The organism is Tenacibaculum profundicola (assembly GCF_057220795.1).
The window spans coordinates 127,501-242,843 of sequence record NZ_CM170137.1 but is presented as its reverse complement, the minus strand read 5'-3'; the positions used below and the strand labels follow the sequence as shown (position 1 = coordinate 242,843).

The window sequence follows — 115,343 nt, the reverse complement described above, 5'->3', positions numbered from 1 at the left end:
GTTATATAATTTTAGTCTCGAAAACAAGATGAACATTACAAAAAAAACTCTGGTTAAGACCAGAGTTTTTTTGATTATAATTACCAATTATCTTTCTATTAACTATACGTTATGTTTCTTAATTAAATTTAATGCAGAACCTTCTTTAAACCATTCTATTTGGCCTTTATTATAGGTATGATTGGCTAAAATAATATCTTTTGAGCCATCTGCATGCACAACTTCAATGGTTAACGCTTTACCAGGAGCAAATTCATTTAGATCTAAGAAGTTAAAAGTATCATCTTCTTGAATTAAATCATAATCGGCTTCATTTACAAAAGTCAAGCCAAGCATTCCTTGCTTTTTAAGGTTTGTTTCATGAATACGAGCAAAAGATTTAACCAATACGGCTGCTACGCCTAGATGGCGAGGTTCCATTGCTGCGTGTTCACGAGAAGAACCTTCTCCATAATTGTGGTCTCCTACAACCAACGTTTTTATACCCGCTGCTTTATAGGCTCTTTGTGTTGTAGGTACCCCATCGTATTCACCAGTTAACTGACTTTTAACAAAGTTCGTTTTCATGTTAAAAGCATTCACAGCACCAATTAAACAGTTGTTAGATATATTATCTAAATGCCCGCGATAACGTAGCCAAGGACCTGCCATTGAGATATGATCTGTAGTACATTTACCATGTGCTTTAATTAATAACTTAGCATCTCTAATCGTATCTCCTAATGGTAAAAACGGTGTTAATAGCTCCAAACGTTCAGAATCTGGTTTCACGGCAATTTTAACGTCACTTCCATCTTCTTTAGGTGGTAAATATCCTGCATCTTCAACCGCAAAGCCTTTTTCTGGTAGCTCCCATCCTGTAGGCTCGTCTAACTTAATTTCTTCACCTTTATCATTAGTAATGGTATCGGTTATAGGATTAAAGTCTAGACGTCCTGAAATAGCGATAGCCGCTACCATTTCTGGAGAAGCTACGAATGCATGAGTGTTTGGATTTCCATCTGCTCTTTTAGCAAAGTTTCTGTTAAACGAGTGTACAATACTATTTTTAGGCGCATTTTTAGGATCTTCATATCGACCCCATTGACCTATACAAGGCCCGCATGCATTGGTAAATATTTTTGCATCTAATTTTTCAAATACTTCTAAGATTCCATCTCTATCTGCTGTATAACGAACTTGTTCAGAACCTGGATTAATTCCAAATTCAGCTTTAGTTTTCAAACCTTTGTCTATCGCCTGTTGGGCAATTGAAGCTGCTCTTGATAAATCTTCATAAGAAGAGTTGGTACAAGAACCTATTAATCCCCATTCTACTTTTAATGGCCATTCATTTAATTTAGCCTTTTCGGTCATATCTCTACCCGCTTCGGTGGCTAAATCAGGGGTAAATGGACCATTTAAATGTGGTTTTAACTCATCTAAATTAATTTCTATTACTTGATCAAAATATTGTTCAGGGTTTGCATATACTTCGGTATCACCAGTTAAATAGTCTTTAATCTCATTTGCTGCATCTGCTACTTCATTTCTATCTGTAGCTCTTAAATAACGTTCCATAGATGCATCGTAACCAAAAGTTGAAGTTGTTGCTCCAATTTCAGCTCCCATGTTACATATTGTACCTTTACCAGTACATGACATTGAAATAGCACCTTCTCCAAAATATTCTACAATAGCTCCAGTTCCACCTTTTGCAGAAACGATACCAGCTACCTTTAAAATGACATCTTTTGGTGCCGTCCATCCTGATAACTCACCTGTTAGCTTAACCCCGATTAATTTAGGAAACTTTAATTCCCATGCCATACCTGCCATAACATCTACTGCATCAGCTCCTCCAACTCCTACAGCTACCATTCCTAACCCACCCGCATTTACGGTGTGTGAATCAGTACCAATCATCATACCCCCAGGAAAAGCATAATTTTCTAATACTACTTGATGAATAATTCCTGCCCCTGGCTTCCAGAAACCTATTCCGTATTTATTAGAAACTGATTCTAAAAAGTTAAATACTTCATTACTATTATTAAGAGCTGTTTGTAAATCCTTATCGGCTCCAACTTTCGCTTGAATTAGATGATCACAGTGTACAGTTGTTGGAACAGCCACTTTACTTTTCCCTGCCTGCATAAACTGTAATAACGCCATTTGAGCAGTAGCATCTTGACACGCAATACGATCGGGAGCAAAATCAACATAATCTCTTCCTCTTACAAAAGCCTTGTTAGGTTTTCCATCCCAAAGGTGTGTATATAATATTTTCTCTGCTAACGTTAAAGGTTTACCAGTAATTTCACGAGCAGCATCTACTCTTTTCACTACTTTGCTGTATACCTTTTTAATCATTTCAATGTCAAAAGCCATATCTCTATATATTTAGTTCTTAAACGTTATTTTATGTATAATTTTACGCTTATTTAAAGCTACAACATTATTACCATCTATACTATAGAGTAGAGTTCATGATAATTTAAAATCTCAAAAAATGCTAGTAGTCAGGACTATCTGACTACGAACATAGCTTCTTTCTAGGCGGTGCAAACTTAGTAAGATTGATACCAGATACTGCCGTTTTGTATTCTTCAATAGTAGGGGTTCTACCTAGAATTGCAGAAAGAACAACAACGGGTGTTGACGCCAATAATGACTCACCTTTTTTACGATCTGAATCTGCCACGACACGACCTTGAAACAAACGAGTTGAAGTAGCCATTACAGTATCTCCTTTTTCAGCTTTTTCTTGGTTCCCCATACAAAGGTTACATCCTGGTCTTTCCAAATACATCATATTCTCGTATTCTTTACGAGCTACATTTTTAGGGGCATTATCATCAAATTCAAAACCTGAATACTTTTGTAAAACATCCCAATCACCTTCTTCTTTAAGTTCATCAATAATATTATAAGTGGGTGCTGCTACAACTAACGGAGCATTAAATTCAATTTTCTCTTCTTGTCTTTCCAAATTTCTTAGCATCTGAGCTAATATTTTGAGGTCACCTTTATGCACCATACAAGAGCCCACAAACCCTAGGTCTACTTTTTTCTCTCCTTCGTAATAAGAAAGTGGTCTAATAGTATCATGGGTATATCGTTTAGATACATCGTCATTATTTACATCAGGGTCAGCAATCATTGGTTGACCAATAAGATCTAAATCTACTTCAAATTCTGCAAAGTACTTTGCATTAGAATCAGGAGTTAATGCAGATTTAATACCAGTTCTAATCTCTGTAATTCTTTGATCAGCTTTATCAATAAGTCCCTGAAGAACTTGCTTCTCATTATCCATACCCTTATTGATCATGATATTAATTCTCTTTTTAGCTATTTCAAGAGATTCAATAAGAGTGTCATCTTCAGAAATACAAATAGAAGCTTTAGCTTTCATTTCTGCAGTCCAATCGGTAAATGTAAACGCTTTATCAGCAGGCAAGGTTCCGATATGAACCTCAATAATTCTTCCTTGGAAAACATTCTCACCTCCAAACTTATCAAGCATCTGAGACTGCGTTGCATGTACTACATCTCGGAAGTCCATATGTTCCATCATTTCTCCTTTAAAGGTCACTTTTACCGATTCTGGAATTGGCATACTTGCTTCACCTGTAGCCAAAGCAAGAGCAACTGTACCCGAATCTGCCCCAAAAGCAACACCTTTAGACATTCTTGTATGAGAATCACCTCCTATAATAATGGCCCAATCGTCAATGGTAATATCGTTAAGAACCTTATGAATAACATCTGTCATTGCATGATATTCGCCTTTTGGGTCACGAGCGGTAATTAAACCGAAATCATTCATAAACTTCATAAGTCTTGGAATATTTTCTTGAGCTTTCTTGTCCCAAACAGAAGCCGTATGGCAACCTGATTGATAGGCACCGTCAACTATTGGCGAAATAATTGTAGCAGCCATCATTTCCAATTCTTGGGAGGTCATTAAACCAGTAGTATCTTGCGAACCTACTATATTTACTTCTACCCTAACATCTGAACCTGCATGCAATACTTTACCTGGTGTTGTACCTACTGCATTCTTATTAAATATTTTTTCTACTGCAGTAAGCCCTTGCCCTTCATGAGATATCTCTTTTGACGGAGCAAACACCAATGGAACGTCAATACCTAGTGTTTTTGCCGCGAATGTCTGTAATTTTTTACCAAATACAATAGCATACGAACCTCCTGCTTTCATGAATTCTACCTTCTGCGGTGTAAATGCAGCAGAAATATCGCTTAACTCCTGATCTCCGTTGTATAATTTTTTCTTCTTAGTATTTATGGTAAGTACAGTTCCTGTTTCAACAGAATAAACTTCTTCAAGTACAGGTTCCCCATTCTCATCCATTACTGTATTCCCATCGGCATCTTTTTTCTTAACCCAGTTTTTAAGATCAAGACCTATTCCTCCTGTTACTCCAACGGTTGTAAGGAAAATTGGTGAAATACCATTAGTACCTGCCACCACTGGAGCAATATTAATAAATGGCACATATGGACTTGCTTGTTTACCGATCCATAATGCCACATTATTCACACCAGACATTCTTGATGAGCCCACTCCCATTGTACCTTTCTCAGCAACCAACATTACTCTTTTATCTGGGTGCTTTTCTTGCAGGGCTAAGAGTTCTTTTTGTTTATCAATATTATGTTCAAACATACATTTACCATGTAACTCCCTATCTGATCTAGAATGGGCATCACTACCTGGAGATAATAAATCTGTGGAAATATCACCTACACCTGCTACATAAGTAACAACCTTAATTTCTTCATCTATCTCTGGTAACTTAGTAAAGAATTCGGCTTTTGCATAGCTCTCTATAATCCCTTTAGCTATTTCATTACCATCGTTAAATGCCTCTTTTAAACGATCAGTATCCGCCTCATACAAGAAAACTTGTGTTTTAAGAACCTCCGCTGCCGCTTTGGCTATTGATAAATCATCACCTAAACTTAAATCAAGTAAAACCTCAATTGAAGGTCCACCTTTCATATGTGATAATAATTCAAAAGCAAAATCAGGAGTAATTTCTTTCACTATTGATTCACCAAGAATAATCTCCTTTAAAAATTTAGCTTTTACACTGGCAGCACTAGTAGTACCAGGTAAAGAATTATAGATAAAAAAATTAAGAGAATCTTCTCGGTGCTCATTACCTAAATCTTTAATTTGCGCAATAATTTCGCTTAATAATTCGTCACCATCAATTGGCTTGGGGTTAAGTCCCTGAGCTTTTCGTTCTTCAATCTCCTTGATGTAATCTTCATAAGTGTTCATAAATAGAAGTCTTTTCAATGTTGAATACAGATATATGTAGTAGTCTTTAAAATTACTATTTACCTACCTGCTTTTCATAAATTATAACAATATCATTTGTATAGTCGTATATGAAATACAATTATACCTAAAGCAAAAACAATATAAAAAATAAATATTATATAACTATTATAACCTGTATTTTATAAGGTTAAAGTGTAAAATTTCTAATTAAAGATATCAGTTGTTTAGCCAAAATTTATTGACCTTATCACTCTTCCTTTAAATCTGATATTTATCCCCTAAATTATTTAAAAATAAAAAGTCACATATAATGTGTATTACTTATGTCGTTTTTTGCTAAGCAAAAGTACAATTTTACCGAGTATTTTAAAAATATACAACAGAATAAGGATGTTAATAAATTATCCTAGATTTATACTAAAAAAAAACAGAATTCAATAAAAAAAACCTAAAAAAACACTTTTAATTTACACATATAGTAATCTCGACATGCTTTTTTTACACATTCTTTCTTTATATTAATTCTAAATAAGAGGTGAAAATAAAAAGCAGTTCAGTAAGCCGGATTCTGTATCCTTTTAAAAAGGCTCTTATCATTTATCTAGCCTCGATATTACTATCGAGATCAATCTGCCTACCCCTTAGAATCGTGCGAGTAACACTCTGTTTCTAATATACGTGGCATTGCACCGCATAGAGTTTACCTGGTTTCACTACAGCCTTACCTGTACATTCTTTCTGTTGCACTTGTCCTCGATTTACATCGGACGGATGTTATCCGCTATGCTACTCTTCGGTGTCCGGACTTTCCTACTTATTTAAAAACAAGTCGATAAGATAGAACTGCTAATTATATTTTCTATAACTTTCTTCCTAATAAAAAAAACCCACTCAAACGAGTGGGAAAATTGCTATGAAAAAGAAAAAGTGTCTTAGACGTCTCTAAGACGTTGCAAATATAAAATATTTTTTAATTTCTTCCAAAAAAAATGACCGTTATATGATTATAAAAAAGCTTCGCTATTCTAAATTGATTTATATATTCAAAAAAGTTGATAAAACTATTTTAAAAGAAAAACACTCAAATTTCGCGGTAAAATAAATGAATGTGAAAAAGAAAAGTATCTTAGGACTTCCCTAAGATACTTCCATATGTAAGCATTTTATTTATAGAAAAAATAATGTTTAAGAGAACATATCTTTTACCTTTTCAAAAAATGATTTATCAGACTTTTGCGGGTTTGGGCTAAAGTTCTCATCGTTTTCCATTTGTTCGAAAAATTTACGCTGCTCTTTTGTTAGCTCTTGTGGAGTCCATACATTAACATGAATTAAAAAGTCTCCATTTCCATAACGCTCAATACTTGGTAACCCTTTTCCTTTTAAACGTAAAATTTTGCCTGATTGTGTTCCTTGCTCAATTTTTATTTTGACTTTTCCTGTTACTGTTTCTATCTCTTTTGTAACTCCCAAAACAGCTTCTGAAAAGTTTATATATAAGTCATAATGTATATTACTCCCTTCTCTTTTTAATGTATCATGTTGAACCTCTTCAATTAAAACTAACAGATCTCCCGATATAGAATTTTTTCCTGGAGCTTCATTTCCTTTACCTCCAACTTTTAATTGAACGCCCTCTGTAACTCCTTCTGGAATATTAATTGAAACTGTTTCCTCATTGATAATTAACCCTTGTGCATCTGCACCTGAAGGTTTTTTATCTAACATCTCTCCTGCTCCATGACAAGTACTACAGGTAGTTGCTGTTTGCATTCTACCCAATATGGTGTTTGTAACACGCATTTGTTGACCAGTACCATTACATGTTGAACATGTTTTGTAGGTAACCCCTTCTGCTTTTACCTTTCTACGTACTTTTACTTTCTTTTCTACTCCATTTGCTATTTCTTCTAGGGTAAGTTTGACTCTAATTCGCAGGTTACTGCCTTTCACTCGTCCTTGGCGTTGACCACCACCAAAGCCACCAAAACCACCACCAAAAGCGCCTCCGAAAATATCACCAAACTGACTAAATATGTCGTCCATATTCATTCCGCCGCCTCCGAAGCCTCCTTGACCTCCTTCAAAAGCTGCATGACCATATTGATCATAACGCGCCTTTTTATTCTCGTCACTTAGTATTTCATAAGCCTCAGCCGCCATCTTAAATTTTTCTTCAGCACCTTTATCATCTGGATTTTTATCCGGGTGATATTTGATTGCCATCTTTCGGTATGCTTTTTTTATTTCTGACTGTGAAGCTGATTTAGCTATTTCTAGCACTTCATAATAATCTTGTTTTGCCATACTTCTGTCTATTGACAATTAACAATTAACAACAATTGGTAATTGATAATTGAATTATTAATTGTTTATGCTTGTCCAATCACTACTTTAGGGTGACGAATAATTTTATCCCCAAGTTTATATCCTTTCTCGACACAATCAATGATTTTGCCTTTTAATTCATCTGTTGGTGCAGGAATTTGAGTAATTGCGTCGTGAATTTCAGAATCAAACTCATCTCCTACGTTCACTTCCATTTCTGTTAGCCCCTTTTGAGTTAAGGTACTTTTAAGCTTATTGCTTATAAGCTCCATTCCTTTTAATGATTCAGAATCATCCGTTTTTTTAATCTCTGCCAATCCTCTGTCAAAATCATCCATAATTGGCAGTAAAGCTGTCATTAATTCTTGACTGGCTGTTTTAAAAAGCTCAATACGTTCTTTTGTTGTCCTTTTTTTGTAGTTCTCAAATTCAGCAAATAGGCGTAAATACTTATCTTTTTCAACTTGAAGTAACTCTTCAGCTGTTGGTTCATCTCCCGTCTCTTCCGACTCATTTTCAGAAACTTTCTCTTTATTAGCTTCCATCTCCGAATTTTCAATAGCGTCTTTCAACTTGTCTTCTTTTGTATATTGATCTTTACTCATCGTAAATTTTTACATTTATTTTCTGCCTTTATGTAAACAAGAATACTGCCAATAAAAAAATTGTGTCAACTTGACACAATTTTATGTATAAAAACCTAGATAATTAGTCTTGAATTCTTTCTATTTTGGCTCCGATAGCACGTAAACGCGCTTCTATGTTTTCATAACCTCTATCTATCTGTTCTATATTATGAATAATACTCGTTCCTTTAGCAGATAAGGCAGCTATTAATAATGAGATACCTGCTCTAATATCAGGTGATGTCATTTTTGTAGCTTTCAACTGGCTTTGGAAATCATGTCCTATAACGGTTGCCCTATGAGGGTCACATAAAATGACCTTAGCTCCCATATCTATAAGTTTATCAACAAAAAACAAACGACTCTCAAACATTTTCTGATGAATCAAAACAGTTCCTTTTGCCTGTGTAGCTATTACCAACACAATACTCAACAAATCTGGTGTAAAACCTGGCCAAGGTGCGTCAGCCACCGTTAAAACAGAGCCGTCGATATAATTTTGTATCTCGTAACTCTCTTGTTCTGGTATATATATATCGTCACCTTTTTGCTCTAGTTGAATACCTAATTTTCTAAAAACATTCGGGATTTGTCCTAAATTACCCCAACTGACATTTTTTATTGTCAGTTCAGAACGCGTCATTGCGGCCATACCAATCCAACTTCCAATTTCAATCATGTCTGGTAAAACACGATGCTCACAACCTTTTAATTCTTCAACTCCATCAATCGTTAATAAGTTTGAACCAACTCCTGAAATTTTTGCTCCCATGCTATTCAACATCTTTGACAATTGTTGAATATACGGTTCACAGGCTGCATTATAAATTGTTGTTCTTCCTTTGGCTAAAACAGCAGCCATAATAATATTTGCAGTTCCTGTGACTGAAGCTTCATCTAGCAACATTTCAGTTCCTTGTAAACCAGTATCGGTTTCTACACCGTAGAAATACTCTTCTTTGTTATAACGAAACTTCGCGCCTAAATTAATAAAGCCTTCAAAATGGGTATCCAAACGACGTCGACCTATTTTATCACCGCCAGGCCTAGGAATGTACCCTTTACCAAAACGTGCTAACAGCGGTCCTACAATCATAATTGAACCTCTTAACGAGCTTCCATCTCTCTTAAAATCATGACTTTCAAGATATTTTAAATTTATCTCATCTGCTTGAAAACAATACGAATTTCTCCCAAGTTTTTCTACCTTAACTCCTAACTCACCAAGAATAAAAATTAACTTGTTAACATCGAGAATATCTGGAATATTGTTTATAATTACTTTTTCAGAAGTTAATAAAATCGCGCAAATAACTTGTAACGCTTCATTTTTTGCTCCTTGAGGCATGATGGTCCCTTTTAGTTTATGACCACCTTCAATTTTAAATGATGCCATTTATCTCTTTCTATTTTTATGGTTTTTGTTACTGATCGTTTTTCCTTTTTGACCTTGATTGTTCCTTTTACGAAGTAAATTCTTACTATCGACCAGTTCTTCATCAATACCTCTTAAGTCTAATTCCCCATCAGATAACTCGTATAAATGATCGAATATTACGGCATCATCTACAGTATCTTTATTCCAATTCAAATAGCATTTTTTCATATGATTGGCTACTGTAAAAACCAACGCTTCTTTCATGTCTCCATCTTCCCATGTTAACGCTACATCAATCATTGTTTGAATATTGGTTCCATAAAAGCGGTATTTTGATGCTGATTTAGGATACTCTAATTTTGCGGGCTTCTCTGTCAATTCTTCTTTTGATGGCGTTTCATAGGGAGAATCTGCATCCAATTTAAAATCGGCCATTATATGCAACTGATCCCAAAGTTTATGCTTAAAATCAGGCACATCTCGTAAATGAGGTTGTAAATTCCCCATTACATGAATAATGGCTTTTGCCATAATATTTCTTTCTTCTCTATCTTCAAATGCGATACAATGGTTAACTAATTTTTGTATATGTCTTCCGTATTCTGGAATAATTAAAGTCGTTCTTTCTGAGTTATATTCTAAATCAAACATGCTGTCTATTTTTATATAAATGCAAAATAGGTAAATAATATTAATAATACCTTCTTAATTTATTAATCTATTCGAATTATTGGCATTACATTTATTGTAATCATCAATAATTGAATATTATTGGTACTATATTAGCCTATTACTTTTAATTTTGCGAATTGTAATAATAATTTCTTTTTTCCTACGGTTCCAAATTCAATTTCTGCTTTTTTATTGGGTCCTTTACCCTCTAAAGCTAAAACTTTACCAGTTCCGAAACGATTGTGTTCTACTAAGTTTCCAACTCCTATTTCACCGTCAAATAAGTTTACCTTAGTTTGCGCTTCTGATACCTTTTTCATCTTACTCTTAGGGGGCACAATTGCGGGCTTCTCCTTTCCACTTAAAAACTCTTTTCTTTTCCTTTGTATAGGTTTTTGAAAACGCATTTTTTTAGGTGAATCATCAAATAAATCAGCATCAATAAATCTATTGGCAGCTGGTTCTGGTAATTTCGGAGCTAAGTATTCAACAAATTGTTCGTCTATTTCTTCCAAAAAACGGCTTGGTTCCCCATCAGTTAGTTTACCCCATCGATAACGAGTTTGCGCATAGGTTAAATACGCTACTTTTTCGGCTCTGGTCAAAGCTACATAAAACAAACGTCGTTCTTCTTCCAGTTCACTACGAGTATTCATACTCATGGCAGAAGGAAATAAACTTTCCTCTAACCCAACTATATAAACATATGGATACTCTAACCCTTTAGATAAATGGATTGTCATTAATGAAACTCGTGGTGTATCATCTTTTTCTGTATCAAAATCAGTTGCTAAAGCGACATCTTCTAAGAAAGCTGTTAAAGACGCATCTTCACCAGTTTCAATTTTATCTGTTATAAAATCTTTGATTCCGTTTAGTAATTCTTGAACATTTTCTACTTTATTGACTCCTTCTGGCGTACCGTCTTTTTGCAAATCTTTTACAAGCTGTGTTTGCTTTACCACTAAATCAGCCATTTCAAAAGCATTTTTAGTTTGTGCTTCAATTTGAAGTCGTTGCATCATTGTACTAAAGTTCTCAAGTTTATTTTTTGTTCCTGAGTTTATCTTAATATCAACTTTGTCAATATTCTTTACAATGGTAAAAATTGATTTCTTATAATGATTCGCTGCAATCGTAAGCTTATCAATCGTTGTTGCGCCAATACCTCTAGCTGGATAATTTATAACTCTTTTTAACGCTTCTTCGTCATTAGGATTTATTAATAATCGTAAATACGACAATAAGTCTTTAATTTCTTTACGTTGGTAAAATGATATCCCTCCATAAATCTTATATTTTATATCTTTTTTTCGTAAAGCATCTTCTATGGCTCTTGATTGGGCATTGGTTCTATATAGAATCGCAAAGTCATTATGAGTCAATTGATGATTCATCTGATTTTCCCATATAGATTGTGCCACAAAACGTCCTTCTTCACCATCCGATATAGAACGCATTATTTTAATACTATCACCAGCTTCATTAGCAGTCCAAACTTCTTTATCTAATTTTGTTTTGTTTTTATCAATTACGCTATTGGCTGCTTCTACAATGTTTGACGTTGAGCGATAGTTCTGTTCCAATTTAAACGTTTTGACATCGGGATAATCTTTTTGGAAATTTAGAATGTTATTAATGTTCGCTCCACGAAAACTATAAATACTTTGCGAATCATCTCCTACCACACATATATTCTGAAAACGATCCGCTAAAGATCTAACAATCAAATACTGAGAATGATTTGTATCTTGATACTCATCAACCATTATGTATCTAAATCGATCCTGATATTTTGCCAATACTTCAGGAAATCGTGCTAACAATTCATTCGTTCTTAACAATAAATCATCAAAATCCATTGCTCCCGACTTAAAACATCTATCTACATATTGTTTATAGATATCTCCTACCTTAGGCCTGCTAGCTTGTAAATCTGCTTCCTGCAAATCAGCGTTATTAAAATATGCTCGAACGGTAATCAGGCTATTTTTAAATGATGAAATTCGACTTAAAATCTGCTTAGGTTTATAGCGATCCTTGTCTAAATTCATCTCTTTTATAATAGCAGTAATCAAACGTACTGAGTCTTGGGTGTCGTAGATGGTGAAATTTGAAGGATATCCAAGTTTATCCGCCTCAGATCTTAGTATTCGAGCAAAAACAGAGTGAAATGTACCCATCCACAAGTTTTTTGCTTCGCTATGGCCAACCACACTAGCTATACGTTCTTTCATTTCACGTGCCGCTTTATTGGTAAACGTGAGAGATAATATATTAAATGAATCAACTCCCTGTTGCATCAAATGGGCAATACGATACGTTAAAACACGTGTTTTTCCAGACCCTGCACCTGCAATAATTATCATCGGACCATCTTTTTGTAAGACAGCCGCTTTCTGTGGTTCATTAAGTTGTTCTAAATAAGTGTTCAATGAAAAATAAGTTGAATAAATTAAAAGTGGAAAATTAACCATTCTTTTAGGTTTTATAAAATATGAAGGCACTTTTTTATTCACATATTATTTTTTAACGCCATTTGACGATTTTCGTGCTCTTTTATTTCCATATAGCGTACTTTTTTTGAAGAAGACTTGTATATTAGCATTCGTTACATTTTATATATTGATAATGGAAGATAAAATTGTTGAAGGTTTGGCTTATGCCTTACCTGCATTAGTTACGGGTGTTGTTGCTTATTATATTTTAAGTGCATTTATAAAACAAGATAATAATGAAAATAGATTTCAAGCTTTAATTGAAAAAAAGAGAGAAAGCTTGCCTGTTAAATTACAAGCATATGAGCGTATGCTTTTGTTTTGTGAGCGTATCAACCCAACTAAATTACTTATTCGCGTTAACCCTATTGGTGACAAAACAGAAAATTACTTGCAATTATTGATTGCTAATATTGAGCAAGAATTTGAGCATAACTTGGTACAGCAATTATATATTTCAGATGGTTCATGGAAAGCTGTTTTAGCCTCTAAAATAGCGATTATTGCGAAACTAAGAAAGGTAGCAGAATCTGCTAACACAGCCATTGCTTTGCGTGAGAATGTTTTAATTGATTATAGTAAGGAAGAAAACCCCACTGAAATTGCCGTCTCTTTTCTAAAACAAGAAGTAAAAAAACTCTTATAAAAAAGAGACCCCATTATTGGAGTCCTCTTTTTTATTCATTTAACGAAAATCTTATACTCCCAGGGCTCTAAAATTAATTCTTTTTTGCCAGATTTTATTTTTTTATTACTTAAGTAGTCAGTATAATTCGTGTCAAAATTATATTGTTGTTTCGCTGGTTTAGATGATAAATTCGCCATGAAAATAACTTCGTCTTGCTCTTTGTTTCTTTTAAAAGCCAGTACATTTTCATTTGATACTAATCTAGTATAGCTTCCTGCTTTTTTACCACCATTCAGTGCTTTATTTTCTAATTTTAGTTTGCCTAGTTTTTGTAATACACTCCATTCCTTTCCTTTTGTATGAGGAATTTCATCTTTTTCAAAAAACTGTAATCTATGGTTTAAACCGTATTCTTGCCCTGAATAGATCAAGGGCATCCCTGGAACTATGTAGGTTAATGCTGTAAATACTTCCCACGATTCCCCCATTCTTTCTTGTACCGTTCCATTCCAAGAATTTTCATCATGATTTGTTATGAAATTCATAAGAATATCATCTTCTTGATAGCGTGCAGTGTCTTTTATATAATTGGTATCCCATTCGTTCACACTTTTCTTTTCTTTTGCTATATGATTCATTACATGGTGTCTATCCCAACCGTAAGCCATATCAAAGAGCCCTTCTTCTAAAAGTTCTGGCTCCCATGCTTCTGCTAGCATAAATACTTCTTTTTTTGCTCTTATTTGAGGAATGGCTTCCTTCCAAAAATTGAGTGGAACTGAACCTGCAACATCACAACGAAAACCATCTATATTTTCAGTATGTATCCAATACAACATGTCATTTACCATAGCTTTTCTCATTTGCATATTGTCGTAGTTTAAATCAGCAACATCTTGCCACCCCACAGGTGTTCCATCTTCATTTAAAGGATCGGTAATTTCACCTTTTTCGTTTTTAGTATAATACTCAGGATTGGTTTTAATCCAAGTATGATCCCATCCTGTATGATTTGGCACCCAATCTAAAATAACATAAATACCATTTTCATGGGCTGTTTTAACAAGTTTTCTGAAGTCTTCAATTGTACCAAACTCCGGATTAATTTTTTTAAAATCAGATACCGCATAGTAACTGCCTAAATATTTCTTTTGTTCTTCTTCTGGAAATTCTGAAACGAATTTATCTCCTTTGGCCTTTCTTTTTGTTTCTGATATTGGAAAAATTGGCATCAACCAAATAATTTTGACTCCTAATTCTCTGAGCTGGGGAATGTCTTTGGTAAATTGTTCAAACCTTCCTTCCTTTGAATATTGACGAATATTTGCTTCGTAAATTATGGCTCGCTCTATTGTTTCACTCGAAATAGTAGCTATAGGTTTTTGAATTTGCTCAAGGGGTTTATATTTTATCAGCTCTTTTTTACAAGCAAACACAACCATGAGGCTTATAAGTAGTACTATGTTTTTTTTCATCTAATCAATATATTTTATTATTTATTCTTTTTCTCTATTCTCTCAAGTAATACCAGATCAAACGGACTGTTAATCGTTACTTTCCCTTGCACAACTTCTACTGTTGTATTGGAGTAAACATCTCTTATCATGCTTCCATTTTCAAAAACAGAAGCCACCTCTATAATCTTGGTTTCATGGGTAAAGTGTAAACCTACGATCACCTCATCTTTGTAATTATCAGCAGTATATTTTCTTTTGAATATATATGGCTGTGATGCTATTTTTTGATGTTTTCCTGCTCCAATAGCAGGATGCTTTGCTCTAAAGCTACCTAATTTTTGCCAGTGATTCAATACTTGAACTGTTTCTTCATCTTTTAAAGTTTCCCATTCCATCAAAGACCGTAGATTAGCATCTCCTTCAGCGCCTTCTATTTTTAAAGGACGTGATAGTTCATCTCCATAATATATTTGTGAAGTTCCAGGTGACAATAAAAGTTTAGTTGCTGTTTCGTATGTGCGATTTCTATTCGCATCAAATGGCATTCCGTCGTCATGGGATGACATATAATTTAATACATTATACCCTTTTAAATTGGTAGTTAATAGGCTGTCATATTTAGCAAATAAACTTTCGTAGTCTGGTAATTCTTGTGCATTCCATTTAAACTCAAAATTTATTAGACTATTAAAACCATTATCAAAATAATTTATTTTTCTATCTCCAAAATTGTATAGTTTACCACTACTTAATCCGTAACCGTAAACTTCTCCTACTAAATAAAATGAATCCAATAAATTTTGATTTGGGTGTTTTTGCTTAAAGTTTTTAAATGCCTCATCACAAATTGTTCGAAACTCTCTCCATACATTTTCTTCAACATGTTTCACTGTATCTACTCTGTACCCATCGATACCGAATTCTTCAATATAATCAGCTAACCATTTCATAATATAAAACCTAGGAGCTCTGGGGTACCCTGTTCTGTTAAAAAAATCGTCTAACTCCTTTAACTCTTGCGCTAGCCTTCCTTCAGTTTTCCATTTTTCAAGCAATTCTGGGGGTAATTCGACATTTTCATTGCTTTCGGTTTTTATATCAGGAAGATTTTTTACCAATGTACATGAAATCGTATTCTTATAATTTTCATAAGTACACTTAGGCTCCGTCCGAACCCATTCTTTTGGCCAAACAGGATCTTTTTGTGTAACAGGGCCTGTATGGTTAATCACTGCATCAAATAACACTCGAATACCTTTTTCATGGGCCAATTGAACCAATTCATGTAGGTCTTTACTCGTTCCAAAATTAGGGTCTATTTTAGTCCAATCTTTAATCCAATACCCATGAAAACCATAGGTTAATCCATTTCCTTCATTGACTTCCCCATGAATTTGCTCTACAATAGGAGTCATCCAAATCACATTAACACCTAGTTGTGTAAAGTACCCTTCTTTTATCTTTTGGACAACCCCCTTTATATCTCCTCCTTTAAAGCCTCTTAACTTCCCGGTTTCCTTAGTTCTTCCAAAATTTATATCGTTACTAGTGTCTCCATTATTAAACCTATCTGTGAGCAAGAAATAAAGGTTTGCACCCCCCCATACAAAGGGTTTTTCAGTACTTTCGGTTTGATTTTTTTTAGCACATCCAACAGTTAGAATCATTGCTAAAAATGCTACTGTAATATTTTTCATTTTTTATAACTTAATTTTCACCTTTTTTATTGATTGTGTATTCCAGTTAATTGGTATTACAAGCGTTTTTTTCTCTTCATTCCAACTTGCTGGCACGCTTATCTTATCGACTTCTACTTTCTTCGGTAATGATGCTATATTATGAATTACTAAGTCATACAGCTTATCTTGGGCTTTATATGTATTTCCTATACTAGCACTTAGTTTTAGTTTCAAATACTTTTTGTTATAATTGCTTCTATAATGAATAAGTTCGTATGCTCCATTTTCAAATGCTTTCGGTGTTTTTCCATCATCATTGTACAACAAACGTTTGCTCGATTTTATCGTACTGTCGTGATAATAATGTACTTCTAATTCATTTGAATTATATGCTGTCGTGTTTTGAATAGGTTTACCCATAGAAATAAAAGCACCGGCCCTTACCAAAGTTGGAATACTATTTTTTTGGGTAGTTACTACTTTTTGAAATCCGCTTCCAACAATTCTCTCATCAGTATAAAAATCAAACCAAACAGTTGATTTTGGTACGTAGATACTTTGCTGCGCACCAACTCTTGAAGTTTGAGGGCTAATAAGAAAATCATTACCCCATAGATAACTAGAAGCTAATGTTAGGGTTTCTTCGTTAAAAAACTCAAAGAATAAAGGACGCATTAATGGTGTTCCTTTACTATGGTTTTCATACACCAAATGGTAATTATATGGTATTAATTTATATCGTAATTCTATGGCCTTCTTTGCCCTGTATTTTGCTTCTTCAGACCGAAAAACAGGTTCTGACGGCACCTCTTCTTGAGCATGAGGGCGAAAAATAGGTTGAAAAACACCATATTGCAACCAACGCACATATAACTCATCATCTAAATTGGCTCCTGCAAAACCTCCCAAATCAGAATGCATATATCCTAAGCCTTGCATCCCCATTTGTAGTGCTATTTCTGGTTGGCTTTTCAAACCTCCCCAAGTACGATTTACATCACCAGACCATGGAATCATACCGAAATGTTGTGACCCTGAATATCCTGCTCTCATTAATATAAAAGGACGAATATCCGGATATTTGTTTTGATAACCCTCAGCTACCAATCGTGCCCAATCATGGCCATAAATATTATGAACTTCATCAGCTGTACCTGATGCATGTTGTACCCAATTAGGATGTACTTCTGGTTCTCCTAAATCTCCCCAAACTCCAGCAATACCTTTTTCTGCTAGTTTTTCATATTCGGACCAAAGCCATTTCTTACCTTCGGCTTTGTAGATATCTATAATTCCTGTATTCCCAAAATAAAAGTCATATTGAGCGGGTTTCCCGTCCTTATCTTTCGCTAATATATCTTTTTCTACGGCTTCCTTCCATTTTTTAGAAGTTGTCAAAATAAAAGGTTCTGTTATCGTAATTGTTTTAACTCCTTTTTTATGCAAACGATTAATCATTCCTTCAAAATCAGGAAAAGAATCTCTAAACACTTCAAAATTCCCCATGGTCCCTTTAATGTCTTTACCAAACCAATACAGGTCTAATATAACCGCATCTACAGGGATTTCTTCTTCTTGAAATTTCTGAATGGTATTTTCTACTTCATTTTGAGAATGATATCCAAACCTACTTGAAAAGTTTCCTAAGGCCCATCTTGGTATCATTGGTTGTTTTCCTGTTAGTTCTGTGTAATTATCAATCAAATCTAACCAAGTATTTCCAACAACTACCTGATACGTTTTTCTTCCTGAAATAGTTTCATATGTTAAGGTATTGTCTTTTTTACTATCAAGGTCAAGAAAACCAATGGGAGCATTATCAAAGTGAATTAAATATTTTTTTGATGATAATACAACTGGCATCGTATAATTCATTAACTCAGCATGTTCTTCATATCCATAATGTGCACGATTATACAATTCTAAACGATGTCCTCTTCTGTTCATTCCTAATGCTCTTGCCCCACCTCCATACAAAACCTCATCTGAAGTAAGGTTAAATTCAATAGCTTCTCCATTTTCTATTTTGGTGTACCCATTCTTTTCTGAAATTATTTCTCTGCCTTGATAGAAATACGATATTTTGAAAGGTGATTTTTGAATGTCAACGGTGATTCCATTTGAGGAGAAAAAAACATTATCTTCCATTTCTTTATATGTAATGGAGATATTCTTAGGCTTAATAACCACCGCATGTGATTTCTCCTTTACATTTTGGTTAGCTGGAATAAAAGTAGTTTCTACAATTTCTGAACCATAATACTGAACGCTATATTCTCCATCGTTTACATATACTGTCAACAAATCTGCCTCATTATAAATTGCCTCTCTGAAAATACGATTTGTATTTTGAGAAAACCCAAGAACAGTATGAAGTAATAGTAGGATAAGTAGTTGATATGTTTTCATGAATACGTTCATTTTTTAATGATAAAAAGGAGAAGACCATTTCTATCGTTAAGTAAAAAGATCTCACAGTTATTTTAACTGTGAGACTATTGTTGGTTATACTTTAACCAAATTATTGGGGAAAACAATAATTTTTACGTTATTAACTAAAATTTCTAATTCACTATTACTATCTAATTCAAATTTACTTCCATCTTGCCCCACTGAAACCTTCAATAAATGATCTCGGAAATTTATTTTAAAAGAATAGCCTTCCCATTGCTTAGGAATTTGAGGGGTGAAACTTAACATATTATCTCTTATTCTCATTCCTCCAAAACCTTCAACAATACTCATCCAAGTACCAGCCATAGAAGTTATATGTAATCCTTCTTCTACTTCTTTGTTATAGTCATCCAAATCTAAACGTGATGTACGTAAATAAAAAGTATAAGCCAAATCCATTCTACCAAGCTTTGCTGCTTGAATACTATGCACACATGGAGATAATGAACTTTCATGAACGGTATAGGGTTCATAAAAATCATAATGACGCTCTAATTCTTCAACAGTAAAATCATCTTCAAAGAAATAAAATCCTTGCAATATATCAGCTTGTTTTATGTAAGGAGAGCGTAATATTCTATCCCAACTCCATTTTTGATTAATGGGTCTTTGAGAGGTATCAAGATCAGATACTTCAATTAATTCTTTATCTAAAAACCCTTCTTGTTGTAAATAAATACCATGTTCTTCTGAATATGGGTAATACATATTTTCAGCTACTTTTTTCCAACTATCCAATTCAGTATTTCCAAGATTAGTCTTCGATATAATTCTTTGGTAATCCTGAGGGTATTGCTTATTTACCTTATCAATATTCTCCAATGCAAAATCAATACACCATTTGGCGGCATAATTCGTATACCAATTGTTATTTACATTATTTTCATATTCATTTGGTCCCGTAACCCCTAAAATAACATATTGCTTTTTTGTAACCGAATAGCTAGCTCTTTGTTGCCAAAAACGAGCAATTCCAATTAAAACTTCTAGTCCTTTCTCTGGGATATACGAATAGTCTCCTGTATAACGATGATAATTATAAATGGCAAAAGCTATAGCCGCATTTCTATGAATTTCTTGAAAGGTTATTTCCCATTCATTATGACATTCTTCTCCATTCATCGTTACCATAGGATACAGTGCTGCACCGTTTTTAAATCCTAATTTCTCAGCATTTTCAATTGCTTTATCTAATTGATTATAGCGGTATTCTAATAAATTTCTCGCAACTAATTGCTCTTTAGTAGCCATATAAAAAGGTAAGCAATAAGCTTCTGTATCCCAATAGGTACTACCTCCATACTTTTCTCCTGTGAACCCTTTGGGCCCTATATTCAATCGTGCATCATTTCCTAAATATGTTTGGTTTAATTGAAAGATATTAAATCGTATTCCTTGTTGTGCCTTAATATCACCCGAAATACTAATATCAGCCATTTCCCAAATTTTTAACCAAGCTTGTTTTTGTAATTTTAACAGGTGATTAAACCCTAAACCTATTGATTGCTCTAATACAGTCTTTGCGAAAAAAGTGAGATCGTTTTTATCATGATATCTATCGGTTACATATCCTCCATATTTATATATAGTTGCTTTTTGACCTTGGTTGACATCTACGGAATAGGTAAACGATATTTTTTTATCATCATTATTTTTTCGAGGAACTTGTTTAATTCTTTTGTTTCCAATAAAAATATGAGACTCCATAAAGGTACACACATTAAATTCTGTTTTCATTGTATGCGTGCTAACGAATGCTTGTTCTTGATGGGTAGAAATTTTATCAATTTCCCAAAACTTGTCATCCCAGTTACTATCTTCATTTTTTACACCAGCATCTAAATACGGTGTAAATTCTATTTTCGCAGACGTATTTATGGGTGTTACTGAATATTCAATAACTCCTAACTCATCTATAGATAAACTTAAAAACCGTTTCGTATGTACCATAACCTTGACATCATTTGTCAGTGTTACTTGAAAACTTCTTGATAGCCACCCTTCCTTCATATTCAATTCTCTTCGAAAATTAGTAACTTCCTTACATTTTGCTATATCTAATGTTTCTCCATTAATAACTACATGGATTCCAATCCAATTTACCGCATTTAGCACTTTGGCAAAGTATTCAGGATATCCATTTTTCCACCATCCTACCTTTGTTTTATCGGGGTAATATACCCCTGCTATATAGTTACCTTGAAAAGTTGGTCCTGAGTAATCTTCTTCAAAATTAGCTCTTTGTCCCATGGCTCCATTACCTATACTAAATAGGCTTTCAGATGATTTTACTCGATTTGTATCAAATCCTTCTTCTACAATACTCCATTCATCAGGTATGATATAATTTTGATTCATTCTTTTAATTCACTTTAGTAAGAGCAACGCTCTTTTTCAATATTATTTTGTCTAAATTTTAAATGGTATATTCTATAGTTCATTTTATTATGAACTTAATTTTTCCATAAATTGGGTGGTGATTTCTGTAAAGTCATTAAAAATAAAATCAGCTTCATGTAATACCTCTTTATCTCCTATCCCAATAGATACCATTTGCGCTTTTTTAGCGGCTTGAATTCCAGCCACGGAATCTTCAAATACCACACAATTTTGAGGTATTACCTTCAGTTTTAAGGCTGCATTTAAAAATACTTCAGGATCTGGTTTCGCTTTAACTACGTCATTTCCATCAACAATCTCATTAAATTTTTTAATCAACTTTACCTTTTGAAGGATCGGTCTTGCATTTTTACTTGCCGATCCTAAGGCTATAGGAATTTTATTTTCTATTAAGTAATTTAACACTCTAGGCACATCTGATAAAATTTCAGTGTCATCCATTTGTGCTATGTATTTCAAATAATCATCATTTTTCTTCTTCAATAGCTTTGTGAACTCATCTTTTGAAATGGCTTTGTTACCCCAACTCAAAATTTTCTCCAATGATTTTACACGACTTACTCCTTTTAATTGTTCATTTTGTTCGTGTGTAAAATCAATTCCTATATCATTTGCTAATTTTTTCCATGCTAGAAAATGATATTTAGCGGTGTCAACTATAACACCATCTAAATCAAATATAAATCCTCTATTTCTCATTATTCAGTTTCTGACTGGTATGTAATTGCTTTTTTATTTGTGATTAAAAAATTACATAATCCAGCTATTATTAAGCTTAGACCTGCTACAATCATTGCATTTATTGCTTCATCTCCTAAAAGACCTGAAATAAAATTAACTCCGCCAATGGCCGCTATAATTTGAGGTATTACAATAAACATATTGAAAATCCCCATGATAACTCCCATTTTGTTGGGGTTCACAGAACTCGATAGCATTGCATAGGGCATGGATAATATACTTCCCCACGAGAATCCAATTAAAATGAAAGAAAATGTGAGGTATTCGTGTGACGAAATAAAATTCATACTAATGAACCCTAGACCTCCAAGAATTAAAGAAACCATATGAACATATTTTCTATTAATTCTTCTTTTTGATGTATACATCACCAACAACAATGCAAATACCATTGACGACAACCCATAAATCCCCATGTATGAACCTACAAGATTAGATGATTTTTGAAAAGCGGTGTTTGCAATATTAAAGGCCTCTGCTTGTGCAGGAATACTCATATCATAACTAGCTTCTATCGGTGCAGGAGCATTAAAAACATGTTCTGTTAAAGAAGGGTTTGCCATACTCCACATAGTAAAAAAGGCAAACCAACTAAAAAACTGAATAACTCCCAGTTTTTTCATTGTCGTAGGCATACTACCAATATTGTTGAGAATATCAGTAATGAATTGATTCTTTTTTGCTTTTTCTTTTTTAAATTCTTCTAGGTCTTCTGGAGGGTATTCAGAAGTGGTAAATACCGTATATAATATACTAACTAAAAACACAAAAGCCCCTATCGCAAAAGCAACTTTTACGGGCATTGGAACTACACCAGACGCTGCCTCATCAGTAACTCCAATTTTAGATATAAACCAAGGTAAATTACTTGCTACCCAAGTACCTATTCCAATAATTAATGTTTGTACTACAAAACCATAAGAGCGTTGTGATTCGGGTAATTTATCTGCAACCAAAGCCCTAAAAGGTTCCATTGATATATTTATAGAAGCATCTAAAATCCATAAAAATCCAACAGCAATCCACAAAGCAGAAGAATGAGGCACCAAAAATAGCGCTATTGAACTAAGTACGGCTCCAATGAGAAAATATGGTCTTCTTCTTCCCCATCGGGTACTCCAAGTTCTATCACTTAGATATCCAATAATAGGTTGAACAACTAATCCTGTTAAGGGAGCTGCTATCCATAATAGTGGAATATCTTCTTTTCCCGCACCTAATGTTTGAAATATTCGAGACATAAAGCCTCCCTGTAAGGCAAAACCAAACTGAATTCCTAAAAACCCGAAACTCATATTCCAGATTTCCCAGAAACTTAATTTACGTTTATTCATTATCGTAATTATTAGTTAATAATACGATAAGCACTGTGACTTATCTAAATATATTGTGTGGAAAGTAAATTACCGATAAGTCAATTTTCTGTGCCAAATATATGTTTTTTCTTTAAACAAACGAAAAAAAAAAGTTTTTTTACATTCTACTTGATTCTCTTATTTTTAAATTACTTGAAATTACCTTTGTTTGTGGTAACCGATCTTTATCATCATTTTCAATACGATCAATTAGCATTTCTGCAGCTTGTTTTCCCATCGTAAACCCATGTTGTACAACAGTTGATATCGATGGTGAAGAATATTTTGAAATCAAACCATCTGTAAACCCAACAAAAGAAATATCATCTGGAATTCGGAATTTTTTCTCTTTAGCTATACGAATTGCTATTGCTGCATAAATTTCATTTACAGCAAATACGGCATCAATATCTTGCTCAAACATCGATTTTATCTGCGCTTCTATATCTTCTTCTTCGTCTATTTTTACGATTAAAGATTCTTTCACCTTTTTGCCGTAATCATGTAATGCTTTCTCATAGCCTAATAACCTATCTAACCCCACTGTGACATGTTCAGGAGTAGTTAAGATACCTATATTTTCACATCCTGATTCTAGTAAATATTTTGTTGCTTTATAACCAGCACCAAAATCCCCTACTGTCACTTTATCACAGGCTAAGGAGTTATGCGTTCTATCAAATAAAACCAAAGGAACATTATTATCTATTAATTTTTTAAAGTGATTAAAGTTCCCCTGTTCTAAGGTTTCTTTGGCTAAAGAAACCAATAACCCGTCTACACTCCCATTAGTTAAAACATCAATAGTTTCAGCTTCTTTCTTCTCCTGATCATTAGAAAAGCATACCATGATGTTATACCCTCTTTCTGTTGCCACATGTTCAATTCCTTTTATTACTGTTGAGAAAAAGTGATGTACAATCTGTGGTAAAATAATACCTATAACTTTTGTTCTTTGGTTCCTTAATTGTAGCGCCAAATTATTAGGCCTATAATTGTAATAATCAGCATAGGCTTTTATTCTATCTTTAGTTTCTTTACTAATCTCATGACTATCTCTTAAAGCCTTCGATACTGTTGAAGTTGCAACCCCTAGCTCTTTAGCGATTATCTTAATAGTAATTTTTGTTTTCATATTTTACAAAATTGATAATTATAATTACTGAATTTTACAAATATGTTAAGTTTAAGTTAATAAGTTATCAACACGAAAACGGTTTCGTAGTGTTTTCAATGCTTGCCGAGGTTTTTTTATTGCTATCTTCACGACGTGGAATGTAAAATTATTGATAAGTAACACATCAAATTTACATGTATTTTAATAAAAAACAATGAAGTATTATAAACTAACTATATCCAGTATACTACTACTACTGATTTCTTCTCCATTATTTTCCCAACAAATGTTGAGAGGAATAGTTTTAGAAAAAACAACGGGTGAAAGATTGCCTGGAGTTAATATTGTTATTAAAGGAACTACGAAAGGAGTATCATCAGATTTTAACGGAGAATTTCAATTAGAAAGCGTTAAAAATGGTGATATTGTTATTTTTAGCTCCATTGGTTTCGTTGAAAAAGAGATTCCAATAACTAACCAATTCGATATTACCGTAACTATGGTAGAAGACTCACAGCAATTACAAGAAGTTGTTCTTATTGGTTATGGTACTACAACCAAAAGGGATGCAACAGGGTCTGTAGAATCAATTCGAGCCAAAGATTTTACAAAAGGAAACATTGTTACCCCAGAAAACTTACTAAGTGGTAGAGTTTCTGGTGTAAGTATTAAAACAAGTGGTGCTCCTGGTTCTGGTTCTGAAATAAGAATTAGAGGTGGCTCTTCTTTATCAGCTTCAAATGCGCCTTTAATTATTATTGACGGATTACCTATTGACAACCAAGGAACCACAGGTTCTAGAGGTGTTTTGGCTAATATAAATCCAAATGATATTGAATCATTTTCTGTTCTTAAAGACGCATCTGCTACTGCTATTTATGGTTCGAGAGCTTCGAACGGGGTTATTATTATTACCACGAAGAAAGGGCAATCAAACTTTAGCTTTAATTACGATGTTCAATATACCTTTGGTGAAATAAGAAATCGTATTGACGTTTTTTCTGCTGATGCTTTTAAACAATTAATTCAGCAATATCGCCCTGGTGATATCGGACTTTTAGGAAATGCTCGCACCAATTGGCAAGATGAAATACTTCAAGAATCTGCTTCTTCTTTACACAATTTATCATTAAGAGGTAGCTTGTATGAAGCAGTTCCTTTTAGAATTTCTGTTGGTTTTACAGATCAGGAAGGAAATATTATTACGTCAAACTTTCAAAGAAATAATACTTCGTTATCTTTAACTCCTAGCTTACTGGAAGATCATTTAAAAATCAATTTTAATGTTAACAGAGTTCATGAGTTTAGTAGGTTTGCCGATTCAGGTCAATTAGGCGCTGCTTTAAGGTACGACCCAACACAAGCTGTATATAGTAACTCTAGATTTGGAGGCTTTTATCAGCATACAACGGTTAGCAATGGAACAACAATCGCTCTGAATGGAACCACTAACCCAGTAGCTTCTCTTTTACAGCGCTCAAATTATGGTAGAGCAAGTAGAACGTATGGTAACCTAGAATTTGACTACAAGTTTCATTTTTTACCTGAATTAAAAGCCGTGATTAATTTAGGGTATGATGAAACAACAGGTAATGGAACTGATATGACCACCTTAGCAGTACCCGTTACAAGTTCTAATCCGGATTTTATTGGAAATGATTCATTTAGTAATCAAAAACGTACTAATAAATTATTAGATGGGTATTTAAATTATAAAGCTAATCTTACTAAAAATATTATTGGTGATTTTACCGCTGGATACTCTTACCAAAAATTCACTAATGAAGGTTTTAATTCAGGAAACAGAAGAAGGAATCCAAATAATGACGCTGATACTTATACGGATGATCCGCTAGTTTTAATTGGTTTCTTTGGAAGAACTAATCTTACTTTTTTTGATAAATATCTGCTAACCGTCAACTACAGAAAAGATGGTACATCACGATTTTCTGAGGAAAATAGATGGGGTGATTTTGGAGGCGCCGCCTTTGCTTGGAAAATTAAAGAGGAAGCTTTTTTAAAAGATTCTGAGATAATTTCAGATTTAAAACTACGTGCTAGTTATGGTACTACCGGCCAACAAGACATTGATGCAAGAGGATTATTTCTTGAAAAATACCGATTAGGGAGCAACAGTTCACAATTTATTTTTGGATCGAATCCTATTACCATTGCAATACCTTCAGCGATCAATAAAGATCTTAAATGGGAAAACACGAGAACCATTGAATTTGGTATCGATTATGGCCTATTAAACAATAAGTTTACTGGTTCGATTAGTGCTTTTCAAAAGAATTCTACAGATTTATTATTTAATGAGGTTTCAGTAGCTGACGGAACAAACTTTTCAAACACCATCACTAAAAACATTGGTGAATTGCAAATAAGAGGGCTTGAATTTTCAGTAAATGGAGACCTTTTAAAAACTGATGATTTGTTGTGGAATTTTAATTTTAATGGTACCTTCTTCGATAGAGAAATTAAAGAGCTAGCTTTAGGACAAGATGTCCGCACTGGAGGAATTACTGGTGGTACTGGTACGAATATACAATTACTAAGAGAAGGTTTTGCTCCTAATTCATTTTTTGTATACAAACAAATATATGATGCCAATGGCCAGCCTATTGAAGGTGCATATATTGATCAAAATGGTGATGGAATAATTAATGATAGTGACAGGTATTTAAAAGGGAATCCTGATCCAGATATAATTTTAGGTTTCCAAACTAGTTTTGAATATAAGAAATTTGATTTGTCTTTCAATTTAAGAGCAAACATTGGTAATTATGTATATAACAATGTAAATTCTTCAAGAGCGCAGTTAGAATTATTACAAGATAACGCAGTACTTGGTAATATTCCAACGGCTGTATTAGACACTAATTTCTTAAGAACTTCTGATGTTATTACTTCTGATATCTATTTAGAAAATGCATCTTTCCTAAAAATGGACAATATAACTCTAGGATATACTTTCAATCCTATTAAAAAGTTTTCAAATACAAGTTTACGTTTATGGACTGGTATGCAGAATGTATTTACCATTACCAATTATAGTGGGCTTGATCCAGAGGTGTTCAATGGTATAGATGACACCATTTATCCTAGACCTCGTAATATTTTATTTGGCGCTAATGTTAAATTTTAAATCAGTTAAGAAATGAATATATATATCAAAAATTTGAAAACGGCTACCTTAGTAGCTTTGTTTCTAGCAATGGCATTTACTTCTTGTACTAATGATTTAAATATATCACCACAAGATGACGACAATATTTTAAGTGACAACCTATTTACTGATGAACAAGCTTATAAGCAAGTGTTAGCGGGTGTTTACGGTAATCTTTCCTTAACGGGAACTGACGGAGCTGAATCATCAATTGTTGATGGTTTAGACGCAGGTACAAGTCAATATGGTCGTGTGTTATTATATCTACAAACGTTATCAGCCGATCAAATGATTTGGTCGTACGAAAACGATCCAGGAACAAGAGAAATTCAAAGGAATATTTGGACTGCACAAAATCCTTTACTATTAGGAATGTTTGGTAGAGCACATGTTTCCATTGCCTTAGCAAATAATTTCTTACGAGAAACAACAGCAACGAAATTAGATGAAAGAAATGTATCGACCGAAACTAGAGCCGATATTTCTGCTTACAGAGCTGAAGCCCGTTTCTTAAGAGCTTTATCATACTACCATTTAATGGATTTATTTGGTAAAGCAAATTTTATCACAGAAGACACTCCTATTAATAGCACGCCTGAACAAGCAGATAGAACTGAATTGTTCAATTTTATAGAGTCTGAATTAAAAGCTATAGAAGATATTCTGTTAGATCCGATGACGAATGAATACGGTAGAGCCGATAAAGGTGCCGTTTGGATGTTATTAGCGAAAATCTATTTAAATGCAGAAGTTTATATTGGAGAAGATAAATACGCAGATTGTTTGTCGTATTGTGAAAGAATTATTGGTGGTGGTTATACATTGGCAACTAATTATCTTGACAATTTTATGGCTGATAACGATTCGAACACTGCTCGAAATGAAATAATCTTTCCTATTGTTTCAGATGGAGAAATTACTCAAAATTATGGCCCAACAACCGTAATGATAAATGGTGAAGTTGGTAGCATTGAAAAAAATGGAGCATCTCTAGGCGTTAATGATGGCGGATGGGGCGGAGCTCTTAGAATACGTAAACAGCTAGCAAACTTGTTTCAAAGTAGTAATTTTTCAAATGATACTAGAAATACAATTATCTCAGCAGATAGATCAATTGAAATCAATGACATTTCTGATAGAGATTCTGGATATATTATAACTAAATATTCTAATAAAACTTCAGCAGGAGCTAATGGTAAAGATCAAACTTTTACTGATACCGATTTCCCCTTGTTTAGATTAGCCGATGCATACCTAATGTATGCTGAGGCTCATCTAAGAGGTGGTGGTGGCTCAATGACCAACGCTTTGAACTATGTTAATTTACTTAGAACTAGAGCCAACAACCCTCAAATGTTAACAAATTCAGATTTAAACCTTGATTTTATTTTAGATGAAAGATCGAGAGAACTGCACTGGGAAGCTAAAAGAAGACAAGATTTAATCAGGTTTAACAAGTTTACCGGAGGTTCTTATAACTGGGCATGGAAAGGTAATGGAAGTAACGGAATATCCATTTCAAATAACTTAAACATTTATCCTATTCCTTCAAGTAGTTTGGCTGCCAATCCTAATTTAACACAAAACCCTGGTTATTAAAACTTACAACCATGAGAAAAATAATTTTAAAATATACATATGTAGTGTTTCTGGGAATAGCATCATTATTCATGAATTCATGTGAAGATAACTCTGAAACACTTTCTATAAACACGAATCCAACAGCGCCTGTTTTAACTGAATTAAATTTTAGCAGTATCGAATTAGATGCCACTAATATTAATAATCCAGCGGTAACTATGAACTGGACAAGTGCTGATTATGGTCAACAAATTGCCGTAAATTATACTATAGAATTTTCGAGAGATGAAGCTTTTACGCAGCCCATTAGTGGTGGTAACTTAACAGGTAAAAACGCATTGACTCTTTCTGTAGGAGAGCTAAATAGCATTGCTAGTAATGCTGGTTTAAACCCATTTGAATGGGCTACGATATACACAAGAATCATGGCTTCTATTGGTAGTCAAGATGCTGGCAAGATAAGTTCAAATATCATTAATTTTATGGTATATCCATTCTATAATTATCCATTTACAGACTACTATTTAGTTGGAGATGCGACGGCTCCAGGATGGGATAATAACAATAATAACCCACCTTTATTTAGAGATATTGATGATCCTAACAAGTTTTCTTATACAGGTAAATTCGGAGATGGTCAATTCAAAATTTTAGAAATTGTTGGTCAATGGCAACCACAATGGGGAACCAATGAAGCTTCTCTAATTAATAGCATATATTCAGGAAGTATTGATGTAAATCCTGGTGGTGGCGATGACCCTGGAACTTTCCCTTATAACAATAATGTCATGAATAATGGAAATTATACTTTTACTATAGATTTTACAACCAAAACATACGCTTTTGAGAGCTTTGATGCTTCTGGAATTACTAGTCCTACAAGTTTAAGTTTAGAAGGGAATGGTATTAAAGACGGCACACCAAAAGCATTTACACCATTAGGTTTTGATGGTCATCTTTGGTATGTAAACAATGTTAACTTACAACCAGGTACAATTACATTTATAACAAATAGTGGAAACAGCTGGGGTAGTACAGATTCTTTTGGAGGAATCGCAACGGTAAACGGTGGTGATATTCCAATAATTGTTGAGGCTCATTATAATGTTTGGTTTAATGACCTAACGGGTCAATACATTCTAATACCTCTTGATTTATAATTTAAAAAGATAACTTTAATATTTTACACATGAAATATTTTCTTAAAAAAACACATTTCTTACTACTAGCTATTTTACTGGTAGTAAGTGCATGTGAAGTTGATGATAATTTAAATATTATTGCTCCTGAACCTGCCTTTACACTAGAAACCCCCGGTATTACGAGCGTTTTTCTAAATTTTTCACTACCGAATAATCCAGCGTTTACCATTACTTGGAAAGACAATCTAACTGGAAGCAACAGTTACAATATTGAAATTTCAACGGATCAGGAATTTAGCAATCCTATGAATATCGGAACGTCAGATAGTAATTCATTTTCAATGACTACCGCCGATTTTAATAATGCTATTAACCAGTTAATTAATGCTTCTTTTAAAGATGTAGCTATTTATTTCCGAGTTAAAACAGGAGAAAACATAAGTAATTCTATTCTATTATTAGTTACTACATACCCTGTAAACCCACCGAGCTTCGTAGGTATTGAAGATGGCGACAGTTTTGAATTATTAGAAGAAAACAAAGATGATATCGCTGTGAACATGCAATGGGATGATCCTATTCTTGATTCTACATTAAATATCGATTTAGAATATATCATTGAAGCTTCTAACACTACAGATAACTTTGGATCACCTATTGAAGTAGCGAAAATAATAAATCAAAGTAATTTTGATTTAAAAGTTTCTAAACTAAATGCTATAGCGCTAGAAAGTGGTATTTCTCCTGATACTAATGGTGATTTATTACTAAGATTAAAATCTATTATTACTGATAATGGGAATATCCTAGAAAGAATAAACACCCCTATAAAAGTTAATGTAAAAACGTATGAAACAGTTTTAGATTTATCTACTAACTGGGGTATTGTAGGCGCTTTTAGTGGATGGGGAAGTTCCCCCGACGCTCCATTTTGGAAAACAGCAACTGATGGTATCTTGAACGCTTATGTTACATTACCTATAGGCGAAATGAAGTTCAGAGAAAATATGGACTGGGCGAATAATTTTGGTGATAATGGTGCTGATGGAACTTTGGAAGCTGGTGGGAGCAATATCAATATCACTGAGGCTGGTTCATATAAAATAACTATGAACTTAAATGACTTAACCTATATCATTGAAAAATTCTCAATTGGTATTGTTGGTTCGGTTTATAATAATTGGGGAGCTACCCCAGATTTCATGCTAACTTATGACAACTATTCTGATGTTTTTAGAGGAATTGTAAAGCTAGTAGACGGAGAAATGAAATTTCGTATGAACAATGCATGGGATATAAACTACGGTGATAATGGTGCAAATGGAACTTTGGAAGTTGGTGGTGATAATATTTCGGTAACGGAAGGTAACTATATTGTTACCGTTAATTTAAACGATAATACATATTCCCTAGAAAAAATAGATTATATATGGGGCTTAGTTGGTTCTTCATATAACGACTGGGGAGCCACCCCTGATGCGCAGTTTTCACGAGATTGGTCTCAACCTCTTGATGATGTTTGGATCTTAGAAAATGTTGATTTGTTGGATGGCGAATACAAATTTAGAGCCAATAATGAATGGGAGCTTAATTATGGTGATAATGGTGGAGATGGAACTTTAGAAGTTGGTGGTTCTAATATTAACTCTACTGCTGGTAACTATAGGATAACTTTAGATTTTTCTGATGGATCTAATCCTACCTATAGTGTAGTAACCAACTAGTTTCATTCAATAACAAAAAGGCTGTGTTATGTTAATAACAACAGCCTTTTTCTTTTTACAGAATAAAATACAATCATGAAAAAACGATACTTACTACTACTTCTTTTTATCAATATTGTTGCCTTTTCACAAGTTTCTACAACGCCTGGAACTCCAACTATTGATGATGAAATTATTATCACATTAAATACAACGGGTACGCCATTAGAAGGTTATGAAGGTGATATTTATGCTCACACTGGTGTTACTATTAATGATACTAGATGGCAAAACGTGATTGGAGACTGGGGAGATAATAGTACCCAGCCTAAATTTACAAAAACTTCAACGAACACCTACACCTTACATATCACAACGAATGTTTATTCTTTTTACAATGTAGACAGCTCAGAGGAAATAAGTGAAATTAACTTGGTTGCACGATCTACTGATGGTTCTATACAGACAACTCCGGATATTCATATAAATATATTTTCTACTGATTTAAACATTCAAATAATAACACCCGATAACAATGCTGTATATGACGCCAATACTTCCGTTTCCATTTCAGCAGAAGCTACAATGAACGCCAATATAGAACTGTTTGTTGAGAACAACTCCATAGCCTCAGTAACCAATAGTAAAAACATTGCAATAAATCACACACTTTCTTCAACAGGTCAACATACTATAAAAGCCATTGCCACAGTAAATAATACTCAAAAAGAAACTTCTATAAATGTCTATGTAAAAACTCCCACTCAAATTGAAACTAAGCCATCCGGAATTAAAAATGGAGTTACTATAAACACCGATACATCTGTTACATTTATACTATTAGCTCCAGAAAAATCGACAGTTTTTTTAATTGGCGAGTTCAATAATTGGAGTTTACATGAGGACTATCAAATGAAAAAAGACGGAGATCATTTCTGGATTACACTAAACAATCTGGATGAAAATAAAGAATATGCCTACCAATATTATATTGACTATACCAAAAAAATAGCTGATCCATACGCAGAAAAAGTATTAGATGAAGCCAATGACACCTATATTTCTACAACTAATTATCCAAATTTAAAAGAATTTCCTGAAGGAGCTTCTGGTATCGTTTCTACTTTTAAAATAAACGAAACTCCCTATACATGGCAGAACACATCGTTTACAAAGCCAGCAAAGGAAAACCTAATTATCTATGAAATTCTAGTGCGAGATTTTTCTGAAAACAGCAGTTTTCAATCTGTTATAGACAAGCTGAACTACCTAGAAGAACTAGGCGTAAATGCGATTGAACTAATGCCAATAAATGAGTTTGAAGGGAATGACAGTTGGGGCTACAACGTATCACAATTCTTTGCTTTAGACAAGGCCTACGGAACTAAAAACAAATTTAAAGAACTGGTAGACCAATGTCACCAACGTGGTATTGCCATTATTATAGACGTGGTGTTTAATCATTCTTATAGTCAATGTCCTTTATTACAAATGTATAATTATGAATTATCAAATGGTACAACCAATAATAATCCATTTTATAACGATGATCATAACTTTGAGAACAATGCTTTGCGTTTCGGTTTTGACTTTAATCATGAATCTAGCTACACGCAGCAGTATTTCAAAGATGTTATGTCTTATTGGATCAACGAATACAAAATTGATGGATTTAGATTAGATTTTACCAAGGGTTTTACCAATACCCCCTACCCTTCTTCTGGCGATCAGTGGGGAAATAATTACAATCAAGCACGTATTGATCGTTTATCAGACTACGCTACTTATGTTTGGGATACTCATGGAAATGATTTTTACTTTATTTTAGAACATTTAGCAGATAATTCTGAAGAAAAAGCCCTTGCCAACGCTGGTATGATGTTATGGGGTAAAATGACACATAATTATAATCAGAATACCATGGGGCACAATACCGACACCAATATTTCATGGGGATATTACAAAAATAGAGATTTTGAAAATCCAAACTTAATTACTTACATGGAAAGTCATGATGAAGAACGTTTAATGTATAAAAACCTTGAATACGGTAATTCTAATAGCACCTATAATGTGAGAGAACTCAACACAGCATTAGCCAGACAAGAACTCGCTGGAGTATTTTTCTTTACGATCCCAGGACCTAAAATGATTTGGCAATTTGGTGAATTAGGCTATGATATTAGTATCAATGAAAATGGTAGAACTGGTAAAAAACCTATAAAATGGGATTATTATGACGTAACTGAGCGTAAAAATATATTTGATGTTTGGGCAAAACTAACCTCCATTAAAAAAGAACATGACGTATTTTCTACTTCTAATGTTATTTTAGACGTTGATGGTTTGGTAAAAAGAATCAATTTAAATCATGATTCAAATAATATAGTTTTAGTTGGTAATTTTGATGTAGTAACAAAAAGTGTAAACCCTAATTTTCCTGAAACAGGAACATGGTATGATTTCTTTTCAAATACAACTATAACAGTTAATAGCACCAATGATCTTATATCTTTAGAACCAGGTGAGTACCGTCTTTACAGTAGCGCCCCTTTAGACAGCTCATTAGATATTGAAGATCAAGCACTAACGAGTACTACTGCTTTTGTATACCCTGTGCCATCTGAAGATGTTTTTTATATAAATACAGATGTTAAACATATTACTATTTTTGATTCTACGGGTAAATCAGTTAAACAATTTACAGGGCAATTTTTTAAAAATACCCCTTACCAAACTTCAGGTTTAAAATCAGGAATATACTTTGTTTCTATAACCACTAATGATAACAAAAGATTAGTTAAAAAACTTTTACTCCACTAACACATGATGAACATAAATGATGCTATATTAATTAAATCAACTTCCTATTACATCAATTTGTGATTCGATAGATTAAGACATTACAAAATTATTGTAGGATAGCGGAGAAGGATAGTAGTTATTGAATCCTTCTCCATCTAATCTCATAAAAAAGTATTATTTTCCTTTAGATATGATTGATTTTATATCGTGATCTGATTCCCTCAGGAAACGGGTTCCTTTCTAAAACTTCTCTCCAAGGTTCTGTTTGTGTTCATATTTCTTAACATTGACATTTTATATGCTCAAATTGCATACAAGAACGTATCTTTCAATGCCCTAGCAATTATAGAAATGCATATTAATATACTATAAATATCTAATTTTTTTTCTGTAAGCGCATCAACTACTTAATAAATAAACATATGATTTTCAAGTACTATGATGTAATTTGACCAGGCTATAGAGACTCTCACAACTACTTTCTCTAAGCATCCGAATAAATTCCAAAGTCTGTGTTTTTTTAAATCATACTCAAAAACTAAATTCGAAACCAACAACTACTATCGAATGCGATCACATCATTTGTACCATGGTTAGGTTTTCTTAAAACTAACGTTCATATTCATGGAGGAAACAATTATTATATAGTTCTTTTCGGAACTAAGGGCCACACTCTAGTGCTGTAAAACAAATATGGAACGTAGCTATTGATTTTTATAACACATTAATAATCGATCTAACGCGTTGAAAAAAAGCTGTTTTTTCTAATTCTTTTGAAGAATGAAAAAAATACTTAAGTTTTCCATTAACTTAGAATTTTAGTCAAAAGCACATATATGCTTTTTTCTAGATTATCTACTGTTCCATCAGCAAATATTACATTTTTAATATCTTCTAATAACTGTTTTTTATCTATATCAGAATAATTATTAGCCTCTAAATACTCTTGAATTTTGGACAATTTAATATGATCATTCGAGTCGATTACAATTTCTGTATGAATTTTATTATATAGATCTTCATTTATTTTAGATAAGATGTAATCACTTTCCTCCTTTGTTTCAATATGATTGTAATGTGCTACAAACAAAAGAACGTATGTCTTAAACTCTTGCTTACTCCACATGGTAATTATTTTTCTATCGGTAACTCTAATTTACTAGCCCATTCTGTCCAAGAACCATCATACACGCTATAATTTTCTAGTCCTACTATTTCTGCTCCTAATGCAAGAATACAAGCGGTAATACCAGAACCACAGGAAAAAATAAGTGATGAAGATGTTGTTATAGTATCTCCAAAAATCTCAGCTAATTCATCTGGGTTTTTCATCACTCCATTCATTTGTAATTCAGTATAAGGCAGGCTTTTGGATTTGGGTATATGACCTCCTCTTAAATCCTGTCGAGGTTCAGGTATAGTAGCATAAAACCTATCACTAGAACGAGCATCTAACACACATACATCCTCTTCAATTGCTTTCAACACATCTTGTGTGCGTTTGACATTTTGTTGCTGATAAATAGCTCTAAAATTTCCTTTTCTAACTTCTTTTTTCTGTCGTACTTCAGTTAAGAAACCTGCATTTTCCCATGTGTGTAAACCGCCATTTAAGACGGCAATATTGTTAAATCCGAATGTTTTAAATAACCACCAAACCCTTGGTGATGAGTACACTCCTAAAGCATCATATACAATGATACAACTATCACTATTAATACCTATTTTTTGCGCTTCCTCTTCAAAAGTTTTTTCTTCTGGTATTGTATTAGGATATATGGAGTTCTTATCTGAAAACACATTTTTTAAATCAAAGAAAACAGCTTTTTCTATCTGCTTTTTTTGATTTGTATCATTTAACTCGAATCCAACTTTTTCTATGGTCGCGTCTAAAATTATCAGATTCTCTGCATTTATATGCTCATGTAACCATCCTATTTCCACTATAGGAACATCAACTTTAAGCTTCATCAACTCTTCGTTTTTAAATTAGGCTTTATTTTATAATAAGTATTTTCAGGAAATAATTATTTCCTGAAAATAAATTACTTTCTTTTCTAATTTCACTTTCAGCATATTATTAGTGTATAAAATCTCACCTGTGTTCATTACATTTACTTCAACTCGCTTCACTACAATCATGTCTGTACCTACAAATCCAGTTATTATAGTCTTTATAACAGTCCAGTTGTAAGGAGTACAGATAGTTATGTCATGATAACTTTACACTCATGAACAAGAGTTAAAGTAATATGTTTTTCAGGTATATCTCCATAAATAAAAGCATAAAAATCATAGATTCATTCTAGAAAATTGTGTTATTTTAGCATTAAAACGTTTATACTTATCCTAGATTTGAAATTTTATAATTTCTTCAATTTTAATAATTATTTCACTTCATCGTAATTATCATCCCAATTTTTTGGATGAGGTTCACCTAGTTTTCCAACCGATTTTGCAACTAACGTAGATACTGTTGCATCTCCAGTTACATTAATTACAGTTCTACACATATCTAAAGGTCTATCCACAGCAAATATAAGGGCTAATCCGATTGCCAATTTATCTGATGGAAAGCCGACTGATTCTAATACAATAACCAACATTACCATACCTGCTCCAGGAACTGCAGCTGAGCCAATAGAAGCTAATAAAGCTGTTAATATAATTGTTAACTGATCACCAAACGATAAATCGAAACTCAAGGCCTGTGCAATAAATACAGCTGCTATTGCTTGGTATAAACTTGTTCCATCCATATTAATGGTTGCACCTACTGGCAATACAAAACTAGAAACCTCCTTATCTACTCCTACATGCTCTTCTACTCTTTCCATGGTAACAGGCAGTGTCGCTGCACTAGAACTTGTAGAAAATGCCAATAATTGTGCAGGGCTAATTTGTTTTAAAAACCATATAGGGTTCTTTTTGGTAAAAATGCTAATCAAAGCCATATAAAAAACAATCATTATTAATAACCCTCCCACTACTGTTAAAGCATATTTTAGTAAGGCTACTAAAAGATCTGGATCATTTGATGATACCACAACATTCGCCAATAAGGCAAATACAGCATAAGGTGCGGATAACATAATTAAATCGACCATTTTGAGAACCACTTCATTCAATGAGTCAAAAAACATCTTTAAGGGTTCTGATTTCTTCTCACCAACTAATAGCATAGAAATACCTAAAAAGATAGTAAAGAAAATCACCTGTAACATTGATTTGTTATTTCCCATTGCTTTCATGGCATTATCCGGTACCATATCTACTAAAAACTGTAGAGGACCACTTGATCTTTGCAGTGTAGCTTCTGCAATTTTAGATTGAACGCTACCGCTATTAGCATACGCTTCTGTTAATTTGTTTATGGTTTCATCAGAAATCCCATGCCCTGGCTGCACTATATTTACTAATAGCAATCCTATGGTGATGGCAATAACGGTTGTTCCCACATATATTACAATCGTTCGTAAACCTATATTTCTAAACTTGGATATATTCTTTAAATCTGAAATCCCTTTTACTAAAGAAGCTATTATTAAAGGAACAGCAATTAATTTTAAGAGTTTTACAAATATGGTTCCCAATGGTTTTATCCAATCCCCCACAAAAGTAGTCCCTCCGTCTATAAATGTCATTGCTAAACCGAATAGAATACCTAAAATCATTCCTATCAGAATTTGCCAATGTAATGCTAATTTTTTCATATAAATAGTTATTATTTCTCAGTGCTAAAAGTATAAATAATTATTTAAAAAAATATGACTTATAATTTGTACTTTGTGTCGAAGTAATCAACAACATTATACGAACCTAAACAAATTAAAAAATGGCAGGAATTTTAGACTTATTAAATAGCGATCTCGGTAAAACAATTGTTTCTGGAGTTGCTGGATCAACAGGACAAGACGCTAATAAAACGGGTAGTGTTTTAACTATGGCCTTACCTGTTTTAATGAAAGCAATGCAACGTAATGCTTCTACACCAGAAGGTGCCGAAGGTTTAATGGGGGCATTATCAAATAAACATGATGGAGGTATCTTAGATAATTTAGGTGATTTATTTAAGGGAGGCGTAACGAGCGATGTTTTACAAGATGGAGGTAAAATTTTAAGTCACGTTTTAGGAAGTAAACAACAAGGAGTTGAGCAAGTTATTAGTCAAAAATCGGGTATTGATTCTGGTTCTGTTGCTAGTATTTTAAAAACTGCTGCTCCAATATTAATGGGAGTATTGGGTAAGCAATCTCGACAAAATGGAATTAACAATGCTAGCGACTTAACTGGATTGTTAGGAGGTTTATTAGGTGGTAATTCAAACCAAAAAGAACAAAGTTTCTTAGAGCAAATTTTAGATGCAGACGGAGATGGCAGCATCATTGATGACGTTGCGGGTATGGTATTAGGTGGAGGTAATCAGAAGCAATCATCTGGTGGTGGAATATTAGGTGGTCTACTCGGCGGTATATTTGGTAAGAAATAACTATTTTTTATCCAAGAAGATATTCAAGGGCTAATTGCCCTTTTTTTATGTCCAATTATTTTATAATACCATTTACCATTTGAATTTACCGTAATAAAACATCCTTTTTCCCCTTCTATTATAATATAAAAAGAAATCATAGCTACTGCTATTATTGATTTTTCTATCTTATATAAAGAAAAAAATACTCATTTTCTTTTACAGTAAATTCAAACAATAACTGGTATAATACCATTTTTGATGTTAATTTGCCGACTGTAATTGGTTATGTTAAATGTCTATCTCTAGGTAAAACACAAGCATGACTAAAAGAAAAAGGTATTAGGTAAAAAAGCATAATAAAAAAGAGCTGTTTCCTATAGGAAACAGCTCTTTTTTATTTTATTGGTCATTATTAACACGATCTTTCGCTTGAAATTACCGTATTAAAACATTCTTTTTTCTTCCCTAATTTATTAAAAAGAACCATACGTTGAATGGATTCTTGATTTTTATAATTCGTATAGAATAAAATCATCATTTTCTTTTATCCTAATTTCATATCGAAAACGATAGAACCTGCCTAAGTTAACATACCTCCATCAACTGATAATGTTTGCCCGGTAACATAAGCACTCATATCAGATGCTAAAAACACACATGCATTTGCAATATCCTGAGGTGTCCCTCCTCTTTTTAAAGGAATTTCATTTCTCCATCCTTCAACGACTTTTTCATCTAACTTTGCCGTCATTTCTGTCTCTATAAAACCAGGAGCAACAACGTTACTTCGAATATTTCTAGAGCCTAATTCTAATGCCACAGATTTTGAAAAACCTACAATACCTGCTTTTGACGCTGCATAATTGGCTTGGCCTGCATTTCCTTTTAAACCAACCACCGAACTCATATTAATAATAGAGCCTGCACGTTGCTTCATCATAGGGCGAATAACTGCTTTTGTTAAATTGAATACCGACTTTAAATTTACTTCTATAACTTTATCAAAGTCACTTTCAGAAATACGCATTAACAGGTTATCTTTTGTTATCCCAGCATTATTCACTAAAACATCAATCGTTCCGAATTCTTCTAAAACATTTTTAGCTAATTCTTGTGCTGCATCAAATTCAGCTGCATTTGACTGATATCCCTTTGCTTTTACACCTAAGTCAATTAATTCTTTTTCTAAAGAATTGGCTGCTTCTACCGATGAACTGTAGGTAAAAGCTACATTACATCCTTGGCTTGCAAACTCTATAGCAATACCTCTTCCAATTCCTCTGGTTGCTCCAGTTATTATGGCTGTCTTATTTTCTAAAAGTTTCATGTATTAGTTGTTTTAACTAACGCAAATATACTATAATAGTAATACCATTTACAAATTAAAATTACCGTAATAATACCCTTTCTGATGTTAATTTACCGACAATAATTATTTATGGTAAATGTCGATTTGTAGGTAAAACACAACATGACTAAAAGTAAATGATTCTATAACTATACTTAGATACGGTATAAACCACGGCCATGCTTATTTATATCGTACTTCGAAAAGTAGTAAATTCAATATATTTCTCACAAAAAACTCGTAAATTTTATAAAAATCTACGAGTCTTAAAAATTAAAAATAGTTATCCTTTTTTACTGTTTTACTTCTTTTTTATCTACATAATTAAATAATTCATCTACATCAAGTTCCGTAATTTTACCTAACTTTTGTAATGACTTAACATCTAAGTCTTTTTTATTACCAATAACCATTACATTATACGATTCTCCTTTAATATTACTATCGAAAAACTCCTTTAAGTCTTGAATTGTAAAATTCTGTATGGTGTTATACATTTCCTCACGGTTATCATTATCTATACCTAATTTCTTAAGCCCTTCATACGACCAAAAGATATTTGACTTTGTTATTCGTTGTGCCGCAATTTTTTTCAATGTAGCTTCTTTTGCTGCATTGAATTGCTTTTCAGCTTCTGGCATATTATTCATGAGGTCCATCATAGCATTTACTGCTTCATTTAATTTATTCGCTTGCGTACCCATATAAGCATAAATATAATTAGAATCCTCTTTTTTACTAGCATTACTATAGGATGCATGCGCTGAATAAGCTAAAGATTTACGTTCTCTAATTTCTTGGAAGACGATTGAAGATAAACCACTTCCAAAATAAGTATTAAACAACCTTGAAGCAGCTAAATTTTTTGGATCGAATGGTTTTCCTTTAGCTAAAAACAACATTTCTGTTTGAACCATATCGTAATCGGTAAAAAACACATTTCCTCCCGTTTCTTTTTCTTCATATTTCTTTTCCTCCGGGTATTCTTTTAAATCTCCATAAATTTTATGGTGAGTATCTAAAGCCGCAACAGCTGCATCGATATCTTTTCCATAATAGAAAATACGTTGCTTATAGTTTTTCATATCCTTTAGGATATTCACCAATTCTTCCGGGTTAATAGCTTTTAATTCATCTATTTGCATAATATCACGAAAACGCGAATCTTTACCATACATACCGTAGTTCATAAGTCCTCCCCATAGGATATTTCCTTTCTGGGTTTTACTATTTTGACGACCTTTGAAAATTTTCTCTACATACTTATCGTATGTCTCCGAATCAGCTTTAGCATTGTCCCATAAATGCTCTAATAATTCCAAGCCTTTAGGCAAGTTTTCTTTTAGTCCTTCTAGACCTACATATGTTTTGTCGTTTTGCGCAAATACGTAATAATTAACACCTAATTTGTAAAATTCTTTTTTAATTTCTTCCGCTGAGAATTTCTCAGTTCCAATGTATTCAAGATATCCTGCCGCTAAACTTAACTTCTTGTCATGGTCTTTTCCCATATCAAAAATGATATTCAAATCAAATAAGTCATTCTTTTCATTTAATACATAAGACACATCAATATCATTTGATGTTTTCGTCTTTTTAATGGCTGTCTTATAATCAATAAATTTAGGTTTTAAATCTTCTGATTTAACTTCTCTGAAAGCTTTTATAAATTCTGAACTCTTATTTCTATTTAAATTTACAGGCGATATCTCAGGATTCTCAACCTTAACAATAGATTTATCTTCACCTTTTCTTTTATACGTAATAACATAATTATCTTTATAAAACTTATTTGCGAAGTCAACTAATTCTTGTTTCGACACTTTCTTTAAATCATCTAAGAATTTTACTTTATCTGCCCAATTTTCACGATGAATAAAAGCATTGTAATAGGCACTTGCTAAAGCAGTATTATTTTCATATTGACGCGTTCGGTTTAACTTTAAGTCATTTACTACAGCCTCAATCATCCATTCATCAAATTCTCCCTTTTTCAACTTTTCGATTTGTTCTAATATCAAATCTTTAACTTCATCCAATGTTTGACCAGACTTTGGATTTCCGGTAAAAGCATGATACCCATAATCGTTTAAAAATATTGGTGAACAACTTGCCCTTTGAACTACTTGTTTTTGATTTAAGTTTAAATCTAGTAAACCCGCATTTCCATTGGCCAAGATCATATCACATAAAGTGACATATTTTTGTTCTTCAGTATTCACTCCTTTAGAACGGTAGGCTATTGAAATATTCTCGGCTGTTGGACCAAAAACTTCATTAATAATTGGCTGTGTAATAGGCTCTTCTTTAGGTAAGGTTGGATGAACTAATTCTTTTTTCTCAAACTTTCCAAAAGTTTCATTTACTTTTGTAATAGTGGTATCAAAATCTAAATCTCCCACAAGCACCACAGCCATATTATTAGGCACATAGTACTTTTCAAAATAATTATGAATATCAACCATTGAAGGATTTTTAAGATGTTCACCCGTTCCAATAGTGGTTTGCTGTCCATAAGGATGATTTGGAAATAATCCATCTAACATTGCTGCATAGCGTTTTCTAGAATCATTATCTTGACCTCTGTTGAACTCTTCAAAAACTGCTTCTAGTTCCGTATGAAATAAACGTAATACTAACGTACTAAAACGTTCAGATTCTAAATGTAACCATTTATCCAATTCATTCACTGGAATCTTATTCTTATATACTGTTTCTTCAAACCATGTATGAGCATTTGTTCCTGTTGATCCTAGAGAAGACACCATTTTATCATATTCATTGGCCACTGAATAATTTGAAGCTTCTAAAGAAACTTTATCAATTTCTTTATAAATAGCTTTTTTCTTTTCTGCATCTTTTTCAGCTCTATGTTGTTCATATAAAGTTGATATTTTATCTAAATACTCTTTTTCTTTTTCCCAATCGATTGTTCCAATTTTATGGGTTCCTTTAAACACCATATGCTCAAGGTAATGAGCTAAGCCTGTAGAATTTTTTGGATCATAATTCGAACCTGCACGAACGGCAATATAGGTTTGAATTTTTGGCTCATCAGCATTCTTACTTAAGTATACTTTTAAACCATTATCAAGTGTGTACAAACGGAGACCTGTAGGGTCGTTCGTCACAGTTTCATAAGAAAACCCGTTGACACTCTTTTTTTGTTCTGTTTTTACTATTATTTCATCAGAAGATGTAGATTGTTTACACCCAACAGCAACTATTAGTAACACACTAAATAACAACAACTTAATTGGCTTCATATTGACAGTTTTTCGATTAAAATTAAAAATCCGTTGAATTTAAACATTCAACGGATTTCTTTTTGTTAAATTGTAAAAATTTAACATTTCTTTTAGAAAATAGATAAAAATTAAGCCAAGACTTTCGCTACCATTTCACCTATTTTTGCAGGAGAATCAACTACGTGAACTCCATTTTCTGCTAATATTTTCATTTTTGCCTGAGCAGTATCATCTGCTCCACCAACAATAGCTCCAGCGTGCCCCATCGTTCTTCCTGCAGGTGCTGTTTGACCAGCGATAAAACCAACAACTGGCTTACGATTACCATCGGCTTTAATCCAACGTGCTGCTTCTGCTTCTAAATTACCGCCAATTTCACCAATCATTACAATTGCCTCCGTATCCTCGTCATTCATTAATAATTCTACTGCTTCTTTTGTTGTTGTACCAATGATTGGATCTCCTCCTATTCCGATTGCCGTAGTAATACCATACCCTTGTTTCACAACTTGGTCTGCTGCTTCATACGTTAAAGTACCTGATTTAGAAACAATACCTACTTTTCCTTTTTTGAATATAAAACCAGGCATGATTCCTACTTTTGCTTCATCAGGAGTAATCACTCCAGGACAATTTGGTCCAACTAACGTACAATTTTCCTTAGCGTCAATATATGCCTTTACTTTTACCATATCAGCTGTAGGAATTCCTTCAGTAATACAAATTATTACTTTTATCCCAGCCTCAGCTGATTCCATAATAGCGTCAGCAGCAAATGCTGGTGGTACAAAAATAATAGACGTATCTGCCCCTGCCTTTTGAACAGCTTCATTTACTGTATTATAAACCGGTTTACCTAAATGCTCTTGACCTCCTTTTCCAGGTGTTACACCCCCAACAACGTTGGTTCCATAATCAATCATTTGTCCAGCATGAAAAGTTCCTTCACTACCTGTAAATCCTTGTACAATAATTTTTGAATCCTTATTTACTAAAACACTCATTGGTTTGTTTTTTAATTTTTTAAAAGTCAGACAAAAATAATCTTTTAATTGAGTTTTCGCAATTAATTTTATGTTACTTTTTATCTTTATTTGTTGCGTTTTTTAAATAGACAACTTCACGTAAAGTTTGCCTGTATTCTCTTTGTGGTGTACCATAATAGGTTCCTCGCTTTAACGACCTTGACACCCCCGTTTGAGCCATAATAACGGTTCCTTTTTCTATTGTTAAACCGCTAGCCATACCTACTTGTCCCCAAATGGTCACTTCATCTTCAATCACGTTGCATCCAGCAATTCCAGTTTGAGCCGCTATTAAGCATTTTTTACCTATTGTAGTATCATGACCTATATGAACCTGATTATCTATTTTAGTTCCATCTCCTATAATGGTATCACATGTTACACCTCTATCTATAGTGCAAGATGCTCCCAAATCAACATTATCTTTTATGATTACTCTACCTCCTGAAATTAATCTATCAAATCCTTCTGGTCTGCTTTTATAATAAAAGGCATCACTACCTAATACGGTATTAGAATGGATAATTACATTATCTCCAATTACACAATCATTATTTATTACGACGTTTGCATGTAATAAGCAATTTTTGCCAATACGTACGTTTTCACCAATAACTACATTCGGTTGAATTATTGTTCCCTCTCCGACAATAGCAGATGCTGCTATACTTACCTTGCTTGCTATAAAGGGATTGAAATATTTCGTTAGTTTATTAAAATCTCTGAAAGGATCATCTGAAATTAACAAAGTTTTACCTTCAGGACAGTCTACTTTTTTATTGATTAAAACAGTTGTAGCTTTTGATTTTAGTGCTTTATCATAATACTTTGGATGATCAACAAAAACAATATCACCTTCTTCTACAACATGTATTTCATTCATACCTGTTACTGGAAAATTTTTACGACCAACAAAATCCACATTTAACAATATGGCAATTTCTTCAAGTGTTTGAGACTTTTTAAACTTCATAGAAAATAAAATTCCCGCATAAATGCGGGAATCAGAGTTTTTATTACTTAATACGCTCAGTATAAGCAGACTTTTCTGTATCTATTTTAATTTTATCTCCTTCATTTATAAATAAAGGAACATTAATTCGTGCTCCTGTTTCAACAGTAGCTGGTTTCGTTGCATTGGTAGCTGTATTACCTTTTACTCCGGGCTCCGTATGTTTAATTTCTAGTATAACATGAGAAGGCATTTCTACTGATAAAGGTGAAGAGTCTTCGGTATTTATTAATATAGTTACCACTTCTCCTTCCTTCATTAAGTCAGCTGCATCCAAAACTGTTTTTTGTAAGGTTATCTGGTTATAATCATCAGTATTCATAAAGTGATAGTCATCACCTTCTGAATATAAAAACTGAAATTTATGTGTTTCTACACGAATATCTTCAATCTTATGTCCAGCTGAAAATGTGTTATCGATTACTTTTCCTGTTGTAACACTTCTCAATTTTGTTCTTACAAACGCAGGTCCTTTTCCTGGTTTCACATGCAAAAATTCAATAATTTTAAAAATGTCGTGATTGTACTTAATGCACAATCCTTTTTTTATATCTGATGTTGTGGCCATTTGTATAAATTTAACTTGCTTTAAAATATCCTTTCATTATTCCTCTATGAGAATCTTTTACAAATTGTAAAATTTCATCTCTTTCAGGTGTTGCTTCCATTTCCGCTTCAATAATTTCAACAGCTTGTGTATTATTGTAGTTTTTTTGGTATAAAATTCTATAAATATTTTGAACTTCCCTAATTTTTTCAGTGGTAAAACCTCTTCTTCGTAAACCTACTGAATTGATTCCAACATATGACAACGGTTCTCTAGCCGCTTTTACAAATGGTGGTACATCTTTACGTACTAATGATCCTCCAGTAACAAAGGCATGTTTTCCAACAGAAGCAAATTGATGTACAGCTACCATTCCTGCCAATACAACATCATCACCCACTGTTACATGACCCGCTAAAGTTGTATTATTTGAAAAGATACAGTTATTTCCAACAATACAATCGTGTGCGATATGGCTATATGCCATAATTAAACAATTATCACCCACCACGGTTTTTGCTCTATCTGTTGTTCCTCTGTTTATCGTAACACATTCTCTTATAGTTACATTATTTCCTATTATAACGGTTGTTTCTTCATCATTAAATTTCAAATCTTGCGGTATTGCAGACACCACAGATCCAGGAAAAATACGACAATTTTCACCTATACGAGCACCTTCCATTATAGTAACGTTGGAACCTATCCATGTTCCAGAACCAATTTCTACATTAGCATGTATGGTTGAAAAAGGTTCAATTACTACGTTTCTGGCTATCTTTGCCTGCGGATGAACGTATGCTAAAGGTTGATTCATAATTATTTAACTTTTGATATTTTTGCCATTAATTCTGCTTCACAAACTAATCTTCCGTTTGCATAAGCATAAGCTTGCATATGACAAATACCTCTTCGTATTGGTGTTATCAGCTCTGCTTTAAATAATAAAGTATCTCCTGGCAATACTTTTTGTTTAAACTTAACATTATCCATTTTCATGAAATACGTTAAGTAATTTTTAGGATCAGGCACTGTACTTAATACTAAAATCCCACCACATTGTGCCATTGCTTCAACTTGAAGAACTCCTGGCATTACTGGAGCTCCAGGGAAATGTCCAACGAAAAAATCTTCGTTCATCGTAACATTTTTCATCCCTACCACGTGCCTATCACTGAGTTCTATAACTCGATCCACCAATAAAAAAGGTGGTCTATGTGGTAAAATATCCATTATTTTATGAATATCCATTAGTGGTTCTTGATTCAAATCATAAACAGGAACATTATTTCTCTTTTCTTGTTTTATAATTTTAGCTAATTTCTTTGCAAACAATGAATTCACCAAATGCCCTGGTTTGTTTGCAATAACTTTACCACGTATTCTTGTTCCTACAAGTGCTAAATCGCCAATCACATCAAGTAACTTATGACGTGCCGCCTCATTGGCCCAATGTAATGTTAAATTATCTAAGATACCATTTGGCTTAATCGCTATATTATCTTTTTTAAAGGCTTTCTTTAATTTAAGCATTGTTTCTTCTGATAACTCCTTATCAACATAAACAATAGCGTTGTTTAGATCTCCACCTTTAATCAAGTCATTTTCCAGTAACATTTCAATCTCATGCAAAAAACTAAATGTCCTAGCTGCTGAAATTTCATTTTTGAAATCAGACATTGTATTCAATGTAGCATTTTGGGTACCTAATATTTTAGTTCCAAAATCTACCATTGTGGTGACTTGATATTCTTCTGCTGGCATTAACATTATTTCACTACCCGTAGCTTCATCTTTATAAGAAATAATTTCTTTCACCACATACTCATGCACATGCGCTTCTTGTTCAGTAATACCTGCTGATTCCAACGCTTCTACAAAATACTTAGATGAGCCATCCATTATAGGAGGTTCTGAAGAATCTATTTCTATGATCAAGTTATCAATATCTAAACCAACAGCTGCCGCTAGTACATGTTCTGATGTTTGAATTTGAACTCCATTCTTTTCAAGATTAGTACCTCTTTGAGTGGTTGTAACATACTCAGCTTTTGCTTCTATTGTTGGTTTCCCTTCCAAATCAACACGTACGAATGAAAAACCGTTATTTATAGGCGCCGGTTTAAAAGTCATTCTTACGTCATTACCAGTATGCAATCCAACACCTGATAATGTTACTTCTTTTTTTATTGTTGTTTGTTTTTTACTCATTTTTCTCTTTTTGAGTATTCAACTCTTTTTCAATTTTATGAATTCTGGTTGTTATATTCGGTAAATTTTTAAAATGTACGTATGATTTATTGTAATCTGAATAATTAAATGCGGGTGTTCCTTGTACCTTATCTCCATCCTTTAAGCTCCTTCCAATACCCGATTGGGCTTGAATCTTTACATGGTTTCCTATGACAATGTGCCCAACAATTCCAACTTGTCCTCCGATCATACAGTATTCCCCAATTTTTGTAGAACCTGCTACTCCTGTTTGTGAGGCTATAACTGTATGCTTTCCTATTTCAACATTATGAGCTATTTGAATTTGATTGTCTAATTTGACTCCCTCTCGTATAATTGTTGAACCCAAAGTAGCTCTATCAATAGTTGAATTCGATCCAATGTCTACATTAGCTTCAATAACTACATTTCCTATTTGAGGAACAGCCTTATATTCTCCTTTTTCATTAGGTGTAAAACCAAACCCATCTGAGCCTATAACACATCCAGAATGAATTTTACAATTATCCCCTATTTGTGTTTCTGAATAGACCTTTACCCCTGCAAATAGAATACAATTGTCTCCAATTGTAACATTGTCTCCTATATAGGAATTAGGATAAATTTTCACATTATTTCCTATTTTTACATTTTCTCCAATATAGGTATACGATCCAATATACTCATTATCTCCGATGGTTGCAGAAGCTCCAATATAGTGAGGTACTTCTCTACCTACCTTATTGTTTTTTACCTCATTATAAAATTCTAATAGTTTAGAAAATGATTTGTAAGCATCTTCAACTTTTATCAACGTGGTATCCACCTCCTTATCCAAACTAAAGCTTTTGTTAACAATGGTTATTGTAGCCTTAGTCGTATACAAGTATGCGTTATATTTAGGGTTAGATAAAAAGGTTAGTGAACCTATCTCCCCTTCTTCTATTTTAGATAATTTTGACACCTCAGCCTCAGGATTTCCTACAATTTCTCCTTCTAGGATTTCGGCTATTTGTTTTGCTTTAAATTTCATTACTGGCAAAAGTAATTATTTTTGTTCAATTACCTCTTTTAATACTCAGAGGATTTCTTTTTAACCTAATATTTTAGGATAACATACATAATATTTTACCACTGGTTGGGTTAATGCTTGGACATTTAATTGGTCTGATGCCTTAGCAATATCAATTGATTCCCCTTTTTTAGTATAAATTAAAATTGGTTCATCCGAATTGTAAGCTTGGTTCTTAATTTTATTCGAAAAAACAAAATACTCTAGTTCTTCTTTCTTAAGATTTAATTCTTTGCGAACTTTTTTTACGATCGTTTCCAAATAACTTTTAGTAAACGGTGTATCTTGCAACTCTATTTTTAATAAGCTTCTATTAATAATCATTTGAGCTAGGCTCGATAAAACATGATCTTCATGATTTATCCATTCTTTAACCGCCAATAAAACATCATAATCATCCAACCTTGAAAAAGTCTTCAACGTATTCTCCGTAAAATTCTCAGGAGAAATGGTATTGTATAAAAAGTACTTTAATGCTTTACTTCCTTCTAGTTGAACTCCCTTAGAAGCTAATTCTTTCGCCCTTTTTAATATATTTACCAATATACTTTCTGCTACCAACCCTGTTTTATGTAGATATACCTGCCAATACATTAAACGTCTTGCTATGATAAATTTTTCAACAGAATATATCCCTTTTTGTTCAATTACCAATTTATCATCAACAACATTCATCATTGTTATCAACCTATCTGAAGAAATATTCCCCTCTGCGACTCCTGTATAAAAGCTATCACGTTTCAAATAGTCCAATCTATCAATATCTAATTGACTAGATATCAATTGACATAAAAACTTCCGATAGTATTTCCCTTCAAACACCTGAATAGCTAAACTTAATTTACCCTCAAATTCTTCATTCAGAGCTTTCATAAATTTTAATGATATTTCTTCATGAGTGATGCCACTTACAATACTGTGTTCTAAAGCATGAGAAAAAGCTCCATGACCAATGTCGTGCAATAATATAGCAATACATAGAGCGTTTGCTTCATCTTCAGAAATAAGAACATTCTTTGAACGCAATATCCGAATTGCTTTTTGCATTAAGTGCAAACAACCTAAGGCATGGTGAAATCGGGTATGGTTGGCTCCTGGATATACCAAGTTAGACATCCCCATTTGAGAAACTCTTCTTAATCTCTGAAAATAAGGATGTTCTATTATATCAAAAATTAAAGTGCTTGGAATTGAAATAAATCCATAAATTGGATCATTCAATATTTTTAATTTATTTGTTTGCTGTTTATTCAAAATAGATAAGTGATTCAATTTTAAGCAAAAGAATTATAATTTATTTACAAAACCAAATAACCTGTAGTTTTATTAACGTATTTTTAGCTTTTTCAAATACAACAAAACTAGTAATTAACGTTAGTCTTAACAAACACTATAAAATTATATGCGAAATATTGATATACTTTGGGTTGATGATGAAATAGATTTATTAAAACCACATATTATATTTTTAGAACAAAAACACTACCAGGTAACTCCCTGTACCAATGGCACTGATGCTATTGATTTAGTAGGTGAGAAGAATTTTGATATTGTATTTTTAGACGAAAACATGCCTGGTATTACAGGTTTGGAGACCTTATCTGCAATCAAACAAATTAATGCCAATCTTCCTGTTGTAATGATTACCAAAAGTGAAGAAGAATACATAATGGAAGAGGCTATTGGATCTAAAATTGCAGATTATCTAATAAAACCCGTTAACCCTAATCAAATACTACTAAGCTTAAAGAAAAACCTCGATAATTCACGTTTAATTTCAGAAAAAACGACTTCTAGTTACCAACAGGAATTTCGGAAAATTTCTATGGACCTAGCAATGGTGAATACATTTAGAGACTGGACTGACCTTTATAAAAAGCTGGTTCATTGGGAACTTGAACTGGAAAACATTAATGATACTGGGATGCTTGAAATATTAGAATCTCAAAAAACTGAGGCGAACAGTCAATTTTTTAAATTTGTTAAGAAAAACTATCAAAATTTGCTTATTGATCATGATAAGCCTACATTTTCTCACACACTTTTTAAAGATTATATACAACCTAACCTTAGTAAGGATAAAGGCGTTTTATGGCTTGTAATTGATAATCTTCGTTATGATCAATATAGAATACTCGAACCTTTTATTAATAATTATTACAAAAAAGAAGAAGAACATTCGTATTATAGTATTTTACCCACTGCAACTCAATACGCACGTAATGCTATATTTTCTGGTCTTATGCCTTCTGAAATGGAAAGAATACATCCTGAATACTGGAAAAATGATACCGATGAAGGAGGGAAAAACCTATTTGAATCTGAATTTTTAACCGCACAGATAAAACGACTAGGTTTAGATATTGAGCATGAATACTACAAAATAACATCGCTTAAAAACGGTAAAGATTTATCCGATAATTACAACGCTACAAAGCAAAATGATTTAACTGTTCTCGTTTATAACTTTGTAGATATGATTTCTCACGCCAAAACAGAAATGGAAGTGATTAAAGAGTTAGCAGGAGATGATAAGGCTTACAGATCACTCACTGCTAGTTGGTTCACCAATTCCCCTTTATATGAGATTATTCAAAAAGCCCAAAGACTAGGTCAAAAATTAATTATTACCACAGATCATGGAACCATTAACTGCAAAACCCCTACAAAGGTAATTGGAGATAAAAATATTAGTTCTAATTTGCGTTATAAAACAGGTAGAAGTTTAAGTTATGACGAAAAGGATGTGTTTGCTGTAAAAAATCCAAAAGACATATTTTTACCTATGATGGCAATTAATAGTCCGTTTATTTTCACGAAGGAAGATTTATTTTTTGCTTACCCAAATAATTACAATCATTTTGTAAAATATTACAAAAACACATATCAGCATGGTGGAATATCATTAGAGGAAATGATTATACCATGTGGTATTTATAATCCGAAGTAAGGTGATGAAAAGATTGACGATTATTTTGCTTTTAACTTATGGTTTTACAGTATTTTCTCAAGGTTCAAAAGATAAACTAAGTAAAGCCGCAATATCTTTGACTAAGCAACGGGTAATCTACGATCCTAGTTATTTTTCAATAGGATATCCAAACGGTAAGATTCCTTCAAACAAAGGTGTTTGTACTGATGTAATTATTAGGGCTTACAGAAAATTAGGTGTTGATTTGCAAAAAAAAGTTCATGAAGACATGGAAGATAATTTTCAATTATACCCTAAAATTTGGGGATTAAAAAAAACCGACACCAACATAGATCATCGAAGAGTGTATAACTTAATGGTTTTTTTTAAACGAAAAGGAATCACTAAATCTATTTCTAAAAAAAGTGATGATTATTTACCAGGTGATGTGGTGTGTTGGAGCCTAGATAAAGGAATTCCACATATAGGCATTGTAATAGATAAAAAATCTACTGATAATAAACGTTTCATGATCGTTCACAATATAGGTGCTGGTCAAGTTATTGAAGATTGTCTATTTTCGTATAACATAACCGGACACTTCAGATATGAAAACTAAATTTCTATACTTTTTGAAAGTTATTTACATTTGCTATCTATGAATAGAAACTACTCTTTAAATGAGCTTTCTTCTATCGCAAAGGAAGTTATTGAGAACAGCACCAATAAAGTGTTGTTGTTTTATGGTGAAATGGGGGTTGGAAAAACCACCTTAATTAAAGAAATCTGTAAAGCTTTGGGGGTTGAAGACCTTGCTAGCTCACCTACTTTTTCACTAGTAAATGAATATAAAATCAACGATGTATCTTCAGTATATCATTTTGATTTTTATAGAATTATAAATGAAGAAGAGGCCTATGACATGGGTATTGAAGATTATTTATACAATGATGAATGGTGTTTAATTGAATGGCCCGAAAATATTAAAAATTTACTACCTTTAGAGACGATTACTATTGAAATATCATTATTAGAAAACGGAAACCGTAATATTCAACTTAAAACAAACTAAAAAACCCAATGAGCTCTATATCTTCTCCTTTTACGAAAGAACAATTAATCCCGAAGCCTGAAGTACTTGAAATAAAGAAACAAAAAGGAGAATTATTTATTGGTATCCCAAAAGAAACTCATTTTGAGGAAAAGAGAATTAGTTTAACCCCAGACACTGTTTCTGCTTTAGTTGCCCATGGTCATAGAATTGTTATTGAAACTGGTGCTGGTGAAGGCGCTAACTATAGTGATAAAGAGTATTCGGATGCAGGAGCAAAGATTTCCTATGATATTAAGGAAGTTTTTTCTTGCAATATTGTTTTAAAGGTTGAGCCACCATCACTCAATGAAATTAAGATGCTAACTCCGCAAGCAGTACTTATTTCTGCTTTACAGTTAAAAACTCAAAATAAAAAGTATTTTGAAGCATTAGCTAAAAAAAGAATAACTGCTATTGCTTTTGATTATATAAAGGATGAACACGGTGTCTATCCTATTGTAAAATCTTTAAGTGAAATAGCGGGTATTGCTTCGATTCAAATAGCTGCGGAATTAATGACTACCGCCAATGGTGGTAATGGGTTATTACTTGGAAATATTGGAGGTGTTCCTCCTAGTGATGTTGTTATTATTGGAGCAGGCACAGTAGGCGAATTTGCAGCGAAATCAGCTGTAGGAATAGGAGCTAGAGTAAAAGTTTTTGACAATTCGATTACAAGACTCAGAAAACTTCAAAATTATGTTCATGCTCCTGTTTATACATCTACGATACAACCTAAAACCTTAGCTAAAGCGTTGAGGCGTTGTGATGTTGCCATTGGAGCATTGCGAGGGGAAGATAGATCTCCTATTGTTGTTACTCAATTAATGATAGATCAAATGAAAGATGGGGCCGTTATTGTTGACGTTAGTATTGATAGAGGAGGCTGCTTCGAAACATCAAAAATTACAACTCATAGCAATCCAACATTTAAAAATAGTGGGGTTATTCATTATTGTGTACCTAACATTCCTTCTAGATATGCCAGAACAGCATCCTTCTCAATTAGTAATATCTTTACCCCTTACCTGTTAGAAATAGCTGAAGAAGGAGGTTTTGAAAATGCTGCTAGATTTGATAAAAGCTTGCGAAATGGCATGTACTTTTACCATGGAATCCTAACTAACAAAACGGTTGCTGATTGGTTCGATTTGCCATATAGAGATATTAATTTATTGTTTTTATAACCAAATAGACTAAAGGTTTTAAAATTAAATAATTTAGTTAGAACTAAAAGCTAGGGATGACTCTTTTAGGGAGAATTATAGTAGAAAAAAATCTATTCTCTAAATTACACGATATAAATTAATATTAGTTTGTTATTGTTTACCGCTATGCATATTTATTTCTACTTTTGCATTCGAAAATAAATATTATGAATTTATTAAAGCGTTTTGGGTATTATTTAATTGGTGTAGCCTTAGGTTCAGTGGCTGTTCTATTCTTTTGGAAGAACAAAAATGTTTCTTTTGATTACGGTATGGATGCAAGAACTTTGAAAACTATTAGAACTAAACAACGTGTTATTTCAAAAGATGCCTTACATGTTATCACTATGAAAAACATTGATACATCTTCTATTTCAGCTATTTTAAAATCAGCGGATGTAGATTTTTCAAAAAGTAAGCCAAGACAGAGACCATGTGCCGAATATTATATTACAGGAAAAGATAGCTTAGAACACATTAGCTTGTATATAGTTCGCTGTGATTCTACGGCCACTATTAAAGATGTGCTAATCAAAAAATAAACAGATTACTTAGCATAAAGCATAAATTTTATAAGCGTACTTATTTTTGAATTCACTTGTTTTTACGATGACTCATTCAAAAATAGAAATACGTTTTGTATTATAATAACCTGAAAAACAAAAATACTCAAGGTAATAGTTTTCGCGTTAATTTTATACCAGCTATTGTTTGAATTTACTGTAAAAGAAAATGATTGCTTTTTCTTTATATAAGATAGAAAATCAATAATAGCAGTACTACGATTTCTTTTTGTATTGACATAGAAAGGAAAAAAGGACGTTTTATTATTGTAAATTCAAATGGTAAATGGAATTATAATTCAGATTCGAAATTCGCTACAATATTAAGTTGAATTAAAACAGAACGCAAGAGAATTACCTCTTGCGCTTATCTATTTTTTTCGTTTAATGAATTAGTTTTATATTCGGTTATAGTTTAATATCCATTAAAATAGATGGATATTAAAAGTTTTTTTAATTTGCTATTTCACTTGTAAATTTAATTCTCATTAATCGTAATTCTTCATCATCATAATCACCTTCAAATTCATCTAACGCCTCTTGTATTTTATCCGTTTCTGCTTCCATAAAATACTCATGAATCTCCTCTTGTTGATCCTCATCTAACAAATCATCAATAGCGTAATCAATATTTAATTTTGTACCAGAAAACACAATTGCTTCCATTTCTTTAATCAATTCAGGCATTTCTAAACCTTTTGATTTTGCTATATCTTCTAATGGTAATTTTCTATCTGTATTTTGAATAATGTACAATTTCAATCCTGAGTTTACCCCTGTACTCTTAACAATTAGATCATCAGGACGCATGATATCATTTTCCTCAACATAGCTACTTATAAGTTTAATAAAGTCTTTACCATACTTTTTAGCTTTTCCTTCCCCGACACCATGTACTTTAGATAATTCTTCAAATGTCACAGGGTATTTCAAACCCATATCATCAATTGACGGATCTTGAAAAACGGCAAATGGAGGTACTCCTAACTTTTTCCCTACCTTTTTTCGTAAATCCTTTAACATTCCAACAAGTTTCTCATCCACCCCTCCTGCAAATGATTTCGTATTGGTTATTATGGTACCATCATCATCTGTAGCATATACATGATTTTCGGTCATCATAAACGATACAGGATTGTTTAAAAATTCTTTCCCATGTTCGGTAAGTTTTAAAACACCATATAACTCAATTTCTTTTTTAATAAAATCAGTAACTAATACTTGACGTATTAATGCCATCCAATAGTGATTATCTTTTTCATTACCAATTCCAAAAAAAGGTTGTTTAGTGGTTTTGTGAGACTTTAACAGAGCATTTTCTTTACCTAATAATGTATTTACTACTTCTTTAGGTTTATACATTTCATTAGTACTCTTAATTACAGCTAATAATTTCACCACCTCTTCTTTAGCTTCATGCTTTTTCTTCGGGTTGCGCATGTTATCATCCATTTCAGCCCCGTCCCCATGTATTTCATCAAACTCCTCTCCAAAATAATGCAACAAGTATTTTCGCCTATTCATCGATGTTTCAGCGTACCCAACCACTTCTTGTAAAAGAGCATGTCCAACTTCTTGTTCTGCCACTGGTTTATTGGCCATAAACTTTTCAAGTTTTTCAATATCTTTATAGGAATAGAAAGTCAAACAATATCCTTCACCTCCATCACGCCCAGCTCTACCGGTTTCTTGATAATAGCTTTCCAAACTTTTGGGGATATCATGATGTATCACGAATCTTACATCGGGTTTGTCAATTCCCATACCAAACGCAATCGTAGCCACAACAACATCACAATCTTCCATCAAAAACATGTCTTGATGTCTTACTCTTGTTTTTGCATCTAAACCAGCATGGTAGGGTACTGCATTGATTCCATTTACCTGCAACACTTGCGAAATTTCCTCCACTTTTTTACGGCTCAAACAATAAATTATCCCTGATTTACCTAAGCGCTGTTTAATGAATCGAATAATATCTTTTTCGATTTCTTTCGTCTTAGGCCTAACTTCATAAAATAAATTAGCTCGATTAAAAGAAGCTTTAAAAACATTGGCGTCACTCATGCCTAACGTTTTCAAAATGTCTTCTTGCACTTTTTCGGTAGCCGTTGCAGTTAATCCTATAATAGGAACATTATCAATTTGTTTAATAATATTTCTCAAATTCCTATATTCTGGTCTAAAGTCATGACCCCATTCTGAAATACAATGTGCTTCATCTATGGCAACGAACGATATATCCTGCTCCCGTAAAAATAAAACATACTCTTCTTTAATCAAGGACTCTGGCGCTACATATAGCAACTTTGTAATTCCTTGTTCAATATCAGTTTTTACCTGACTAACTTCTGTTTTATTTAAAGAAGAATTTAATACATGAGCTATTCCGTGTTGTTCGGAAATTCCTCTTATGGCATCCACCTGATTCTTCATCAATGCTATTAAAGGAGAAACAACAATAGCTGTTCCTTCTTTCATCAATGCGGGTAATTGATAACACAATGACTTTCCACCCCCTGTTGGCATAATCACAAATGTATTCTGATTGCTTAAGATGCTATTGACCACATCTTCCTGTAAACCTTTGAATTTATTAAATCCAAAAAGCTTTTTTAATGATTTGTATAAATCCGACTGCTCTACATCCATCTGTTAATATCCTATTTAAAATCTAATTTATAAAAAAAGTACAAATAAAAAGTCATAAACTTTAAATTTTATGAGATTTACTACCTAAAATATTTCTATTTTTACAACTTTAATTTATACTTAAATTACAGAACTTGAAAAACTCAAGCAATATCCTTTCAACTGCTAAAGACACCATACTTTTGCAAAGTAACGCTGTTGCTAATTTAGCAAAATTATTAGATAATTCTTTTATCGAGGCCGTAAACTTTGTTCTAAATTCTAATGGTCGCGTAATCGTTACAGGCATTGGTAAAAGTGCGAATATAGCAACTAAAATAGTAGCGACACTAAATTCAACAGGAACCCCTGCCATTTTTATGCATGCCGCTGATGCTATTCATGGCGACTTAGGAAATGTGCAACAAAACGATACTGTTATTTGTATTTCAAAAAGTGGTAATACACCAGAAATTAAAGTTTTGGTTCCGCTAATTAAAAGTTCTAATAACAAAATAATTGCAATCACAGGAAACCCAGAATCATTTTTGGGTAAAAATGCTGATTTTTTACTGAATTCATATGTTGAAAAAGAGGCTTGCCCTAATAATCTGGCACCAACAACAAGTACTACAGCACAACTAGTTTTAGGTGATGCTTTGGCCGTTTGCTTGTTGGAACGAAGAGGTTTTTCTAGTAATGATTTTGCCAAATATCACCCTGGTGGAGCTTTAGGTAAACGTCTTTATTTAAGAGTTTCTGACCTGATTAAAAACAATGATACTCCAAAAGTAAATCCATCGGATCCCATAACGAAAGTTATTATTGAAATTTCAGAAAAAAGACTGGGAGTGACCGCAGTTGTTGACCAGTCTGACAAAATAATTGGTATTATTACCGATGGCGATATCAGAAGAATGCTGAGTAAAACAACACAAATTGATAAGCTTACAGCCAGCGACATCATGAGTAAAAACCCAAAATCAATTCATGTTGATGCTATGGCAGTTGATACCTTAGATACATTAGAAACTAATAATATCACTCAAATTTTAGTGATAAACGATTCTGAGAAATATGTAGGTGTCGTTCATTTACACGATTTAATTAAAGAAGGAATATTTTAATAATGGCTACAAAAGAAATGTCTTTTTTAGATCATCTTGAAGAATTAAGATGGCATTTAGTGCGAAGTTTTGCTTCAATTTTTATTTTAGCAATAGCTATTTTCGCTAATATCAAATTTGTTTTTAATGAATTCTTATTAGCACACCTACAACCAGATTTTGCTACCTACCGTTTTTTCTGTAGAGTTTTCTCCTCTATAGGTGTAGATAGTAGTTTTTGTGATATCAATTTCAAACAAACGTTACAAGCGTTAAACCCTACACAACAATTAATGACCGGAATTTGGTCATCATTGATATTAGGTTTTGTAATTTCTTTCCCTTATATTTTATGGGAGTTTTGGTCTTTTGTAGCACCGGGCTTACACAAGCGTGAACAAAAAAAATCAAGGGGTTTTATTTTCACCTCTTCCCTCTTATTTTTTTTAGGAGTTCTTTTTAGTTATTTCGTTATTATACCGATGTCTGTATATTTCTTTTATAATTTCGAAATTTCTGATAGTATACAAAATAACTTTAAACTCGAAGCGTACATAAGCCTTGTTACCAACACCATGCTTGGAGTAGCTGTTTTTTTTGAACTACCTGTAGTCATCTACTTCTTATCTAAAATCGGACTCATCACTCCTCATTTTTTAAGAAAATACCGAAAACACGCATTAGTACTGGTATTAATTCTATCTGCAATTATAACACCACCTGATGTAGCTAGTCAAGTAATTGTTTCTGTTCCTATTATGATTTTGTACGAAATTAGCATATATGTTTCAAAATTTGTAATAAAAAAACAACAATAGTCATGTCTGAAAAAATAAAAGAGTTCAATGAGTATCGTTCTAAAATGAACGAAAAAATTTTGGCTTCAGACAATAAAGTAATAAAACGGATATTTAATCTGGATACCAATGCATACAGTGAAGGTCATTTACCAGTAAAAACCAAAGAATTATTAGGTTTGGTTGCCTCAGCAGTATTGCGTTGTGATGATTGTATAGCATATCACCTAGAAACTGCTTATAAAAATGGTTTAACAAAAGACGAAATGATGGAGACTATGTCTATAGCTACTTTAGTTGGAGGAACTATAGTCATTCCACATTTACGAAGAGCTGTTGAATTTTGGGAATATTTGGAAAATGATAATGAGATTTCTAGCTAATAACGTTTAAGAGTATTTTAAGAAGTATATATACTTTGATTTATTACATTTAATCGTGAAAAATGTTTAAACATGAATATGAAACTAAAAGCGAATAACATACAAAAAATCTACGGTAAACGAAAAGTAGTTAAAGGTATTTCTCTAGAAGTCAAACAAGGAGAAATTATTGGGCTGTTAGGGCCTAATGGAGCTGGGAAAACAACGTCTTTTTACATGATTGTAGGAATGATTAAACCAAATGGTGGAACCATTTTTTTAGATGAGGAGGAAATTACTGAAGATGCCATGTATAAAAGAGCTCAGAAAGGTATTGGATACCTAGCGCAAGAAGCCTCAGTTTTTAGAAAGTTATCAGTAGAAGATAATATTATGTCTGTTTTAGAATTTACGAAAAGAAATAAAACGGAGCGAAAACAACGTTTGGAAGAACTTATAGAAGAATTTAGCTTAGGACATGTTCGTAAAAACAGAGGTGATTTACTTTCCGGTGGTGAACGTAGAAGAACTGAAATTGCTCGATGTTTAGCTTCTGACCCTAAATTTATACTTTTAGATGAGCCATTTGCTGGAGTTGATCCTATTGCTGTAGAAGATATTCAGGGAATTGTTGCTCAATTAAAAAATAAAAATATTGGTATTTTAATTACCGATCATGACGTACAAGCCACTTTAGCTATTACAGATCGTACCTATTTAATGTACAACGGAAGTATTTTAAAAGAAGGTACACCAGAAGAGTTAGCAGAAGATGAAACAGTACGCAGGGTGTATTTAGGAAAAGATTTTGAATTAAAGAAAAAGAAATTTAAGTCGTAAATCATACCCGTTTTTTTTCATAAAAACATTTTGGTGACTATAGCCGTTAACAATACACTAATTAACTGGTGCTGTAAATTAAACAAAAGACCTACTTAGTTTTCATCTGTTTGTGTTTTTCGCGTGTTATTATAATTTTTTCATAAACAGCAATCATCGGTTTTATCAACTTTAAACCCAGTAATTAAAACAATGACACCTTAAAAAACCGAGTATCACAATAGTAATAAAAGAAAATTAAACCATTATTAATTTCACGCTTCAAGAAGATAACTAGAATTTAAAGCAATGCTTTTCAACATACACTAATTACTTACTTAGCTGGTTTTGTGCTATTGAAATAGTTATATATAACAATATAATAATTGGCACAGCAACAAATTGGAGGGTTAACAGTAATGCAATAGAAGCTATTAGAAAAACATATTTAATCAAATTCTCTTTGATTGAAAAAGTTTTAAACTTTAATGAAAAAAGTGGTAATTGAGCATTCATAACAAAACTCAACAAAACGGTCATTCCTATTAATAGGTATTGGTTTTGAACAAGTTCATGAAAATACGAATCAGAAGAATACTGACCAATTAGAGGCAGCGAAACAACAAACAAACTCATTGCTGGCGTTGGTAAACCAATAAAACTATCCGATTGACGATCATCTATATTAAAGTTAGCCAAACGATAGCCTGCGGCAAGTGTTAGGATTAAACCCAAATAAGGCAAATTACTCCCTGATCTGCCATATTCGTCCACACCGAAATACCCAACAGCATCAATATCAACCGCATGTATCAATAGCTGAAACATTACAATGCCAGGCACTACTCCACTTGTTACCATATCTGCTAACGAATCTAACTGTTTACCTAGCTCTCCTTGTACTTTTAATAATCTCGCTACGAAACCATCAAAAAAGTCAAGGGAAATCCCGGTAATTACTAAAATTGCAGTTCCCACAAAATCACCTTTCACAGCAAATATGGTGGCAATAGTTCCGCATAATAAATTTCCAAGAGTAATTAGATTAGGAATATGTTTTTTGATGTTCATGGTGTCTAGAATTTGACGACGAAAATAAGAAATCATTTCATCAGTTTTACTTTTTCATGTTTTTTTGTCATCTTTGTTAAAAATAGCTATAAAATTTAACTTATGCCTGTACTAAAAAATAATTTCAATCCTACCTTACCATTTAAAAATTCTCATTTTAGTACAATGTATCGTCCTTTATTTATGAACGATCGCATAAATTATGAACGAAAAAGAGTCACTACCTGGGATCATGATTTTATCGATTTAGATTTTTCTTTTGTGAAATCAAAAACGTTAGTCTTGTTGATTCATGGCCTTGAAGGCAGTGCCCAATCAAATTATATGATTACTACCTCTAAACAACTTAACAACAACGGGTACGATACCGTATGTATGAATTTAAGAGGTTGTAGTGGTGAGGATAATTTACTACTAGAAACCTACCATAGCGGTAAAACAGACGACATCGAATTTATTGTTAATTTCTTGTATAACAATTACAACTATACGAATATTATTATTGTCGGGTTTAGCTTAGGAGGTAATCTAACACTCAAATATTTAGGCGAATACACGAATATCCCTGAATCTGTTAAAGGAGCTGTTGCTGTATCCGTACCCATTGATTTAACGTCTTCACAGGCCGAACTGTCTAAACTCAAAAATAAAATCTATTTAACAGAGTTCTTAAGAACAATGAAAACTAAGCTTCTTAACAAAGCAGAAAAATTCCCGGAATTTCAACTAGATAAACAATTGTTAGCCAAAGCATCACTTTTTAGGCATATAGAGAAGCAATATACCGTGCCTATTTTCGGTTTTACGAGCTCGGAAGATTACTGGGAAAAAGCAAGTTCGAAACCCTATATTTCAAAAATAAAGCACACTACACTCCTTATTAACTCACTAGATGACAGTTTTCTCTCAGAAGAATGTTATCCATACAACGAAGCAAATATGTACTCAAACTTTTATTTATTAACCCCTAATTATGGCGGCCATGTAGGATTTTTATCATCTTTTTGGAATTCTGAAAATAAATGGTTAGAACAAAAGATAAATCAATTTATTGATGAGAAAATAGTTTGTCAATAATAGTAACTTAGAAATATTGTAACAACAATATCTTGTTAAATTGATAGTTATATTCTATGTATTTTAAGATATTTGTAGCTTATTCAACCTAAACCATTGAAAACACATTTTTTATTTTTTATTGTCCTATTTTCAACAAACTTACAAGCTCAATTCAGAAATTATTCAAATGAGTTTTTAAACATCGGCGTTGATGCAGCTGCCTTAGGCATGAGTAAATCAGTGGTAGCCACTAGTAATGATGTAAATGCGATTTATTGGAATCCTGCCGGTTTAGTAAACGTTGATGATTACCAAGGCTCCTTGATGCATGCTACCTATTTTGCAGGTATTGCGAATTACAATTTTATTGGTTTTGCCATGCCTATTGATCATAAAAGTGCCTTAGGCTTATCTATTATTCGTTTTGGTGTAGATGATATTTTGAACACGACAGAACTCATAGACAGCCAAGGAAATATAGATTATAATAGAATCAGCTTATTCTCTGCGGCAGATTATGCCTTTAACTTTGGCTATGCCAGAAAAATGATTTTAGACGGATTCCATTTTGGTATAAACGCTAAAGTTGTGCGAAGAATAATTGGCGATTTTGCTACTTCATGGGGCTTTGGTTTCGATGTAGGATTTCAATTTGAGAGAAACAATTGGAAATTTGGAATCATGGCTCGAGATATTACCACTACGTTTAATACTTGGAGTATCAGCGAAACTGAATTTGAAAAAATTGAAAATGCCATTCCTGGGCAAAACCAAGAGCTTCCAGAAACAACTGAAATTACCAAACCCAAAGTACAATTAGGAATTGCCAAAAGCTTTCGTGTTAGTCGTTTTTTTAACTTACTCACAGCAGTAGATTTAAATATGCGATTTGCAAAAACAAATGATATTATTGCCACAAGTGTTATGAGCATCGATCCTTCTTTAGGTTTACAGTTAGATTATGACAACATGGCTTTTTTGCGCTTTGGCATTGGAAATATTCAAAACACCACAGAGTTTGATGGTAGTAAATCTATCTCTATCCAACCTAATTTTGGTCTTGGATTTACCTATAATGGAATTCAAATTGATTATGCTTTGACAAATATAGGCAGCATAGGCAATGCGCTGTATTCTAATATTTTTTCTATTAAATTTAATTATAGCTTTTTTCGACAATAATGGCACTAAAAAAACAGGTAACTCTTTTCTTTATTTTCTCTTTTTTAACTGTAGTACAGTCTCAAAATTTACAGCTCTCAACATATTCAGAAATTAGCGTAATTACCTACGGTCCAGGAGAAGCTCTCTATGAAAAATTTGGGCATACTGCCATACGTATTAAAGATCCCTTACTGCAATTAGATTTAATATACAATTATGGCATTTTTGATTTTTCAGAGTCTAATTTTTACCTAAACTTTACCAAAGGTTTTATGAAGTATAAATTAGCTCGTTATTCTTTCCCTCCCTCTCTAAAGAGCTATAATTTTGACCAGAGGTGGGTTCAAGAACAAGTTTTAAACCTTACTAGTGCTCAAAAAAATGCTTTTTTTAAATATTTAGAGATCAATGCTCATCCGAAAAATGCAAGTTATTTCTATGATCCGTTTTTTAACAATTGTTCAACAAAACCCAGAGATATTATAAAAACCATTTTAGGAGATGGGGTTAACTTTAAAGATGATTTTGTTACCGAAAACCTCTCTATACGTCAGTTAATGAATAGAGAAATTCACCCTAATACTTGGGGTAGTTTAGGAATTAATATCGCTTTAGGGAACCGATTAGATAAATTAGCAAGCCCTAGTGAGTATTCATATTTACCCGATTATGTTTTTAGTATGCTAGCCGTCTCTAAAATTGTAAAAAATGGTCATGAAGAAAATTTGATTCGTACAACAAGAACGCTTTTAGACCACCCAGAAAAAAAAGCAACATCCGATACAGTAAGTCCATTGATCATGTTTTTTATACTCTTGTGTATAGGCTTATTCATCACCTATAAAGACTACAAAAAGAAAACCAGAAGTAAATGGTTTGATTTTATACTATTCTTTACCACTGGTATTTTTGGTGTTTTAATTACTTACCTGTGGTTCTTTTCCAACCACGCAACCGCACCAAACAATTTTAATTTTTTATGGGCTTTTGCTCCTAACCTTTTAGTTGCGTTTTTTATCACTAAAAAAAACACACCTAACTGGATTTCTAACTATATGCTACTCTCTATATTGTTGTTGGTTTTAATCCCTATAATTTGGCTTTTAAAAGTTCAGTTATTTCCAACAGCTTTGATAAGTTTCTATATTTTGTTATTGGTTAGGTATCTTTATATTTTTAACGCTATAAAAAGCTTTGAATAGCTAGCTCATAACTTTGTAAGCCAAACCCTGTAATTATTCCTTTAGTATTAGGTGCCAAATAGCTTTTATGACGGAATTTTTCTCTCGAATACACATTGGATACATGTACTTCAATTACTGGGGTGGTTATTGCTTTTACAGCATCTGCAATCGCCACCGAAGTATGCGTATAAGCCGCTGCATTAAGAATAATACCGTCATAATCAAAGCCCGTTTCATGCAATTTATTTATGAGTTCTCCTTCAATATTTGATTGGTAATACCTCAAATCGATCTCACTAAACTTACCCTTCAATTCTTTATAGAAATCTTCAAATGAGCTACTTCCATATACTGTAGGCTCTCTTTTACCTAATAAATTTAAATTCGGACCATTAATAATTAATATTCTCTTCATTTTTTTATTTAAAGAGTAAAGTTAGGAATTGTAATTCATTTTTGGCTTTAAGAAAAGAAAAAACCGTTGAAAAATTTAAATTTCCAACGGTTTTATATTTGTTATATCTTTTTTGTTTGCGATTATCTACTATAATTGGGTGCTTCTTTAGTAATAGCCACATCATGTGGATGGCTTTCATTGATACCAGAAGCTGTAATTCTAACAAACTTCCCCGTGTTTTTTAAGGTTTCAATATCTTTTGCTCCGCAATACCCCATTCCTGCACGCAAGCCACCGACAAATTGATGAATACTTTCATACAATTCTCCTTTATAAGGAACACGACCTACAATTCCTTCTGGAACCAATTTTTTGATATCATCTTCGACATCCTGAAAATAACGATCTTTGGAACCTTTTTTCATGGCCTCAACGGACCCCATTCCTCTATATGATTTAAATTTTCTTCCTTCGTATATAATTGTTTCCCCTGGAGATTCTTTCGTTCCTGCTAATAAAGAACCTAACATCACACAATCTGCTCCGGCTGCAATTGCCTTCGGAATATCACCTGTGTATCGAATTCCTCCATCGGCAATAACAGGTACTCCAGACCCTTTAATCGCTGCTGCCACTTCTAGTACCGCTGAAAACTGTGGAAATCCAACTCCGGCAACAACTCTAGTAGTACAAATAGATCCAGGACCAATTCCTACCTTAACAGCATCGGCTCCAGCTTCTACTAAGTATTTTGCAGCTTCTGGGGTAGCAATATTTCCTACCACTACATCTAAACTTGGAAATTTACTTTTAACCTTTTTCAATACAGAAACGACTCCTTTTGTATGACCGTGGGCAGTATCAATAATAACCGCATCTACTCCAGCGGCCACCAAAGCTTCAGCTCTTTCTACTGCATCTCCTGTAACTCCTAAGGCAGCGGCCACTCTTAATCTACCGTATTGATCTTTGTTGGCTTCAGGTTTCAATGTTAATTTAGTAATATCTCTAAATGTTATTAGTCCTACTAATTTGTCATTGTCATTAATTACGGGTAATTTCTCAATTTTATTTTCTTGTAAAATAACCTCGGCCTGTTTCAAAGAAGTTCCTTCTGCTACCGTAATTAAATTTTCAGAAGTCATCACCTCGGCAATAGGACGATCATTATCCTTTTCAAAACGCAAATCTCTATTGGTAACAATACCAACTAATTTATCATTTTCATCAACTACCGGAATCCCTCCTATTTTATGATCGCGCATCGCTGTTTTAGCATCATACACAATGGCACTCATAGGAAGCGTAATTGGGTCGATAATCATACCACTCTCTGCTCTCTTTACCTTTCTAACTTCTTTCGCTTGTTCCTCAATAGTCATGTTTTTATGCAAAACACCAATACCCCCTTCTCTTGCTACAGCAATTGCCATGGCCGATTCGGTTACCGTATCCATTGCAGCTGATACAATTGGTACGTTAATCGTAATATTTTTTGTAAACTTAGTTTGAATATTAACTTCTCTTGGAAGTACTTCTGAATATGCAGGAACTAACAGGACATCATCATATGTTAAACCTTCTCCTACAAATTTTAATTGGTGAGCATTCATACACGTAATCAATTTTACTCTCAACAGAGCGTTTAGTGGTTAAAAATTAATTACGTGCAAATATACTACAATTTATATTACCCCAAAGATTAAGCTTGTGTTAAGTACATGTTATTTTTATTTAAAATTAATCTAAATAAAGATTGCCTAATTAAAAAAAAGTAGGTTCCTTTGCGCTTTAATTATATTAAATCTAAATAAAAATGACGGGATTTTTAAAAATAACATTTATAATCACATCAATGATTATGATGATGTCATGTTTATCATGCTCATCAGAAGAGAGCACCTCACCTGAGGTTGACGTAAAGATTACCAAAAAAGAGGTTATTGGTAATTATGCAAAAATAGTGCATCAAAACTATTTAGATAGTTATAATGCCGCTATAAAAATGCAGAACGCTATTAGTGATTTTACTTCCAATCCAACGCAAACATCATTTGACAATGTTAAAACTGAATGGTTAGCTGCTCGTGAATTTTACGGACAAACGGAAGTTTTCAGAGGGTCTAATGGACCTGTAGATTCAGAAGGAAATGAAGCTTGGGTCATTAATAATGAAGGGCAAATGAATGCTTGGCCATTAGATGAAGGCTATATTGATTATGTAACCGTTGCTTCTGATGCCTATTCAGGGTATTCTGCATATAACGGTGGTATTATCGCTGGAACTGACGCTATAACTGAAGCTTTGTTAATTGATAATAACGAAAAAGAAAATGATAAATCTATCTCTACAGGATGGCACGCCATTGAATTCTTATTATGGGGACAAGATGAAACGAATCCAACAGCTCTAAAAGCAGGTCAACGTCCATTAACGGATTATACTACGGATACAAAAAAAGAAAGAAGAAAAACGTATTTAAACGTAGTAACATCAATTTTAGTGAAAGACTTAAAAACTTTAGTGGATACATGGGCTGAAGGAGGTCAATATTATACTGTTTTTATGGCTTTACCTGAAAATACAGCCATCACCAATATTATTTCTGGTCCTTTCTTTCTCGCTAATGAGGAGTTATCTGAAGAAAGAATGTTAAAGCCTGTAGATTTAACAGATGGAATTGATGAATCTGGTCAGGAAGACGAGCATTCTTGTTTTTCTGATAATACGCACCGAGATGTTGTTACCAATGCACAAGGGATTGTTAACGTATTATTTGGAGACTACGAAAACATTTCTGGAGCTTCTGTATACGACTTAGTAAAACAAGAAGACGAAGCACTAGCGGAAAAACTTAAAAATGCATCTGATGCAATGATGGTAAAAATAAATGAAGTTGATACAAAAGCAAACAATGGTAAACCATTCGATGTTTTATTACTAGAAGAGAGCACTAGTAATCAAGGAACAATTGTAGAAGCTGGTATGGCACTCAAAGATTTCGGAGGAAATATAAGTGAGATCGCCACGAAAATCGGTACTCCAGTGCAATAATCAGTCTCTTTCAACAGCATAGATAAAGGCCCTAAAATTAATTAGTAGGGCCTTTTTCTGTTCTAAATTAGACTCTTTATTTAGATCTAATTAATTTTATCCTGTATTTTTGCACTATGAATAAAATCTACTACAAAAATATCTTTATTAATTTTTTGTTATTAATTCCGTTTATAGGTTGTTATAATAGCTGCTCAAAAGAATCATTATTTCTAGGAGATCGATATGAAGTAATCAATGAATACCAGCAAGGAGAGGAAAATTTGGGAGATGATCTAAGTGTTGCTACTACTAATAACAATTCGTTCGGTAAAGAAATACCAGGATTGGAGAGAACGGATATCATTCGATTTGCTTCTGGAAATTCATTATTTAATCAATCATGGGTTTCTGCACCTGCATCAACCACTGGTTTAGATGGGTTGGGACCTACATTTAATTCCAGAGCCTGCGCAAGTTGTCACTTTAAAGATGGGAGAGGAAAACCTTTTGAGACTTCCAATATTGGTTCCAAAGGCTTTTTGATTCGTTTAAGTATTACCGGTCAAAATGAACATGGTGGTCCATTACCCGTACCTAATTACGGTGATCAATTGCAAAATCATGCTAATTTAAATATACCAAGAGAAGCTGATATTGAAGTTGACTTTACCATGATAGAAGGTACCTATCCTGATGGAACAACGTATCAATTAAGAAAACCTAAATACACCATTGTTAACGAAAATTTTGGTTCATTGGGTGGTGTTCAAGTGTCTCCAAGGATTGGTCAACAAGTAATAGGATTAGGATTAATAGACGCGCTACCAGAAAGTGAAATTTTAAAAAATGTCGACGAATTTGATGCCGATGGTGATGGAATCTCAGGAAAAGCCAACTATGTGTGGGATGCCATAGATAGCAAAATTTCTATTGGTAAATTTGGTTGGAAATCTAATCAACCTTCATTAAAACAGCAAATTGCCGGCGCTTTTTTTGGAGACTTAGGTTTAACTACGTCTATATTTAACAACAACCCTTGTCCGCCAGAACAACAAGATTGTTACAACGCACCTAACGGTGGTTTCCCTGAAGTTACCGATACTCAAATGGATAGAATCTTATTCTATCAAACTTCTTTGGCTGTTCCTAAAAGAAGAAACTATAAAGAACAACAAGTGTTAAATGGCAAAGTACTCTTTAGCAATTTAAAATGTATTAGCTGTCATACCACTAATTTAAAAACAGGTGCTTACCCTTTTAATCCACTTCTAGAAAATAAAAATATTCGTCCGTACTCAGATTTCTTATTACATGATATGGGAGAAGGCTTAGCTGATCATAGACCTGATTTTTTAGCTACTGGTAAAGAGTGGAGAACTCAACCTTTATGGGGTATTGGACTTATCAATACCGTTAATAAACACACCTTCCTATTGCATGACGGAAGGGCTAGAAATATTGAGGAAGCTATTTTATGGCACGGCGGTGAAGCAGAAAAATCAAAAAATGATTTTAAAAATCTATCAAAAGAACAAAGAGAAGAGCTTTTAAGCTTTATTGAATCACTTTAAAAGAAATAAAATGAAAAACATAATAACCACCCTAGTATTCACCCTTATTCTTTCCGTGGGATGTTCAAAAGACAATTCAGAAACACCTGATTACAAAAATGACATTGTTACCTCTATAACCAATCAGATAATTGTTCCTAAGATAAACACGTTACTTGATAAATCAACAGCTCTTCAAAATTCAGTTGCACTATTTGTAACGGAATCTAACGCTATGAATCTAACAGCGGTTAGGGATCAACTGAATGATATCACAGCATTTTATGCAAAAATGTATGTGTTTAATATCGGGGAAGCAAAAAGTAATTTTATGAATCGTAGAATTAACTTTTGGCCAGTATATAATATCTCGATTGAAAAAAAGATCGAAGAAGGTACTTTTACGGAGGCCACAATTTTAAATATTGGTAGCGCTGCTAAAAATTTACCGGGCTTAAATTATATGTTATTTAAAACAGAAGATCTACAAAGTTTACTAACAGAATATGAAACCAATTCAAATAGAGGTCGATATTTACAGTTGATTACCAATGAATTTTATACTACTATAAAGCAGTTGCACGGTATTTGGTCTTCAACGGGTTCTAACTACGCCGAAAGTTTTAAAAATAATGAAGAAGAGGGTTTGTTAAGCTCTTTTAATTTATTATTCAACGGAATTTATAACGTTATTGATAATTGTAAAGTAACAAAGGTTGGGAAACCGGCCGGACTGGAAAAGTCAGAACACACAAACCCAGAAATTGTAGAGAATTTTTACGCTAGTAATTCGTTAGATTTAATCTATAATAATATTCTCTCTGTTGAAGAATTATTTTTTGGAGAGCAGATTACTTCTATCTCTGATTACATTAAATCAATTACGAAAAATGACACCTTAAACACTAAAATTAAAGGCACAATTACAACGATAAAAGAAACAATTAAAAGCATACAATCTCCACTTAAAGAAGCCGTAGACCACGATAAAGAGAACGTTGAAAAACTTCACACTTCTTTGAATGAGTTACTTATTTTACTCCATACAGATGTAAGGAGTACCCTGTCTATAATTATTACTGGAACCGATAATGATGGCGACTAGTTTTAAATTAGAAGAGTAGATACCTAAGTATCTGCTCTTTTTTACCATGTAACCGAACCAAAAAGTAATTTTATATAATCATTTTTCGGGTTGTTAAACACCTCTTTTGTCTTTCCTTGTTGCAAAACGTTTCCTTTCTGTAACACCATCATTTCATCAGAAATTGCCAATGCATCTTTAATATCATGTGTTACAAAAATAGCAGTACAACTTGCTTTTTTTAAGATTTTTAATATATCCTCACGCAACTGATTTCTCAAAATAACATCCAAGTTACTAAAGGGTTCATCCAAAATCAATAATTCAGGTTCCGGAGCTAGGGCTCTTGCCAATGCAATTCGCTGTTGCTGACCCCCTGAAAGTTCATGAGGGTACCTTTTTTCCATTCCTACCAGGCCAACTAAATTTAACACTTCAGCAACCCTTTCTTTCGCATTCGTTTTTTTTGAAATCCCGTAAGCTATGTTGTCAAATACCGTTAAATGAGGAAAGAGGGCATAATCTTGAAACACCATTCCTACATTTCTTTTCTCGGGCTCAACAAAAACGGAATTTGACGAAACTAAGGTGCCATTCAGTATAATTTCTCCCTCATCCAATACTTCTAAACCAGTAATTAGCCTTATGAGTGTTGTTTTACCACTTCCACTCTCTCCTACTATTGCAACAATTTTTCCTCTTTCTAAAGTATATGAAACATTGTTTAATGCTTTTACTTGATCGAAAGACTTTGTAAGCTTCTGTATTTCTAAAATATTAGTATTCATCTTGCTTCTTAGAAATTAATCTGTTTAAAAATATTATAGGAAATATACCTGTCATAATGATAAACAGCGAAGGTAATGAAGCTTCCGCTATTAATTCATCACTCGCATACTCATACGCTTTTACGGCCAGGGTATTTATCTGGTATGGTTTTAATATTAAAGTTAAAGGTAACTCTTTCATCACATCCACAAAAACTAAAATAAAACCACTTAGAATTGCAGTTTTAAGTAATGGGAATTCAATTTTTTTAAATGTCGCTATATTTCCCTTTCCTAACATTTTGGAAGCTTCTGATATAGATTTTCCAAGTTTTAATGAAGTTGCTTCTATAGGGTTGTAGGCTACCGCAACATAACGGACCATATATGCATAAACCAAAGCTACAATGGTGCCATTTATTAAAAACCCTATTTTTATATCTAGTGAATCTCTAAAAAAAATTATCAACCATTTATCAAAAGCCAAAGTAGGTATTAACACACCAACTGCAATAACAGCACCCGGAATGGCGTATCCTAAGGTTCCTATTTTCGTAAGGGAATTTATAATTAGAAATCTATTCCATTTAGCCATAAAAATTAATAACAAAGCCAAAACTACTGTAAAGAATGCCGATGTAAGAGACAGCATGAAACTTTGCCACGCGATCATTAAAAAATCTGAAGTAAACACTTCGTTATAAGTCAAAAAAGCCCAGTATACTAATTGCAAAACAGGAAAAACAAAACCGAGTAATACAGGAGTCAAAACCACTAAAAAAAAGATCCATGTTGTTTTTTTATTGATGATTTGCTTTTTTACTCTTTGATGGTTTTTTGAAGAATTGAAATACCCTATTCGTTTACGTTGTCTTTTTTCTGCCATGATCAAAACAAAAACAATCGTTACTAAAATGGCCGATAAATAGATGGCTGTTTCTGGTTCTTCTAGAGAGAACCAAGCCCTAAATATACCTGTGGTAAAGGTATTTATTCCATAATATTTTGCGGCACCATAATCGTTTAAAACCTCCATCAAAACTAATATCAATCCTCCAACAAAAGCGGGCCTTGCTAAAGGCAAAATTAATTTAAAAAAAGTTTTCCTTTCACTACCTCCTAATAATTTTGAGGCTTCAATTATATTGTTTGATTGATTTAAAAAGAAAGCTCTGGAAGCAACGTAAACATAAGGGTATAAAGAAACACTAAGCACAAAAATTAAGCCTGCTTGGTTCATGATATCAAATTTCACGGCAAACAGTTTTTCTAAAAAGCCACCATAATCAAAAATTCCTGCATAAGCATACGCTGTAATGTAGGAAGGAATGGCAAGAGGAACTATTAACAACCATTCTAACTGTTTTCTCAACGGTATCTCATAACGAGAAACAATCCATGCCGAAGAAATTCCAAACACTAACGTCAAGAAACCCGTTCCTAGTATTAGCAAGAGTGAATTTTGAATATAACTTGGTAATAAGTTTGTTACTAAATGGTTCCAAGTATCTCCTGGTCCGTAAAATAAATTAAAGAAAATAGTGATTATTGGAACGGCTACAAATAAAACAATGGTCAATAAAAATATTGACCATTTATTTGCATCTCTTTGTATGTTTCGAAATTTATTTCTCATGTATATCCTACTAAAAAGGATTACAAATATATTTTTTTATTTCCATCCAGCTATATCAAACGTCAATACCGCTTTCTTATTATTCTTTCCTAATTGTGTTAACGACAGGTTATCTTCTTTAAACGCTCCCCAAGATCTCAATAAATCTGACGCAACAACATTCGTGTTTACAGGATATTCATAATTAGCTTTTGCGAATGTTTCCTGAGCTTCTTTACTTGCCAAGAATTCAATAAACTTAATAGCATTTGCTTTATTTGGCGCATACTTTGCTACACCTGCACCACTCACATTAATATGGGTTCCTCGCCCTTCTTGGTTTGGAAAAAACACTTTGATTCCTTTTCCTGCCTTCACTTCTTCAGGGTTTTTAGAATTTAATAATTTCCCAATATAATAGGTATTTACAATAGCAACATCCCCTTCTCCTGCAACAACTGCTTTGATCTGGTCACGATCGTTCCCTTTAGGTGAACGAGCCATATTTGCAACAATTCCTCTTGCCCAATCAGCTGCATTCTCTTCTCCATTATTTGCTATTATAGACGCCAGTAATGATTGATTGTAAATATTGCCTGAAGAACGTATTAAGATTCTTTTATTCCATGTTGGTTCCGTCAAGGCTTCATAGGTAGACAATTCTTCTACTTGGACTTTTTCAGGATTGTATACTATTACCCTTGCTCTTTTGGTTAAAGCAAACCAGCTATTATCAATATCCTTTAAATGTGCTGGAATTGTTTTATTTAAAAATTCAGAAGAAGCTGATTGCAATAGATCTTTTTCCTTTGCTCTTACCAAACGACCAGCATCTACGGTAATTAACACATCTGCCGGAGACTGTTCACCTTCAATCGTCATTTTCTGGATTAATTCATCCGCTTTTGCATTCACCACATTAACCTTAATGCCCGTTCCTTTTTCAAACTGAGCAAATAACTCTTGATCTGCTTTATAATGACGATGTGTATATACATTGACCTCTCCTTTAGCTACTTCTTCTTTTTTATTTTCTTTTTTACAAGCTGTAAATAAGAAAACTAACATAATTAGTGATAGTATATTTTTCATTATTTATTTAGTGTTTAGAATGACAAATATAGTTATTTAGAACAAATCTAAAGATGTATAATCCTTAAGAAATTTTGTCATGTTTACTTTGCCAACTATATTCACTAAAATTTTTTCCTGATGCCACTCCGAAAAACAAAATTAATCCAACAATTGACTTAAAAGTAAAAAGAAAAATAACGATGATATAGGTTAGAGCGCTTTGTTTATCATCAAAGGCCAAGAAGTATGACATTGCCGTCATTAAAACACTTACACCAAATGCAGTGAGTCCTAAATTTGTAACATTCTTTACAGGCCAATATTTACCTTTACGCAAAGAGTGTAAATCATTTCCCCATTTGTGAATTAAATAATAAAAACCATTACCCATTGGGGCAAATAAGATAGGATCATCCGTTTTTTTGATTCTGAAAAGTTGAGAAGGTGCAACGATTTTAAAACCGTGAATGGATGTTCTGTGTTGTAATTCTAACGCTCTAATTTTAGATATTGCTTCCGGAGGATAATCTCCTTTAAAAAGGCTAGAATCTAAGAATCTCAATCGGTAATCAATACAAATTTTTCGAATTTGACTTATATGAAAAATAGCTTTTGAATCTAGTTTATCTACTTGGAACAAATTACCTTTTCTCTCATTATTCTTTCGTAGTTTGTTATGAATATTTTCTCTTTTAAAATCTAACTCTTCAAAAACTTGCTTTATCCATTTTGAAAGGTCACTATTTTTTAGTTCTTTGTTACGAACTTCATATAATTTTTCTTTGATATCAACAGATTTAAACATACCTAATGCTTTTTAGCTAAGATAGTTACAAAATTAAAACTTTAAAAACCAAGACAAAATAACCTATTATTTAAAATAAATCTAAATTACATTATAACTTGAATTGTAATGTTACGTAATAACTTCTCGGAGCGGAAGGTATAATTCCTGGTCCTGGATATCCTGTAGCACGTCTTGTAAAGTATTTTTCATTAAATACATTATTGATTCCTGCTTCTAATTTGAACATCTTATATTTGTAAGAAGACGAAAAATCAAAAACACTATAGGAAGGAATGGTTCCAATAATACCACTCACGTCGACTCCTGTTGAATTTTGGGCATCTGTAAATTGCTCTGACAAATAGGTATACTGTAAACTAGAAAAGAAATTCTCATATCCAAATTTAACACCTGTTTTAAAATTAACATCTGGCACAAAAGGCATTTTTTTCCCTTCAATTGCCGGACTAATTGCTTTGGTATATTCTGACGATATCAATGATGTGTTAAAAAAGTAATTGAAGCTATACTCATTATTTAATTGAAATATCTTCTTCAAATTAAAGTCGACTAATGACTCAATTCCTAAAACTCTCGAATTTCCAATATTCGTTCGCAACAAGCCCTGATTATTTACTGGCGGAATCCTAGTGTTAAAAAAATCGATTTTATCATTATAAAATAATGCAAAAACACCTGTATCGTATGATATTATACGTTTATAATTTCCTCGAATTCCGATATCTGCCGTAAATCCAGTTTCGTCTTTCAAGTTTTCATCTATCGCATTGGAAGGGTTTACAATATTTACGTCGGAAAAAGTAATTGATCTATAATTTTGAGATAAATTTGCATATACTTCTAGGGCTTTATTCACCTTGTATCCAAGCCCAACACCCAGTAAAGCAAAAGATCTTTCTTTCGTTAGATCATTAAATTCTTCTTCAAAACCTATTGGGTTTCCAGCACCATCTTCATTCACCACTTTTTTCCAACCGGTACTTCCTGTTTTAATGTATTCTAGTCGAAAACCTGGTGTAATGGATAATTTATCATTAATATACACTATATTCTCGCCAAATACAGCCATGTTTAAGTTCGGATTTGTAAAATCCGATTGATACGTATAATTAGGAAATTTTTCTGTCATTAAAGAAAAATCAGGATCAGACTCTTCTGTTCCCGGTCCTTGAATGGATGAATTATCAGCCTTATAAAATTTCACTCCTAGTAAATAGGTAGCCTTTTTATTAAAAAATTGATACGTATCTAAAAAACGAGTTTCAAAACCAAAATTATTAAAATCACCTATTAAGAGTTCTCTTGCACTACCATCATCAATATCTTTAACTCTTCTGATTCTAAAACCTACTGCCTTCCTAGAAGCATTTAACCCAAACAAGCTTACCGTTAACCTTGTATTCTCCGTAAATTCATGAGAAAATTTAACATTATACAATAACCAATCCACTTTAAACCAGTTTCGTGATCTATTACTCTGAAACATATCCTCATAGAACATACCATCGGTTAAACCTCCTGCTTGCTGGGCTAAGTAGTTTAAATAGGTAACTTCGCCTTCAAGTTTTGTATTGCTATTAAATTCATATCCTAAATGAACGAAAGCATTTTTAGCTTCAAACGCTGAATTTGGTCTGAATCCATCACCTTGTTTGTAATTGTAATATGCTAAATATTCAAATTTATTACTTGTTCCGCTTACACTAGTGAAATTAGTAAACAAATTATTACTTCCTAGGGTGTTTCTGGTTACTATTTCAATAGGTTTATTAGGGTTCGGTTTTTTTAACACAAAATTTACCAGGCCACCAAATTGGGTTCCATATTGCAATGAAGCTGCTCCTCTAACAATTTGAATTTGTTCAACGGCTTCTGCTGGTGGAGAGTAATAACTTTCAGGATATCCTAACACATCTGCACTGATATCATACCCATTTTGCCTTGTATTAAAATTTGAAGTTCTGTTTGGATCTAAGCCTCTTCCTCCGATATTCAATTGCAAACCAGCATCATCATTCTCGAAAATATTCAAGCCTACCACTTGACTATAAATTTGACGGGCGTTATTGGTTGCTAAATTTACCGTTGATTGATTTAACAGTATAACTTCTGTTTTTTTTCCAGCATAAATTGCTGTTTGTTCAACATCTAAGAGTCTTTTTAATTCGAATATTTCTCTTTTTTGCGCTTTAATTGAAATTTCAGACAACTCTTCTGTAAAAGAATCTAACACAATGTTAAATCTATTTTCTTTTTTATCGAGTACAACTTTTTTCTTGGTGATTTTAAAATTATCTGCATAAAAAATAAGTACTAGTTCTTTTTTATTGGTTTGAAACGAATACTTTCCTTGAACATCGGACTGAGTCAAAAGCCCCCAAGAATTATCAAAAATTTGTGCTTTATTTAATCCTTTATTAGTATCTGAAGTAATGATTCCAGTTACTTTGTATTGTGAAAAAACAGATGGTATAATCATCCATAATAGTAAGAAAAATCTAAATTCCTTTAATTTTAATTTCATGATTAAAAGGTATAATCCACTTTTTATGTTTAAAACTTTCTTTTTGTTGATATAAATCCACTGTCGGATCAATGTACAGCTGGCTCATACGTCCATTAAGAGCTACGTAACTTTCCGTATATATTTCAATATTTTTGTGTCCTTGACGTTTAAAATGATCTCCTAAATAATGAGCATATTCTAAAATGAAATCGGGTTGAAAACTCATTTGCTTTTCTTGAAAGGATGTCAAAAAATCTTTGTTATCTACATAAAAAAAATCACCTGTTTTGCCATCAACGATCTTAAATACAGAATACCCCGCTTTTTCCATTAACATAACTCTCCATGAAAACCTGTACCCTTCTTCCGTCCAAAATAATTCACCAGGATACAATAAATATCTCCATGGCAAAACAATTTGAATGGCGAAAAACACCACAACAATAACTTTCGTTAGCTTCTCTTTTCTTTTTGAGTATGTAAAAGCCCCCATGATTTTAATAGGTGTTTTATAATTCCCTACTAGTTTTTTTATGTTGGTAATAATTCTAGCATGAACATCCCCTTCAAAAAATATTAAGGTTCCAACGATCATAATAAAAGGAAACATTCCTATAGGGAATAAAACCCTTGTAAATACATGAAAAAAAACTACCAAAACAAATGCAAATCGTCTTGTTTTTCTGTACAATAGCAAAAATGGTATGCTTAGATCGTATATCGCCCCTGACCAACTCATCGCAAAATGAAACCACTCTTCTTGCATTAAGTTACTTCCTATTAAAGGTAAATCGTATTTCGAGGGTAGCCAAATTTTTAATGGCATTGCCCTCCATAACCAATCTGTATTTAATTTGGCTAATCCTGCATACAAATATACAATTCCTAATAGAAGTTTTATGCTATCAATAGTCCATCTAGATACTGTTACGTATTCTTTCTTTTTGTGATAACAATCAATGGAAAAATGTTTGTTTGCTGGTAAAAATATTAATAGAAAACTAACTAAACTTACAAAATAATAATGGTTGAGATACGTGGTTTTATCCATTAATTCAATGTAGGTAAAGCTACAAAAGAAAGTTATAATTGCGAATCTATATTTAAAACCAATAGCAACCATAAGGGCTGCTATTCCACAAATAATAAATAATAAATAGGTATAATACCCTATGGGTTTCACCCATTGAAAACCGTAATATGAAAAGTGAAATTTTGGTTCTAAATAGAGTTTTTCTATCCATCCGTTATACCAAAACCTTACGATACTGAAAAGCATCATAACGCCAAAGAAAAGGCGAAAAACTGCCAAAGGTGCAGCATTTACTTGTTTTGATATATAGCTCTTCACAAACATACACTTATAAAAAAACTGTCTGGATGAACAGACAGTTTAATATTTTTTCTGAATTAAGTGACTAATCGCCATCGGCGTCAACATAATCTACATCTACATTAAATGCCTGCAACATATCTACCTTTAATAAAACAACTGCTTTTTGCAATTCGTCATAAGCCATTCTCATTTTAATATTATCGGTATTGATTTGTTCGTAGAAATTTGCATTCAACGTATTAATTTCGTCTCTCGCTAAATCATATTGGTTATTAATCTTAACAGCCAAGTCATTTTTATCCAAGTACTCTAAATAGGTTTTAAAACTGTCGCCCGTTGTATTGGAATTGAAATGAGTACCGTTAAAAAAATCTTTCACCGCTTGAAGGGCTTCTAACGCAAGCTCTTTAGATATCGTTTTTTTATAAATTGCTTCTACTTTATCTGGTAATGGGTTCGATGAAAAATTTCCTGCAGGAATTCCAACTTTCACAGCTCTTAATCGTTTTTCATAGTAAAAGATATAATCGTTCACTAATTTATTTAATGAACTGTTAGCGTTATTATCTGTACTTTGGACAAAAGTTTGTCTATAACTACCTTCCCAATCATTTACGATTAATGTTATAACATCGCTCATTTTCGAAACAACATCATTCACGTATTTCTTATAATTAGCTGCGTTTGCATCCGTTGTATATTTTTCCAATATTTCTGTATCCATATTTCCAACACCATACAATAAATAATCTAAAGCTGGAAAACCTTGTGCATCATGATTATTAGGGTGGTCAAAGTCATAGCCTCCGTTACTAATATTATTTTCAACATCGCTTACAGAAACCGGGTAAATGTTCATAAAATTAACGAATCCTAATTCTTCGGCTTTCCCTACGTTAAACATAGCCACATGTTGCCATGATTTAAGAGACTCATACCAAGCTGATCTTATTTCTTCTAAGGTCAAGGTAGTTGGTGCGTCGGTAAATGCCACCGCTTTCTCTTTTAAAACAGTCAACTTACTGTTCAAATCTTTAAACGAAGGGATAATTATATTATCTGCTACGTTTACTAATATTTTACTTCTATCAAAATTATCATCTGTGGAAGTGTTAGGATTATCTGGATTTGAACTACATGCAACACCCAATACTACCAACACAAGTATAAATAAGGCTCTTTTCATCATTACTATCTCTATTTATTCTAAATAAATTTTTACAAATATAAAAAAAGTAGCTGAATTTTAACAGCTACTTTTTGTAATATATATGTTTATATATATGTTATATAGCGTCTTCTACATCAAAACCAAATGCAGAAGCGACTCTTTGAGAGATACTATCTAAAACACTTGTTTCGATCTCCCAAAAACCATTACCTTCTTGTAAACTAGTCAAGAATGCATCTATCTCAGCTTTCGGTAAATAAGGGCTACCAGTTGGAGATTGAGTAAAGCGTAATGAATACACAAAACCATATCCTTCTGATAAATCATGAAAAGCAGTCGCCTTATCTGAAGCTAAACTTGCTTTCCCTGCTTGTAAATAATGTACCGTTCTTACAGCTACTACTTTCGATATAGCTTCACGGATGATAGCCGCCTGAGCGTCTCTTAACTCATAATCTTTTGCTACAATTGCAGCTCTTCCCAACTTAAAGGCATCGTATATGTCATCTGCAATTCCATTAAATGGACTTCCTACCTCTCCGTTAACTTTACCTAAGTATTTATTTAAGAAGCTACCAATACCCAAAACCGGAGCCGTAACATCTTCCTCAGCACCATACAAATAACCAAAAGCCTCATCCCATTTGTGCTCCATATTCGTATAATTCTTACCTTCCGCTAATACATTATTATTGTTATCAGCAATATTAGTTCCTTCATCCAATTTCCCAGGACTCAAATAGTTATTTATTATTTGATCTACCATTAATGCTCCTATCAATGACTTTGCGAAAGCTTGGTTGTACTCAAGTCCCTTAGCGTTCACATAGCGATAATCTCCTCCGCTTGCTTCTTGTATTTTACCAGCAACACCGATGCTTGCAACTTCATCCCATCTTGGGAAAACTTCTGAAACTTGGTTAGCGATAAAACCGTCAAAGTCTTCCTTTATAACGCCAGCTTCTGCACTATTATCGGAGAAGTAATCAACAGAAGCTGCTGTCTTACTACGAATATTTTTTGATGAACCATCCAATGCAGGGTCATTAAAATAAGTGTGTGTAGTAAGTTTTCTTGCGAACATAGAATCCAATTCCATTTTGGTCTTAGATTTGTCCTTTAAAGCCGTAATTAACTTTTCCGCCATTGCAATTCGGGTTGATTGCCCCGAAAAGCTAACAGTTGAATTTCCGTCTCTTGTAAAGGTATAGGTGGCTGGCGCTTGAACTTCTGGTTCTGGTGTTACTCCATCGTCATCATTTGAACAGGAAGCAAATACTAAAGCTGAAATTGTCAACATTGAAAGTATAACTCTTTTCATTTTTATTTAGATTTAGTTTTAATAAATTTAACGCAAATGTAAATCAACAGATTAATTTTTCAAAACTTATTTCATTTTTTTTATAAAAAACTTTCTTATAATCACATTTTTACAACGCTTATACTTCATTTAACCACGCTCATGGACTAATTTCAGCTTATGAGGATTCTAAAAATTACATTTAAAACTGAAATTTACAGAATTTAATCTTATGAAGTTACAAGATGTAATTCTAGCATAAGTATGTTCCCAAAGTTAAAGTATCACTTAACAAAAATAGTATAACCTAAATTGAATGAATGAGTATTACGAATAAAACGAAAACAGTAACAAAGAGAATTTCAGATAGCTATTCAGTAAAAGGGATCATTGGAAATTTTGACTCCACTAGAGTACCAACAGTTCATTTTTCATTAACTGTTTTCACCTGTAGTGATATTATTTCTGGGATTATAGAGATTGCTCCCCTAACTGCTACTAGTTCTGCCGTAAAATTGAATGTTGCTGGAACTATACGAACAACTGGGTTTAGAAAAAAATCGAATATCATTCGTTTATTAGGCGAACATAACGTTTCTATTACCCCTAAAAAAATTGGTTATGCTATTAAAAAATTTACCGCTCATTTACACATTGACGATGATTGGAATGGTACTGCTGATTACACATATCATACATTAGAGATATATGATGCTACCATATCATCTAAAATAAGGTCGTCTAAATCAGATTATGACTAAAAAACTAACGAACAAGTAAATCACTGCGATTATAATAAAAATCTAAATTATGTTTTTGGTTCTTCAAGAAACATTTATCATCCATCAACTATATCTATTTTTTAAATAAAGCCTGTACATATGACTATTGCTACTTCGAACACAAAAACTAGCGTTTTACCTAATGTTAAATTAAAAAATACAGTTGGCATATCCCAAGAAGTTAAAGATGAACTAAGCAGAGAAATCAACAATATGCTCTCCTATGCCGTTCACAATGGTATCATTATTAATACTGAAATAAATGATTTAATTCAAAATAGTAGTGTAGATGATTTAATTAATGCACACAACTTACTTGCAAAAAATATAGCTCCGGCAACACCAAAATCAATTGAGTTTACAAAGAAACTGCGGAATTCAGATAGTGGTAAATCTATATTTAATGAACTTCCTTTAGTCAGAAATTTAATTTTACTTGCGGTCGTATTTTTAATCGTATTTATTACTACTAGCCTATCTCCAAAGGTTAATAATCAATCATTGAATGAAGGCATTATGAGTAACGATGGACTATCGTTATTGTTAAATTTAGCTTTTATTTCATCTGTATCTGGACTAGGAGTATTATTTTTTCTTTTGAAAAAAGTCAGTGAAGCTGTTAAAAATTGTACGCTAGTTGCCGAGGAATTTATTTCATATATCGCGCAAATATTATTAGGTATAATTGCTGGTATACTCATGTCAGAAATCATATCATTTGACGCAGCTAACCCAAAAAATATGAATCTTTTTAGCAAAAGCATGTTGGCTTTAATTGGTGGTTTTTCATCAGATGCCATATTTAGCATTTTACAAGGTATTATTGATAGGATAAAATCATTGTTCACCTCTCCAATTATTAAGTGATCAATAACGATTTTTTTAGGGGAACGGGTAGATACAAACAAAGCTTAACTAACATTATATTAAAAAGTTAATTTTTAATAAATATAGTATCTACCCAACCTCTAAACATCGACTCAAATATTTTAATCATACGGTATTTTCTTTACTACTACCCTAAGTTTTATTTGTTCTATTTCTTATATTATTGTTATAGTTAATAGGAATATATAAGCTAACACTATTTACCATAAACAATTATGATCGGTAAATTAACATCAAAAATGTTATATCAGTTATTGTTTGAATTTACTGTCAAAGAAAATGAGTATTTTTTTCTTTATATAAGATCGAAAAATCAATAATAACAATAGCTATGATTTCTATTTATAGTGAAATAGAAAGGGAAAAAGGACGTTTTATTACGGTAAATTCAAATGATATTATTACAATTTGACAGAACGTCTTTTATGTATGACATAAAAAAAAGGATACTAAAAAAATTAGTATCCCTTGTCATATTTTTTTGAAGTTCATTAACTTCTTCTTCGTTTTCTTCCAAATCCTCCTCCAGCATGTGCTTTGTTGCTACCAGAGTCTTCTCTTCTTCTTCCAAAGTCTCTACTAGATGAAGATTTACTTGAGTCTTTACTTCTCCTTTTTCCTTTAAATCCACCTCCACTATTTCCACGCTTTCGAGATTTTCCTCCTCCTCTATCAGCTTTAGTAATTTCGATATTTACAGTTCTACCGTTAAAATCAGGTCTGTTGCTATCAAAAGAAGATAAGGTCTTTTCTTCGAAATTTTTATCTATTTCAAAAAATGAAAAAGTATCTAATATATCTATAGCTCCTATTTCTATTTTATCTCCAATTCCTTGCTCATTAATAAGTCCAATTAATTTAGCAGGATTCAATTTATCTTTTCTCCCTAAATTAATAAAAAATCGGGTCATATCTTCACTAGTCGAATTCCCTCTAGAATTATCTCTAGATGACAAATCATTTAAATCGGGAGCATTCTTATAGTACGATAAGAAAGAATTAAACTCGATCGATACAAATTTTTGAATCAATTCTTCACGAGTTAAGCCCTCTAATTTTTCATAAATCGTTGGTGAGAAAGCGGTTATATCATTATCGTTAATATCCGTGTTTTTTACCTTATCAATTAAATGAAATAGTTGCTTCTCGCATATTTCTTTTCCTGTAGGCACTTGTGTATGAACGAACTTTTTCTTTATTATGCGCTCAATTGGATTCAAACGTCCTTTTTCTTTTCTTGTGACAAGCGCAATAGAGATCCCTTTATTTCCGGCTCTACCTGTACGACCACTACGGTGATTGTAGTTTTCTATTTGATCTGGTAGTTTATGGTTAATAACATGTGTTAAGTTATCTACATCTAACCCACGTGCTGCAACATCGGTAGCCACAAGCATTTGAATATTCTTTTTACGAAATTTTTCCATAACACTATCACGTTGACCCTGAGATAAGTCACCATGTAATGCATCTGCACTATAACCGTCTCTGATTAAATAATCAGCAACTTCTTGTGTTTCTCTACGCGTTCTACAAAAAACGATAGCATAAATATTAGGATTTACATCGGCTACCCTTTTAAGTGCAGGGTAACGTGTTTTTTCGGTAACTAAATAATATTCATGACTTACATTCTCTGCTCCTTGGTTTTTCTGTCCTGAAGTAATTTCAACTGGATTAGACATATAGTTCCTAGCTATCGCTTCTACTTCTCTTGGAAAAGTTGCTGAGAACAATAATGTTTGTTTTGTGTCTGGTGTAGCTTCTAATACCTTATCAAGTTCATCCTTGAAACCCATATTAAGCATTTCATCGGCTTCATCTAAAACTAACCATTGAACATTCCCTAATTTTAATGCTCTTCTTTTTATTAAATCTACAGTTCTACCAGGAGTTCCAATAACTACCTGAGCTCCTCTTTTAAGTTGTTTTATCTGCTGATCGATATTTGCTCCACCGTAAACAGTAGCGACTTTTAACTCTGGTATATATTTAGAGAAATCTTCAATATTCTTACCAATTTGTACAGCTAATTCTCTCGTTGGAGATAAAATAATAGCTTGAGTATTTTTATCGTCTTGATCTATTTGTTCAATTATCGGTAAACTAAATGCTGCTGTTTTACCAGTACCTGTTTGTGCAAATGCTTTTAAATCTTGCTCCGAATTTATAATCTGAGGAACAGCTTTTTGCTGAATTACTGTAGGTGTTTCGTAGCCTAAATCAATCAAGGCTTTGTTTATAGGCTCTTTTAGGCCTAATTCTAAAAATGTTGACATACTGTGAATTTAACGAATTCACAGATGCCCATCTATGAATTCTTTATTATTAATATTATCTCCTTACTGAGATTTTGGACGGCGCAAAAGTACGCTATTTTAAATTAACAACAACAAAAATCCTTATTTTTTTTCTAACTCTTTTAATTGTTCCTCTATATCAGGTGCATATAGCGTCGCATAATTGTTTTGAACAACGCCTCTTCTATCTACTAAAATTAATCGAGAAAAGTCACTTGTAAGAAATTCATTTGCCTTGCTCATTTCTGGCAGTTTGTACTGATATTTGATATCAATACTGTTTACATATTTTTTTTTCGTGTTCTTCCTTTCTAGATGAACCATTTTAAAGTTTACATGTGGATATTTCTTTATGAAATAGTTAAACCTTACAGAAACACTATGATGCATTGATGATTTATTAAAATTAGTAAAGTAAAGTACTGTGTTTTTATTATTAATCACATCAGAAACATCTAACCAATTACCTGTAGGTGCCTCTAGCTTAAAGCTAGGCATTTTAGCATTATTCTCTAAAAGTTCTAAATCATTAATTAGACGTTGTATCTTCTTTTTATCTTCAATATTTGAGCTCAAGTTAAAAAAAGTGAAAAACGCCATTTTATAAAAATTATTTTTTTCTCTTTTTTTAAAACTATAAAGCATTATTTCATAAAGCAACTCATTTTTTTGATTTTCATCTTTTATTTCCTTGTCAATATTTTTAAGAAGTTCTATGACGAATTCTTCCGATTTTTCGGTAAACCCTTTACGGTACGATTCATTATGTACCTTTTCTATAACATACTTGCGATATGGATTATAAAATAATAATGAATCTTTTGTTAAATCAATAGCTTCTCTATAGTTGTAATAATTAACTCCAATATTTTGGGGTTCGTTTTTAAGGTAGTTATGCGCTGAGTACCACTCCAAATTAGCATAAACTGGGTACATTAATGAAATATTCAGAATCTCTAAAAAACTAGATGATTCATTTTGATACTCTTCTTTATAGTCTGCTAAAATTTCTTCTTTAATTTTCAACAATGAATCTACTTTTGCAACAAAAAAAGTAGGTGATTTCTCTTTACATATTAACAAATCCATTTTCTCACGCTCATGTTGCAAGAAATTTTCAATTAAAAGGTTGTTTCGCTGTGCATTTGTTCCGCTAAAAACCAGCGATTCATCAAAATCCCAAGTATTTAACCTAAATAGTATACTATCTTTAGGTTCGATATAAATATACTGATGTTCCGGCCCATGTTCAAAACGATATAAACCTTTCTTTAGGTCATTAAATTCTCCTATAAATGTATTATCCTTAGCCAAATAAATAGTATCCTGAAAATCATAATCGTTAGAAAAAACGACGTAACATCCTTTAGGATTGATTATTTTACCTCCGACATAAGTATGCTTCCTTTCTTTGGAATTAATACATCCAACTAAAATTACAAGTAGCAATAAGGTGTACAAATATTTAATCATTTCGTTTCCGCGTACTTTAGAGTAGTATTCAAATGTAAATATCTATTAAGAATTATGCTGTTAATTCGTTGTTAAAAGAATTTAATAAACCGCAAATTTATGATTTAAAATTTTTTACACAAATTCTTTTAACCCCTTTATATTTTATACTTTTGCACAAAATTTAAAATTTTACAAATGTTATCAGTTTCTAATTTATCAGTTCAATTTGGTAAACGTATACTATTTGATGAAGTAAACACAAAATTCCTACAAGGTAATTGCTATGGAATTATTGGAGCAAATGGCGCGGGTAAATCTACCTTTTTAAAGATTTTATCAGGAAAGGCTGACCCTACTTCAGGGCAAGTTCACCTAGAGCCTGGTAAAAGAATGTCTGTACTTTCTCAAGACCACTATGCTTTTGATGAGTTACCTGTATTAGAAACTGTGATCATGGGAAATAAAGAATTGTTTTCAATAAAAAAAGAAATAGATGCTTTATATGCTGATTATACAGACGAAAATGCTGAGAAAATTGGTGAGCTACAAGTGAAATTTGAGGAGATGAATGGATGGAATGCCGATTCTGAAGCAGCGGCAATGCTTTCTAACTTAGGAATTAAAGAAGAAACACATTATTCTTTAATGAAAGATTTAGATGGAAAGCAGAAGGTACGTGTATTATTAGCACAGGCGTTATTTGGAAGTCCAGATGTTTTAATCATGGATGAGCCTACCAATGACCTTGATTTTGAAACTATTTCTTGGTTAGAGAATTTTTTAGCCAACTATGATAATACCGTAATTGTCGTGTCTCACGACCGTCACTTTTTAGATGCGGTGTGTACGCATATTTCTGATATAGACTTTAGTAAGATTAATCATTACTCTGGTAACTATACTTTTTGGTACGAATCGAGTCAATTAGCTGCAAAACAGCGTATGCAACAAAATAAAAAGGCGGAAGATAAGAAGAAAGAGTTGGAAGAGTTTATTCGTCGTTTTTCTGCCAATGTAGCGAAATCAAAACAGGCTACTTCTCGTAAAAAGATGATTGAAAAGCTGAATGTTGAGCAAATAAAACCTTCAAGTCGTCGATATCCTGCTATTATTTTTGACAGAGATCGTGAGGCTGGAGATCAAATTTTAAACATAGAAAATTTATCAAAATCAGATGCTGAGGGAGAATTATTATTTTCGAATGTAGATATCAATTTAAACAGAGGTGACAAAGTTGCAGTAATTTCTAAAAACTCTAAAGCTACCACTGCTTTTTATCAAATTATAACTGGTAATCAAAACGCTGACACAGGTAAATATAGCTGGGGAGTTACCACTACTCAATCGTACCTACCGTCTGACAATTCAAGTTTTTTTCAAAATGGTGAATTAAACTTAGTTGATTGGTTGCGTCAATACGCAAAAACGGAAGAGGAAAGAGAAGAGGTTTTCTTAAGAGGATTTTTAGGTAAAATGATTTTCTCTGGTGAAGAAGCATTAAAAAAGAGTAATGTTTTATCTGGAGGGGAAAAAGTGCGTTGTATGTTGTCAAGAATGATGATGACAAGAGCTAATATTTTATTGCTAGATGAACCTACCAACCACTTAGATCTTGAATCTATTCAATCCTTAAATAACTCGTTAATTAATTTTAAAGGAACTGTTCTATTCACTACGCATGATCACGAATTTGCACAAACAGTAGCTAATAGAATTATTGAAATAACTCCTGAAGGGGTTATCGATAAACATGCTACATTCGATGAGTATTTGAGTGATTCAAAGGTTAAAGAATTAAGAGAAAAGATGTATTCATAAATAAAATTGCATTATAAACTAAAAAAGGAGAGGATTTAAAAACCCTCTCCTTTTTTAGTTTATAATACCATTTACCATTTGAATTTACCGTAATAAAGCATCCTTTTTCCATTTCTATCTTATATAAAGAAAAAAACACTCATTTTCTTTTACAGTAAATTCAAACAATAACTGGTATAACTATAGCAAATATAATTCTACTCTAGTTTTCTGGCATTCTTCACTTTTTGCTTTGTTAAAGCAACATCAATAACTTCACTCATTTCTGTTACAAAATGAAACTTTAAACCTTTTAAATAACTTTGCTTAATTTCTTCAATATCCTTTCTGTTTTCCTCACACAAAATTATTTCTTTAATGTTTGCTCTTTTAGCCGCCAAGATTTTTTCTTTGATACCTCCTACTGGGAGTACTTTTCCACGTAAGGTTATCTCTCCTGTCATCGCTATTTTATTTTTCACTTTACGCTGCGTGAACAACGAAACAAGCGATGTTAACATTGTAATACCCGCACTCGGACCGTCTTTAGGAGTAGCTCCTTCGGGTACATGTATATGAACATCGTATCTATCTAATAATTCTGGTTTAATTCCAAACTCTTCAGCATTAGCTTTAATATATTTCATGGCTATTGTTGAAGACTCTTTCATAACAGTACCCAAGTTACCTGTTATTGAAAGGTGGCCTTTTCCTTTTGACAATATTGATTCTATAAACAAAATATCTCCTCCTACACTGGTCCAGGCCAAACCAGTTACCACACCAGCTGTATCATTATTCTCGTATTTATCACGTTCTAAACGAGCTGGTCCTAAAATGGTTTCAATATCTTCATTTGACAACGTTATATTGTATTCATCTTCCATTGCAATAGATTTTGCAGCATATCTAACCACCTTAGCAACTTGTTTTTCTAAACCTCGAACTCCAGATTCTCTGGTATATCCTTCAACAATTTTCTCTATCTGAGATTTTCCTAGTTTCAAATGCTTATCCGATAAACCATGCTCTTTCAACTGCTTAGGCAACAAATATTTCTTTGCTATTTCAATTTTCTCTTCTATGGTATACCCCGTAACATTGATAATTTCCATACGATCACGTAATGCCCAAGGAATTTGTTGCAGATTATTCGCTGTAGCAATAAATAACACCTTAGAAAGGTCATAGCCTACCTCTAAATAATTGTCATAGAATTCTGTATTTTGTTCAGGGTCTAACACCTCTAACATTGCTGAAGAAGGATCTCCTTGATGGCTTTGTCCTAATTTATCAATTTCATCTAATACAAAAACTGGGTTTGAGGTTCCTGACTTTTTAATATTTTGTATCAAACGACCAGGCATCGCTCCAATATATGTTTTTCTATGGCCTCTAATCTCAGCTTCATCTCTCAAGCCCCCTAATGACATACGTACATACTTACGTCCTAGTGCTTCGGCAATAGATTTACCTAATGATGTCTTACCAACTCCTGGAGGTCCGTACAAACAAATAATTGGAGACTTCATATCTCCTCTAAGTTTCAAAACGGCTAGATGTTCAATAATTCTTTCTTTGACTTTTTCTAAACCGAAGTGATCTCTATCTAATATTTTTTGTGCCTTTTTTAAGTCAAATTTATCCTCTGAATATTCACCCCATGGCAAGTCTAGCATCAACTCTAAATAATTACGTTGCACTCCGTACTCAGCCATTTGAGGATTCATGCGTTTTAAACGGCTTAACTCTTTCTCAAAGGTTTCAGCAACATCTTTATTCCACTTCTTCCCTTTAGATTTACTTCTCATTTCCTCAAGTTCTTGATCATGAGAAACACCACCTAATTCATCTTGGATGGTTTTTAGTTGCTGGTGCAAATAATATTCACGTTGTTGCTTATCTAAATCTACTCTCGTTTTAGATTGAATATCATTACGTAACTGAAGTTTTTGCAACTCTCTATCTAAATTCTTCAGAGTTAGAAGTGCGCGCTCTTTTAAATTATCCTTTTCAAGTAATACTTGTTTTTGAGCTACACTCAACTCCATATTAGATGAGATGAAATTCACTAAAAATGAACTTGACTGAATATTTTTTATAGCAAACGAAGCCTCAGACGGTAGCATCGGATTTTCTTTGATAACTTCTAAAGCCAGTTCTTTGATTGAATCAATAATTGCATCGAATTCTTTTTTATCATCAACATCTCTCTCATCTATAGATTCATGAACTTTGGCTTTCAAATAAGGTTCATTTTGAATTATTTCGTCAATTTCAAAACGTTTTTTCCCTTGAATGATAACCGTTGTATTTCCATCTGGCATTTTTAATACTCTTAAAATTTGCGCTACTACGCCAGTACTGTAAATGTCATCCATAGTTGGATTTTCCACTTCTCCATCACGCTGAGCTACAACCCCTACAACTTTATCTCCTTTATTAGCATCTTTAATAAGTTGAATAGATTTATCTCTCCCTGCTGTAATAGGAATAACCACTCCTGGAAACAGTACCGTATTTCTTAAAGGAAGTATTGGAAGTTCACTCGGAATTTCCTCTTTTATCATATTCTCTTCATCTTCTGGTGTTAATAAAGGAATTAACTCAGAGTCTTCATTAAAAACGTCTTGAAGCGACAAGTTGTCTAAATGTATTATTTTCGATTTACTCATAAATTTATTTATCTGTCATGTTGACATTTCATTAATTTCTTTAAATTACTAACAAAATATCATTTTTAAACTCAATTCACTAAAAACCAATGACTTATGATTGTATAGCTATCGTTAGTTAGTTACATAAGTCAATTGTTGTGCCAAGAATTACGATACAAACGTTAATTATATGTAACAATTTTCATATAAATTCGTCAAAATATTATTGTTATACTCAAATTTTATGAAACCTTACCATATTCTACTAGTTTTTATGATTATTCTAACGAGCTGTACTTCCAAAAAGAATTCTTCTGAATTTGTAATGAAAGCTACGGGAAGATATTATTTTAATGCTGACGAAGTCATCGAAGTTTATTTTACTAATGGCACCTTATTTTTAAAATGGCGTTCACAAAATTTAGAGCCGTTCAAATTAAATGATAGCACATTTTATGTAAAAGAAATTAATGAAAAAATAATATTTACTACCAACCATAATAAAATTGTTTTGGCCAGTAAACGTGAGCACAACGGTAAAAAATATAATTTTAACAAACTAAAGGCAGGAGAGAAAACCCCTAGTGAATATTTAGCTGGAAACAACTATGATATGGCGCTACAAGGGTATTTAGCTATTAAAAAAAGAGATAGTTTAAACCCTATCATCCAACGACGAAGCTTTAACAGATTAGGATATTCCTACTTAAGAAAAAATAAAACTGACAAAGCTATTCTCGTTTTTAAAATAAACACTGCTTTATACCCCACTAGTTCAAACACCTTTGATAGCTTAGGAGATGCTTATTTAAAAAATCAAGATACCACGAATGCTATAATTAATTATAAAATGGCACTGTCAATTAACTCTGAAAACAAGCAATCTGAACGAAAATTAGAAAGATTAATTCCTAAATCATGACATCTATACAATACCCTATCGGTAAACCACACATTCCCAAAGAAATTACTACGAAAGTAATTACTGCTTGGATACGCACGATCTCGACATTTCCGACAAAATTAGAAACACTAACATATAATTTAACCTCTCAGCAATTAGATACTCCTTATAGAGAAGAAGGCTGGACAATTAGACAAGTTATTCATCATTGCGCCGATAGTCATCATAATTCGTATACTCGATTTAAATGGGCTTTAACCGAAGTTAATCCTATTATTAAAACATACCATGAAGAAAGATGGGCAGAATTATTTGATAGTAAAACGGGTCCCATAGAATTGTCTATAAACTCACTCAAAGCATTACATGCGAAGTGGGTGCATTTATTAAAAGGGCTTCATCAGCATGATTTAGAAAAAACCTTTATACATCCTGACGGTAACGAAGAAGTTTCTTTAAAAGAGAATATTGGTATTTATGCCTGGCATTGTGATCATCATTATGCTCATATTGAAACCCTTATGATTACTAATGGATGGGTATAATACATTACATTAAAATTAAGGCAGCAATCCCCACAAAAACAACGATTTGGGTCCATTTCAAATACAAACCTACCTTCTCATTTCTTTTAATATAATCAGAAATTGATCCCGCTAAAACAGCAATACTTGAGAATATTACAAAAGACGTAAGTATAAACAAGCCTCCTAAGATATAAAACTGTAAAACAATAGAAATGCTATCTGAAAACAAAAACTGAGGAAAAAAAGCCAGAAAAAAAATAGTCACTTTTGGATTTAATACATTCATCCAGAACCCTGTTTTAAACAGTTGAGACGTAGTTTTACGCTCAACGTTTTCTGTTGAGAAAACAATCTTTGCATCACTTTTATATACCTGATATGCTAAATACAAAAGATAAGCAGCACCAAATACCTTAATAATAAAAAATAATTTATCATTTGTTTTAATTATCTCTGAAACACCAAAAGCCACAAGTGTTGTATGAATAAGACAACCTGTCATTAAACCGAAAACGGTGGCCAATCCATATTTCTTTCCATTAACAATACTTTGGGTCAGCACAAAAATATTATCCGGCCCAGGCGAAAATGCCAATGTACCAGTAGCTAGTATAAAAGAACCTAAAACTTCTATCATATTTAACTTTTAGCTAAAATGGTTTTATTTATTCTTTTGACTAAACTAGGTCCTTCATAAATAAATCCAGTATAAATCTGCACTAAGTCTGCACCTGCATCTATCTTCTCCATCGCATCAGCCTCAGAATGAATTCCGCCTACTCCAATGATTGGAAATGCTTTATTCGAGTTGATCGATAAATATTTAATAACTCTAGTGCTTCTATCTTTTATAGGTTGACCACTTAAACCACCATTTCCGATCATGGTCAAACTTTCTTTTGAAGCTTTCAAGTTTTCTCGATGTATAGATGTATTAGACGCAATAACACCTTCAATCTTTGTATCAGCAACCAATTGAATAATTTCATCCAATTGCTGATCATTCAAGTCTGGAGCTATTTTTAAGAGTATAGGTTTTTGTTTTGCTTCAAGTTTATTTAACGTCTGAATTTCTTGTATCAATTCTTTCAAGTAGTCCACATCTTCTAGTTTCGCATGGCTACTTACATTTGGACAACTAACATTTAAAGTAAAGTAGTCTACATAAGGATGCAAGCCTTTAAAACAAGAGACATAATCATTCGTGTATTGATCTGGTGGAGTATTGGTGTTTTTACCAATATTTCCGCCTATGATTATCTTTCCTTTGTTTTTTTTTAGTTGTTTAATTGCAGACTCTAAACCTTCATTATTAAACCCCATCCTATTGATAACCGCTTTATCTTCTTTTAGTCTGAATAATCGTTTCTTCGGGTTCCCAATTTGTCCTTCAGGTGTTACAGTTCCAATTTCTATAAATCCAAATCCAAAATCAGCTAATTCATTGTATAATAATGCATTCTTATCAAAACCTGCTGCTAATCCGACAGGGTTTTTAAAGGTTACCCCAAATAAATTACGTTCCAATTTCTTATCATTTACCTGATAAAGCCTTTTAAAAATTGATGGAACAAACGGTATTTTAGATAATACTTTCACTAGTGCAAAAGTGAAATGATGTACCTTTTCAGGATCAAAAAGGAAAAATATTGGACGAATTATTAGTTTGTACATATATTATATTTTCTTTAGTCGTGATGTTATTTAATTACACCTTTATAAATTATAAAAAAACTCCAAATTAATGGAGTTTTGAAATTATCGTAATACAGCACCTAAGCTTTTCTCAAATGTATGCTGTAGCTTTTGCATAATTTTATCTATTTGTTTATCTGCTAACGTTTTGTTTTCATCTTGTAACACAAAACTTACTGCATATGATTTTTTACCTTCTGGTAATTTTTCACCCTGATATACATCAAACAGATCAACTTCTTTTAACAACTTCCTTTCAGCCTGAAAAGCTAAATTATACACTTCTTTAAACTCAACCTTATCATCTAATAATAAAGCCAAATCTCGTTTTACTTTCGGATACTTTGGTAACTCAACAAGTTTTATTTTCTTTTTACCTACTAAATTCAGCACATTTTGCCAATTGAAATCCGCAAATAACACCTCTTGCTTAATTGAAAACTCCTTTAAAACTGCTTGTTTCACTACACCAAGCTCTATCAATTTAGTTTTCCCTAAACTTAATACAATTCCATCAGAAAACAGATCATTTTTAATAGGAGTTGTTTTTAAAGAATGTATGCCCAATCTAGATAATAAAGAAGTAACAACACCTTTTAGGTAGAAAAAGTCTGAACTTTGATTCGCTACTTTCCAACTTTCTTTTCCTCTATTTCCTGTAACAAACAATGTCAGGTGTTTATCTTCTTGATATACATCTTCATATTTATGATACGTTTTACCGAATTCATAAAATTTCAATGAGTTTTGTTTACGGTTTATATTGTAAACAATACTTTCTAATCCACTAAACAACAACGATTGTCGCAATACCCTCAAATCATTACTTAGCGGGTTAAGCATTTCAACATTGTTATCTTCGTTTAAATTTTCAGATAACTCAGTGAATTCTGGTTTTGTCAAAGAGTTTGCCATTATTTCATTAAACCCTAATGAAGATAATTGCTCTGCAATGATATTTTCTATTTTTACATAATTGCTATTATCAAAAGAGATGGAAGTATTTAACTTATGAGAAAACTCAATATTATTATAGCCATATACACGTAAAATTTCTTCAATAATATCAGCTTCTCTTTGCACATCTACTCTATACGATGGTATTGTTAACCCTAAACCTGCTTCAGTTGCACTATTTATTTTTATATCTAATGATGCTAATATATTTTTTATGGTTTCTTCAGGTATTTCCTGTCCTATCAATCGGTACGTATTTTCAAAAGATAAAAACACCTGAAAGTCTTCTACTTTTTCAGGATAAAAATCCAAGACATCAGATGACATTTTTCCGCCAGCATATTCTTCAATTAACAAAGCGGCTCTTTTTAATGCATACTTTGTCATATTAATATCAATACCTCTCTCAAATCTAAACGAAGCATCTGTATTTACAGCATGACGCTTGGCTGTTTTTCTTACTGACACAGGATTAAAATAAGCACTCTCCAAGAATACTGTAGTCGTGTGTTCATTAACTCCAGAGTTAAGCCCCCCTAAAACACCTGCTATACAAAGTGGATTATCATCCAAATCGCATATCATAATATCTTCAGAAGACAATTCTCTTTCTACCTCGTCTAATGTTTTAAATTTTGTTCCGTCTGGCAAGTTTTTTACTACTACTTTGTGCCCTTTAATTTTTGAAGCATCAAAAGCATGAAGTGGTTGCCCAAGTTCATGAAGCACATAGTTGGTTATATCTACAATATTGTTTTTAGGTGCAATTCCAATTGCTTTCAACCTCTTTTGAATCCACTCAGGAGAATCTTTTACCTCTACATCTGTAATCGTAATACCACAATAACGTGGCACTAATTCTTTGTTTTCTACCTCGATATCAATTTTCAATGTACGCTCATCTACGTGAAAATCGGAAACTGAAGGAGATATCAACTCTAAACTTACTCCTTGTTGTATTAAACCAGCACGCAAATCACGCGCCATACCATAATGACTCATGGCATCAGCTCTGTTTGGTGTTAAACCTATCTCAAACACATAGTCTGTTTCAATGTTAAACACTTCTGAACAAAGAGTACCTGGCTCTAAACTTTCATCTAAAACCATAATTCCGTCATGACCTTTACCGAGCCCTAATTCATCCTCGGCGCAAATCATTCCATGACTTTCTTCTCCTCTAATTTTTCCTTTCTTAATTTTAAATTCTCCTCCTTTATCATCATATAATACAGTACCAATTGTTGCTACGGGTACCTTTTGACCTACAGCTACGTTAGGAGCTCCGCAAACAATTTGAACAGGATTATTATCTCCTAAATTAACTGTTGTAACATTTAGTTTATCCGCATTAGCATGCTTTTGGCATGTTAGTACCTCACCTACTACTACACCCTCCAAACTTCCTCTTATGCTTTCAACCTTTTCTATCCCCTCTACTTCAAGTCCTAAATCGGTGAATAACTCACCTGTTTTTTCTACCTCAAGCTCAACTTGCAAGAATTGTCGTAACCAATTATATGATATCTTCATTTTTTAAATACCTAATTTAGGTGGCAAATTTACATAAATAAAAGTAAAAAATTCAAGACTTCAATATATGTTTATAGTTAACCTTTAGCTAACACTCGGTAACTTTAAAATGAGTTTATTTGTGGAAATTTTTGAGAATTTTAACAAAATTTTATGACAAAACTTATACCCTTCTTAGTTCTGCCAAATATTTTGATGCCTTATTTTCTAGTTTCATCTTATCATTACGGGGTCAATTCGCACCGTTATGATAGATTTAATAACAGAAAACAGTTGGTTAGAAATTTATATTCTGACGGCACAAATTTACCCTGTTTATTTTCTGTTATTAATTACATGAATAGAGAAAAACCTGGGACTCGAAATTCTTTTGAATTTAATGCTAATCTTTTTGAGGTACTTGATCTTATCTCTACAATAACTTTTCACAATACACTTAAATCAATTATTGAAAAAGTAGGAAACAGAATACCATCAACAGTTTCATAGAAGTAATGAAGCTGTTTTTTTATGTATGGATATAATCGCTTTCAAATTCTCTCATTAAACTACGGAAAAAACCAAATTTAAATACTATAAAACCAAACCCATGAAAAAACTATTATCCATTGTATTATTGATAATCTCGTTATCAATATTCTCCCAAATCCCTTCTTACTATAATGACGTAAACATCAATCAAACTGGAGCCATGTTAAAAGAAGCATTGGCCGTTAAAATTATAAGTACTCATACCACATATTTAACCTATACACCGGATGTATGGAATGCTTTAAAAGAAACAGATATTGATGCAAATGACCCTAGCAAGGTTGTCTTAATTTATGGCTGGGATAACACTGATACTGATATTACTAACGACAGGTCTAGAGAAAAAGACAATCACGGAAGTGGTTCAGGAGTTTGGAACAGAGAGCATGTATATTCAAAATCCCTAGCAAACCCAAATTTAGGTACTTCCGGACCAGGGGCTGACGCACATAACTTACGCCCTGCTGATGCTCAAAGAAATTCATCTAGGAGTAATCGTAAATTTGCCACTGGAAGTGGAACTGCTTCGTACATCACTGCACAAGGACACTGGTACCCAGGTGACGAATGGAAAGGTGATGTTGCTCGTATGATGATGTATATGTATCTTCGCTATGGGGATCAAACATTACCTTCAAATGTAGGTGTCGGAACTCCTGTCGTAACAGATGCAAATATGATCGAACTTTTCTTGGAATGGAATGCTGAAGACCCTGTTTCTACCCTTGAAAAACAACGTAATCCAGTATTAGAACAATTGCAAGGAAATAGAAATCCTTTTATTGATAATCCTGCTTTTGCTACACAAATATGGGGTGGTCCGCAAGCCGAAGATCTATTTGGTAACGGAGGGGATTCAGATACACAAGCCCCCACCGCTCCAACAGAATTAGTTGCTTCTAATATTTCGCAAAATTCTGTAGATATATCATGGATAGCCTCTACGGATAATATAACTGTTACAGGATATAATATCTTCAATGGTCCTACTCAAATAGGAAACACAACACTAACCAGCACCACAATTACTAACCTTACACCTGGTATTACTTATAATATTGCTGTAAAAGCATATGATAACGCAGGAAATGTATCCGTATCAAGTAATTCGGTTCAAGTAACAACATTATCAGGGAATTCAGATGGAAATGGAACTACTTCCGAGCTGTTAATTTCCGAATATATAGAAGGTAGTTCTTATAACAAAGCTATTGAAATTGCCAATTTTACAGGAAACTCTTTGGATTTATCAAATTACTCTATTAAAAAGAGCACAAATGGAGGAGGTTCTTGGTCTAGCACCCTAAATCTAAGTGGTACCCTAGCAAATGAAAGTGTATATGTTATTGCACATAGTAATGCTTCATCAGAAATATTGGATAAGGCCAATATAACCAGTAATGGCATCATGTCATTTAATGGAAATGATGCCGTAGCACTCTTCAAAGGTGCTACTTTGATTGACTTAATCGGTGATCCGAACAGTAGTAGTATATTTGCAAAAGACCAAACCTTACAGAGAAAAAGCACTATAAAATCTCCTAATTCATCTTACAGTTCTTCTGAATGGAATGTTTTGGCTACAAACACCTTTAATGGTTTAGGAGACCACTCTATAGAGGGAGACTCGTCTATAGACACTATTGCTCCAACAACTCCAACAGATTTGGTTGCTTCAAATATCGAACAAACATCAGTTCAATTAACTTGGTCAGCAGCTACGGATAATATAGAAGTTACAGGATACCATGTTTATCAAAATGATTCCAAAATAGGAACGGTTACCGCTACTAACTTTTTGGTTACAGATTTAAACACCGAAACAGCTTACAATTATTCAATTAAAGCGATAGATGCAGCCAATAATCATTCTAATTTCAGTAATAAAGTATATATTACCACATTAGCCATTCCCGACACATCAGCTCCTACTGCTCCATCAAATTTAGTTGTTTCTAATGTTACCCAAACTAGTGCTGATATAAACTGGGCTTCTTCTACTGACAACGTTGCCGTTACAGCTTATGAAGTATACAGTGGAAACACAAAAATTGCCACCGTTGTTAACACAAGTTACACTATAACTGAACTAAGCCCTAGTACAAATTATACATTTTCTATAAAAGCAAGAGACGAAGCTGACAACTTATCTGAATCGAGTAACGTTATAGGTGTAACTACCAAATCTATGCCTTCAAATTCATCAACAATAGTATCTGAATCGTATTTTGAAAATGGGTATGACAACTGGACTGATGGAGGTGGAGATTGTGCTCGGTATTCTGGTTCATTTTCGTATGAAGGAAACTACTCTATCCGTCTAAGAGATAACTCAGGAACTTCTTCTTCTATGACTTCTGAATCATATGATGTATCTTCTTATGATACTGTTGATGTTGAGTTCTACTTCTACTCTTACAGTATGGAATACGGAGAAGATTTCTGGTTACGTTATTATGATGGTAATTCTTGGCAAACAGTTGAGACCTATGTAAGTGGTATTGACTTTGAGAATACATACTTCTACACAGCCACTGTTACATTAGATAAAGCAACATATAATTTTACAGAAAACGCCAAATTCCGTTTTCAAAATGATGCATCAGGGAACGCAGACCAAATTTATATTGATCAAGTTACCATTACAGGAAAAATATCAGCTGGACTTTCAAAAGGTGAACAACACAAGAATACCATTACACTTTTACGTCAATACGATTCTGGGTTAACGTCATTTGAATCCGATTTCAAAATATATCCTAATCCGATATCAGGAGATATGTTAACTATTGAATTACATCATAACGAAACAAAAAACGTAGCATATAAAATATCAACGGTATTAGGTCAAACTATATCTAAAGGAAACTTGAGATCAAACCAAATAAACGTAGACAATTTAAAAACTGGGGTTTACTTATTAGAGCTCACAAATAGTGAAGAATCTATGGTTCAAAAATTTATCAAAAAATAATTTTTAAAAAAATACCCTATTTAAAAAAGGAGATGTTAATTCATCTCCTTTTTTTACCCTCAAATTGTAGCTATCACTAACAGTAAACAAGAAAGAAAATAACAATGCTAACTGTAGATAATCATATGCAAACACCAAATTAAAGTTATATTTGACCTAAACAAAGGGAACATTTTCAATAAATTCTTGCCCAATAAAATTCTTTATATTATTTTCCATTTTGAAACCCTATATTGAACAAAAAAAATAAGTGTATGAGTTATAATGCAACGATAGAAGAAGAGAATAAAGAAATAGCGAGAAGATATAAAGATTTACTTAAAGGCACTTACCAAACTTTATCTGTAGATGATAAAAAATCTATACGTAAAGCCTTTGAAATAGCACTTGAAGCGCACTCTGAACAACGGAGAAAAACTGGAGAGCCATACATATATCATCCAATTGCAGTTGCTAAAATTGTAGCTTATGAAATTGGCCTTGGTGCTACTTCTATAGCCGCTGCTCTGCTGCATGATGTTGTAGAAGATACTCAGTACACTCTTAATGACATGGAGCGCTTATTTGGTGAAAACATAGCTCGTATAGTAAGTGGTCTTACCAAAATTTCTAATTTAAGAAAGGAGCAAGATTATTCAATACAGGCAGAGAACTTTCGAAAAATGCTTCTTACACTTCATGATGACGTCCGCGTTATTTTAATAAAAATTGCTGATCGACTTCACAATATGCTAACCATGGATGCTATGCCTCCTCATAAACAGGTTAAAATAGCTTCTGAAACCTTATATATTTATGCTCCTTTGGCACATAGGCTAGGTTTATACAATATTAAAACCGAACTAGAAGATTTAGGGCTAAAATATACTGAACCAGATGTGTATACAGATATTTTAAACAAAATTAAAGATAGCAAGGAAGGACAACAAAAATATATAGACAGCTTTACGAATATCATTAAGTCAGCTCTAGACCAGAAGGAATTTACCTACGAAGTAAAAGGACGTTTTAAATCTATCTATTCTATTAGAAGAAAGATGCGAAAACAAAACGTAACCTTTGATGAAGTCTATGATAAATTCGCTATTCGAATCATTTATAACCCAACATCAGAAGATGAGAAGTTTGATGCCTGGAAAATATATTCCATTGTAACTGATTTTTTTAAACCAAATCCTGCCCGCTTGCGCGATTGGATATCTCAACCTAAGTCTACGGGATATGAAGCGCTTCATATCACTGTCATTGGGCCACAATCTAAATGGGTTGAAGTTCAAATTCGGTCGCAAAGAATGGATGAAATCGCCGAAAAAGGATATGCCGCTCATTTCAAGTATAAGCAAGCTAATGTTAATGAAAATGGATTAGAAGGATGGTTAAATCGCTTAAAAGAAACCCTAGAAAATCAAAGCATAAATGCCGTAGATTTTGTGGAAGATTTTAAACTTAATCTTTACGCAAAAGAAATTTATGTTTTTACGCCAAGAGGAGATTTAAAATCGCTTCCAAAAGGAGCTTCTGCTTTAGATTTTGCATTTTCTGTGCACACCGATGTAGGATTAAAATGTCGAGGGGCAAAGGTTAATGGAAAACTGGTTCCATTAAGTCATAAACTAAATAGTGGAGATCAAGTTGAAGTTCTTACTGCCGCTAACAATAAACCAAATGTTAGATGGTTAGATTTCGTCTTAACTGCCCGTGCAAGAACGAAGATAAAATCAGCTTTAAAAGCCGAAGAAAAGAAAATCGCTGAAGAAGGAAAAGCTATCTTACTGCGTAAACTTCGTCACTTGAAAATAGCCACCAATGAGAGAAACATTCATGAAATCGCAAGTTATTTTGGATTAAAAACGAGTTTTGATTTATTTTACAGAATTGGTAATGGCGCGATAGACAATACGAAACTCAAAGAATTTGTGGCACAAAGAAGTGGCCCTTTAATGAGTTTTATAAGAAGTACTTTTAATAGGCATCCTGGAAAAAATGTTACCGATAAAGAAGAAATCACCAGTAATTTTGACTCCCTAGTTTTTGGTAAGGATGAACAAGTTTTAGACTATACGCTATCTAAATGTTGTACTCCTATTGCCGGTGATAAAGTATTTGGTTTTGTTACTATAAGTGAAGGGATTAAGGTTCATAAAAATGATTGTCCCAATGCTATCTCCTTGCAGTCTAACTACGCCTACAGGATAATGCCTGCAAAATGGATAGACTCAACTCAACAAGAATTCAAGGCTTCTTTAAAACTTTCTGGTATCGATAAAAAGGGAATCGCTAATAATATTACCCGCATTATTTCAAATAATATGGATGTATATATTTATGGTATAAACATAGCCGGTGATGATGGTGTTTTTGAAGGAAGTTTAACTTTAGGTATAAAAAATAAAGAACAATTGAATAAATTAATCGATAAAATAAAAAAGGTAGATGGTGTTCAAAAGGTAGAACGTGTGAATGCTTTGTAAATATCATTTTTAATATCTTGCATTTTTATCAATAAATAACCGTAAATTTGCGTTTTATTAAAATTCTAATAGAATGAATAACTCCACAGACAATCAAGAAATTGTAAAAAAGGTGTTTACCTCGTATTTAGAGGAAAAAAAACATCGTAAAACGCCTGAACGCTATGCTATTTTACAAGAAATTTATGATGCTGATGAGCATTTTGATATTGAGTCACTATACATCAAAATGAAAAACAAAAATTATCGTGTTAGTAGAGCTACTTTATACAACACTATCGATTTGTTGCTAGACTGTGGTTTGGTAAGAAAGCATCAGTTTGATGGACAAACAATGGCTCGATATGAAAAATGTTACTTTGACAAAAATCATGATCACGTTATTTTAACAGATACTGGTGAGGTTAAAGAATTTTGTGATCCAAGAATACAGATTATTAAGAAAACGATTGAAGAAGTCTTTGATATTGATATTCACAATCATTCTTTATACTTCTATGGAACTAAGAAAAAACAAGATTAACAACAACATATATTAAACACTTAACAACTCACAACTTAATGGCAGTAGATTTATTACTCGGACTTCAATGGGGAGACGAGGGAAAAGGTAAAATTGTAGATGTACTTACAAAAGACTACGATATTATTGCACGTTTTCAAGGAGGTCCTAATGCTGGACATACCTTAATATTTGACGGAAATAAACATGTTTTACATACTATTCCTTCTGGAATATTTCATAAAACCGCTTTGAACGTAGTCGGTAACGGTGTTGTAATTGACCCTGTTATTTTTAAAAAGGAATTAGAAAATTTAGATACCCATAACATCAATTACACATCTAAATTACTTATATCTCGCAAAGCACATTTAATATTACCAACACACCGTTTGTTAGATGCTGCCTCAGAAACCTCTAAAGGAAAGGCTAAAATTGGTTCTACTCTTAAGGGAATTGGTCCTACTTATATGGATAAAACCGGAAGAAACGGTATGCGTGTAGGTGATTTGGATTTAGACAACTGGAAAGAGAAATACGATCAATTAACTGAAAAGCATTTAAAAATGTTAGCGTTTTTTGATGTAGATATTCAGTTTGATTTAAAAGAATTAGAAGCTGAGTTTATAAAAGGTATTGAAAAATTAAAAAGTCTACAATTTATTGATTCTGAGGAGTTTTTAAATACTGCTATAAAAGAAGGTAAAACTATTTTGGCAGAAGGAGCACAAGGATCTTTATTAGACATTGATTTTGGAACCTATCCTTTTGTTACCTCTTCTAATACAACAGCTGCCGGTGCTTGTACTGGCTTAGGGATTGCTCCGAATAGAATTGGAGATGTCTTTGGTATTTTTAAAGCTTATACTACAAGAGTCGGTTCAGGACCTTTTCCTACTGAATTATTTGACAGTAATGGTGAAGCCATGGCTCGTGTTGGCCATGAATTTGGCGCAACCACAGGTCGACCTCGTAGATGTGGATGGTTAGATTTAATTGCGTTGAAATATGCAGTTCAAGTAAATGGAGTTACCAAATTAATGATGATGAAAGGAGATGTACTTTCTGGCTTCGATACTTTAAATGTATGTACTTCTTATTTGTATAAAGGAGAAGAAATTTCTCATTTACCCTACAATATTGAACCCGAAAACGTAACACCTGTATACACTGAATTTAAAGGTTGGGATGCAGACTTAACTGGTATGACTTCTAATGATGAATTACCTAAAAATTTACAAGATTATATCGCCTTTATAGAAAAAGAAACCGAAGTTCCTATTCAAATAGTATCTGTAGGACCTGATAGAAAACAAACAATTATCAGATAAATTTAAAAAAGGAGTTCAATTGAACTCCTTTTTTTATGTTTACACCAATCCCATGTCAAAATATTGTTTCTACGAATTGTCTTTTGATGGCTTTAAAGTAATGCTGCTTTGATTGTAACCCATACAAAACAATCATTCAACGGCAGTAAATCTATAATGATCAATAAACAAAATTTTATTAATTCCTATTATTTTTAGGACTAGCACTGTAATACGATTTACAAATAAATATTTCGCATATCTATTATTTCTTTTGTAGCTATTTTTGCGTTATAAAACTTAACCATAGCTTGGCTATGCTAAAGTTTTATGCCTTAAACTAACTTAAAATAATTCAATACCTATATACGAAATATGTATCTGTAAATGGTATTACTATTTATACGAGTAACTTTTTATTAGTTGTTTTCGTACTGTATAAACTAAGATCAAGAGAATTTTATTAAATTTTAGGTCACAACCGTTTAACGATACATATTTACTATTCATCTATAGACTAGTTAATACTAACTCCTGATAATCCGATTATCGCGAAAAAAAAAATATATTTGTTATTACTAAAACCCTACATACCAAAAGTTATGAACTTAAAAATTTTATTAGTTGAAGATGACGAAATAGAAAAATTGAAATTTGAAAGAGCTTTAAAGAAGTTAAACTCCAATCATACCATACTGAAAGCCAGTAATGGTGAAGAGGCTTTAATCAAGTGTAAAGAGGAGTTACCTAATTTAATTCTTCTCGATCTTAATATGCCAAAAATGAATGGCTTGGAGTTTTTAACTATTTTAAAATCAGACGAAAATTTAAAATTTATCCCAACAGTAGTGTTTTCAACATCCAACAATCATCAAGATATGATAAATGCCTATAAAATAGGAATCGCTGGATACGTAGTTAAACCATTACATTACCATGATTATGTTACTCAGATTGAAAAAATAATTATGTATTGGTCTATAAATGAGATAGTCACTTTGTAGTTTTTTTCTTATATTCATCTCTAGTAAAAAAAGTTAATGTAAACTAAAGATGAAAGTGATACTATTTACCACGTTTTTCAAAATAGTTAACCCAGTAGTAAGAATTGAAATTGCTAAACCTGTTCTTTTTTGTCAAAACCCCAATATTGAAATACTTTCTCCTCTCTCTGTTTATGAACCCTGCTTCTTTACTCTTTTAAACGAAAGTTATTCCCATACCTTAAAGGTCAGTAACATTAAATTTAACTTTTTATCAACTGCACAAGTATATACTTGTGCCCCAATTCGCAAAATCATCCCTAAGCCAGGGGTTTCTTATACAAGAATGCAACAAACAAGTCATAACAAAAAGATTGTTGGATACCTATCCGAAATATTGGCGTATCTTACCTATACTAGTACTTATAATACAACTATAGAAAAACTAATAACTGCTATCATAGAAAAAACACCGTTTTATAAATATGTCAGATGAAAAAATAACATTACTGAAGCAAGCTCTGGAAAGAGAACGTCAAGCCAGAAAAAAAACCGAAGAAATTCTGGAAAAAAAATCATTGGAACTATCTGAAACCAATAAAAAAATTGAAGCTTTACTTGACGATCAAACTACTCAGTTAAAATTAATAGTAGATAGTTCACCTCTAGGTATCGTGTTATCACAAAAAGGCAGGCTTGTTAAAATAAACAAATCTTTAACGGACTTATTAGGATATTCTCATGAAGAACTAATGAGCATGGATATCAACAAAACCCTAACCCACCCAGATGATATTGCCAAATCCACAAAACAAATTGAGCTTTTAGAGAGTAATCAAATAGACATCTTTGCATTAAAAAAAAGATATCAGAGAAAAGACGGCACCTATGTATGGTGTAATACCAATGTTAGTGCTGTTCGAAATACAAAAGGAGAAGTTAAATATCAAGTGGCACTTATAGAAAATATCACAGAGATTGATAAAAAAACTAAAATGCTTAATGCATTAAACAAACTTTCAGTTTCTATCTTAGGTAAAAGAGATTTATTTGAAATTGCCTGGGAAATAGCAAGAAATACAGCCAATCATCTAAAACTAGAAGATTGCGTTGTGTATGCTCTAAATAATGAAACCCAAATACTCACTCAAATTGCCGCCTATATAAATAAAACAAAAGATGGATATACTGTAACAAATCCACAAAGTGTTGCTATTGGTAAGGGTATCGTCGGCATTGCAGCAAAAACAGGAAAGCATCAATTAATTAACGATACTTCTATTAATGATGACTATCAGGTAGATGATTGTTTTCGTTTATCTGAATTGGCTATGCCAATTATTGCCAATGGTAAAGTTATTGGTATTATTGATTCTGAAAATAGTAAAAAAAACTATTTTAATGATGAACATATAGAAGTTTTCAAAAATATTGCCAACCTTGCCTCTGCCCAATTTAATAGTGCCATCAGTTTAGCGAAAGAAAAAAAAGCAGAAAAGGAAAAAGACAATTTATTAATTAAACTGGAAAGAAATAATGAAGAATTGAAAAGTTTTGCCCATGTTGTATCACATGATTTAAAATCACCGCTTAGAAGCATGGCTGCTTTAGTTTCATGGATTAAAGAAGATAATGAAAACACGTTTGATAATGAAACTATGACTAATTGTGACTTACTACTCAAAAAAATCGATAAAATGGATGCGCTCATCAATGGAATTTTAAAATACTCGAGTATCGATAAAATTGATAAAACAAGTCATCAGGTTGACCTTGATAAAGTAGTTAGAGAAATCATTGAAACTATTTTTATTCCAAATCATATCAAAATAGAACTAAAAAGAAAACTACCCGCTGTTAACGGTGATAAATATCGTTTCCAACAGTTATTTCAAAATTTAATCAGTAATTCAATTAAATATAATGATAAAAACAAAGGTTATATCATTATTGATGTTAAGGAGTTTCCAAGAAAATATGTTTTTTCTATTGAAGATAACGGTGTTGGTATTGATAAAAAATATCACCATAAAATTTTTAAAGTTTTTGAAACACTCGGAAAACAGAGTCAAAATTCAACAGGAATTGGCCTTTCTATTGTGAAAAAAATCATAAATCTCTATAATGGCAAAATCTGGGTTGAAAGTGAACTTCATAAAGGAAGTACTTTTTTCTTTGCACTGAAGAAATAACCTTGTAATCAAGTTTTTTTTTCAAAGTACCAAATACTGCTCTAACAAAGATTACCTTTTTATTATAATTATAGATTTTTCTGATATGATATCAAACTACAATCGTTGATATTAATGAACACCTCTAATAGGAAGTTTTAATACTACTTGAGGCCAAAGCATTACTATTATTGATAATAATCTTCTAAATAAATTTCTTCTAACGTTCTGATTTCCATTTTTACTTGAACCAAAAACCATTAACAGTTTTCTGTTTTGTTTTAAATTCTTTAATAAGTCATCAAAATCATCAAAGTCTGTTGACAGATCCGCATCCAAATACCCTACGTATTCAATTGAAGGAATACTATAATAGTAACGCGCACCAACTCGTATTGCAGTAGATTTTCCTTTGTGCTTTCTCATATTAATTACGGTGATTCTTTCCTTGAACTCCTCCTTGAAATCAATTAAAATACCTAATGTTCCATCGGTACTTCCATTATTCACAAAACACAAATGAAAATTATCAAAATCTCCTAAGCACTTTCTAAATGTCATAATATTCAACCTATTCTCCTCATTATAACATGGAATGATTATCCCTACCTTCATATTTATAGTTTTAATATATTTAAAAATAACCTACCTCATAGTTGTTCTATCCCAAAAATCGTTAACATAGTTTTTAGCATAGTTGAAATGTTAATATCCTTAGATTAGTTTTCATACCCAAGTTAATTTTATAATGAATCTAGATGTTATAAAAAACTGAATATATAGATATTTAACTCGAGATTATACAATAGAAAATCTGTTACAAGATGAAACCACTGTAAAATTAACCTCTTCGTTATACTTTTAAATTTATCCATAGTTGCGCTATGCTAACATTGAAAAGTACTTGCTCTTATGGCACTTACCTATGACGAAGTTCTATAGCATAATTCGGGGGGCAATTAAAAAATGAGACAGGGATATTGCTCTATTTTATTGTGTTAAGTAAGTTTAAAACCTCTTTTACCATTACGCACATGCTCTTTCTTCAAGTATATAGTAAAGTAACTAGAGGTGCTATTTTGGTGTGCTATTATATGCTCTTAAATACTTTTTAATCATCTATATTATAGCCTTTTAGACTATATTTTATAGATGAAAATTATAAACATACATCATTAAATTCATATAAAACTATGATAAAAATCATATGGCTTTTATCTCTATATAACTTCTACAGATACCTACATAACTAACTACTGATCAATTCCATAACCTATATAACACCCCTCATCCTAAATGATATTATATCTTTGGTATTCAATTATCTATTTATTGTTATTTTTTTATTATTCCATTTAACTTTGGATCATTTAATATCCATGAAATTTTTTCATTAACCTTAGAGAAAATATTAAATTTTTGATTCTTATTAATTGCTTTTTTATATAATTCTTTAAAGACTTCTAATCCGTACTGATCAATTTCCACAAGTTTTTTCAAGTTTACCGTTATTTGAGAATCATACTTTAAGAGTAATTCAAAATATTTCAATAGACTTCTTGAATTTTCAAGAACTAGACTTCCTTCTATTTCATATTTTCCTTTTAAATAATTTATTTTTAGCATGGTGAAAAGTTTAGAGTTAGACCTATATCAAAACTCCATAAATAATTGCTATTTTTCTATTTGTTTCGACAAAATGCAATATAATATCGCTTAATGAACTATAAGTACCACTCAAGCGGAAGAACAACAGGGCAGTTTTGTAATCATTTTAGTACAATTAACACAAATGATTCTATTAATCAGGCTAACATTCAAATCTAAAAATGAATGAAAATCAAAGAATTATTTCAGCAATAGGATGCAAAACTCCAGCTAAAAGAGAACTAGAAATTGAAATCATTAACTTTAAAAATGTGGCTAAGACAAATGACATCAAATTTACTAGGTAGTCCAGTTTTTAATTTGAGGTTATTTAGACTGTATTAAAAATAATAAATTTAGTTATTGCATATATTAGTACTAAGTTTTGCTTGGTTAAGCATAGTCCAAGATTTGTGCTTGAAATCTCTTGGAGAAAATCTAAATAAAGGTATATATGTTTTAGTTTTTTCACAATAATAACTTTCTATTGTAACACGTAGTGTTATCATTTTTTTAGTTGTAAATGCATCATAAGTTTCTACTGTTCCTGTAAAAGTTGTAATTCCATTTTTTTGTTTTTCTTCTTTAAAAAACGCTTTAGTTTTGGGGATAATTAATAATGAATCTTCATTAACAACTTTCATTAATCCGTCAAAATAGAGTTTAAGATTGCCTTCAAAGAATTTTGTTGTAGGTTTAGCCTTTAAATTTATATCCCAAACAAAAGCAAGAGTCCAAAAACCAGGACTATCTATTTCCTCCCAACCTTTTGCAAATCTGATATCTTCATAGCCTTTATAATTAATCTCTGGAGCAAACCAAAAAGGTACTTGAATAATTTCTTTGCCCCAAGTACTATCAACTTGTATTAAGTTTACTTTTTCATTTTTTTGTCCAAAAGTAGAAATTGAGCAATTTAGTAAGATTGATATTATAATTATTTTTTTCATCTATTCTTTTTTAGTAAAATTGAATAAAGAAGTGTTAAAAAAATGCAAATTTTCAGTCAATCTATTTCTCGAATGTTTACTTTTTTTGCATTACACACAACGTGAGTCTGTGTAATAACTCCTATTAGTTTGGTGAAAATAAAAAAGAATTATTATTTCTATTGTTAAAAAGATAAAAATTGAACTGATTTTCTGAAAATGAGTTTTTTAGAGGTAAAAAAGTCTTTATTTCGTCGAAATAAAGACAAAAATGGGCTTTTAATTTGACCATTATCGTTTTAAAGTCATAAATAGACATAAGTCTCCTAAGATTGTAAGTGATACATACCAAATAAACCTCACCCATTACTTTTTCTTTCCCTCTTGTTAACACGTAATCAAAGTGCCATTGCCGTTTTAAGGTGCCAAATTGATGCTCTATAATTTGTTGCTTGTGCGGTAATAACTTGGATTTACATTTACTCTTTCATTATTCTCTGTTATGTATTGTTGGTATTCTGTTCTTTCAATAGTTCTTCCTAATTTATTGGTAGTACACTCAGCTTTTAAAACACAACCTTTACAGGCTTTGGTTTTATAGTGTTTTACTTGATATGATTTTCTCCCATTTTTAAGTTTTTTATGGTAATTTCAAATAAAAAGCGCCATTATACCCTTAAAGTAATAGCAAAAATTCAGCGTACTATGGTATCATCTATAGACCAATATTTATCACAAATAACGTCAATTTTAGTTGTCTTTTAAAATGATTATACGATTTACAGATACATATTTCGTATATAGGTATTGAATTATTTTAAGTTAGTTTAAGGCATAAAACTTTAGCATAGCCAAGCTATGGTTAAGTTTTATAACGCAAAAATAGCTACAAAAGAAATAATAGATATGCGAAATATTTATTTGTAAATCGTATTAGTCCCTTATAAAGTAGCATGGTAGAAACATATATACCAAAATAATTTGTATACTAGTCTATTAACAAAACAAAGAAGCAATTTTAATTATTTTAAGGCATTTAAAATAAATTATAGCGGTTCATCTAACTACATCCGAAAACACTCTTAAAACCTTTCTTTATTGTTAAAAACGCATAAGTTTTAAACAATTTTCAAAGACCATTATGATTTCACCGGAATAATAAGCAACCCAGTAGATGAACTCATTTAAGCCATGTTTTTTTTAAAATACCATCATGATTAAGTTTGATAAAAAACACTCTAAGCCACCGCTACCCTTAACTAAAACAACGTCTTTAAACATATTAAGCTAATTAATGAAAGTTCATTGTAATCACTATTCCTGTGATCACAACACATTTATACTTAACAGTATAATCATCTGGAAGACAACTGTTAAATCCATCTTTTAATTCAACAAATTAAGTCGTTTCATAAGTTCAGGTCTATTCGATCTACTTACAGGAATAACCTCTTTTTTTATAAGAACGCTATTATCTTCAATATCGATAATTTGTTTAAGGTTAATAATATAAGATCTATGTATCTTTAAAAAGAGATCTTCAGGAAGTTTCTCTTCAACTTTCTTCATCGTTGTATGTACGATATGGTTCTTTGCCTCTGTCTTAATATTAATATAGTCTCCTTTAGCCTCGATTAAATAAATATCTGAAATTAAAATTTTAACCAATCTTCTATCGATATTTACATACAATTCATTATTACTTTCTTCTTGTTTGCTTTCCTGATTAATAGTTCCGTTACTGCTATTTATATCTGTTTTTGTAACTGCTTTGATAAATCTAGGAAATTTAATAGGTTTAACCAAGTAATCTACAATACACTTATATTCGAATGCATTTAAAGCTAAGTTCTCATCAGAAGTTATTAAAATGATCTTAGGAGGGATATTTAAGCTATCAATAAAATCAAAACCATTTAACTCTGGCATATGAATATCCAAAAACACTAAATCTATCTTATTCTTATTAATAAAATCGATAGCATCTAAGGCATTATTGAATGTTTGCAAAACAGAAACATAGTCTAATTTAGAGCAATATTGTTCGATGATCGCTCTAGCTAGTTCATCGTCATCAATAATTATTGAATTTATCATTTATTTTTTTTTAAGGAATTTCTCAATTATTTCTAAAATAATAACAAAATCATCGAACAACGTAGGAGAATGATCAAACAACTGCTTCTCAAATTGAACAGCTAAAACATATCCTTCGTCTAAGTTCAAAAGACTTATCTTATGCTTTAATTTATGAACAATTTCAGCACTCTCTCTATACTTTTTCTTTCGATATGAATTTAAAAACGCCTCTTTCTCTATCGGGAATTCTTTTTTTATAATTCCTAACATTAAACTTTTAAATTCATCATCATTATTTGATATTTCATCAAATTTAGATAGATCAGGGACTTTATTCATTATTATTATTATATAAACATAAATATAGCTTAAAAAACATAATATTCAAACAGAAACTCAATATTCTATTTAAAGATGTTAAATATTATTTATAATAAATCAAATGGTAATTGGTTTTAAAGCACAAAAAAAACCCTCATTACCTTTGTATGTAATGAGGGTTTAAAAGAAAGGCAACGACCTACTCTCCCACCAGTGGCAGTACCATCGGCGCAAATGGGCTTAACTTCTCTGTTCGGAATGGTAAGAGGTGAGCCCCATTGCTATAATCACCTTAAATTGTTGCAGTATATTTCAACTGTATAAGTTAACATATTGATAAAATCATATCGTTTGTAATCAAAGAGTTGTCTCCCGACCCGAAGGTCGGGATACGTACATAAGCCTATGGGTTATTAGTACTACTTGGCTACATACATTACTGCACTTACACCTATAGCCTATCAACGTGGTGATCTTCCACGACCCTTTAAAGAAATCTCATCTTGTGGTGGGTTTCGCGCTTATATGCTTTCAGCGCTTATCCCTTCCCGACGTAGCTACTCTGCAGTGCCCCTGGCGAGACAACAGATACACTAGAGGTCAGTCCAACTCGGTCCTCTCGTACTAAAGTCAGATCCACTCAAATTTCTAACGCCCACAGCAGATAGAGACCGAACTGTCTCACGACGTTCTGAACCCAGCTCGCGTGCCACTTTAATGGGCGAACAGCCCAACCCTTGGGACCTTCTCCAGCCCCAGGATGTGACGAGCCGACATCGAGGTGCCAAACCCCCCCGTCGATGTGAGCTCTTGGGGGAGATCAGCCTGTTATCCCCGGAGTACCTTTTATCCTTTGAGCGATGGCCCTTCCATGCGGAACCACCGGATCACTATGCTCTACTTTCGTACCTGATCGACCTGTATGTCTCTCAGTCAAGCTCCCTTATGCCATTGCACTCTACGCACGGTTACCAAGCGTGCTGAGGGAACCTTTAGAAGCCTCCGTTACTCTTTTGGAGGCGACCACCCCAGTCAAACTACCCACCACGCACTGTTCTCATCGCTGAGTTAGGCTCTAGATAAGCAAAGGGTGGTATTTCAAGGACGACTCCACAACGCCTAGCGACGCCACTTCATTGTCTCCCACCTATCCTACACATTACTTATCCAAAGTCAATACGAAGCTATAGTAAAGGTTCACGGGGTCTTTTCGTCCCGCTGCGGGTAATCGGCATCTTCACCGATACTACAATTTCACCGAGCTCATGGCTGAGACAGTATCCAGATCGTTGCACCATTCGTGCAGGTCGGAACTTACCCGACAAGGAATTTCGCTACCTTAGGACCGTTATAG

85 protein-coding genes, 2 rRNA genes and 1 other RNA gene (1 of these 88 running past the window's edge) are annotated in these 115,343 nt (G+C 32.7%); 35 read left to right on the top strand and 53 right to left on the bottom strand.

Translation table 11 applies throughout. The annotated features are described in order from the left end of the window. Nucleotides 1–102: 102 nt before the first annotated feature. From AC2TDS_RS00985 to AC2TDS_RS00950, 8 genes are all read right to left on the bottom strand, one after another. Nucleotides 103–2,370 (bottom strand): aconitate hydratase, encoded by a 2,268-nt coding sequence (locus AC2TDS_RS00985; RefSeq protein WP_484737262.1) that lies wholly within the window; start codon nt 2,368–2,370, stop codon nt 103–105. Between the two features lie 145 nt (nt 2,371–2,515). Then, on the bottom strand, nt 2,516–5,293 hold the full coding sequence (locus AC2TDS_RS00980) for a bifunctional aconitate hydratase 2/2-methylisocitrate dehydratase (RefSeq protein ID WP_484737261.1): 2,778 nt from the start codon (nt 5,291–5,293) through the stop codon (nt 2,516–2,518). Nucleotides 5,294–5,837: 544 nt separating this feature from the next. Continuing rightward, nucleotides 5,838–6,146, bottom strand: an RNA gene (gene rnpB, locus AC2TDS_RS00975) — RNase P RNA component class A. A 335-nt stretch (nt 6,147–6,481) separates the two neighbouring features. Continuing rightward, on the bottom strand, nt 6,482–7,603 hold the full coding sequence (gene dnaJ, locus AC2TDS_RS00970) for a molecular chaperone DnaJ (RefSeq protein WP_484737260.1): 1,122 nt from the start codon (nt 7,601–7,603) through the stop codon (nt 6,482–6,484). A 65-nt stretch (nt 7,604–7,668) separates the two neighbouring features. Continuing rightward, complete coding sequence (locus AC2TDS_RS00965) at nt 7,669–8,229, bottom strand: nucleotide exchange factor GrpE (protein WP_484737259.1); 561 nt, start codon at nt 8,227–8,229, stop codon at nt 7,669–7,671. Nucleotides 8,230–8,332: 103 nt separating this feature from the next. After that, complete coding sequence (gene murA / locus AC2TDS_RS00960; protein WP_484737258.1) at nt 8,333–9,646, bottom strand: UDP-N-acetylglucosamine 1-carboxyvinyltransferase; 1,314 nt, start codon at nt 9,644–9,646, stop codon at nt 8,333–8,335. Next, nucleotides 9,647–10,279, bottom strand: coding sequence for a DUF4290 domain-containing protein (locus AC2TDS_RS00955; RefSeq protein ID WP_484737257.1), 633 nt, complete (start codon nt 10,277–10,279; stop codon nt 9,647–9,649). 131 nt (nt 10,280–10,410) lie between these two features. After that, a complete protein-coding gene (locus AC2TDS_RS00950) occupies nt 10,411–12,735 on the bottom strand; it encodes an ATP-dependent helicase (RefSeq protein ID WP_484737256.1) in 2,325 nt (774 codons plus the stop codon). Between the two features lie 196 nt (nt 12,736–12,931). On the opposite strand from AC2TDS_RS00950, the gene AC2TDS_RS00945 reads away from it, so the two are divergent. Continuing rightward, complete coding sequence (locus AC2TDS_RS00945; protein WP_484737255.1) at nt 12,932–13,444, top strand: DUF7935 family protein; 513 nt, start codon at nt 12,932–12,934, stop codon at nt 13,442–13,444. 35 nt (nt 13,445–13,479) lie between these two features. Here the strand turns inward: AC2TDS_RS00945 and AC2TDS_RS00940 are convergent, their stop codons facing one another. From AC2TDS_RS00940 to AC2TDS_RS00910, 7 genes are all read right to left on the bottom strand, one after another. Beyond that, nucleotides 13,480–14,901 (bottom strand): alpha-amylase family glycosyl hydrolase, encoded by a 1,422-nt coding sequence (locus AC2TDS_RS00940; protein ID WP_484737254.1) that lies wholly within the window; start codon nt 14,899–14,901, stop codon nt 13,480–13,482. Between the two features lie 17 nt (nt 14,902–14,918). Then, complete coding sequence (locus tag AC2TDS_RS00935) at nt 14,919–16,580, bottom strand: alpha-amylase family glycosyl hydrolase (RefSeq protein WP_484737253.1); 1,662 nt, start codon at nt 16,578–16,580, stop codon at nt 14,919–14,921. A 3-nt stretch (nt 16,581–16,583) separates the two neighbouring features. Beyond that, entirely contained in the window at nt 16,584–18,971 is a 2,388-nt protein-coding gene (locus tag AC2TDS_RS00930; protein WP_484737252.1) for a glycoside hydrolase family 31 protein, read from the bottom strand. A 96-nt stretch (nt 18,972–19,067) separates the two neighbouring features. After that, nucleotides 19,068–21,374: a maltose phosphorylase MdxK gene (gene mdxK, locus AC2TDS_RS00925; protein ID WP_484737251.1), complete on the bottom strand. Its 2,307-nt coding sequence runs from the start codon at nt 21,372–21,374 to the stop codon at nt 19,068–19,070. Between the two features lie 87 nt (nt 21,375–21,461). Continuing rightward, complete coding sequence (gene pgmB / locus AC2TDS_RS00920; protein WP_484737250.1) at nt 21,462–22,115, bottom strand: beta-phosphoglucomutase; 654 nt, start codon at nt 22,113–22,115, stop codon at nt 21,462–21,464. Beyond that, a complete protein-coding gene (locus AC2TDS_RS00915; protein ID WP_484737249.1) occupies nt 22,115–23,491 on the bottom strand; it encodes an MFS transporter in 1,377 nt (458 codons plus the stop codon). Before AC2TDS_RS00915 ends, pgmB begins: the two co-directional genes overlap by 1 nt. A 139-nt stretch (nt 23,492–23,630) precedes the next feature. Then, on the bottom strand, nt 23,631–24,647 hold the full coding sequence (locus AC2TDS_RS00910; protein WP_484737248.1) for a LacI family DNA-binding transcriptional regulator: 1,017 nt from the start codon (nt 24,645–24,647) through the stop codon (nt 23,631–23,633). Between the two features lie 196 nt (nt 24,648–24,843). Here AC2TDS_RS00910 and AC2TDS_RS00905 point away from each other — a divergent pair, with 196 nt between their 5' ends. The 5 genes from AC2TDS_RS00905 (at nt 24,844) to AC2TDS_RS00885 (ending at nt 35,047) form a co-directional block, all read left to right on the top strand. Then, on the top strand, nt 24,844–27,777 hold the full coding sequence (locus tag AC2TDS_RS00905) for a SusC/RagA family TonB-linked outer membrane protein (RefSeq protein ID WP_484737247.1): 2,934 nt from the start codon (nt 24,844–24,846) through the stop codon (nt 27,775–27,777). Between the two features lie 12 nt (nt 27,778–27,789). Then, nucleotides 27,790–29,397: a RagB/SusD family nutrient uptake outer membrane protein gene (locus AC2TDS_RS00900; protein ID WP_484737246.1), complete on the top strand. Its 1,608-nt coding sequence runs from the start codon at nt 27,790–27,792 to the stop codon at nt 29,395–29,397. Between the two features lie 11 nt (nt 29,398–29,408). After that, nucleotides 29,409–30,539, top strand: a complete 1,131-nt coding sequence (locus AC2TDS_RS00895) for a SusE domain-containing protein (RefSeq protein WP_484737245.1) — start codon at nt 29,409–29,411, stop codon at nt 30,537–30,539. Between the two features lie 29 nt (nt 30,540–30,568). Continuing rightward, nucleotides 30,569–32,245 (top strand): SusE domain-containing protein, encoded by a 1,677-nt coding sequence (locus AC2TDS_RS00890; protein WP_484737244.1) that lies wholly within the window; start codon nt 30,569–30,571, stop codon nt 32,243–32,245. A 75-nt stretch (nt 32,246–32,320) separates the two neighbouring features. Beyond that, the gene (locus tag AC2TDS_RS00885; protein ID WP_484737243.1) at nt 32,321–35,047 is read left to right on the top strand and encodes an alpha-amylase family glycosyl hydrolase; all 2,727 of its coding nucleotides are present in this window, start codon (nt 32,321–32,323) and stop codon (nt 35,045–35,047) included. 787 nt (nt 35,048–35,834) lie between these two features. On the opposite strand, the gene AC2TDS_RS00880 is transcribed toward AC2TDS_RS00885, so the two are convergent. From AC2TDS_RS00880 to AC2TDS_RS00870, 3 genes are all read right to left on the bottom strand, one after another. Further along, nucleotides 35,835–36,155, bottom strand: coding sequence for a hypothetical protein (locus AC2TDS_RS00880; RefSeq protein ID WP_484737242.1), 321 nt, complete (start codon nt 36,153–36,155; stop codon nt 35,835–35,837). 5 nt (nt 36,156–36,160) lie between these two features. Beyond that, nucleotides 36,161–37,000 carry a sulfurtransferase gene (locus tag AC2TDS_RS00875; protein ID WP_484737241.1) on the bottom strand — a complete coding sequence of 280 codons (840 nt, stop codon included), beginning with the start codon at nt 36,998–37,000 and terminating at the stop codon, nt 36,161–36,163. Between the two features lie 416 nt (nt 37,001–37,416). Beyond that, nucleotides 37,417–38,742 (bottom strand): dicarboxylate/amino acid:cation symporter, encoded by a 1,326-nt coding sequence (locus AC2TDS_RS00870; protein WP_484737240.1) that lies wholly within the window; start codon nt 38,740–38,742, stop codon nt 37,417–37,419. Between the two features lie 122 nt (nt 38,743–38,864). On the opposite strand from AC2TDS_RS00870, the gene AC2TDS_RS00865 reads away from it, so the two are divergent. Beyond that, complete coding sequence (locus AC2TDS_RS00865; RefSeq protein WP_484737239.1) at nt 38,865–39,518, top strand: DUF937 domain-containing protein; 654 nt, start codon at nt 38,865–38,867, stop codon at nt 39,516–39,518. Between the two features lie 562 nt (nt 39,519–40,080). Here the strand turns inward: AC2TDS_RS00865 and fabG are convergent. The 9 genes from fabG to AC2TDS_RS00820 all read right to left on the bottom strand — a co-directional run bounded on the left by fabG (nt 40,081) and on the right by AC2TDS_RS00820 (nt 51,217). Continuing rightward, a complete protein-coding gene (fabG, locus tag AC2TDS_RS00860; protein WP_484737238.1) occupies nt 40,081–40,827 on the bottom strand; it encodes a 3-oxoacyl-[acyl-carrier-protein] reductase in 747 nt (248 codons plus the stop codon). A gap of 314 nt (nt 40,828–41,141) precedes the next feature. Further along, nucleotides 41,142–44,114: a M16 family metallopeptidase gene (locus tag AC2TDS_RS00855; protein ID WP_484737237.1), complete on the bottom strand. Its 2,973-nt coding sequence runs from the start codon at nt 44,112–44,114 to the stop codon at nt 41,142–41,144. A 110-nt stretch (nt 44,115–44,224) separates the two neighbouring features. After that, the gene (gene sucD / locus AC2TDS_RS00850) at nt 44,225–45,100 is read right to left on the bottom strand and encodes a succinate--CoA ligase subunit alpha (protein ID WP_484737236.1); all 876 of its coding nucleotides are present in this window, start codon (nt 45,098–45,100) and stop codon (nt 44,225–44,227) included. 73 nt (nt 45,101–45,173) lie between these two features. Continuing rightward, nucleotides 45,174–46,094, bottom strand: a complete 921-nt coding sequence (locus tag AC2TDS_RS00845; protein WP_484737235.1) for a UDP-3-O-(3-hydroxymyristoyl)glucosamine N-acyltransferase — start codon at nt 46,092–46,094, stop codon at nt 45,174–45,176. Between the two features lie 43 nt (nt 46,095–46,137). Next, on the bottom strand, nt 46,138–46,701 hold the full coding sequence (efp, locus tag AC2TDS_RS00840; protein WP_484737234.1) for an elongation factor P: 564 nt from the start codon (nt 46,699–46,701) through the stop codon (nt 46,138–46,140). Nucleotides 46,702–46,711: 10 nt separating this feature from the next. Beyond that, nucleotides 46,712–47,497, bottom strand: coding sequence for an acyl-ACP--UDP-N-acetylglucosamine O-acyltransferase (gene lpxA, locus AC2TDS_RS00835; RefSeq protein ID WP_484737233.1), 786 nt, complete (start codon nt 47,495–47,497; stop codon nt 46,712–46,714). Between the two features lie 2 nt (nt 47,498–47,499). Continuing rightward, nucleotides 47,500–48,891, bottom strand: a complete 1,392-nt coding sequence (locus tag AC2TDS_RS00830) for a bifunctional UDP-3-O-[3-hydroxymyristoyl] N-acetylglucosamine deacetylase/3-hydroxyacyl-ACP dehydratase (RefSeq protein WP_484737232.1) — start codon at nt 48,889–48,891, stop codon at nt 47,500–47,502. Then, nucleotides 48,884–49,924, bottom strand: a complete 1,041-nt coding sequence (gene lpxD, locus AC2TDS_RS00825) for a UDP-3-O-(3-hydroxymyristoyl)glucosamine N-acyltransferase (protein WP_484737231.1) — start codon at nt 49,922–49,924, stop codon at nt 48,884–48,886. Before lpxD ends, AC2TDS_RS00830 begins: the two co-directional genes overlap by 8 nt. Before the next feature lie 60 nt (nt 49,925–49,984). Further along, entirely contained in the window at nt 49,985–51,217 is a 1,233-nt protein-coding gene (locus AC2TDS_RS00820; protein ID WP_484737230.1) for an HD domain-containing protein, read from the bottom strand. Nucleotides 51,218–51,365: 148 nt separating this feature from the next. Between AC2TDS_RS00820 and porX the strand changes: the two genes are divergently transcribed. The 5 genes from porX to AC2TDS_RS00795 all read left to right on the top strand — a co-directional run bounded on the left by porX (nt 51,366) and on the right by AC2TDS_RS00795 (nt 55,717). Continuing rightward, a complete protein-coding gene (gene porX / locus AC2TDS_RS00815) occupies nt 51,366–52,913 on the top strand; it encodes a T9SS response regulator signal transducer PorX (protein WP_484737229.1) in 1,548 nt (515 codons plus the stop codon). Nucleotides 52,914–52,917: 4 nt separating this feature from the next. Next, nucleotides 52,918–53,493 carry a DUF1287 domain-containing protein gene (locus AC2TDS_RS00810; RefSeq protein ID WP_484737228.1) on the top strand — a complete coding sequence of 192 codons (576 nt, stop codon included), beginning with the start codon at nt 52,918–52,920 and terminating at the stop codon, nt 53,491–53,493. Nucleotides 53,494–53,532: 39 nt separating this feature from the next. After that, entirely contained in the window at nt 53,533–53,946 is a 414-nt protein-coding gene (gene tsaE, locus AC2TDS_RS00805; protein WP_484737227.1) for a tRNA (adenosine(37)-N6)-threonylcarbamoyltransferase complex ATPase subunit type 1 TsaE, read from the top strand. An 8-nt stretch (nt 53,947–53,954) separates the two neighbouring features. Beyond that, nucleotides 53,955–55,154 (top strand): alanine dehydrogenase, encoded by a 1,200-nt coding sequence (locus AC2TDS_RS00800; protein WP_484737226.1) that lies wholly within the window; start codon nt 53,955–53,957, stop codon nt 55,152–55,154. Between the two features lie 188 nt (nt 55,155–55,342). Continuing rightward, on the top strand, nt 55,343–55,717 hold the full coding sequence (locus AC2TDS_RS00795; RefSeq protein WP_484737225.1) for a DUF4258 domain-containing protein: 375 nt from the start codon (nt 55,343–55,345) through the stop codon (nt 55,715–55,717). Nucleotides 55,718–56,191: 474 nt separating this feature from the next. Here the strand turns inward: AC2TDS_RS00795 and AC2TDS_RS00790 are convergent, their stop codons facing one another. Continuing rightward, nucleotides 56,192–58,390, bottom strand: a complete 2,199-nt coding sequence (locus AC2TDS_RS00790) for a RecQ family ATP-dependent DNA helicase (protein ID WP_484737224.1) — start codon at nt 58,388–58,390, stop codon at nt 56,192–56,194. 134 nt (nt 58,391–58,524) lie between these two features. Here AC2TDS_RS00790 and AC2TDS_RS00785 point away from each other — a divergent pair, with 134 nt between their 5' ends. The 4 genes from AC2TDS_RS00785 to lptB all read left to right on the top strand — a co-directional run bounded on the left by AC2TDS_RS00785 (nt 58,525) and on the right by lptB (nt 61,474). Next, nucleotides 58,525–59,496, top strand: coding sequence for a KpsF/GutQ family sugar-phosphate isomerase (locus tag AC2TDS_RS00785; RefSeq protein WP_484737223.1), 972 nt, complete (start codon nt 58,525–58,527; stop codon nt 59,494–59,496). 2 nt (nt 59,497–59,498) lie between these two features. Then, on the top strand, nt 59,499–60,293 hold the full coding sequence (gene tatC, locus AC2TDS_RS00780) for a twin-arginine translocase subunit TatC (protein WP_484737222.1): 795 nt from the start codon (nt 59,499–59,501) through the stop codon (nt 60,291–60,293). 2 nt (nt 60,294–60,295) lie between these two features. Continuing rightward, nucleotides 60,296–60,655, top strand: coding sequence for a carboxymuconolactone decarboxylase family protein (locus AC2TDS_RS00775; RefSeq protein ID WP_484737221.1), 360 nt, complete (start codon nt 60,296–60,298; stop codon nt 60,653–60,655). Between the two features lie 78 nt (nt 60,656–60,733). Then, nucleotides 60,734–61,474 carry an LPS export ABC transporter ATP-binding protein gene (gene lptB, locus AC2TDS_RS00770; RefSeq protein WP_484738906.1) on the top strand — a complete coding sequence of 247 codons (741 nt, stop codon included), beginning with the start codon at nt 60,734–60,736 and terminating at the stop codon, nt 61,472–61,474. A 309-nt stretch (nt 61,475–61,783) separates the two neighbouring features. On the opposite strand, the gene AC2TDS_RS00765 is transcribed toward lptB, so the two are convergent. Continuing rightward, entirely contained in the window at nt 61,784–62,560 is a 777-nt protein-coding gene (locus tag AC2TDS_RS00765; RefSeq protein ID WP_484737220.1) for a CDP-alcohol phosphatidyltransferase family protein, read from the bottom strand. Nucleotides 62,561–62,626: 66 nt separating this feature from the next. Between AC2TDS_RS00765 and AC2TDS_RS00760 the strand changes: the two genes are divergently transcribed. The 3 genes from AC2TDS_RS00760 to AC2TDS_RS00750 all read left to right on the top strand — a co-directional run bounded on the left by AC2TDS_RS00760 (nt 62,627) and on the right by AC2TDS_RS00750 (nt 65,949). Further along, the gene (locus tag AC2TDS_RS00760; protein ID WP_484737219.1) at nt 62,627–63,601 is read left to right on the top strand and encodes a YheT family hydrolase; all 975 of its coding nucleotides are present in this window, start codon (nt 62,627–62,629) and stop codon (nt 63,599–63,601) included. A 96-nt stretch (nt 63,602–63,697) separates the two neighbouring features. After that, nucleotides 63,698–64,765 (top strand): putative type IX sorting system protein PorV2, encoded by a 1,068-nt coding sequence (locus AC2TDS_RS00755; protein WP_484737218.1) that lies wholly within the window; start codon nt 63,698–63,700, stop codon nt 64,763–64,765. After that, a complete protein-coding gene (locus tag AC2TDS_RS00750; protein ID WP_484737217.1) occupies nt 64,765–65,949 on the top strand; it encodes a lipoprotein N-acyltransferase Lnb domain-containing protein in 1,185 nt (394 codons plus the stop codon). Before AC2TDS_RS00755 ends, AC2TDS_RS00750 begins: the two co-directional genes overlap by 1 nt. Here the strand turns inward: AC2TDS_RS00750 and aroQ are convergent. Next, nucleotides 65,930–66,346, bottom strand: a complete 417-nt coding sequence (gene aroQ / locus AC2TDS_RS00745; protein ID WP_484737216.1) for a type II 3-dehydroquinate dehydratase — start codon at nt 66,344–66,346, stop codon at nt 65,930–65,932. The genes AC2TDS_RS00750 and aroQ overlap by 20 nt on opposite strands. A 122-nt stretch (nt 66,347–66,468) precedes the next feature. Then, the gene (guaB, locus tag AC2TDS_RS00740; protein ID WP_484737215.1) at nt 66,469–67,941 is read right to left on the bottom strand and encodes an IMP dehydrogenase; all 1,473 of its coding nucleotides are present in this window, start codon (nt 67,939–67,941) and stop codon (nt 66,469–66,471) included. A 203-nt stretch (nt 67,942–68,144) separates the two neighbouring features. On the opposite strand from guaB, the gene AC2TDS_RS00735 reads away from it, so the two are divergent. From AC2TDS_RS00735 to AC2TDS_RS00725, 3 genes are all read left to right on the top strand, one after another. Beyond that, nucleotides 68,145–69,383 carry an imelysin family protein gene (locus AC2TDS_RS00735; protein WP_484737214.1) on the top strand — a complete coding sequence of 413 codons (1,239 nt, stop codon included), beginning with the start codon at nt 68,145–68,147 and terminating at the stop codon, nt 69,381–69,383. A 116-nt stretch (nt 69,384–69,499) separates the two neighbouring features. Then, a complete protein-coding gene (locus AC2TDS_RS00730) occupies nt 69,500–70,936 on the top strand; it encodes a di-heme oxidoreductase family protein (RefSeq protein ID WP_484737213.1) in 1,437 nt (478 codons plus the stop codon). Between the two features lie 10 nt (nt 70,937–70,946). Beyond that, complete coding sequence (locus AC2TDS_RS00725) at nt 70,947–72,020, top strand: imelysin family protein (protein WP_484737212.1); 1,074 nt, start codon at nt 70,947–70,949, stop codon at nt 72,018–72,020. A 41-nt stretch (nt 72,021–72,061) separates the two neighbouring features. Here the strand turns inward: AC2TDS_RS00725 and AC2TDS_RS00720 are convergent, their stop codons facing one another. The 8 genes from AC2TDS_RS00720 to AC2TDS_RS00685 form a co-directional block, all read right to left on the bottom strand. Continuing rightward, nucleotides 72,062–72,787, bottom strand: coding sequence for an ABC transporter ATP-binding protein (locus AC2TDS_RS00720; RefSeq protein WP_484737211.1), 726 nt, complete (start codon nt 72,785–72,787; stop codon nt 72,062–72,064). Next, nucleotides 72,777–74,402, bottom strand: a complete 1,626-nt coding sequence (locus tag AC2TDS_RS00715) for an ABC transporter permease (RefSeq protein ID WP_484737210.1) — start codon at nt 74,400–74,402, stop codon at nt 72,777–72,779. The genes AC2TDS_RS00720 and AC2TDS_RS00715 overlap by 11 nt, the downstream gene beginning before the upstream one ends. A gap of 36 nt (nt 74,403–74,438) precedes the next feature. Further along, on the bottom strand, nt 74,439–75,473 hold the full coding sequence (locus tag AC2TDS_RS00710; RefSeq protein WP_484737209.1) for a Fe(3+) ABC transporter substrate-binding protein: 1,035 nt from the start codon (nt 75,471–75,473) through the stop codon (nt 74,439–74,441). A 64-nt stretch (nt 75,474–75,537) separates the two neighbouring features. Further along, nucleotides 75,538–76,260: a hypothetical protein gene (locus AC2TDS_RS00705; RefSeq protein WP_484737208.1), complete on the bottom strand. Its 723-nt coding sequence runs from the start codon at nt 76,258–76,260 to the stop codon at nt 75,538–75,540. A 91-nt stretch (nt 76,261–76,351) separates the two neighbouring features. Beyond that, nucleotides 76,352–78,787 (bottom strand): TonB-dependent receptor family protein, encoded by a 2,436-nt coding sequence (locus AC2TDS_RS00700; RefSeq protein WP_484737207.1) that lies wholly within the window; start codon nt 78,785–78,787, stop codon nt 76,352–76,354. Then, complete coding sequence (locus AC2TDS_RS00695) at nt 78,762–80,120, bottom strand: HTTM domain-containing protein (RefSeq protein ID WP_484737206.1); 1,359 nt, start codon at nt 80,118–80,120, stop codon at nt 78,762–78,764. Before AC2TDS_RS00695 ends, AC2TDS_RS00700 begins: the two co-directional genes overlap by 26 nt. Nucleotides 80,121–80,187: 67 nt before the next feature. Then, nucleotides 80,188–81,294, bottom strand: a complete 1,107-nt coding sequence (locus AC2TDS_RS00690; protein WP_484737205.1) for an imelysin family protein — start codon at nt 81,292–81,294, stop codon at nt 80,188–80,190. Nucleotides 81,295–81,391: 97 nt separating this feature from the next. Further along, entirely contained in the window at nt 81,392–82,597 is a 1,206-nt protein-coding gene (locus AC2TDS_RS00685) for a DUF4856 domain-containing protein (protein WP_484737204.1), read from the bottom strand. A 299-nt stretch (nt 82,598–82,896) separates the two neighbouring features. Between AC2TDS_RS00685 and AC2TDS_RS00680 the strand changes: the two genes are divergently transcribed. After that, the gene (locus tag AC2TDS_RS00680; RefSeq protein WP_484737203.1) at nt 82,897–83,337 is read left to right on the top strand and encodes a DUF1842 domain-containing protein; all 441 of its coding nucleotides are present in this window, start codon (nt 82,897–82,899) and stop codon (nt 83,335–83,337) included. A 120-nt stretch (nt 83,338–83,457) separates the two neighbouring features. After that, nucleotides 83,458–84,225 carry a hypothetical protein gene (locus AC2TDS_RS00675; protein WP_484737202.1) on the top strand — a complete coding sequence of 256 codons (768 nt, stop codon included), beginning with the start codon at nt 83,458–83,460 and terminating at the stop codon, nt 84,223–84,225. Between the two features lie 512 nt (nt 84,226–84,737). Here the strand turns inward: AC2TDS_RS00675 and AC2TDS_RS00670 are convergent. After that, nucleotides 84,738–86,525, bottom strand: coding sequence for a DEAD/DEAH box helicase (locus AC2TDS_RS00670; protein WP_484737201.1), 1,788 nt, complete (start codon nt 86,523–86,525; stop codon nt 84,738–84,740). A 123-nt stretch (nt 86,526–86,648) separates the two neighbouring features. Then, entirely contained in the window at nt 86,649–88,019 is a 1,371-nt protein-coding gene (locus AC2TDS_RS00665) for a hypothetical protein (RefSeq protein WP_484737200.1), read from the bottom strand. A gap of 177 nt (nt 88,020–88,196) precedes the next feature. Between AC2TDS_RS00665 and AC2TDS_RS00660 the strand changes: the two genes are divergently transcribed. Continuing rightward, entirely contained in the window at nt 88,197–89,819 is a 1,623-nt protein-coding gene (locus AC2TDS_RS00660) for an ABC-F family ATP-binding cassette domain-containing protein (RefSeq protein WP_484737199.1), read from the top strand. A gap of 197 nt (nt 89,820–90,016) precedes the next feature. Here the strand turns inward: AC2TDS_RS00660 and lon are convergent, their stop codons facing one another. Further along, nucleotides 90,017–92,473, bottom strand: a complete 2,457-nt coding sequence (lon, locus tag AC2TDS_RS00655; protein ID WP_484737198.1) for an endopeptidase La — start codon at nt 92,471–92,473, stop codon at nt 90,017–90,019. A gap of 256 nt (nt 92,474–92,729) precedes the next feature. On the opposite strand from lon, the gene AC2TDS_RS00650 reads away from it, so the two are divergent. Together AC2TDS_RS00650 and AC2TDS_RS00645 are read left to right on the top strand one after the other, a co-directional pair. Next, the gene (locus tag AC2TDS_RS00650; protein WP_484737197.1) at nt 92,730–93,377 is read left to right on the top strand and encodes a tetratricopeptide repeat protein; all 648 of its coding nucleotides are present in this window, start codon (nt 92,730–92,732) and stop codon (nt 93,375–93,377) included. After that, nucleotides 93,374–93,904 (top strand): YfiT family bacillithiol transferase, encoded by a 531-nt coding sequence (locus AC2TDS_RS00645; RefSeq protein WP_484737196.1) that lies wholly within the window; start codon nt 93,374–93,376, stop codon nt 93,902–93,904. Before AC2TDS_RS00650 ends, AC2TDS_RS00645 begins: the two co-directional genes overlap by 4 nt. Before the next feature lie 4 nt (nt 93,905–93,908). Here the strand turns inward: AC2TDS_RS00645 and AC2TDS_RS00640 are convergent, their stop codons facing one another. The 3 genes from AC2TDS_RS00640 to pheT form a co-directional block, all read right to left on the bottom strand. Continuing rightward, nucleotides 93,909–94,523 carry a LysE family translocator gene (locus AC2TDS_RS00640; RefSeq protein WP_484737195.1) on the bottom strand — a complete coding sequence of 205 codons (615 nt, stop codon included), beginning with the start codon at nt 94,521–94,523 and terminating at the stop codon, nt 93,909–93,911. Between the two features lie 2 nt (nt 94,524–94,525). After that, the gene (locus tag AC2TDS_RS00635) at nt 94,526–95,560 is read right to left on the bottom strand and encodes a quinone-dependent dihydroorotate dehydrogenase (RefSeq protein WP_484737194.1); all 1,035 of its coding nucleotides are present in this window, start codon (nt 95,558–95,560) and stop codon (nt 94,526–94,528) included. An 84-nt stretch (nt 95,561–95,644) separates the two neighbouring features. Continuing rightward, nucleotides 95,645–98,071 (bottom strand): phenylalanine--tRNA ligase subunit beta, encoded by a 2,427-nt coding sequence (pheT, locus tag AC2TDS_RS00630; RefSeq protein ID WP_484737193.1) that lies wholly within the window; start codon nt 98,069–98,071, stop codon nt 95,645–95,647. A 153-nt stretch (nt 98,072–98,224) separates the two neighbouring features. Here pheT and AC2TDS_RS00625 point away from each other — a divergent pair, with 153 nt between their 5' ends. The 8 genes from AC2TDS_RS00625 to AC2TDS_RS00590 all read left to right on the top strand — a co-directional run bounded on the left by AC2TDS_RS00625 (nt 98,225) and on the right by AC2TDS_RS00590 (nt 109,034). Continuing rightward, nucleotides 98,225–98,560: a hypothetical protein gene (locus AC2TDS_RS00625; protein ID WP_484737192.1), complete on the top strand. Its 336-nt coding sequence runs from the start codon at nt 98,225–98,227 to the stop codon at nt 98,558–98,560. A 100-nt stretch (nt 98,561–98,660) separates the two neighbouring features. Continuing rightward, nucleotides 98,661–101,576 carry an endonuclease gene (locus tag AC2TDS_RS00620; RefSeq protein ID WP_484737191.1) on the top strand — a complete coding sequence of 972 codons (2,916 nt, stop codon included), beginning with the start codon at nt 98,661–98,663 and terminating at the stop codon, nt 101,574–101,576. A 254-nt stretch (nt 101,577–101,830) separates the two neighbouring features. After that, nucleotides 101,831–104,047: a RelA/SpoT family protein gene (locus AC2TDS_RS00615; RefSeq protein WP_484737190.1), complete on the top strand. Its 2,217-nt coding sequence runs from the start codon at nt 101,831–101,833 to the stop codon at nt 104,045–104,047. Between the two features lie 73 nt (nt 104,048–104,120). After that, nucleotides 104,121–104,570 carry a Fur family transcriptional regulator gene (locus AC2TDS_RS00610; RefSeq protein ID WP_484737189.1) on the top strand — a complete coding sequence of 150 codons (450 nt, stop codon included), beginning with the start codon at nt 104,121–104,123 and terminating at the stop codon, nt 104,568–104,570. Between the two features lie 38 nt (nt 104,571–104,608). Beyond that, nucleotides 104,609–105,880: an adenylosuccinate synthase gene (locus tag AC2TDS_RS00605; RefSeq protein ID WP_484737188.1), complete on the top strand. Its 1,272-nt coding sequence runs from the start codon at nt 104,609–104,611 to the stop codon at nt 105,878–105,880. Between the two features lie 581 nt (nt 105,881–106,461). Beyond that, a complete protein-coding gene (locus tag AC2TDS_RS00600; RefSeq protein WP_484737187.1) occupies nt 106,462–106,863 on the top strand; it encodes a response regulator in 402 nt (133 codons plus the stop codon). 49 nt (nt 106,864–106,912) lie between these two features. Then, the gene (locus tag AC2TDS_RS00595; protein WP_484737186.1) at nt 106,913–107,338 is read left to right on the top strand and encodes a hypothetical protein; all 426 of its coding nucleotides are present in this window, start codon (nt 106,913–106,915) and stop codon (nt 107,336–107,338) included. Beyond that, nucleotides 107,328–109,034: an ATP-binding protein gene (locus AC2TDS_RS00590; RefSeq protein ID WP_484737185.1), complete on the top strand. Its 1,707-nt coding sequence runs from the start codon at nt 107,328–107,330 to the stop codon at nt 109,032–109,034. The genes AC2TDS_RS00595 and AC2TDS_RS00590 overlap by 11 nt, the downstream gene beginning before the upstream one ends. Nucleotides 109,035–109,145: 111 nt before the next feature. Here AC2TDS_RS00590 and AC2TDS_RS00585 read toward each other — a convergent pair whose 3' ends face one another. The 8 genes from AC2TDS_RS00585 to AC2TDS_RS00550 all read right to left on the bottom strand — a co-directional run. Continuing rightward, complete coding sequence (locus AC2TDS_RS00585) at nt 109,146–109,628, bottom strand: glycosyltransferase (protein WP_484737184.1); 483 nt, start codon at nt 109,626–109,628, stop codon at nt 109,146–109,148. Nucleotides 109,629–110,348: 720 nt separating this feature from the next. Next, nucleotides 110,349–110,639, bottom strand: a complete 291-nt coding sequence (locus tag AC2TDS_RS00580) for an STAS domain-containing protein (protein ID WP_484737183.1) — start codon at nt 110,637–110,639, stop codon at nt 110,349–110,351. Nucleotides 110,640–111,016: 377 nt separating this feature from the next. Further along, the gene (locus AC2TDS_RS00575) at nt 111,017–111,610 is read right to left on the bottom strand and encodes a hypothetical protein (RefSeq protein WP_484737182.1); all 594 of its coding nucleotides are present in this window, start codon (nt 111,608–111,610) and stop codon (nt 111,017–111,019) included. A 124-nt stretch (nt 111,611–111,734) separates the two neighbouring features. Beyond that, complete coding sequence (locus AC2TDS_RS00570; protein ID WP_484738905.1) at nt 111,735–112,034, bottom strand: transposase; 300 nt, start codon at nt 112,032–112,034, stop codon at nt 111,735–111,737. 941 nt (nt 112,035–112,975) lie between these two features. Beyond that, nucleotides 112,976–113,683 carry a LytR/AlgR family response regulator transcription factor gene (locus tag AC2TDS_RS00565; RefSeq protein WP_484738904.1) on the bottom strand — a complete coding sequence of 236 codons (708 nt, stop codon included), beginning with the start codon at nt 113,681–113,683 and terminating at the stop codon, nt 112,976–112,978. A 3-nt stretch (nt 113,684–113,686) separates the two neighbouring features. After that, nucleotides 113,687–114,007: an Hpt domain-containing protein gene (locus tag AC2TDS_RS00560; RefSeq protein WP_484737181.1), complete on the bottom strand. Its 321-nt coding sequence runs from the start codon at nt 114,005–114,007 to the stop codon at nt 113,687–113,689. Nucleotides 114,008–114,175: 168 nt separating this feature from the next. Further along, nucleotides 114,176–114,284: ribosomal RNA gene (rrf, locus tag AC2TDS_RS00555) — 5S ribosomal RNA — on the bottom strand. Nucleotides 114,285–114,382: 98 nt separating this feature from the next. Further along, a 23S ribosomal RNA gene (locus AC2TDS_RS00550) occupies nt 114,383–115,343 on the bottom strand; it runs 1,909 nt beyond the window's last position.

What these genes read in the sequence shown, in the direction of transcription:
- AC2TDS_RS00985 (WP_484737262.1), bottom strand. Translation starts at nt 2,370, where the DNA reads ATGGCTTTTGACATTGAAATGATTAAAAAGGTATACAGCAAAGTAGTG.
- AC2TDS_RS00980 (WP_484737261.1), bottom strand. Translation starts at nt 5,293, where the DNA reads ATGAACACTTATGAAGATTACATCAAGGAGATTGAAGAACGAAAAGCT.
- dnaJ (WP_484737260.1), bottom strand. Translation starts at nt 7,603, where the DNA reads ATGGCAAAACAAGATTATTATGAAGTGCTAGAAATAGCTAAATCAGCT.
- AC2TDS_RS00965 (WP_484737259.1), bottom strand. Translation starts at nt 8,229, where the DNA reads ATGAGTAAAGATCAATATACAAAAGAAGACAAGTTGAAAGACGCTATT.
- murA (WP_484737258.1), bottom strand. Translation starts at nt 9,646, where the DNA reads ATGGCATCATTTAAAATTGAAGGTGGTCATAAACTAAAAGGGACCATC.
- AC2TDS_RS00955 (WP_484737257.1), bottom strand. Translation starts at nt 10,279, where the DNA reads ATGTTTGATTTAGAATATAACTCAGAAAGAACGACTTTAATTATTCCA.
- AC2TDS_RS00945 (WP_484737255.1), top strand. Translation starts at nt 12,932, where the DNA reads ATGGAAGATAAAATTGTTGAAGGTTTGGCTTATGCCTTACCTGCATTA.
- AC2TDS_RS00940 (WP_484737254.1), bottom strand. Translation starts at nt 14,901, where the DNA reads ATGAAAAAAAACATAGTACTACTTATAAGCCTCATGGTTGTGTTTGCT.
- AC2TDS_RS00935 (WP_484737253.1), bottom strand. Translation starts at nt 16,580, where the DNA reads ATGAAAAATATTACAGTAGCATTTTTAGCAATGATTCTAACTGTTGGA.
- AC2TDS_RS00930 (WP_484737252.1), bottom strand. Translation starts at nt 18,971, where the DNA reads ATGAAAACATATCAACTACTTATCCTACTATTACTTCATACTGTTCTT.
- mdxK (WP_484737251.1), bottom strand. Translation starts at nt 21,374, where the DNA reads ATGAATCAAAATTATATCATACCTGATGAATGGAGTATTGTAGAAGAA.
- pgmB (WP_484737250.1), bottom strand. Translation starts at nt 22,115, where the DNA reads ATGAGAAATAGAGGATTTATATTTGATTTAGATGGTGTTATAGTTGAC.
- AC2TDS_RS00915 (WP_484737249.1), bottom strand. Translation starts at nt 23,491, where the DNA reads ATGAATAAACGTAAATTAAGTTTCTGGGAAATCTGGAATATGAGTTTC.
- AC2TDS_RS00910 (WP_484737248.1), bottom strand. Translation starts at nt 24,647, where the DNA reads ATGAAAACAAAAATTACTATTAAGATAATCGCTAAAGAGCTAGGGGTT.
- AC2TDS_RS00905 (WP_484737247.1), top strand. Translation starts at nt 24,844, where the DNA reads ATGAAGTATTATAAACTAACTATATCCAGTATACTACTACTACTGATT.
- AC2TDS_RS00900 (WP_484737246.1), top strand. Translation starts at nt 27,790, where the DNA reads ATGAATATATATATCAAAAATTTGAAAACGGCTACCTTAGTAGCTTTG.
- AC2TDS_RS00895 (WP_484737245.1), top strand. Translation starts at nt 29,409, where the DNA reads ATGAGAAAAATAATTTTAAAATATACATATGTAGTGTTTCTGGGAATA.
- AC2TDS_RS00890 (WP_484737244.1), top strand. Translation starts at nt 30,569, where the DNA reads ATGAAATATTTTCTTAAAAAAACACATTTCTTACTACTAGCTATTTTA.
- AC2TDS_RS00885 (WP_484737243.1), top strand. Translation starts at nt 32,321, where the DNA reads ATGAAAAAACGATACTTACTACTACTTCTTTTTATCAATATTGTTGCC.
- AC2TDS_RS00880 (WP_484737242.1), bottom strand. Translation starts at nt 36,155, where the DNA reads ATGTGGAGTAAGCAAGAGTTTAAGACATACGTTCTTTTGTTTGTAGCA.
- AC2TDS_RS00875 (WP_484737241.1), bottom strand. Translation starts at nt 37,000, where the DNA reads ATGAAGCTTAAAGTTGATGTTCCTATAGTGGAAATAGGATGGTTACAT.
- AC2TDS_RS00870 (WP_484737240.1), bottom strand. Translation starts at nt 38,742, where the DNA reads ATGAAAAAATTAGCATTACATTGGCAAATTCTGATAGGAATGATTTTA.
- AC2TDS_RS00865 (WP_484737239.1), top strand. Translation starts at nt 38,865, where the DNA reads ATGGCAGGAATTTTAGACTTATTAAATAGCGATCTCGGTAAAACAATT.
- fabG (WP_484737238.1), bottom strand. Translation starts at nt 40,827, where the DNA reads ATGAAACTTTTAGAAAATAAGACAGCCATAATAACTGGAGCAACCAGA.
- AC2TDS_RS00855 (WP_484737237.1), bottom strand. Translation starts at nt 44,114, where the DNA reads ATGAAGCCAATTAAGTTGTTGTTATTTAGTGTGTTACTAATAGTTGCT.
- sucD (WP_484737236.1), bottom strand. Translation starts at nt 45,100, where the DNA reads ATGAGTGTTTTAGTAAATAAGGATTCAAAAATTATTGTACAAGGATTT.
- AC2TDS_RS00845 (WP_484737235.1), bottom strand. Translation starts at nt 46,094, where the DNA reads ATGAAGTTTAAAAAGTCTCAAACACTTGAAGAAATTGCCATATTGTTA.
- efp (WP_484737234.1), bottom strand. Translation starts at nt 46,701, where the DNA reads ATGGCCACAACATCAGATATAAAAAAAGGATTGTGCATTAAGTACAAT.
- lpxA (WP_484737233.1), bottom strand. Translation starts at nt 47,497, where the DNA reads ATGAATCAACCTTTAGCATACGTTCATCCGCAGGCAAAGATAGCCAGA.
- AC2TDS_RS00830 (WP_484737232.1), bottom strand. Translation starts at nt 48,891, where the DNA reads ATGAGTAAAAAACAAACAACAATAAAAAAAGAAGTAACATTATCAGGT.
- lpxD (WP_484737231.1), bottom strand. Translation starts at nt 49,924, where the DNA reads ATGAAATTTAAAGCAAAACAAATAGCCGAAATCCTAGAAGGAGAAATT.
- porX (WP_484737229.1), top strand. Translation starts at nt 51,366, where the DNA reads ATGCGAAATATTGATATACTTTGGGTTGATGATGAAATAGATTTATTA.
- AC2TDS_RS00810 (WP_484737228.1), top strand. Translation starts at nt 52,918, where the DNA reads ATGAAAAGATTGACGATTATTTTGCTTTTAACTTATGGTTTTACAGTA.
- tsaE (WP_484737227.1), top strand. Translation starts at nt 53,533, where the DNA reads ATGAATAGAAACTACTCTTTAAATGAGCTTTCTTCTATCGCAAAGGAA.
- AC2TDS_RS00800 (WP_484737226.1), top strand. Translation starts at nt 53,955, where the DNA reads ATGAGCTCTATATCTTCTCCTTTTACGAAAGAACAATTAATCCCGAAG.
- AC2TDS_RS00795 (WP_484737225.1), top strand. Translation starts at nt 55,343, where the DNA reads ATGAATTTATTAAAGCGTTTTGGGTATTATTTAATTGGTGTAGCCTTA.
- AC2TDS_RS00790 (WP_484737224.1), bottom strand. Translation starts at nt 58,390, where the DNA reads ATGGATGTAGAGCAGTCGGATTTATACAAATCATTAAAAAAGCTTTTT.
- tatC (WP_484737222.1), top strand. Translation starts at nt 59,499, where the DNA reads ATGGCTACAAAAGAAATGTCTTTTTTAGATCATCTTGAAGAATTAAGA.
- AC2TDS_RS00775 (WP_484737221.1), top strand. Translation starts at nt 60,296, where the DNA reads ATGTCTGAAAAAATAAAAGAGTTCAATGAGTATCGTTCTAAAATGAAC.
- lptB (WP_484738906.1), top strand. Translation starts at nt 60,734, where the DNA reads ATGAAACTAAAAGCGAATAACATACAAAAAATCTACGGTAAACGAAAA.
- AC2TDS_RS00765 (WP_484737220.1), bottom strand. Translation starts at nt 62,560, where the DNA reads ATGATTTCTTATTTTCGTCGTCAAATTCTAGACACCATGAACATCAAA.
- AC2TDS_RS00760 (WP_484737219.1), top strand. Translation starts at nt 62,627, where the DNA reads ATGCCTGTACTAAAAAATAATTTCAATCCTACCTTACCATTTAAAAAT.
- AC2TDS_RS00750 (WP_484737217.1), top strand. Translation starts at nt 64,765, where the DNA reads ATGGCACTAAAAAAACAGGTAACTCTTTTCTTTATTTTCTCTTTTTTA.
- aroQ (WP_484737216.1), bottom strand. Translation starts at nt 66,346, where the DNA reads ATGAAGAGAATATTAATTATTAATGGTCCGAATTTAAATTTATTAGGT.
- guaB (WP_484737215.1), bottom strand. Translation starts at nt 67,941, where the DNA reads ATGAATGCTCACCAATTAAAATTTGTAGGAGAAGGTTTAACATATGAT.
- AC2TDS_RS00735 (WP_484737214.1), top strand. Translation starts at nt 68,145, where the DNA reads ATGACGGGATTTTTAAAAATAACATTTATAATCACATCAATGATTATG.
- AC2TDS_RS00730 (WP_484737213.1), top strand. Translation starts at nt 69,500, where the DNA reads ATGAATAAAATCTACTACAAAAATATCTTTATTAATTTTTTGTTATTA.
- AC2TDS_RS00725 (WP_484737212.1), top strand. Translation starts at nt 70,947, where the DNA reads ATGAAAAACATAATAACCACCCTAGTATTCACCCTTATTCTTTCCGTG.
- AC2TDS_RS00720 (WP_484737211.1), bottom strand. Translation starts at nt 72,787, where the DNA reads ATGAATACTAATATTTTAGAAATACAGAAGCTTACAAAGTCTTTCGAT.
- AC2TDS_RS00715 (WP_484737210.1), bottom strand. Translation starts at nt 74,402, where the DNA reads ATGAGAAATAAATTTCGAAACATACAAAGAGATGCAAATAAATGGTCA.
- AC2TDS_RS00710 (WP_484737209.1), bottom strand. Translation starts at nt 75,473, where the DNA reads ATGAAAAATATACTATCACTAATTATGTTAGTTTTCTTATTTACAGCT.
- AC2TDS_RS00705 (WP_484737208.1), bottom strand. Translation starts at nt 76,260, where the DNA reads ATGTTTAAATCTGTTGATATCAAAGAAAAATTATATGAAGTTCGTAAC.
- AC2TDS_RS00700 (WP_484737207.1), bottom strand. Translation starts at nt 78,787, where the DNA reads ATGAAATTAAAATTAAAGGAATTTAGATTTTTCTTACTATTATGGATG.
- AC2TDS_RS00690 (WP_484737205.1), bottom strand. Translation starts at nt 81,294, where the DNA reads ATGATGAAAAGAGCCTTATTTATACTTGTGTTGGTAGTATTGGGTGTT.
- AC2TDS_RS00685 (WP_484737204.1), bottom strand. Translation starts at nt 82,597, where the DNA reads ATGAAAAGAGTTATACTTTCAATGTTGACAATTTCAGCTTTAGTATTT.
- AC2TDS_RS00680 (WP_484737203.1), top strand. Translation starts at nt 82,897, where the DNA reads ATGAGTATTACGAATAAAACGAAAACAGTAACAAAGAGAATTTCAGAT.
- AC2TDS_RS00675 (WP_484737202.1), top strand. Translation starts at nt 83,458, where the DNA reads ATGACTATTGCTACTTCGAACACAAAAACTAGCGTTTTACCTAATGTT.
- AC2TDS_RS00670 (WP_484737201.1), bottom strand. Translation starts at nt 86,525, where the DNA reads ATGTCAACATTTTTAGAATTAGGCCTAAAAGAGCCTATAAACAAAGCC.
- AC2TDS_RS00665 (WP_484737200.1), bottom strand. Translation starts at nt 88,019, where the DNA reads ATGATTAAATATTTGTACACCTTATTGCTACTTGTAATTTTAGTTGGA.
- AC2TDS_RS00660 (WP_484737199.1), top strand. Translation starts at nt 88,197, where the DNA reads ATGTTATCAGTTTCTAATTTATCAGTTCAATTTGGTAAACGTATACTA.
- lon (WP_484737198.1), bottom strand. Translation starts at nt 92,473, where the DNA reads ATGAGTAAATCGAAAATAATACATTTAGACAACTTGTCGCTTCAAGAC.
- AC2TDS_RS00650 (WP_484737197.1), top strand. Translation starts at nt 92,730, where the DNA reads ATGATTATTCTAACGAGCTGTACTTCCAAAAAGAATTCTTCTGAATTT.
- AC2TDS_RS00645 (WP_484737196.1), top strand. Translation starts at nt 93,374, where the DNA reads ATGACATCTATACAATACCCTATCGGTAAACCACACATTCCCAAAGAA.
- AC2TDS_RS00640 (WP_484737195.1), bottom strand. Translation starts at nt 94,523, where the DNA reads ATGATAGAAGTTTTAGGTTCTTTTATACTAGCTACTGGTACATTGGCA.
- AC2TDS_RS00635 (WP_484737194.1), bottom strand. Translation starts at nt 95,560, where the DNA reads ATGTACAAACTAATAATTCGTCCAATATTTTTCCTTTTTGATCCTGAA.
- pheT (WP_484737193.1), bottom strand. Translation starts at nt 98,071, where the DNA reads ATGAAGATATCATATAATTGGTTACGACAATTCTTGCAAGTTGAGCTT.
- AC2TDS_RS00625 (WP_484737192.1), top strand. Translation starts at nt 98,225, where the DNA reads ATGACAAAACTTATACCCTTCTTAGTTCTGCCAAATATTTTGATGCCT.
- AC2TDS_RS00620 (WP_484737191.1), top strand. Translation starts at nt 98,661, where the DNA reads ATGAAAAAACTATTATCCATTGTATTATTGATAATCTCGTTATCAATA.
- AC2TDS_RS00615 (WP_484737190.1), top strand. Translation starts at nt 101,831, where the DNA reads ATGAGTTATAATGCAACGATAGAAGAAGAGAATAAAGAAATAGCGAGA.
- AC2TDS_RS00610 (WP_484737189.1), top strand. Translation starts at nt 104,121, where the DNA reads ATGAATAACTCCACAGACAATCAAGAAATTGTAAAAAAGGTGTTTACC.
- AC2TDS_RS00605 (WP_484737188.1), top strand. Translation starts at nt 104,609, where the DNA reads ATGGCAGTAGATTTATTACTCGGACTTCAATGGGGAGACGAGGGAAAA.
- AC2TDS_RS00600 (WP_484737187.1), top strand. Translation starts at nt 106,462, where the DNA reads ATGAACTTAAAAATTTTATTAGTTGAAGATGACGAAATAGAAAAATTG.
- AC2TDS_RS00595 (WP_484737186.1), top strand. Translation starts at nt 106,913, where the DNA reads ATGAAAGTGATACTATTTACCACGTTTTTCAAAATAGTTAACCCAGTA.
- AC2TDS_RS00590 (WP_484737185.1), top strand. Translation starts at nt 107,328, where the DNA reads ATGTCAGATGAAAAAATAACATTACTGAAGCAAGCTCTGGAAAGAGAA.
- AC2TDS_RS00585 (WP_484737184.1), bottom strand. Translation starts at nt 109,628, where the DNA reads ATGAAGGTAGGGATAATCATTCCATGTTATAATGAGGAGAATAGGTTG.
- AC2TDS_RS00580 (WP_484737183.1), bottom strand. Translation starts at nt 110,639, where the DNA reads ATGCTAAAAATAAATTATTTAAAAGGAAAATATGAAATAGAAGGAAGT.
- AC2TDS_RS00575 (WP_484737182.1), bottom strand. Translation starts at nt 111,610, where the DNA reads ATGAAAAAAATAATTATAATATCAATCTTACTAAATTGCTCAATTTCT.
- AC2TDS_RS00560 (WP_484737181.1), bottom strand. Translation starts at nt 114,007, where the DNA reads ATGAATAAAGTCCCTGATCTATCTAAATTTGATGAAATATCAAATAAT.